This window comes from Lacibacter sp. (assembly GCF_035299325.1).
Lineage (GTDB): Bacteria > Bacteroidota > Bacteroidia > Chitinophagales > Chitinophagaceae > Lacibacter.
Map to the genome: position 1 here is coordinate 1 of NZ_DATGWT010000018.1, position 115343 is coordinate 115343.

The 115343-nt window shown below is 40.4% G+C and carries 98 protein-coding genes (1 of these 98 running past the window's edge); 64 read left to right on the forward strand and 34 right to left on the reverse strand.

Annotated elements, in window-relative coordinates; all coding sequences use genetic code 11:
• A partial coding sequence (locus tag VK159_RS10960) for an HYR domain-containing protein (protein ID WP_324230180.1) occupies positions 1 to 1861 on the forward strand: 1861 nt, incomplete at its 5' end.
• Between the two features lie 90 nt (positions 1862 to 1951).
• On the opposite strand, the gene VK159_RS10965 is transcribed toward VK159_RS10960, so the two are convergent.
• Positions 1952 to 2245: a hypothetical protein gene (locus tag VK159_RS10965; RefSeq protein ID WP_324230181.1), complete on the reverse strand. Its 294-nt coding sequence runs from the start codon at positions 2243 to 2245 to the stop codon at positions 1952 to 1954.
• 378 nt (positions 2246 to 2623) lie between these two features.
• Between VK159_RS10965 and VK159_RS10970 the strand changes: the two genes are divergently transcribed.
• Positions 2624 to 3880 (forward strand): vWA domain-containing protein, encoded by a 1257-nt coding sequence (locus VK159_RS10970; protein WP_324230182.1) that lies wholly within the window; start codon positions 2624 to 2626, stop codon positions 3878 to 3880.
• Positions 3881 to 3920: 40 nt separating this feature from the next.
• On the opposite strand, the gene VK159_RS10975 is transcribed toward VK159_RS10970, so the two are convergent.
• Together VK159_RS10975 and VK159_RS10980 are read right to left on the reverse strand one after the other, a co-directional pair.
• The gene (locus tag VK159_RS10975; RefSeq protein WP_324230183.1) at positions 3921 to 5429 is read right to left on the reverse strand and encodes an aspartate aminotransferase family protein; all 1509 of its coding nucleotides are present in this window, start codon (positions 5427 to 5429) and stop codon (positions 3921 to 3923) included.
• Positions 5430 to 5634: 205 nt separating this feature from the next.
• Entirely contained in the window at positions 5635 to 8835 is a 3201-nt protein-coding gene (locus tag VK159_RS10980) for a S41 family peptidase (RefSeq protein ID WP_324230184.1), read from the reverse strand.
• 171 nt (positions 8836 to 9006) lie between these two features.
• Between VK159_RS10980 and VK159_RS10985 the strand changes: the two genes are divergently transcribed.
• The 3 genes from VK159_RS10985 to VK159_RS10995 all read left to right on the forward strand — a co-directional run bounded on the left by VK159_RS10985 (position 9007) and on the right by VK159_RS10995 (position 11780).
• Positions 9007 to 10713, forward strand: a complete 1707-nt coding sequence (locus VK159_RS10985) for a peptidoglycan DD-metalloendopeptidase family protein (RefSeq protein WP_324230185.1) — start codon at positions 9007 to 9009, stop codon at positions 10711 to 10713.
• A gap of 62 nt (positions 10714 to 10775) precedes the next feature.
• A complete protein-coding gene (bcp, locus tag VK159_RS10990; protein WP_324230186.1) occupies positions 10776 to 11336 on the forward strand; it encodes a thioredoxin-dependent thiol peroxidase in 561 nt (186 codons plus the stop codon).
• Between the two features lie 57 nt (positions 11337 to 11393).
• A complete protein-coding gene (locus VK159_RS10995; protein WP_324230187.1) occupies positions 11394 to 11780 on the forward strand; it encodes a hypothetical protein in 387 nt (128 codons plus the stop codon).
• A gap of 67 nt (positions 11781 to 11847) precedes the next feature.
• On the opposite strand, the gene VK159_RS11000 is transcribed toward VK159_RS10995, so the two are convergent.
• The gene (locus VK159_RS11000; RefSeq protein WP_324230188.1) at positions 11848 to 13299 is read right to left on the reverse strand and encodes an NADP-dependent isocitrate dehydrogenase; all 1452 of its coding nucleotides are present in this window, start codon (positions 13297 to 13299) and stop codon (positions 11848 to 11850) included.
• A gap of 159 nt (positions 13300 to 13458) precedes the next feature.
• On the reverse strand, positions 13459 to 14199 hold the full coding sequence (locus VK159_RS11005; protein WP_324230189.1) for a biotin--[acetyl-CoA-carboxylase] ligase: 741 nt from the start codon (positions 14197 to 14199) through the stop codon (positions 13459 to 13461).
• A gap of 101 nt (positions 14200 to 14300) precedes the next feature.
• On the opposite strand from VK159_RS11005, the gene rsfS reads away from it, so the two are divergent.
• From rsfS to VK159_RS11100, 19 genes are all read left to right on the forward strand, one after another.
• Positions 14301 to 14711, forward strand: coding sequence for a ribosome silencing factor (rsfS, locus tag VK159_RS11010; protein WP_324230190.1), 411 nt, complete (start codon positions 14301 to 14303; stop codon positions 14709 to 14711).
• A 98-nt stretch (positions 14712 to 14809) separates the two neighbouring features.
• Entirely contained in the window at positions 14810 to 16858 is a 2049-nt protein-coding gene (ftsH, locus tag VK159_RS11015) for an ATP-dependent zinc metalloprotease FtsH (protein WP_324230191.1), read from the forward strand.
• Positions 16859 to 16863: 5 nt separating this feature from the next.
• Positions 16864 to 17499, forward strand: coding sequence for a LutC/YkgG family protein (locus tag VK159_RS11020; protein WP_324230192.1), 636 nt, complete (start codon positions 16864 to 16866; stop codon positions 17497 to 17499).
• A gap of 162 nt (positions 17500 to 17661) precedes the next feature.
• On the forward strand, positions 17662 to 18087 hold the full coding sequence (locus VK159_RS11025; protein ID WP_324230193.1) for a gamma-glutamylcyclotransferase family protein: 426 nt from the start codon (positions 17662 to 17664) through the stop codon (positions 18085 to 18087).
• A gap of 34 nt (positions 18088 to 18121) precedes the next feature.
• Positions 18122 to 18880 (forward strand): UDP-2,3-diacylglucosamine diphosphatase, encoded by a 759-nt coding sequence (locus tag VK159_RS11030; protein WP_324230194.1) that lies wholly within the window; start codon positions 18122 to 18124, stop codon positions 18878 to 18880.
• Positions 18877 to 19677 carry a hypothetical protein gene (locus tag VK159_RS11035; RefSeq protein WP_324230195.1) on the forward strand — a complete coding sequence of 267 codons (801 nt, stop codon included), beginning with the start codon at positions 18877 to 18879 and terminating at the stop codon, positions 19675 to 19677. Before VK159_RS11030 ends, VK159_RS11035 begins: the two co-directional genes overlap by 4 nt.
• Before the next feature lie 34 nt (positions 19678 to 19711).
• Positions 19712 to 20779: a mechanosensitive ion channel family protein gene (locus tag VK159_RS11040; RefSeq protein ID WP_324230196.1), complete on the forward strand. Its 1068-nt coding sequence runs from the start codon at positions 19712 to 19714 to the stop codon at positions 20777 to 20779.
• A gap of 119 nt (positions 20780 to 20898) precedes the next feature.
• Positions 20899 to 21342 carry a hypothetical protein gene (locus VK159_RS11045; RefSeq protein WP_324230197.1) on the forward strand — a complete coding sequence of 148 codons (444 nt, stop codon included), beginning with the start codon at positions 20899 to 20901 and terminating at the stop codon, positions 21340 to 21342.
• A 308-nt stretch (positions 21343 to 21650) separates the two neighbouring features.
• Positions 21651 to 24713 (forward strand): sensor histidine kinase, encoded by a 3063-nt coding sequence (locus tag VK159_RS11050; RefSeq protein ID WP_324230198.1) that lies wholly within the window; start codon positions 21651 to 21653, stop codon positions 24711 to 24713.
• Positions 24714 to 24760: 47 nt separating this feature from the next.
• Positions 24761 to 25408: a response regulator transcription factor gene (locus VK159_RS11055; protein ID WP_324230199.1), complete on the forward strand. Its 648-nt coding sequence runs from the start codon at positions 24761 to 24763 to the stop codon at positions 25406 to 25408.
• Between the two features lie 30 nt (positions 25409 to 25438).
• On the forward strand, positions 25439 to 25768 hold the full coding sequence (locus VK159_RS11060) for a DHCW motif cupin fold protein (protein ID WP_324230200.1): 330 nt from the start codon (positions 25439 to 25441) through the stop codon (positions 25766 to 25768).
• A gap of 27 nt (positions 25769 to 25795) precedes the next feature.
• Positions 25796 to 26590: a PhzF family phenazine biosynthesis isomerase gene (locus VK159_RS11065; RefSeq protein WP_324230201.1), complete on the forward strand. Its 795-nt coding sequence runs from the start codon at positions 25796 to 25798 to the stop codon at positions 26588 to 26590.
• Positions 26591 to 26707: 117 nt separating this feature from the next.
• Positions 26708 to 27979, forward strand: coding sequence for a vanadium-dependent haloperoxidase (locus VK159_RS11070; protein ID WP_324230202.1), 1272 nt, complete (start codon positions 26708 to 26710; stop codon positions 27977 to 27979).
• A 94-nt stretch (positions 27980 to 28073) separates the two neighbouring features.
• The gene (locus tag VK159_RS11075; RefSeq protein ID WP_324230203.1) at positions 28074 to 28565 is read left to right on the forward strand and encodes a hypothetical protein; all 492 of its coding nucleotides are present in this window, start codon (positions 28074 to 28076) and stop codon (positions 28563 to 28565) included.
• Between the two features lie 33 nt (positions 28566 to 28598).
• On the forward strand, positions 28599 to 29510 hold the full coding sequence (locus VK159_RS11080) for an alpha/beta hydrolase (RefSeq protein ID WP_324230204.1): 912 nt from the start codon (positions 28599 to 28601) through the stop codon (positions 29508 to 29510).
• A 17-nt stretch (positions 29511 to 29527) separates the two neighbouring features.
• Positions 29528 to 29947 (forward strand): lipocalin family protein, encoded by a 420-nt coding sequence (locus VK159_RS11085; protein ID WP_324230205.1) that lies wholly within the window; start codon positions 29528 to 29530, stop codon positions 29945 to 29947.
• A gap of 83 nt (positions 29948 to 30030) precedes the next feature.
• Positions 30031 to 30159, forward strand: a complete 129-nt coding sequence (locus VK159_RS11090) for a hypothetical protein (protein ID WP_324230206.1) — start codon at positions 30031 to 30033, stop codon at positions 30157 to 30159.
• Positions 30143 to 30313, forward strand: a complete 171-nt coding sequence (locus VK159_RS11095; protein WP_324230207.1) for a hypothetical protein — start codon at positions 30143 to 30145, stop codon at positions 30311 to 30313. The genes VK159_RS11090 and VK159_RS11095 overlap by 17 nt, the downstream gene beginning before the upstream one ends.
• Positions 30314 to 30431: 118 nt before the next feature.
• Positions 30432 to 30992, forward strand: coding sequence for a GNAT family N-acetyltransferase (locus tag VK159_RS11100; protein ID WP_324230208.1), 561 nt, complete (start codon positions 30432 to 30434; stop codon positions 30990 to 30992).
• A 30-nt stretch (positions 30993 to 31022) separates the two neighbouring features.
• Here VK159_RS11100 and VK159_RS11105 read toward each other — a convergent pair whose 3' ends face one another.
• From VK159_RS11105 to VK159_RS11115, 3 genes are all read right to left on the reverse strand, one after another.
• Positions 31023 to 31535: a thioredoxin family protein gene (locus VK159_RS11105; protein ID WP_324230209.1), complete on the reverse strand. Its 513-nt coding sequence runs from the start codon at positions 31533 to 31535 to the stop codon at positions 31023 to 31025.
• Between the two features lie 28 nt (positions 31536 to 31563).
• Positions 31564 to 31986, reverse strand: coding sequence for a MerR family transcriptional regulator (locus VK159_RS11110; protein WP_324230210.1), 423 nt, complete (start codon positions 31984 to 31986; stop codon positions 31564 to 31566).
• A 209-nt stretch (positions 31987 to 32195) separates the two neighbouring features.
• Entirely contained in the window at positions 32196 to 33167 is a 972-nt protein-coding gene (locus tag VK159_RS11115) for a M23 family metallopeptidase (protein WP_324230211.1), read from the reverse strand.
• A 111-nt stretch (positions 33168 to 33278) separates the two neighbouring features.
• Here VK159_RS11115 and alaS point away from each other — a divergent pair, with 111 nt between their 5' ends.
• The 4 genes from alaS (at position 33279) to VK159_RS11135 (ending at position 39909) form a co-directional block, all read left to right on the forward strand.
• The gene (gene alaS, locus VK159_RS11120; RefSeq protein ID WP_324230212.1) at positions 33279 to 35897 is read left to right on the forward strand and encodes an alanine--tRNA ligase; all 2619 of its coding nucleotides are present in this window, start codon (positions 33279 to 33281) and stop codon (positions 35895 to 35897) included.
• A gap of 183 nt (positions 35898 to 36080) precedes the next feature.
• A complete protein-coding gene (locus tag VK159_RS11125) occupies positions 36081 to 37124 on the forward strand; it encodes a PDZ domain-containing protein (RefSeq protein WP_324230213.1) in 1044 nt (347 codons plus the stop codon).
• A 193-nt stretch (positions 37125 to 37317) separates the two neighbouring features.
• Complete coding sequence (gatB, locus tag VK159_RS11130; protein ID WP_324230214.1) at positions 37318 to 38769, forward strand: Asp-tRNA(Asn)/Glu-tRNA(Gln) amidotransferase subunit GatB; 1452 nt, start codon at positions 37318 to 37320, stop codon at positions 38767 to 38769.
• Between the two features lie 9 nt (positions 38770 to 38778).
• Positions 38779 to 39909, forward strand: coding sequence for a TlpA disulfide reductase family protein (locus tag VK159_RS11135; protein WP_324230215.1), 1131 nt, complete (start codon positions 38779 to 38781; stop codon positions 39907 to 39909).
• A gap of 235 nt (positions 39910 to 40144) precedes the next feature.
• On the opposite strand, the gene VK159_RS11140 is transcribed toward VK159_RS11135, so the two are convergent.
• The 3 genes from VK159_RS11140 to VK159_RS11150 form a co-directional block, all read right to left on the reverse strand.
• Positions 40145 to 41572, reverse strand: coding sequence for a RagB/SusD family nutrient uptake outer membrane protein (locus VK159_RS11140; RefSeq protein WP_324230216.1), 1428 nt, complete (start codon positions 41570 to 41572; stop codon positions 40145 to 40147).
• A 19-nt stretch (positions 41573 to 41591) separates the two neighbouring features.
• A complete protein-coding gene (locus tag VK159_RS11145; protein WP_324230217.1) occupies positions 41592 to 44609 on the reverse strand; it encodes a TonB-dependent receptor in 3018 nt (1005 codons plus the stop codon).
• Positions 44610 to 44767: 158 nt separating this feature from the next.
• Complete coding sequence (locus VK159_RS11150) at positions 44768 to 47182, reverse strand: efflux RND transporter permease subunit (RefSeq protein ID WP_324230218.1); 2415 nt, start codon at positions 47180 to 47182, stop codon at positions 44768 to 44770.
• Positions 47183 to 47355: 173 nt separating this feature from the next.
• Here VK159_RS11150 and VK159_RS11155 point away from each other — a divergent pair, with 173 nt between their 5' ends.
• Together VK159_RS11155 and recO are read left to right on the forward strand one after the other, a co-directional pair.
• Complete coding sequence (locus VK159_RS11155; protein ID WP_324230219.1) at positions 47356 to 49656, forward strand: two-component regulator propeller domain-containing protein; 2301 nt, start codon at positions 47356 to 47358, stop codon at positions 49654 to 49656.
• Positions 49657 to 49672: 16 nt separating this feature from the next.
• Positions 49673 to 50413, forward strand: a complete 741-nt coding sequence (gene recO / locus VK159_RS11160) for a DNA repair protein RecO (RefSeq protein ID WP_324230279.1) — start codon at positions 49673 to 49675, stop codon at positions 50411 to 50413.
• A 60-nt stretch (positions 50414 to 50473) separates the two neighbouring features.
• On the opposite strand, the gene VK159_RS11165 is transcribed toward recO, so the two are convergent.
• Entirely contained in the window at positions 50474 to 51649 is a 1176-nt protein-coding gene (locus tag VK159_RS11165; RefSeq protein WP_324230220.1) for an amidohydrolase family protein, read from the reverse strand.
• Positions 51650 to 51718: 69 nt separating this feature from the next.
• Here VK159_RS11165 and prfA point away from each other — a divergent pair, with 69 nt between their 5' ends.
• The 3 genes from prfA to VK159_RS11180 all read left to right on the forward strand — a co-directional run bounded on the left by prfA (position 51719) and on the right by VK159_RS11180 (position 54826).
• A complete protein-coding gene (gene prfA / locus VK159_RS11170; RefSeq protein ID WP_324230221.1) occupies positions 51719 to 52780 on the forward strand; it encodes a peptide chain release factor 1 in 1062 nt (353 codons plus the stop codon).
• A 336-nt stretch (positions 52781 to 53116) separates the two neighbouring features.
• Positions 53117 to 54049 carry a thrombospondin type 3 repeat-containing protein gene (locus VK159_RS11175; protein WP_324230222.1) on the forward strand — a complete coding sequence of 311 codons (933 nt, stop codon included), beginning with the start codon at positions 53117 to 53119 and terminating at the stop codon, positions 54047 to 54049.
• A 186-nt stretch (positions 54050 to 54235) separates the two neighbouring features.
• A complete protein-coding gene (locus VK159_RS11180) occupies positions 54236 to 54826 on the forward strand; it encodes a hypothetical protein (RefSeq protein WP_324230223.1) in 591 nt (196 codons plus the stop codon).
• Between the two features lie 383 nt (positions 54827 to 55209).
• Here VK159_RS11180 and VK159_RS11185 read toward each other — a convergent pair whose 3' ends face one another.
• From VK159_RS11185 to VK159_RS11200, 4 genes are read right to left on the reverse strand one after another with little or no spacing between them, the layout of a single operon-like run.
• Positions 55210 to 55626: a VanZ family protein gene (locus VK159_RS11185; RefSeq protein ID WP_324230224.1), complete on the reverse strand. Its 417-nt coding sequence runs from the start codon at positions 55624 to 55626 to the stop codon at positions 55210 to 55212.
• Positions 55626 to 56003, reverse strand: a complete 378-nt coding sequence (gene gcvH / locus VK159_RS11190) for a glycine cleavage system protein GcvH (protein ID WP_324230225.1) — start codon at positions 56001 to 56003, stop codon at positions 55626 to 55628. The genes VK159_RS11185 and gcvH overlap by 1 nt, the downstream gene beginning before the upstream one ends.
• A 46-nt stretch (positions 56004 to 56049) precedes the next feature.
• Positions 56050 to 56712: a peptidylprolyl isomerase gene (locus VK159_RS11195; protein WP_324230226.1), complete on the reverse strand. Its 663-nt coding sequence runs from the start codon at positions 56710 to 56712 to the stop codon at positions 56050 to 56052.
• On the reverse strand, positions 56713 to 57057 hold the full coding sequence (locus tag VK159_RS11200; RefSeq protein ID WP_324230227.1) for a hypothetical protein: 345 nt from the start codon (positions 57055 to 57057) through the stop codon (positions 56713 to 56715).
• A gap of 204 nt (positions 57058 to 57261) precedes the next feature.
• On the opposite strand from VK159_RS11200, the gene VK159_RS11205 reads away from it, so the two are divergent.
• The 5 genes from VK159_RS11205 to rsgA all read left to right on the forward strand — a co-directional run bounded on the left by VK159_RS11205 (position 57262) and on the right by rsgA (position 62117).
• Positions 57262 to 58263 (forward strand): MoxR family ATPase, encoded by a 1002-nt coding sequence (locus tag VK159_RS11205; RefSeq protein WP_324230228.1) that lies wholly within the window; start codon positions 57262 to 57264, stop codon positions 58261 to 58263.
• 54 nt (positions 58264 to 58317) lie between these two features.
• The gene (locus tag VK159_RS11210) at positions 58318 to 59190 is read left to right on the forward strand and encodes a DUF58 domain-containing protein (protein WP_255460236.1); all 873 of its coding nucleotides are present in this window, start codon (positions 58318 to 58320) and stop codon (positions 59188 to 59190) included.
• 35 nt (positions 59191 to 59225) lie between these two features.
• Positions 59226 to 60080 carry a hypothetical protein gene (locus VK159_RS11215; protein ID WP_324230229.1) on the forward strand — a complete coding sequence of 285 codons (855 nt, stop codon included), beginning with the start codon at positions 59226 to 59228 and terminating at the stop codon, positions 60078 to 60080.
• A complete protein-coding gene (locus tag VK159_RS11220; protein ID WP_324230230.1) occupies positions 60073 to 61077 on the forward strand; it encodes a VWA domain-containing protein in 1005 nt (334 codons plus the stop codon). The genes VK159_RS11215 and VK159_RS11220 overlap by 8 nt, the downstream gene beginning before the upstream one ends.
• 110 nt (positions 61078 to 61187) lie before the next feature.
• The gene (rsgA, locus tag VK159_RS11225; protein ID WP_324230231.1) at positions 61188 to 62117 is read left to right on the forward strand and encodes a ribosome small subunit-dependent GTPase A; all 930 of its coding nucleotides are present in this window, start codon (positions 61188 to 61190) and stop codon (positions 62115 to 62117) included.
• Positions 62118 to 62175: 58 nt separating this feature from the next.
• On the opposite strand, the gene VK159_RS11230 is transcribed toward rsgA, so the two are convergent.
• From VK159_RS11230 to VK159_RS11240, 3 genes are read right to left on the reverse strand one after another with little or no spacing between them, the layout of a single operon-like run.
• Positions 62176 to 62490, reverse strand: coding sequence for a hypothetical protein (locus tag VK159_RS11230; protein WP_182802372.1), 315 nt, complete (start codon positions 62488 to 62490; stop codon positions 62176 to 62178).
• Between the two features lie 50 nt (positions 62491 to 62540).
• Entirely contained in the window at positions 62541 to 62714 is a 174-nt protein-coding gene (locus VK159_RS11235) for a hypothetical protein (protein WP_324230232.1), read from the reverse strand.
• Between the two features lie 49 nt (positions 62715 to 62763).
• Positions 62764 to 63297: a gamma carbonic anhydrase family protein gene (locus VK159_RS11240; RefSeq protein ID WP_324230233.1), complete on the reverse strand. Its 534-nt coding sequence runs from the start codon at positions 63295 to 63297 to the stop codon at positions 62764 to 62766.
• Between the two features lie 249 nt (positions 63298 to 63546).
• Here VK159_RS11240 and VK159_RS11245 point away from each other — a divergent pair, with 249 nt between their 5' ends.
• A complete protein-coding gene (locus VK159_RS11245) occupies positions 63547 to 64728 on the forward strand; it encodes an aspartate aminotransferase family protein (protein WP_324230234.1) in 1182 nt (393 codons plus the stop codon).
• Between the two features lie 34 nt (positions 64729 to 64762).
• On the opposite strand, the gene VK159_RS11250 is transcribed toward VK159_RS11245, so the two are convergent.
• A complete protein-coding gene (locus VK159_RS11250) occupies positions 64763 to 67261 on the reverse strand; it encodes a DUF5686 family protein (protein WP_324230235.1) in 2499 nt (832 codons plus the stop codon).
• A 168-nt stretch (positions 67262 to 67429) separates the two neighbouring features.
• On the opposite strand from VK159_RS11250, the gene VK159_RS11255 reads away from it, so the two are divergent.
• From VK159_RS11255 to VK159_RS11280, 6 genes are read left to right on the forward strand one after another with little or no spacing between them, the layout of a single operon-like run.
• Positions 67430 to 68113 carry a hypothetical protein gene (locus tag VK159_RS11255; protein WP_324230236.1) on the forward strand — a complete coding sequence of 228 codons (684 nt, stop codon included), beginning with the start codon at positions 67430 to 67432 and terminating at the stop codon, positions 68111 to 68113.
• The gene (locus tag VK159_RS11260; RefSeq protein WP_182802367.1) at positions 68110 to 68412 is read left to right on the forward strand and encodes a winged helix-turn-helix domain-containing protein; all 303 of its coding nucleotides are present in this window, start codon (positions 68110 to 68112) and stop codon (positions 68410 to 68412) included. The genes VK159_RS11255 and VK159_RS11260 overlap by 4 nt, the downstream gene beginning before the upstream one ends.
• A gap of 51 nt (positions 68413 to 68463) precedes the next feature.
• Positions 68464 to 69825, forward strand: a complete 1362-nt coding sequence (creD, locus tag VK159_RS11265) for a cell envelope integrity protein CreD (protein WP_324230237.1) — start codon at positions 68464 to 68466, stop codon at positions 69823 to 69825.
• Entirely contained in the window at positions 69822 to 70301 is a 480-nt protein-coding gene (locus VK159_RS11270; RefSeq protein WP_324230238.1) for a Coq4 family protein, read from the forward strand. Before creD ends, VK159_RS11270 begins: the two co-directional genes overlap by 4 nt.
• Positions 70302 to 70309: 8 nt before the next feature.
• Complete coding sequence (locus VK159_RS11275) at positions 70310 to 70654, forward strand: diacylglycerol kinase family protein (RefSeq protein ID WP_324230239.1); 345 nt, start codon at positions 70310 to 70312, stop codon at positions 70652 to 70654.
• 2 nt (positions 70655 to 70656) lie between these two features.
• Entirely contained in the window at positions 70657 to 71301 is a 645-nt protein-coding gene (locus VK159_RS11280) for a DUF1361 domain-containing protein (RefSeq protein ID WP_324230240.1), read from the forward strand.
• A 2-nt stretch (positions 71302 to 71303) separates the two neighbouring features.
• On the opposite strand, the gene VK159_RS11285 is transcribed toward VK159_RS11280, so the two are convergent.
• Entirely contained in the window at positions 71304 to 74762 is a 3459-nt protein-coding gene (locus VK159_RS11285) for a hypothetical protein (protein ID WP_324230241.1), read from the reverse strand.
• 70 nt (positions 74763 to 74832) lie between these two features.
• Here VK159_RS11285 and VK159_RS11290 point away from each other — a divergent pair, with 70 nt between their 5' ends.
• Positions 74833 to 75471: an MBL fold metallo-hydrolase gene (locus tag VK159_RS11290; RefSeq protein ID WP_324230242.1), complete on the forward strand. Its 639-nt coding sequence runs from the start codon at positions 74833 to 74835 to the stop codon at positions 75469 to 75471.
• Between the two features lie 2 nt (positions 75472 to 75473).
• Here VK159_RS11290 and VK159_RS11295 read toward each other — a convergent pair whose 3' ends face one another.
• Positions 75474 to 76973, reverse strand: a complete 1500-nt coding sequence (locus VK159_RS11295) for an oligosaccharide flippase family protein (protein WP_324230243.1) — start codon at positions 76971 to 76973, stop codon at positions 75474 to 75476.
• 203 nt (positions 76974 to 77176) lie between these two features.
• Between VK159_RS11295 and VK159_RS11300 the strand changes: the two genes are divergently transcribed.
• Entirely contained in the window at positions 77177 to 77818 is a 642-nt protein-coding gene (locus VK159_RS11300; protein WP_324230244.1) for a hypothetical protein, read from the forward strand.
• A gap of 32 nt (positions 77819 to 77850) precedes the next feature.
• On the opposite strand, the gene VK159_RS11305 is transcribed toward VK159_RS11300, so the two are convergent.
• Together VK159_RS11305 and arfB are read right to left on the reverse strand one after the other, a co-directional pair.
• The gene (locus VK159_RS11305) at positions 77851 to 78882 is read right to left on the reverse strand and encodes a cytochrome-c peroxidase (RefSeq protein WP_324230245.1); all 1032 of its coding nucleotides are present in this window, start codon (positions 78880 to 78882) and stop codon (positions 77851 to 77853) included.
• 3 nt (positions 78883 to 78885) lie between these two features.
• Entirely contained in the window at positions 78886 to 79293 is a 408-nt protein-coding gene (gene arfB / locus VK159_RS11310; protein WP_414672827.1) for an alternative ribosome rescue aminoacyl-tRNA hydrolase ArfB, read from the reverse strand.
• A 59-nt stretch (positions 79294 to 79352) separates the two neighbouring features.
• Between arfB and dtd the strand changes: the two genes are divergently transcribed.
• The 4 genes from dtd (at position 79353) to VK159_RS11330 (ending at position 82208) form a co-directional block, all read left to right on the forward strand.
• Positions 79353 to 79805 carry a D-aminoacyl-tRNA deacylase gene (dtd, locus tag VK159_RS11315; RefSeq protein ID WP_324230246.1) on the forward strand — a complete coding sequence of 151 codons (453 nt, stop codon included), beginning with the start codon at positions 79353 to 79355 and terminating at the stop codon, positions 79803 to 79805.
• 31 nt (positions 79806 to 79836) lie between these two features.
• Positions 79837 to 80178, forward strand: a complete 342-nt coding sequence (locus VK159_RS11320; RefSeq protein ID WP_324230247.1) for a nucleotide pyrophosphohydrolase — start codon at positions 79837 to 79839, stop codon at positions 80176 to 80178.
• 105 nt (positions 80179 to 80283) lie between these two features.
• Complete coding sequence (locus VK159_RS11325) at positions 80284 to 81741, forward strand: glycine--tRNA ligase (RefSeq protein WP_324230248.1); 1458 nt, start codon at positions 80284 to 80286, stop codon at positions 81739 to 81741.
• A 116-nt stretch (positions 81742 to 81857) separates the two neighbouring features.
• Entirely contained in the window at positions 81858 to 82208 is a 351-nt protein-coding gene (locus tag VK159_RS11330) for a hypothetical protein (RefSeq protein ID WP_324230249.1), read from the forward strand.
• A gap of 76 nt (positions 82209 to 82284) precedes the next feature.
• On the opposite strand, the gene VK159_RS11335 is transcribed toward VK159_RS11330, so the two are convergent.
• Positions 82285 to 87315, reverse strand: coding sequence for a S8 family serine peptidase (locus tag VK159_RS11335; protein WP_324230250.1), 5031 nt, complete (start codon positions 87313 to 87315; stop codon positions 82285 to 82287).
• A gap of 201 nt (positions 87316 to 87516) precedes the next feature.
• Between VK159_RS11335 and mfd the strand changes: the two genes are divergently transcribed.
• The 3 genes from mfd (at position 87517) to VK159_RS11350 (ending at position 92252) form a co-directional block, all read left to right on the forward strand.
• Entirely contained in the window at positions 87517 to 90936 is a 3420-nt protein-coding gene (mfd, locus tag VK159_RS11340; RefSeq protein ID WP_414672828.1) for a transcription-repair coupling factor, read from the forward strand.
• Positions 90937 to 91104: 168 nt separating this feature from the next.
• The gene (locus VK159_RS11345; protein ID WP_182802352.1) at positions 91105 to 91470 is read left to right on the forward strand and encodes a DUF4870 domain-containing protein; all 366 of its coding nucleotides are present in this window, start codon (positions 91105 to 91107) and stop codon (positions 91468 to 91470) included.
• Positions 91471 to 91595: 125 nt separating this feature from the next.
• Complete coding sequence (locus VK159_RS11350; RefSeq protein WP_324230252.1) at positions 91596 to 92252, forward strand: hypothetical protein; 657 nt, start codon at positions 91596 to 91598, stop codon at positions 92250 to 92252.
• 66 nt (positions 92253 to 92318) lie between these two features.
• Here the strand turns inward: VK159_RS11350 and VK159_RS11355 are convergent, their stop codons facing one another.
• Together VK159_RS11355 and gyrB are read right to left on the reverse strand one after the other, a co-directional pair.
• Positions 92319 to 92516: a hypothetical protein gene (locus VK159_RS11355; RefSeq protein WP_182802350.1), complete on the reverse strand. Its 198-nt coding sequence runs from the start codon at positions 92514 to 92516 to the stop codon at positions 92319 to 92321.
• A 177-nt stretch (positions 92517 to 92693) separates the two neighbouring features.
• Positions 92694 to 94691 (reverse strand): DNA topoisomerase (ATP-hydrolyzing) subunit B, encoded by a 1998-nt coding sequence (gyrB, locus tag VK159_RS11360; protein ID WP_324230253.1) that lies wholly within the window; start codon positions 94689 to 94691, stop codon positions 92694 to 92696.
• A 247-nt stretch (positions 94692 to 94938) separates the two neighbouring features.
• Between gyrB and VK159_RS11365 the strand changes: the two genes are divergently transcribed.
• From VK159_RS11365 to VK159_RS11375, 3 genes are all read left to right on the forward strand, one after another.
• Entirely contained in the window at positions 94939 to 95895 is a 957-nt protein-coding gene (locus VK159_RS11365) for an AraC family transcriptional regulator (RefSeq protein ID WP_324230254.1), read from the forward strand.
• 218 nt (positions 95896 to 96113) lie between these two features.
• Positions 96114 to 96407: a hypothetical protein gene (locus VK159_RS11370; protein WP_324230255.1), complete on the forward strand. Its 294-nt coding sequence runs from the start codon at positions 96114 to 96116 to the stop codon at positions 96405 to 96407.
• 222 nt (positions 96408 to 96629) lie between these two features.
• Positions 96630 to 97355 (forward strand): superoxide dismutase, encoded by a 726-nt coding sequence (locus VK159_RS11375; RefSeq protein ID WP_324230256.1) that lies wholly within the window; start codon positions 96630 to 96632, stop codon positions 97353 to 97355.
• Between the two features lie 40 nt (positions 97356 to 97395).
• Here VK159_RS11375 and VK159_RS11380 read toward each other — a convergent pair whose 3' ends face one another.
• A complete protein-coding gene (locus VK159_RS11380) occupies positions 97396 to 97656 on the reverse strand; it encodes a hypothetical protein (RefSeq protein WP_324230257.1) in 261 nt (86 codons plus the stop codon).
• A 35-nt stretch (positions 97657 to 97691) separates the two neighbouring features.
• Positions 97692 to 97904, reverse strand: a complete 213-nt coding sequence (locus VK159_RS11385) for a helix-turn-helix transcriptional regulator (RefSeq protein WP_324230258.1) — start codon at positions 97902 to 97904, stop codon at positions 97692 to 97694.
• A gap of 137 nt (positions 97905 to 98041) precedes the next feature.
• Between VK159_RS11385 and VK159_RS11390 the strand changes: the two genes are divergently transcribed.
• The 7 genes from VK159_RS11390 (at position 98042) to VK159_RS11420 (ending at position 111082) form a co-directional block, all read left to right on the forward strand.
• Complete coding sequence (locus tag VK159_RS11390) at positions 98042 to 98248, forward strand: hypothetical protein (RefSeq protein ID WP_324230259.1); 207 nt, start codon at positions 98042 to 98044, stop codon at positions 98246 to 98248.
• Positions 98249 to 98278: 30 nt separating this feature from the next.
• Positions 98279 to 98623, forward strand: a complete 345-nt coding sequence (locus tag VK159_RS11395) for a hypothetical protein (protein WP_324230260.1) — start codon at positions 98279 to 98281, stop codon at positions 98621 to 98623.
• Between the two features lie 58 nt (positions 98624 to 98681).
• Entirely contained in the window at positions 98682 to 99140 is a 459-nt protein-coding gene (locus tag VK159_RS11400) for a hypothetical protein (protein WP_324230261.1), read from the forward strand.
• 180 nt (positions 99141 to 99320) lie between these two features.
• Complete coding sequence (locus VK159_RS11405) at positions 99321 to 104534, forward strand: FG-GAP-like repeat-containing protein (RefSeq protein ID WP_324230262.1); 5214 nt, start codon at positions 99321 to 99323, stop codon at positions 104532 to 104534.
• 278 nt (positions 104535 to 104812) lie between these two features.
• Entirely contained in the window at positions 104813 to 107065 is a 2253-nt protein-coding gene (locus VK159_RS11410) for a TonB-dependent receptor (RefSeq protein WP_324230263.1), read from the forward strand.
• 181 nt (positions 107066 to 107246) lie between these two features.
• Positions 107247 to 109694 carry a TonB-dependent receptor gene (locus tag VK159_RS11415; RefSeq protein WP_324230264.1) on the forward strand — a complete coding sequence of 816 codons (2448 nt, stop codon included), beginning with the start codon at positions 107247 to 107249 and terminating at the stop codon, positions 109692 to 109694.
• A 98-nt stretch (positions 109695 to 109792) separates the two neighbouring features.
• Positions 109793 to 111082: a PepSY-associated TM helix domain-containing protein gene (locus VK159_RS11420; protein WP_324230265.1), complete on the forward strand. Its 1290-nt coding sequence runs from the start codon at positions 109793 to 109795 to the stop codon at positions 111080 to 111082.
• A gap of 32 nt (positions 111083 to 111114) precedes the next feature.
• Here VK159_RS11420 and hemL read toward each other — a convergent pair whose 3' ends face one another.
• From hemL to hemE, 5 genes are all read right to left on the reverse strand, one after another.
• Complete coding sequence (gene hemL / locus VK159_RS11425; RefSeq protein WP_324230266.1) at positions 111115 to 112398, reverse strand: glutamate-1-semialdehyde 2,1-aminomutase; 1284 nt, start codon at positions 112396 to 112398, stop codon at positions 111115 to 111117.
• Positions 112399 to 112483: 85 nt separating this feature from the next.
• On the reverse strand, positions 112484 to 113461 hold the full coding sequence (gene hemB / locus VK159_RS11430; protein WP_324230267.1) for a porphobilinogen synthase: 978 nt from the start codon (positions 113459 to 113461) through the stop codon (positions 112484 to 112486).
• A gap of 133 nt (positions 113462 to 113594) precedes the next feature.
• The gene (locus VK159_RS11435; protein WP_324230268.1) at positions 113595 to 113957 is read right to left on the reverse strand and encodes a four helix bundle protein; all 363 of its coding nucleotides are present in this window, start codon (positions 113955 to 113957) and stop codon (positions 113595 to 113597) included.
• Between the two features lie 70 nt (positions 113958 to 114027).
• Positions 114028 to 114993, reverse strand: coding sequence for an oxygen-dependent coproporphyrinogen oxidase (hemF, locus tag VK159_RS11440; protein ID WP_324230269.1), 966 nt, complete (start codon positions 114991 to 114993; stop codon positions 114028 to 114030).
• Positions 114994 to 115054: 61 nt separating this feature from the next.
• Positions 115055 to 115343, reverse strand: the 3' portion of a protein-coding gene (hemE, locus tag VK159_RS11445; RefSeq protein WP_324230270.1) for a uroporphyrinogen decarboxylase. It continues 734 nt past the right edge of the window; the window shows 289 of its 1023 coding nt (coding positions 735–1023); its start codon lies off the right edge, out of view — the gene reads right to left on this strand; it ends in the stop codon at positions 115055 to 115057.

Below are 115343 nucleotides of genomic sequence, written 5' to 3' on the forward strand. Positions count from 1 at the left end.
TGCGAAAACAAGTGATGATGGTAAAGGCGATTGTACAACTACTGTTAACTTAGGTACACCAGTAACAAACGACAACTGTGAGGTAGCTTCTGTTACGAACGATGCACCTTCGGTATTCCCGATCGGAACAACAACCGTAACGTGGACCGTAGAAGATAAAGCCGGTTTAAAAGCAACAGCCACACAACAGGTAACAGTTAGAGATGATGAAGCACCAACGATCACATCACCTGCTGCTGTAAATGCCAAAACAAGTGATGATGGAACAGGCGATTGTACAACCACTGTTCGCTTAGGTACACCAGTAACAAACGACAACTGTGAAGTAGCTTCAGTTAAGAACAATGCTCCTGCTGTGTTCCCGATTGGAACAACAACCGTAACGTGGACCGTAGAAGATAAAGCTGGTTTAAAATCAACAGCCACACAACAGGTAACAGTAACAGATGATGAAGCACCAAAAATCACCAGCATTACATCCAACCCATCTTCTTTATGGCCTCCGAACCATAAAATGAAACTGGTAACTGTTAAAACCGAAAGCACAGATAATTGCGGTACACCTGCATGTAAAATCGTTGAAGTAATAAGCAATGAAGCGGATGAAGGAACAGGTGATGGAGATATGCCTGAAGATTCGAAAATTAGTTTAGATGGCCAATCTGTTGAGCTGCGTGCAGAACGATCAGGCACGGGTAGTGGAAGAAAATATGATATTATCGTTGAGTGTACAGATGCTTCGGGTAATAAAACAAGATCTCAAACCCTTGTAATGGTTGCCCATAACATCACAGCACCAATAAGTGGCGCTCCTTTCAAAATCGGCAGCACCGTCAACTTTGCTGGCACCTTCTGGGATGTACCTGGTACAAAACACACCGCCCGTTGGGTAATTGATAACAGCACCGTTACGGGAAGAGTAACAGCCGAACCAAGTGGTTTGAAAAACGGAACGGTTACAGGTAGTTACAAATTCAGTACAGCAGGCGTATACAAATTGAGAATGGAAATCATCGATCAAAACGGCAATATAAGCTATGCCAATACCAATGGCGACATGGATGCTATTGTAGTGATCTATGATCCAAATGGTGGTAATGCATTTGGTGGTGGTAAGTTTTATTCCGAACCAGGTGCTCAAACAGCTAACCCATCAGCCAAAGGAATGGTAAGCTATGGCTTCCAGAGCAACTACTTCAAAACAGCGACCTATCCAAAAGGTGAAACACAAATGGAGTTTAAAGTAGGCGACTTTGAATTCAATGCATTGAACTATGAGTACCTCGCCATCTCGGGAGCCAAAGCACAGTTCAGAGGAAGTGGCAAGGTCATCAATGGACAAAGTGGCGTCAGCTTTATTATGACGGTGATCGATGGTGCAATTGATGGAACCAATGCCGATAAGATCCGCATGAAAGTGTTTAACAAGAACACCGGTGAAGTGTACTACGATAACCAACTTGGTGCAAGTGATGATGCTGATCCAACAACGGTTGTAAAAACAGGCAGCACCATTAACATTGTAAATCCCGATGCATCAACCGGAGGCGGAGGCAGCACCGGCGGTGGTGGAGGCGGTAAACCAACCAAACGTGAAGGTGAAATTACAACCGAAACCTTCGAAGTCATCACCGCACCAAACCCAAGCGATAGTTACTTCACCTTAACCGTGAAGAGCAGTAACACAACCGATCGCATCTTGGTACGGGTAATGGATGAATTGGGCAGAGTGGTAGAGCAGAAAGAAAATGTGATGTCCGGTACTACCATTCGCTTTGGTGATCGATACATTCCCGGTATGTACTTTATTATGGTACAACAAGGGAAAAACAGCAAAGCAGTAAAATTGATACGTCGATAATTTTATTGGTTAAGTAAAGTGTGGCCGCCTGTTTCTACAGGCGGCCTTTTTGTTTGCTTACAGCTGTATTCATCAACAAACCTTCTGCCTTCATTTGTGTCCGTCTGCGGCCAACTCCCGCTTCACCATACTTACCACCTCTCTGAATTTGTCTCTGCTTCGTTCATGTTGCGGAACAATCTGTCGGTAAATAGTAGAAGCAATCTTCGAGGCATTCCCCATCTGATTTGCATAGCGCATCGTCTCCACAAACGCAGGATCCTGCTTCACCCGTTCCGCCGACAGACTGCTCTTCTTCCGTGCATAATACTTGCCGTCCATTTTGTAAAAGCAAATACCATGAACCGTTCCGATGATTTGTAATAACCCGATTTGTGTAGCCATACACACAAGATAAAAACTGAAAATCTTTGCAAAAAACCAAACGGCCATTTATGCCGCATTTATCACTTTTTGCCACAAAAGAGCGTTTAGAGCACGTTTGAACCAATCACGTATTACCAGGCAATGCCGGGATACAGGCACTTTACGCCCACCTTTAAGCCTATTAAAAGCGCTCAAATAGCCCGAACACTACCTGTCAACCGGCAGGCTTTGGCCTGCCCCATGCCTTACACATGTAACGATAGTCAACAGTAGTGCCGGTTGCTGATTAGCCATTTATCATGGCAGGATTACGGTCGCTCTGTTAAAACAATGCAAACAGTTTTATTCACTTGTGCATTTTTACAACCCACTGCATCCAAGTGAAAAATCAACGTTATGCAATCTTATCGCAAACCATTACTGGCTGCTGTAGTTATACTCGCAGCTGTGTTCATTGTGTCAGCATTTAAAGAACCAAAAAAACAAAGACAGGTAACAAAAGCTCCGGAAGAACAGGTGCAGCAGCTTCCGGCATCACAAACTCCATCTCCGCAACCGCACACTCTTCCTTCAAAACAAGAAACACCTCCTCCGCCAACAACCGATCAGAAAATACAGGTCGCCATTCTGCTCGATGTAAGTAACAGCATGGATGGACTCATCGATCAGGCCAAGGCACAACTCTGGACCATGGTGAATACACTCGGCCGTGTGCATTGTGAAAACAAAGCAAATCCGAAAATTGAAATTGCATTATACGAATACGGCACGCCACGAAATGATGTGCGTAACGGTTATATCAAACAGATCAATAATTTCATTACCGATCTTGATTCACTTTCGCAAAACCTGTTTGCATTAACGACCAATGGTGGTGATGAATATTGTGGCCATGTTATTTTCAAATCAATACAGCAATTGAAGTGGGATGCAAATCCCAATTCGTACAAAGTTGTTTTTATTGCAGGGAATGAAAGCTTCCGCCAGGGTAGCGTAAGTTTCACACAGGCTTGTACCGAGGCAAAAAGCAAAGGCGTGATCGTGAATACCATTTATTGCGGCGATCGTCAGCAGGGCATTCGTGAATACTGGAACCTGGTGGGTGAATGTGGTAACGGCAGTTTCAGCAACATCAACCAGGATCATAAGATCGAAGATATTGCCACACCTTATGACGATGAGATATTTAAACTCAATGAAAAATTAAATGGTACGTATATCACGTACGGTGCAAGAGGGCAGGAGTTTTATAGCAAGCAGGAACAAATGGATGTAGCCAACGCTGCCATGAGTAAAAAAGCAGCCATCAAACGTGCTGAAACAAAAAGTAATTCGAAAGTATATAACAATGCAGGTTGGGATCTGGTTGATCGTGCAGGAGAGAATGAAGCAGAAATTGAAAAGATCGATAAGAAAACATTGCCCGACAGTTTGCAGAATAAAACAACAGCCCAATTGAAAGTGATCGTGAATCAAAAGAAGAAAGAACGTGCTGCCATTCAAACAAAGATCATTGCATTGAATCAACAGCGTCAGCAATACATCAACGATCAGAAAAAAAATGGTGGCGGCACAACAGTGTCAACATTAGAAACAGAAGTGGAACGAATTATTGGCGAACAGGTGAAACGGTTCAGGATGTCGGTGAAGTAATTAATGAAACAATCATGTTGAATGAAGAATCAGGAGCAGACTAAAGCTGCATACTTGGTTCTTCATTCTTCATTTGTGCCTGCACTTTTCGTCCCTCCTTCACTATGATCGCAACGATCTCTTCAATGTCTTTCTTTGATGTACGGAAGTTGACGATACAACCCCGCAGGCAATATTTATTTCCAATAACAGCGTTGGATAAAAACACTTCACCGCCTTGTTGCAGATCGTTCAGCAACGCTTCGTTCAGTTTATTTAAATAGGTTGCGGTTACTTCACTGTAGTTCTCAAAATTCAACGGAACATAACGCAACGTAGTAATGCTCAGGTTTTGTGTTACTGCTTCCAGCTCGGGATGCTGATCAGCTAAATCAAAAAACAATTTCGATAATTGAATATCATCATCAATCATTTTGATATAACCACTGCGACCTACCTGTTGCAACATCATCCAGACTTTCAATGCACGGAAACCACGGGAGTTCTGTAAGCCATACTCATAAAAGTTTTGGGTAAGAGCTTCATCATTATTGCCGAAATTGTAATAAACAGGATGCGAACTGTAAGTATCGATCAAGTGATTGGGATCTTTTACTAACGTACAGCCTGCTTCCAACGGACTGTATAACCATTTATGCGGATCAAGTGCAATGGAATCCGCATCTTCAATGCCGGCAAATAATTCTTTTTGTTCAGGAATAACCGCAGCAGGTATACCATAAGCCCCATCAATATGAAACCACAGATCATACTTTTTGCAAATAGCAGCAATGCCTTTCAGATCATCCACAACACCGGTGCTCACATCGCCGGCAGTACCAACTACAAGGAATGGTTTCTTGCCATTCTGCAGATCAGCTTCAATGGTTTCGATCAGCACATCGTTGTTCATTTTGTTATTTGCATCCGTCTCAATCCAACGGATCGCATTCATACCATGACCAAATAACACCGCTGCTTTTTCGATCCATGTATGTGTTGTTTTTGGACAATACAATACCAGTTCAGCTCCGGCTTTTGCAAGACCTTCCGCTTTCAAATTCTTTGGTGCTTTGGCTGTTCTTGCTGCAAGGAATGCAGTGAAGTTGGCCATATTGCCACCACTCACCAACACACCACCATACGATGGAGAAACACCAATCAACTCCGCTAACCATCGTACAGTTTGCTTTTCAATAGCAGTGGCCATGGGGCTTAAAATGTTGGCGCCAACATTCGGATTCACAGTTGCTGCAAGTAAATCTGCCAATGCACCAATTGGCGCAGCAGACGAAGTGATATAACCCATGAATTTCGGATGACCATTGAGCAGTGAATGATTCATCATTAATTCGGTTGCCCTCTCAAGTAACGCAGAGGCATTTGTTCCTTGCTCAGGTAAAGAGGCAGTACCTAATAACTGTTGAATCTGTTGCGGTGTTTCGCCGGTGGTCACTGGTTTTTGATCAATGTTGCTGATGAAATCAGCAATGCTGTCAATTAATTTGTAGCCCATTTGTTTGAACTCTTCCTGGTTCATTTCAATGGCTGCTTCACGGTTAGTGGTCATGTATATTTTTTATTTGTGTCAAAAAACTGTTTCAGGATCGTTGCGGTTAGCTATTAACGTTTTACTGAGTGCGAATGGAAAGGAAGGGTCAAGTTAATTCATTTAGCAGAGTTTTACAACCGGGAAGAAGAAATTGTAATAAACAACAACGCCACTACATTTCTGCAGTGGCGTCATTAAGTACTTTTATCTTCTTATCTCGTTCTTACTTTGTTTCTTTCATCAATTCCTTCACCGCAACTTCTAATTGCTGGTCATTACCCATACTTACTTTTTCATTTTCCGGTTTCACTTTAATGTCAGGTTCTGTTTGTGCGTTCTCTAAATACTTACCATTGGAATCTTTACAACCAACAGTTGGTGCACCCCAACGGATACCGGTATCCATCAAACTTTCCCATGCAGCAAAACTACAAGTGCCGGGCACCGGCATACCAACCAGTTTGCCAATACCAACTTCCTTCACCATATAAGCATAACAATGTCCATCACTGTAATTGCCTTCATTTGCCAATGAAATACTTGGCTTGGTCCAGCGGAAGTTTGGTTCAAATCCATTGCTGCGTGTATCTGTTGCATAGTCCATAAACTTTTTACCGCTCAGGAACATCGCCAGATCTGCAACAAGATCACCACCACCGTTATTACGGGTGTCAACTACAATTCCTTTCTTCTGGAAATGTTTACCCATGATCTCTTCATACGTTGTACGGAACGCACCATCGTTCATACCGGGAATATGTACATAACCCAATGTGCCGTTGCTCATCTTATCAACTTCATCCGCATTGCGTTTTACCCAACGTGCATAAAGTAAACGGCTTTCTTCGCCGATGGTAACAGGCTTTACGATCAATTCTTTTTTCGTTGTGCCATCCACCAATACAAGCAATGTATTTTTTCCTGCTTTACGATTGAGGTATTGAGCAATGTCTTTATCAGGAGTGATCAATTCGCCATCGATCGACTCAATGATCATCCCTGCCTTTACATTCATGCCGGCTTTATCCAGCGGACCATCTTTGATCACTTCCAGTATCTTGATACCGTTGCTTTTGAAATTCACATCATAAAAAATACCGAGTGCAGCAGTAGCATCAGCAGTTGGATTGTTAGCACCACCGTATGCTGCACCGCTATGGCTCACATTCAATTCACCCAACAATTCACTCAGCAATTCACTCATTTCATAATTGTTGCCAATGCCTGGTAAATGTTTTTCATAGTCAGGTTTGTAACTGTCCCAATCAATGCCATGGAATGATTGTGTATAGAATGTATATTTTGTTCTGCGCCAAACATGATCAAATTGGTATTGACGTTCTTTCAATCCGTCAACGATCATTTCGCCATTGATGCTGATGCGGTCTTGCTTACCACTGTTGGGATCAATTTTTGCAAAGCCACCATCTGTATTCAGGAAAATACTTTTCTGCTCTTTATCCCACACCATATTTGCAAAACCTGCATTGAGCGGAACCAACATTTTTGTTTCTTTTGTGCGGAGATTAGTGGTCCACAAATTCATACCACGTTCAAAACGGGCAAGGTAATAAAGTGTTTCACCATCTTTGCTGATCAATGCATCACCCATGGCAGATGAATGGATCGTTAGTTTGGTTTTACGTTGTGTAAGTCCATCCCAATCGATCACCACTGAATCTTTTGCAGGCGTTTTCTTTTTTGTTGTATCGGCTTTTGCTTTTGTTTCTTCAGTTTCCTTTAATAACGCCGCATCTTCTTTGCTCAATTTAAAACGATCGAATGCATCCTGTGTAAAGAACAACGCATATGCATCACTTTGTGCGCCGCCGCTCATGGCTGCGCCACGCAAACCATCACGGTTGCTGAACCACAACATGGCTTTGCCACCATTGATCCACTTGGGACGGGAATCATTAAACCCACTTTCAGTAAGGTTTACAATTTTCTTACCGTCAGCACTTACCAAACCCACTTCACCTACAGCACTGCCCGGCATTGCATAATCAAACAACAACCATTTGCTGTCGGGGCTCCATTGGAAGTATTGATCGTTTTCTGTCCATGCAAAAAGATAATCACCATTTAAAATGGTACGACTTTGTTTTGATGCAAGATTGTAAATGCGTAATTGATTTCTGTTTTCAATAAACGCAATTTCTTTTCCATCAGGAGAATACACCGGTTGAGTATTGGTATTTTTATTTTCAAGCACCGCTGTTTCTTTCAAAATAGTAGACGCATAGAAATAAGGTTCTTCTTTACGTTCCATCCTGGTTTCATATACACTCCATTTGCCATCACGTTCGCTGCAATAGAGAATGCTTTTTCCATCGGGCGAAAAATTCACACTGTTTTCTGCTTCAGGTGTGTTGGTAATGCGTTTGGTAATGCCACCGTCAACGCTGGTTACAAATACTTCACCACGATACAGAAACGCAATTTCTTTTCCGTTGGGTGAAAGACTCATACCACTTCCCGTGCTTACACGAAATACCTGTTCTTTATTATTCCGTGCATCAGACAGAATGGTAATGTTTACTTTTTGTGCAGATGCGCCGGGCTTCATGGTATAAATTTCACCATCGTACCCATAGCTCAACAATCCGTCGTTACTACTTGTGAGAAAACGTACCGGATGTTTTTTATATGAAGTGAGTTTTTCTGATTTGCCACCGTTCAAATTCATCTTGTGAATGTTGTACGATCCGCTTTCTTCACTCAAATAATAAAAGCCACTTTCATCCGTGGTAAACACAGGACTTCTATCTTCACCGTTAAATGATGTGATTTGTTTGTGGGTATTAGATTTAAAATCATACAATACAATATCTCTTGTTACGGCAGATGTATGATGCTTGCGCCAGATATTTTCACCACCTACTTTATTTTGATAGATAAGTTTGCTGCCATCTTTGCTGAATCTTACATCTTCAGCGGGAGTTGTAAAGAGTTGCGATACACGTCCGCCATTAACAGAAACGCTGTATAGCTCCGTCATATAACCGGAAGGGTATTGGCGGTTTGTTGGAAGATCCATCCTTGTACCACCGAATACAACATTTTTGTTATCGTTGGTAAAGCTGTACGGATATTCTGCTGATGAATGATAAGTGAGGCGTTTTGCTTCACCACCTTCAACGGGAATCACATATACGTCGAAGTTGCCATAACGGTCGCTGGCAAACGCAATGCTTTTACCATCCTTGCTCCACACGGGCATAAAATCATGTGCTTCGTGCAGGGTTAATGCGGTGGCTGTACCGCCTGTTGAAGCTACTTTGTACAGATCGCCTTTGTACGTAAATACAATGGTTTTGCCATCGGGCGAAATAGAAGGATAACGAAGCCAGGTTGGAGACTGGGCAAATGAACTAAAGCTGAAGCCAAAAGCTATCAGCACAGACAGAATAATTTTCTTCATACATGAATTGTTGTGGAGCTTTAAAGATAAAGTGAAAACAAAACGGATAAAAAGAATTTGATGGATGGCATTACTGTGTTCATACGTGTATTTCTGTGGTCGCCTGTTTTTTCCACTGTGTCTTAACATATTCATCAGCTGTCAATCTTTCATCTTTCTTATTTTTGCCGCATGGTTAAACAGTTTTTCATTCTATCTCTTTCTTTTTTCATTTTTCTTTCTGCGGGGGCTCAACTTTTTCCGGATCAAAACTATCCAACTAATTATTTCCGGTATCCGTTAGCCATTCCCTTAAAACTAAATGCAAATTTTGGAGAGATGCGCCCCAACCATTTTCACATGGGGCTTGATCTGTTTACACTTCGCCGTGAAAACTTGCCCGTGTACGCACCTGCTGATGGATGGATATCAAAAGTAAAAGTAGATCCTAATGGTTTTGGCAATGCTATTTATGTAAGTCATCCGAATGGTTATACAACGTTGTACTGTCACATGAATACATTCCCTTCAAAAGTGTTGCAGGCAATGAAAGAAGGGCAGTATGCAAAACAAAGCTGGAAGGGGGATGTAGAGTTTGACAAAGATGAATTTCCTGTAAAGAAAAACGAACTGCTGGCGTACAGTGGCAACACCGGTGCTTCTGCAGGGCCACATGTGCATTATGAGATAAGGAGAACGGATGATGATGCCTGTTTAAATGCATTACTTTTTCATCGTGTACATGATGTAACGCCACCCGATATAACTAAACTTGCTGTTTACGATCGCACAAAAAGTACATACGAGCAAACACCAAGAACAATGATGTTGACACGTGCAGCCGGTGGATACAGTGTGGCAGGTGGTACCATTACAGTGAGCAGTGAAGCTGTTTCATTTGCGATTGTTGCAACCGACAGGATTACAGGTGTGCCGAATGCCAATGGTATTTTTGAAGCAGTGGTATATGTTGATGAAGAGCCGGTCAGTGGATTTCAGATTGATGGCATTGATTATTTGCAAACACGTTACCTCAATGCACACATCGATTATCGTATAAAAACAAATGGTGGTTCTTACTATCAACACTTGTCTCCATTGCCCGGTGATCGTTTGCCGATCTATTTTAAACAGGATGATGGGCTTATCCATTTGAATGATACTGCTACCCGCCAGGTAAAAATTGTTGTAAAAGATGCAAACAACAATGCATCGACACTTCGTTTTAAATTAAAACGAACGGCAGCAATATCGCCTGCTGCCAACATACAGAAAGACAGCAGATATATGCTGCCCAACCAGATCAATATATTTGAACAGGGTGATGTGCAAATGGTAAGCAGTGAAAAAAGTTTTTATGATGCCTTCCGTTTTGTGTACAATTATAAAACAAGTGCAACAGCTTATTCCAATATTCATGTGATGCATACACCGTTGATACCTGTGCATGATTCAATGATGTTTCGTATTAAACCAAACAAAGAAATTCCGGCAAGTGCACATAATCGTGTAGTAATGATCAGGAATGCAAGAGGTAAAACAGTTGTGGAGCGTGCTGCATTTGTAAAAGGTTGGTACGAAGCAAAGTCACGTGAGTTTGGAGAGTTTTGGCTGGAAGTGGATGAAGTGCCGCCAACCGTCGCTATTACAGGTGTTGCAGATGGAGGAACTGTTGGTAATGGTTCAACAATCACATGTACTGTTGCAGATAATAAAAAAACGATCTACAGTTTTCGTGCAGAGCTCGATGGAGAATGGTTGATGTTCAGTGGACTTGGTCCTGTATACCGTTACAGGGTTGATGAACATTGCCCTGTTGGTGAACATGAATTAAAAATAAGAGTTGAAGATGAAGCCGGCAATGTTACTGAACGTGTGATCAGGTTTACAAGAAAATAATCAGATCATCATTGGCGATCGAACAAATCAGGAACATTCGTGTTTCTATCCAAAAAAAGAGAATGGCAACAAAGAAGAAAGCAGTGACTAAGAAAGCAGCAGTAAAAGCACCGGCTAAAGCGGCGAAGAAAGAACCCTTCAAGAATTATGTAACGAAATTGAAAGTGGGCGATAAAGCTCCTGCGTTTAAAGGCGTTGACCAGGACGGTAAAAAAATATCCTCATCAGATTATAAAGGCAAAAAAATAATCCTGTATTTCTATCCACAGGATCTTACATCAAGCTGCACTGTGCAGGCCTGCAACCTGCGTGATAATTTTTCAGAACTGAAAAAACTGGGTTTCGAAATTATTGGCGTTAGCGAAGATTCCGTTGAAAAGCATAAACGCTTTGAAGTAAAAAACGATCTCCCTTTCCGTTTAATTGCCGACGTAGATCATGCAGTGATCAACGCCTACGATGTATGGGGCAAAAAACAATTCATGGGTAAAATATACGATGGATTGGTGCGTACAACATTTATAATTGATGAGAAAGGAATCATTGCCGGCGTTATCACCCGTGTATTGACAAAGACCCATACCGAACAAATTTTAAAAGTTATGGAGGAGGCAACCCTGTAACGCAATCTTTCGTTTGTTGAATAATCAGGGCTTTAACTTTTAAAAAAATTATTCAATATGAAATGGCTTATTGCTTGCACAATGCTGATAGCGTTATGCTTTGTTTATTCCTGTAAAAAATCCGGCGGCGATTCAACGGGTGGTGGTAATAATGGTGGAGGAGGTGGGGGTACTACCTACACTCCTAACTGCACAAGTGCTGCCATTCAATTTACCGCAAACGTATTGCCGATTATTCAGGCAAGTTGTACCGCAAGTGGTTGTCATAACGCAGGATCTGGTAATGGTCCGGGTGCATTAACAACTTATGCTGAGATCAGCGGTGCAAAAACACAGGTACGTGCTGCGGTGTTGAGTGGATCAATGCCAAAAAATGGCACCTTAACTGCCGCACAAAAGAATTCAATTATTTGCTGGATTGATGCTGGTGCTGCAAATAATTAACCGATCAGATTTGCTATTAAAAAGAGAGCCACACATTGTGCAGCTCTCTTTTTTATTTTGAAACAGCTTATTGTCCCTGCGCCAGGCTATACGCTTTCTTATCGCCCCACATATTCAGTAATTCAAATGAACAGATCTTAAAATTGCCGCTCATGCTTACATACAATCCAATAACATCCTGTTGATTCAACGGATAATCTTCAATACTTTCAAAACGTACGTTATATTGGTTAACGAGATTGGTGTAAACAGAACCAGTTGGCCAAACCTGTGTACCACGGTTGCTGATATTTACTAATTTAAACTTTACACCCGCATGACGCTGACATTTTTCAGCAATAGCAGTTGGTTGTTCATCACTTTCAATAAACAGATCAACACCTACAATGGTTTCTGCTTCGCCTTCTTTTGACACCATCATCGAATTGTATTCCAATTTCAATGGAGTAGGAGTGCCCGGTTTATTCGGAATAATTTCCCTTCCGCCACTTTGAGGTTTCTTACCAAAATTGTTGATGATAGCTTCAGCAAATTGCGTGGTGTTTACAGCAGGAATTGATTTGTCGCCAAAATCACCGGTATGAATTCCATTCTCCAGCGTGTACAGCAATGCATTTTCAATCAACCCTGCATTTTCTGTTAAACCAAGGTGACGAAGCATGGCCAAACCACTCAACAATAAAGCTGTTGGGTTTGCAATATTTTTTCCGGCAATATCCGGTGCTGTACCATGCACTGCTTCAAAAATGGAAATGTGATCACCAATATTTGCACTTGGTGCAAAACCTAAACCACCAACTAAACCGGCACAAAGATCACTCACAATATCACCTTGCAGATTGGTTAAAACCACCACATCAAACAGATCGGGTCGTGTAACCAATTTCATACACAAGTCATCTACAATAATATCATCTGCTTTCAATTCAGGATATTCTTTCGCTACTTCATGAAAACACTCAAGGAACAATCCATCGGTGATCTTCATGATGTTTGCTTTATGACCACAGGTAATGCGTTTTGCATTTTTCTGCCTTGCCATTTCAAACGCATATCGGATCACCTGCATACTTCCCGGGCGGGTAATAAACCGGCGGCTCAATGCCACATCATGTGTAAGCATATGTTCGATACCGCCATAAGTATCTTCAATATTTTCACGAACTACTGTAATGTCGATCGGAATCCCGGCTTTGCTGAATACTGTATCAACACCATGTAATGTTTGGAAATCACGTTTGTTGGCGTATGTATTCCATGTTTTGCGGGCCGTAACATTAATACTCTTTACACCTTTCCCTTTTGGTGTTTCCATCGGCCCTTTAAACAAAAGACCCAACGCCTCAATGGTTTGTTTGGCTTCAGGCGTCATGCCATTGTTGAAACCTTTATCAAACACCCATTTACCCATATCTACAAACTCATATTCCAACGGAACTTTGTTGGCATTGAAAATGGATAATACAGCTTCCATAATTTCCGGGCCTATTCCATCACCTTTAGCTACAGCAATTTTCATGATTCTTCAATTTTTTCGTGCGGCAAAGGTAACATCCGTTAGGGCTTATAAAGAAATGAACTTCTTAAAAAAATCAATAAATCTTGCTGAAACACAAAGTGAGAGGTACGAAGTACGATGTATGACTTTGAAACTTCCAAATTCGGAGTTGGTACATTTTTAAAGCAGCCATTCCACTTCGCCAAAATCAAAACATTCTTCCACGTCATTTCCGGTAATTAACTGGCCTGATTTGTTTACTCCCCTTATATTGGTTGACAGAATGCGGCTTTCTTTCTTTAACCGAACGGGTTGCTGCAGTTTATAGAGCTGGCGATTATAACTTTCAAAAATGCCTGCAAAGCCTTGTTGCTGCAGATGATCGCATTCTGTTAAAACTGCTTTTTGTATGTCCTGCGCCAGTTGCAGCACATCGGTATCCTTACCCGTTACCTGCTTGATGGAAACAGGATTTTTGAGTCCTTTGAATTTGGTTTGATTGACGTTGATGCCAATACCGATCACGGCCCATTGCCATTGCCTGCCACGAACAACGTTTTCAATAAGAATTCCCCCTGTCTTTCTGTCACGCCAGTAAAGATCGTTTGGCCACTTAATTTTTGTTTCATCGCCCAAAATTTTCTCTAATTCATCTCTAACAGCCAAAGCGGTAGTCGCCAGCAATTGAAAACTTTGGGTAAGAAGCAGTCCCGGTTTCACAATAATGGAGAAACTGAGGTTGGCGCCTGGCTCGGTTTCCCAAACTTTTCCTCTTTGTCCTTTTCCCTTGGTTTGGTGGGCGGTTAGTATGGTTAAACCATGCTGTGCCAGTCCTTCATGTATCAGTCCCATGGCATAGTTGTTGGTGCTGTCCACAGAAGGAAGCTCAATCCATAAGTTATCTGATTTTTTAGGAAGCATGGTTACTGAAGATTGACTAATTTTGGACAAATTAAAAAGTAAAAGGCTGCGATGAAACGTCGTTAGCAAAAAACAGATTTATTCATTAAACCACCAAGCGATTGAGTACTTTATCTCTCTTAAATAACCGGAGCAAGGATTCTAAAAGCACTACGGCACGCATTAACCGAAACAGCAAATTATTTAAAACGATCATTCGGGCCATCCAGGAAAAAAAGGGTGAAAACGTTATCAGCCTCGATTTGCGGAAGATACCCGAAGCCGTTTCTGATTTTTTCATCATCTGCGAAGCAGGCAGCACCACACAGGTAAAAGCAATTGCCGACCATGTTGAATACCTGGTGAAAGAAGAATGTGGCGAAGGTCCTTACCGTCATGAGGGGATGAATGCTTTGCAATGGGTGTTGGTGGATTATGTAAATGTGGTGGTGCATATTTTTCACCCCGAAACAAGAAAATTTTACCGGCTGGAGGAAATGTGGAGCGATGCTGCTGCTGCTGATCATGAATAACACGACATCAGCAAAAATTAACATTTACCACCCGAAACTTTTAGCCACTTATTTGTAATACTATCTGAAATCCCGAACGAAGGGAAAAAAACAACAAGATGAGTTTGAATCAAGGAAATAATCCAGACAGCAGCGGCGGTGATAAAAAAGATGGCCGTAAACCGTTTCGTTTTAATATTTACTGGCTCTATGCGTTAATAGCTGCCGTGTTGATCGGCTTTAACCTATACCGTGGAATTACACCCGATGCGATCCCCACTTCACAAGTTGTATTTGAAGACAGCATGCTTATGAAAGGCTATGTTGAGAAATACACCATTGTGAGAAACAAGGATGTTGTAAGGGTAACACTTAAAACAGAAGCAGCAAACGATCCGGCTATTTTAAAGATCGTTACAGCAAGAGAAGCAAAGGTGAAGATCGATAAAACCAAACCGCTCAACTTTGAATTTACAGTTGCAGATCATAAAGAGTTTGATAAACGTATTCAACAGATCATCACCACCAATACAGCTGTTACCGGTAAACCGATTGCCAGTTACAGTACCGATGAGAATTGGTTAAGTCCTCTTATCAGTTTACTCCTTCCCATTCTTGTATTGATAGGTCTTTGGGTTTTACTCATGCGTAAGATGAACAGCGGTGGCGGGGCTGGCCCCGGTGGTGGCGGTATTTTCAATATTGGCAAATCAAAAGCCCAGTTGTTTGAAAAAGGAACAAGAGTAAACGTAACCTTCCAGGATGTGGCTGGTTTAGATGAAGCAAAAGTGGAAGTGATGGAGATCGTTGATTTCCTGAAACAACCTAAAAAATACACAGCACTCGGTGGTAAAATTCCAAAAGGTGCATTGCTGGTAGGCCCTCCCGGTACCGGTAAAACATTGCTGGCAAAAGCCATGGCGGGTGAAGCACAGGTGCCTTTCTTCAGCATCAGTGGTTCCGATTTCGTGGAAATGTTTGTAGGTGTTGGTGCAAGCCGTGTGCGTGATTTGTTCAAACAGGCAAGAGAAAAAGCACCATGTATCATCTTTATTGATGAGATTGATGCTATTGGTCGTGCACGTGGTAGAAATGCCATTGTTAGTAACGACGAACGTGAAAATACATTGAACCAGTTGCTGGTGGAAATGGATGGATTTGGTGGCGATACAGGCATCATTATCCTTGCGGCAACCAACCGTCCTGATGTGTTGGATCCTGCATTGTTACGTCCCGGTCGTTTCGACAGACAAATCTCTATTGACCGTCCCGATGTAAAAGGTCGTGAGCAGATCTTTAAAGTGCATCTGAAACCAATCAAAATTTCTGAAACACTCGATATTCATAAACTGGCTGAACAAACACCGGGTTTTGCCGGTGCAGATATTGCCAACGTTTGTAACGAAGCGGCATTGATCGCTGCACGTAAAGGAAAAGCGGCTGTTGATATGAGCGATTTCCAGGATGCCATTGATCGTGTAATTGGTGGTTTGGAAAAGAAGAACAAACTCATCAGCCCCGAAGAAAAAGAGATCATTGCTTACCACGAAGCCGGTCATGCAATATGCGGTTGGTATTTAGAACATGCCTACCCGTTATTAAAAGTAACCATCGTTCCAAGAGGAACGGCTGCGCTGGGTTATGCGCAATACACACCAAAAGAACAGTATCTCTATAACATTGAACAGTTGAACGATCAGATCTGTATGACCCTTGGCGGCCGTGCAAGTGAAGATATATTCTTTGGTAAAATTTCAACAGGTGCAAGCAATGATCTGCAGCAGATCACACGTATTGCTTATTCAATGATCACTGTGTATGGTATGAATGATAAGTTGGGTAACATCAGCTACTATGATCCTAACCAGGAGCAAACATTCACCAAACCATACAGTGAGAAAACTGCAGAGATGATCGATAACGAAGTTCGTTTGCTCATCGATTCTGCATATTTACGCACGAAAGCATTACTCACTGAGAAAAAGGAAGATGTTGAAAAACTGGCGAAGGCACTATTGGAAAAAGAAGTGTTGTTCCAAAGTGATGTGGAAGCGTTGATCGGCAAGCGTCCGTTTGAACATAAGAAGTTGTTGGATGAAGATAATGTTCCGGTGATGCATGCCGCAAATGTTGACAAAGAAGGTCGTGACTTGAAAGAATCATTATAATCAGTATGAGCATTTCTCCCGCAAAGGAAAATATTCTGAAAAAAATAAGACAGGCACTGAGTCATCCGGTGCCTGTTCCTTTTCCCCATAGTGAAGGAAACAGCGGCGTATTTCAACCACCGGTTGATGATATGGCTGTACAGTTTGCCCAGGAGTTTACAAAACTGCAGGGCAGGTTTGCGTTTTGTGCCGATGAGCAGGATATGGCCGATCAACTCCTGCATTTGGCTGCCACACGAAAATGGGATAAAGTGGTTTGCAGAGAGCAGAAGCTGATCGACATATTTAAGCAGCAAAAATTAGCGATCAACTTTCACAATAATCTGGCCGATTCAGATGTGAGTCTAACTACTTGCGAATTATTGGTGAGTCGCACGGGCACAATGGTATTGAGCACAGCTAATGAAAGTGGACGTACTACAAGTGTGTATGCACCTATTCATGTTTGCATTGCTTACAGCAGCCAGTTAGTGTATGATCTCAAAGATGCATTGCTTGCACTTCGTGAAAAGTACAATGGTCAGTTGCCGTCCTTCATCAGTTTTGCAACCGGCCCCAGCCGTACTGCTGATATTGAAAAAACTTTGGTGGTGGGTGTGCATGGTCCCAAGGAAGTGTATGTGTTTTTGATCGATGGATAGAGTTTCAGAAATTGGTAATTTGATAGTTGGAATTTAGATTTTCTTTTTTGTCTTTTCTTCTCTTGTGCCTTGCACCTTGTTCCTTGATTCTTTATTCTTGGTTTTTGTTATTTGAACATTGGATTTTCATTCCTTGTGCCTTCCACTTTGTATCTTTAAGGCATGAATAATGCCATACAATTAATATTTGTTTACGGAAGTTTACGCAGAGGTTTTCACGGCCCTGCTTTTCAATATATCGCTCCTTATTTCAAACATCTTGCGGATGGAAAAGTAAAAGGTAAGTTGTACGATCTGGGTGAATATCCCGCCGCATTACCAACTACAGATGATCACTTTATTATTGGCGAACTGTACGAAGCCAATTCACCCGATGAATTCGACTGGGCCATCAGCCAGTTAGATGATTATGAAGGAGTGCATCCCGAAGAAGGCGAAGTGCAGTTATACGAACGGGCACTCACAACGGTGTATACCGATAATGGCGAGTTTACTGCATGGATCTACTGGTATAAGTGCGATGTAACAGATAAGCCAGTTATTGAAAGTGGCGATGTGCTGGAATACATGCGGCAAAAAGCAAAATAGCAACGGTGTTCCCCAGCTTCTTTATATTTGTTTGATGCAACTTCCTCCCGGTAAAAAAATATATTTTCTTTCCGATTTTCATTTGGGGGCACCCAACTATGAACAGAGTCTTGTTCGTGAAAAAAAGATCGTTCAGTTTTTAGATGAAATAAAACACAATGCTGCGGTGGTTTTTATTGTGGGGGATATGTTTGATTTCTGGTACGAATATCGCACCGTGGTTCCCAAAGGTTATGTACGATTACTGGGAAAGCTGGCCGAGCTTACTGATGCAGGAATTCCGATTCACTTCTTTGTGGGCAATCATGATATGTGGATGAACGATTATTTGCAGAAAGAGCTGAATATCCCCGTGTATCATGAACCAAAAGAATTTGAATTTGCCGGCAAAACATTCTTCATTGGTCATGGTGATGGATTAGGGCCCGGCGATCATGGTTATAAATTGCTGAAGAAAGTATTCCGTAACCCTGTTTGCAAATGGCTGTTTGGTATTTTGCCGCCATACGTTGGTGTTGGCTTGGCGAATTATCTCAGTAGAAGGAGCCGTGCACAAACAGGTGCAACCGAAGAAAAGTTCTTAGGCGAAGACAATGAATGGCTGATTGTTTATTGCAAGGAGGTACTCCAACAAAAAAAGTTTGATTTTTTTGTGTTTGGGCATAGACACTTGCCCATTGATTTTCGTCTGACTGATGAAAGCCGTTATATAAACCTCGGCGACTGGATACGTTATTTCAGTTATGCATCGTTTGATGGTGAACAACTTGAATTGAGTTATTACAAAAAATGAGACTTATACTTTCCATAGCCTGTTTCCTGTTTGCAAGCTTCTGCGTTGCACAGGAAGCTGTGTTTACAGAAGTTAAAACGGTGGAAGGTGACTATATAGATTTTAGTATTGATAATCTCGGCAACTATTACCTGCTTTCAAAAAACAACCAGCTCAAGAAACTGAATGCAAATGGCGATTCAATGGGTGTGTTTAATGATGTGCGCAGGTATGGCAAACTTTATTCCATTGATGCAACCAATCCGTTGAAAGTATTGCTTTATTATAAAAGCTTTGCAACGGTAGTTGTGCTGGATCGTTTTTTAAACAGCGTTAATACCATTGATTTGCGCAAGCAAGACATTTTCCAGGCAAAAGCAATTGCACAGAGTTATGATAACAATATTTGGGTGTATGATGAACAGGTAAGCAAACTCAAAAAAATTGGTGAAGATGGAAAGGTGCTGAGTGAGACAGTTGATTTCCGTATCATCTTTGATGAAGTGCCCAACCCCACACATATCTTCGACCAGGATGGTTTTGTGTATCTCTACGATCCGGAGAAAGGGATTTATGTATTTGATATTTACGGTTCATTTAAAAACAAGATTTCTTATAAAGGATTGACTGATCTTGCCATATTTGGCAAAACAATTGTTGGCATTGAAGGCCAGCAATTACTGGCTTATACCACCGGAACACTTACCGAAAAGAAATTAACTCTGCCTGATTTCTTAAAGGTGAGGGACAAAGCAGTGATCAGGCCAGGCCATTTTTACCTCCTGCAGAATGGTTCTGTTCTGCATTACACATTTTAGCCGCAAGTAAATCTGCTGAACATTATTTTTGCATATGCCTGAATTTTTGCAAACACTTGTATTCGATAACCCGCTCATCCGTTATTTATGGATCGCCGGTATTCTGCTGGCCATGTTTTTGCTCAAAGGAATTGTATCAAAATTCTTATGTGGGCTCTTGTATGGTTTTTTCCCCGGTGCAAAAAAATATGTAACACGTGATCAGTTTATTGCGTTGGTGTTGATACCTATGGAATGGTTCGTGGTATGGATGGTAGTTATTTTCTCGTTTCATAAACTCAACTTTCCATCAGTACTTGATGTGGAGTTGTATAAGATCACCTCAAAAGAAATCATTGAAGCAACCGGCAAAGCAATCCTTGTTGTTTTCTTCATACGACTGTTACGCAGGTTCATTGATTTTATTGCACTGGTGTTTAAAGCAAAAGCCGATCAAACACCCGACCAAAGCGATAATCAACTGGTGGTTTTCTTCCGGGATTTTTTTAAAGTAGTTGCCATTATTATTGGCATCATCATGTTTTCGAAGTTTGTATTCAACTTCGATATTTCAAGTCTTATTACCGGGCTTAGTATTGTTACTGCAGCTGTTGCACTTGCCACAAGAGAAAGTCTTGAAAACCTCATCGCATCATTCATCATCTTTTTTGATAAGCCGTTTACCCTGGGCGATCTTGTAAAAGTTGAAGGTGTAACAGGTACTGTTGAAAAGATAGGGTTGCGGAGCACACGTATCAGAACAGAGCAGAAGACCTTCTTAACAATGCCGAATAAAAAAATGGTGGATAGTATTCTTGATAATCTTACACTGCGAACACAGCGTAAAGCTGAGATCCGTCTTGAATTACATGTAAGAACTACTGCCAAGCAAATCGATGAGTTGATCGCTAAAATTGAAATGCTGTTACAACAACAGGAAGAAATTGTAAGCAGTACAGTTGTATTGAATGATGTTGGTTCAAAATCAATTATTATTCATGTCGATTATTTTACGCAAACTATAGAGTTTGCACGTTTCCAGGAGATCAAGCAAACCATCAACCTGAATATCCTTCGTATGATGGAAGGACTTGGTATTGAGCTGGCAGGTAACCAACCTTAATTATTCTCTCCCCACATTCAGTGATGTTTTTCACATGATCGGCGATTGTGTATGGCTTTGCATTGATTCATCTTTGCACTGTTATTAAACAATTATCATCAAAAAAAATGAAAAGCATTATGAAACGGTTTTTTTTAACAGCGATAACAGTTTTGTTATTAGCTGTTCAGTTAAACGCAGGTGGCAGCGAGAATGCTACCAACGAAATAAGATCAACATTTCAGCGCTACTTTGGCGAAGAAACAAAAGCAACATGGTCAAAGAAAGATGGCATTTACACAGCGAGCTTTAAAAAAGGCGATACTGATATGCATGCTTTCTTTGATGAAGAGAATAACTATCTCGGTGTCGGACAGTACTTCCATCCAAAAAACACACCCGCAGGAATTCTTCGTCAGATCGAGCAGCGCTTTCCCGGCAGCATTATTTACCAGGCATATGAATACAATCCTGCTGGCGGTGGAATCATTTACGGTTTCCTCATCAGTGATGGTCAGAAATCACGTAAGCTGAAAGTAGACATGAATGGGGAGTTCACAGTTATGCAAAAAAGCAGAAAGTAATTTCTAACGTTAAATGGAAAACAACTTACCGAAAGCATTTGAATAAATCTTTAGCAGCTGGTTTCAGAGTTGGTTTTACGTGGTCCCCTCTTTACGAGGGGATTTTTTATCACCACATTTGGGGATTGCAGGAAAACTGAATTAAGATGAACTTTGACCTGTTCTTTTATGACTTTACATTCAGCCAACCTATTTTTCGAATAAATGAGCAATTTGGTTTTTATTGCCGGCGATTCTGTTGCCGGCTTTTTTATAGGATGCTTTTGATTAAGATTTGCTTGAACTAACTTTAAAGAGTAAAACCTGCTATGAAGAAATTCTTCGCTGTTATCTTTTTTTTATTCAGTTGTTGTGTTGTATCGGCACAACAACAGGCTTATTATTTTTCAAGGATAACAGTGCAGAATGGTTTATCACACAATAAAGTGAATTGCATTATTCGGGATCAACGTGGGTTTATGTGGATGGGCACTGATGATGGACTCAACCGTTTTGATGGAAATAAATTCACTATATTCAGAAACGATCCTGTTAACAAAACAACTATCTCAGGCAATATTATTACTGATCTGTTACAAGATAAAGAGGGTATAATCTGGATAGCTACTGCTGATGGCGGCTTAACAAAACATGATCAACAGCTTCCTCCTGCACAACAATTTAAACAGTATCGTCATACGCCCGGCGACAGTACTTCTATACCGGTAAACATCATCAACAAATTACTGGAAGATCATCAAGGTTATCTATGGCTTGCAACAAGTGGATCGTATGTGGTAAGATTCGACAAAAAAACAGAACGCTTTACCATTCCTGCACGTGTTGGTACCAACACAGCGCTTGCACTTTCCATGTGTTCCGATGGTAAGATATGGGTGGGAAGGCAAGGGGGAGGTTTGTTGAAGATACATCCACAAACATTCCGCTATGAAATGGATGAACGCTATGGCGATCTGTACGCTAAGCTTCCGCATGCAACTGTTACAAGCTTGTTCAGCGACAGGAATAAAAACATCTGGATGGGATCATGGGATAAACTTATTTACAAACTCAATACCGTTACAAAGCAGGAACAAACAATTCCTGCTGATGTTATTAATGAAGAAGCATTGAGTTTTGCAGAAGACAAACAAGGAAACGTGTGGATCGGTGGCCGATACAATGGTTTGTATATTTATGATCCGCAGCAACAGAAGTTTCAGCATTTTCCACACGATCCATCAAAAGAAGGAACAGTTGCTGCTAACCGCATCAATTGTATTTATATTGATCCCTCAGGTATTGTTTGGCTTGGCACAAACAAAGGAGTGAGTGTAAGTAACCCTTTGCAGCAGCAATTCACCCAAACATTTTTACCACGACCAGCCGGTAAGGATGTCGTGATTCATGACTTTTATAAAGATGAAAACAATGATCTCTGGATCGGCACATCAGAAGGATTATATATTCAACGAAATGGCCAAACTGATTTTGAACATCACCCATTGACGTATAAGAATGTTCCAATTGGAGTGAGCAGATTTTTTAAAGACAGCAAAGGCAATCACTATCTCGGTACAAATTATTCGCTGTTTCGTTTCGATCCAACAACTTTCTCCATTTCATTATTGCCGAATACAGAAAAAGATGGGGTCATGAACCAGATCATTAAATCGCAGGTAATCTCGGTTGTTGAAGATACCATTGATGGGCATCCCGTTTTACTTGTATCCCCTTATGGACACTTCCTCACTTACTACGATTTGGTTGACATGAAATGGGTGTCCCGTCTTGATTCAACAAAGAAGATCATTCAGCGATTTAATATTAAAGACAATCTTATCCGCTCGATCTACAAAACAAAAAGCGGTACCATCTGGATGGCAACAACAAAACATGGGTTAGGCAAGTGGGTGAAAAATTCAGCTCCGAAGTTGGATTTTTTCATGAACGATCCGTCAAAGAAAAATGGATTAAGCAACAACAACGTGTATGATATTGCAGAAGATGGTAATGGTAATTTGTGGTTGAGTACCTATGGCGGAGGCTTGCATTATTTTCAAGCAAAAAATGAAACGGCCACACATATTGCTGAAGGAAATAATTTGCTGGAAGGGTTACAGGTTGATCGTTCCGGTAATGTGTGGATGATCGGTAATGGCAATCTGCATAAATACGATCCGCTCACAAAATCGTACAGTAGTTTTCAATTGCCGGATATTGAAAAGTCCGGTGGCGTGCAGGGACGGATTTATGAAGATGCAGAAGGAAAATTATACGCAGCGGGTAATGGTTATTTTATTTCTTTTCAGCCGGAGAAGATCAGGATCAACCAGCAGCAGCCGATGGTTTATCTTACTGATTTCCGAATCTTCAATGAATCGCACAGCCATTTACTGAATGAACAAATTATTTCGCTTCAGCACAATCAAAACTATATTACCATTGAATTTGCTGCACCGGATTTTTCTTCCGGTTCACCTGTGCATTATCAATACATGCTGGAAGGCTTTGATAAAAAATGGATCGATCTTAATACAGAAAATAAAGTAAGCTTCTCCAATCTTGAAGGAGGCGATTATACTTTTCGGGTGCGTGCAACAAACAAACCCGGAGTGTGGAGTAAAGAGATGGCATCGATACAGATTAAAATTATTCCGCCATTCTGGAAACGCTGGTGGTTTTTTTTACTGTGTGCAATCTTTGCAGCAGGAGTTGCATATGCAGTGTATCGTTATCGAATTAATGAATTGGTGAAGTTGCAAGCAATAAGAAATAAAATTGCGCAGGATCTGCATGATAATGTTGGTTCAACGCTTAGTAGTATTTCGGTTTATAGTCAAGTGGCAAAAATTTACAAACAACAGCAGAAAGAACAACAGTTGCAGGATACCTTAGAGAAGATCAGTGAAACCTCCAGTGAAATGATCTCTGAGATGAATGATATTGTGTGGGCAATCAATCCTCGTAACGATCATATGGATGTGATGTTGCAACGCATGCAGTCGTATGCAAAACCATTGCTGGCTTCAAAAGAGATCAAACTTTCATTTACGTATGATCCTGCTGTGCAACTCCTGAACCTGGAGATGACCAAGCGTAAGAACTTTTATCTCATCTTTAAAGAAGCAGTGAACAATGTGTTGAAATATGCACAATGTAAAAATCTTGAAGTGAAGATCAGTTCAACACATCATCATCTTGAAATGTTGGTGAAAGATGACGGTGTTGGGTTCGATCCCGCCACAATGAAAGTGAAAGCATCGCAGTCGCTATCCGGAAACGGCTTGCGGAATATGGAGATGCGGGCAAAAGAAATGAAGGGGGCCGTTCATATTGAAAGCGTGCCGGGTGCAGGTACAACAATCAAACTTCGTTTTCCTATCCCCTGATTCGGTGATAGGCAGATGCGGAATTCTTTACGATCTTTACACTTATTATGAGCCTGAGAATAGTAATTTTTGACGACAACAAAAACATTCGTGACAGCATTACATTGTTGTTACAAACCGTTCCTGAGTTTGAAGTGGCAGGCTCGTTCAGTAATGTATTGGATTGTATAGAAGATGTGCGTGAAAGCAAACCTGATATTGTGCTGATGGATATTGAAATGCCGGGTATGACGGGGATTGAAGCTGTTCGTACGCTGAAAAAAGAATTCCCACAGGTATTGATATTGATGCAAACAGTATTTGAAGATGACGACCGTGTGTTCGATTCTATTTGCGCAGGTGCATCGGGTTACTTACTCAAGAATTTTCTGAATACTAAACTCGTTGATTCAATAAAAGAATTGCAGTATGGTGGTTCGCCCATGAGCCCGTCTATTGCACGTAAGGTATTTAACCGCATGCAGCAGATCCCCCAACTCTTTAAACCGGAGGAAGTACCGGATTACAATTTAACTCCACGGGAAAAAGAGGTACTGGGTTGTATTGTAGATGGACTTAGCTATAAAATAATCGCCGATAAACTTTCCATCAGTTACGAAACCGTACGCAGTCATGTAAAGAAGATCTACGAGAAATTACATGTAGCTTCCTTAACAGAAGTGGTGAGTAAAGCGATGAAAGAACGGATCGTGTAGATTTGCTGTTCATCTTCCACAATTTCACATATGAAACTTTCTGCTTTTAGTTTTCAAACAATTGATTGGGCTACTATTCCTTTAGAGGAGCATACAGGTGATACAGGTATGGCTTACTGGCAAGTGGTGATGATGAATGATATCCGCATCCGCAAAGTGCATTACTCTGCCGGCTACAGCGCTGATCATTGGTGTAAGAAAGGCCACGTTCTTTTTTGTGTGAATGGTGAAATGGAAACAACGCTGGAAGATGGTCGTGTATTTTCGCTCACAAAAGACATGATGTATATTGTTGGTGATGATTGTGAAGCACATCGATCCACTACAAAAACAGGGTGCGAACTGTTTATTGTTGATTAGCTTCTGACTAAGCATCTTTTAATAATAATGCAAACCTTTTTCATCAATACGTTTACAGGCAGTGATTGTAAAGGCAACCCCACTGTTGTTTGTCTTTCTGAAGAAAAAATACTCGATAACGAATGCCTCGGGCTTGCAAAAAAATTTAATGTACCTGTTACAGCCTTTGTTGATGTTGCCAAGCAAGACGATTTATTTTCCATTCACTATTTTACTATAACAAAAGAGATACCTGCTTGCGGACATGCCACCTTAGCTGCAGCTAAAGTATTGTTTGATCTGTTCAAAAAAAATGAGATCAGTTTTATTACGAGTGAACAGGTAATAATTAATGCAAGACAGAATAGTGAAATGATCTTGATGAAGTACCCTGCTTATTCAATGATCCCGTTTCCCGTTTCAACAAAAACATTGGAAAGCCTACAGCTGAACGAAATAGCGGCTGCCGGTTTTTGTACCGAACTTGAAACATTGTTTATCGAATTGAAAAATGCAGATGAGTTGCGCCGTGTGCAACCAAATTATCGGCAATTGATGAACAGTAGCGAAACCATAAAGGAAGTAGTACTCACTTCTGTTGCTGATGGTGAGCGTTTTGATTATTTGCTTCGTTCTTTTTGTCCATGGATCGGTATTGATGAAGATCCTGTTACTGGTTCAGTTCATGCAGTGCTTGCTGGTTATTGGGCAAAACGTTTCAATAAAACAAACTTGAAAGCATACCAGGCTTCAACTGAAGGCGGCGAAATTATTGTTGAAGTAACCGATGATCATGTGTGGATAGGAGGAACAGCAACAGTATTGCACGCTTCACAAATCTGAAATGAGTTTTCATGTTCACTCATTCACCACTTTCGGTGATGTTATTTACTCCGTTTGGTTATTTTCTTCCGTTCGTTACTTCTTCATCTTTGCGGTTCACAATTAAACCTTATTATAATGATGAAGAAAATGTTCTTGCTGTTAACCGTTACAGCATCTATGATCAGTGCCTGCTCCCGTAACATTGGCCCTGGTAATTTAGTGGAGAAATTACCAAATACAGTTGTACTGCAATGGAATGAAATTGCATTCAAAGCTTTTGATGGTCCCGTTTATCAGCATTCATTAATGGCTTCACGTATCAACGCCATGATGCATCTAGCTATGCACGATGCTATTAATGCAGTGTATCCTGTTTATCAAACCTATGTATTCATAGGTATTGATAAGAAAGCAGATGTTGTTGCAGCAGCTGTTTCTGCAGCGCATGCAGTATTGTTGAATGAAATTCCTGCAAAGAAAAATTTTCTTGACTCAGCTTTAAATGTAAATCTGGAAGCAATCAAAAATCCTGAAGCAAAAGAAAAGGGAGTTGCATTAGGTAAGCTGGCAGCACAAGCTATTCTTGCGTTGAGAGCAAACGATGGTGCAGGTGCCGATCCAATTGGTTTGATCCAACCATCAGAGATACCCGGTGTGTATAATGTTGTTCCTCCATTCAATTTTATTTTTGCGCCATTTTGGGAAAATGTAAAACCGTTTGGTTTACAAACGAAGAATCAATTCCGTTCTGTGGCACCGCCCGCATTAAACAGTCAGGCTTATGCTGCTGGTTTTTTGGAAGTAAAAGATCGTGGTAAGCTAAACAGCACAACACGTACTTCTGATGAAACAGCTTATGCAAAATTCTGGTATGAGTTTTCTGAAGCCGGTTGGAACCGTGTTTCAAGAGTGGCAGCGGCAAATAAAAAACTCAATCTGTTTGAAGCAGCACGTTTGTTTGCATTGGTTGATATGGCATTGGCCGATGCATACATTGCCGGTTGGGATTCTAAATTACATTACAATTTCTGGAGACCATACACTGCAATACGTGCAGCAGCGAATGATGGTAACGATGCTACAACTGCAGACGTTACTTGGGAACCTTCTGAAGTTACACCTCCAATTCAGGATTATCCATCAACACACAGCGCATTGGGTAATGCAGGTGCAGCTGTTTTGGCAAAATTGCTTGGCGATAACACGCCATTTACAATGGGTTCTTTCACAGCGGTTCCTCAAGGCAGTACCAGAAGCTTTACAAGTTTCAGCCAGGCAGCCAATGAAAATGCATCATCAAGAGTAATGGCTGGTATTCACTTTCGTTTTTCCTGTGTAGCCGGACAAGAAATGGGCACAAAGATCGGTAACTGGTTAGCAGATCACTATCTCTTACCAAAACAATAGTTCCTCCACAGTGTGTGATGAATTGAATCATCACACACTGATTTTAATAAGACAATGGCGCTGATCAGGTATTCAAAAAACTAAAACATAGCATATGCAAACATTCATTTCAAAAAGTATTGGCCTGCGTCGTAAGCAGCTTAATACTGGCACACCAGCAGAGGTATTTCCGTTGCTTTGTCCGGTTCGTGAAGCAGATTGGATCGATGGATGGACCTGTGAAATGATCTTTTCTGTTTCAGGTTTTGCTGAGAAAGGATGTGTGTTTATCACTCCTGCAACAGGCGAAAACAGAACAACCTGGTATATTACCAAGCATGACCCTGAATTTTTTCAGGTTGCTTTTGTGCGTGTTACGCCGGGTGAAATGGTTGTTGCCATCGATATACAATTAACTGATAATGGAGATGGAACAACTACTGCTTATATCATGTATGAATACACTGCATTGAATGAGGAAGCAAATCGATGGATCGAGCTGGATGCAGTTGCTGCATTCAAAGCCAATATGGACTATTGGGAAAATGCCATCAATCATTACTTAATCACCGGAACGAAATTGATGAAGAGCCCTGTGTTAAACTAAATCATTTATTTAAAATCAGTAAACAGAATATGTATGAAACATTTATTTTTTCTGCTGTTGTTGTGTGTGTCTTCCTGCGTGTTGAATGCACAGTCAACTAAAACAACCAATTCATTTCATCAAACACAGGCAACGGATGTTGTTTTAAAGGAACAATACATTCAACTGTCAACAGGTGTTAAGCTCCAATATGTAGAGCACGGAAATGAAGCCGGCACTCCTGTGATCTTTTTACATGGCATCAGCGATTCATGGCATTCGTTTGAAAAGGTGTTGCCGTTAATGCCGTCATCGATCCATGCATTCTCTGTTACACACAGAGGGCATGGTAACTCTTCAAAGCCTGCAACAGGTTATCATCCAAAAGATTTTGCTGCAGATATTGCTGCATTCATTCAGCAAAAAAAGTTGGGATCAGCTATTGTTGTTGGTCATTCTATGAGTGGCGTGATTGCACAGCAGTTTGCATTGGATTATCCTCAACTGTTAAAGGGGCTTGTGATTATAGCATCTGATCCTGTTGTTCGGAATAATCCCGGTATGCCGGAGTTTATCAGTGAAGTGGAGAAAATGGAAGGAGCAGTTGAACGTTCATTTATGGTTGACTTCCAGAATGCAACATTAAGCAAACCGATTGATAGTGCTTATTTCAATTTGCTGGTTGATGAAAGTATGAAGATGCCATTGGCAGCTTTCAAAGAAGCTTTTAAGGGCTTGATTGAAACAGAATATGTAGCAGACCTGAAAAAAATAAAGGCACCCGTTCTCATTTTGTGGGGCGATGCTGATGCTTTTTTTAAAGCTGATGGACAAGAGTTGCTAAAGAAAAACATCAGTCATGCAAAATACATTACATACAAAGGTACAGGCCATGCCATTCATTGGGAAGAGCCGGTACGGTTTACAGCTGATATTACTTCGTTTGTAAACAGCATCAGGAAATGACGTTAAACCATCGTTGTATGCGCATACTTTTTATACTATCACTCATTGCAATTGTTGGTTGCAGAAAACAAAAAGTGGAGCCGGTTGAAGAGAGCAACAGCTTTCAATTACTTACAAAAAAAGCATGGGTTCTTGATGCCATTGGTTTTGATGATAACGGCAATGCTGTTGTTGATGCCGGCGAAAACCAGATCAAAGACTGCGAAAGCGATAACAGCTACCTGTTTCACAGTTCGGGCATTGGAAATTTTTACGATAACGCAAAAGCCTGTGATATTCCGGGTGATAATCATTTCACCTGGAACCTTACCGGTGATTCAGTTCTTACGATCAGTCATCAAAAAATGTTTGTGCTCAAGTTGAATGAAACGGAAATGATCCTTCAACCCGATTTGCCATGGCTTACCAACAAATTCCTGTTATCGTACAGGAGATGAGTTGCAAAGCTACTGCGTTCTATAACCGGTTTTGGTGATTGTGCAGCTGTGGCAATAGTTGGAAATTTGTAAACCTTATCAGAATGAGTTCAACGAAATTTATTAGAAAAATGATCTTGTTCCTGTTGTTTTTTGTAGCCGCCATCATTTACCTGCGGGCTAAACTACCTCAACTGGACTTTAACAGTGTATACGATGAAACAGATTTATAAACATGATGGATTTATTTTCTTGCTGCTTGTATCGGCAATGTTGTTATTGATTGTAGTTAGCGCAGGAAAGCAACCGCAAAGCCCAACCAGGGAGTTAAAGCAGCAAAGTTTATATGATGCGCAAACGGAACACTTTTTTTTATTACATGCATAGGTTGATTTTGGATTATTAAAACGGGCTAACCTTACACCTTGAAATCCCTGCCTTTTATCAGCAGGGATTTTCTTTTTCAATAGAAATGCAAACTGTAATTTTAAGCATCAGATAAATTATGATCATCAACTTACAACCTGTTCTGGAAAATGAATTCATTCGCTTGCAGCCATTGCAGCAGAATGATTTTGAACGATTATATGCCGTGGCATCGGATCCATTGATATGGGAACAGCATCCCAATAAAGACCGTTACAAACGGGAAGTGTTTCAAACTTATTTTGAAGGAGCTATGGAATCAAAAGGGGCTTTGCTGCTGATTGATAAACGTTCGGGTGAAGTGGCGGGCAGTTCACGCTTTTATGACTATAATGAAACTGAAAGTTCTTTGCTCATCGGCTATACTTTTATTGCATGTAAGTTTTGGGGCCGAGGCTATAACCCGGCAATGAAAACGTTAATGATCGATCATGCATTTCAATATGTCGATAAGATACTCTTTCACATTGGTGCAATCAATCTGCGTTCACAAATTGCAATTGGCCGTGTTGGAGCGGTAAAGCAAAAAGAGATTTCTGTTGCTTATCATGGTGAGCCGGAGAAGCTGAATTTTGAATACTTGTTAGAAAAGGAAATATGGCAACAGCACAAAACAAACAAAGCAATCAGAATTTCCTGATTGCTTTGCGAATAAGTATAGAGCTTAAAATTATTTTGCTTTCGCCAATACTTCTGCCAATTCCTGATCGTACACGCCATACTTTCCAAACTCTTCAACACGGCCAATTTCTTTACCAGCTTTCAACACCATAATTGTTGGAGCTTTGGTAACACCCAGTGCTTGCGTTAGTGAACCTAATGTTGTTTTTTGCCTGTCAATGCCAATCACTGTTAAACGTTTCATATTAAACCCAACCTGATCGAGCATTTTCAACAATTGCGGAAATACGATCTGCGAGTCTTCGCACCAGGTTCCCACAAATACCAATAGTTGAATGGTATCTTTTACTGTTGTAAGATTGGTAACACAATCAGCATTTGGTTTGTACCAGCTGATATCGTTTTTCATCCAGGCAAAATCAGCATCGTTCAGTAATAACTCACGACTTAAAATGCCCTTTAATGTTTTCAATCCGTTTTCCGGATCTTTTGATACTTCGTATTGTACTTGTGAATAACTGTTGAGAGATAAAAAGAGAAATACGATTGCTAAGAATTTCATATTGAATTGTTTCGTTGCACGAATAGTTTTAAAGGTCGGCTTTTAATGCCAGGAGGAATTGTTTGATCTGTTGTAAACTCTTCACCAGTTCAAACCTTACATCCGTTTCTGAATCATTTTTATGTTGTTTTAAATAATCTTTGGCTGCTTCAATGGTATATTTTTTATATCGCAGCAGGTAGTAAATAAGATGAACTTTTTTTACTTCGGTTGCATTGAAGAAGCGATCGCCTTTCTTATTTTTCCGTGGCTTCAGGAAAGTAAATTCTGTTTCCCAGTAACGAATGGAAGATGGATTGATGTGAAACAGATCACATACTTCACCAATACTGTAATACAATTTTTTGCCCAGCACTTCATCTGATGGTAGTTCAACAAACTCCGCCTCATCACCCATATCTTTCAGACTCTTGCGGCCACGCTTTTGCTTGGGCTTGGGAGGTTTGTTCAATGGCTTACGTCCACGCCTTGGCGCCGACTTTGGCGGCTCATCAAACTCAAACGCTATTTGTGCAGGTGTTGCCAGATGTAAATTGTTTCAGCAAAAGTAAGCATTCAGCCGATAGTCAATAGTTCATAGTCGATAGTCAATACAATTTAACAAGTTGCAGAATTCTGACAGGCACTAACGACTATCCACTAACCACTACCGGCTTGTCTTTAATCAAAACTCTGATTACCCGTTGCCGCTATCTTAAGCATACGATCAAATTGCTCAGGAGTAAGATCATTATAAAAGAAATAGATAGGATCAAGATCACGGCCATTTTTGTGTACTTCGTAATGCAGGTGAGGTCCGGTACTTTTTCCCGTGCTTCCCACCCAGCCAATTACTTCACCACGACGGATACGCTGTCCTCTTCTTGCTTTCACACGCACCATGTGCCCATATAATGTTTCATAACCATAGCCATGATTGATCACCACATGATTGCCATATCCATTTGCTGTATTACCCGCAAGTGTTACCGTACCATCGGCAGTTGCATAGATAGGCGTGCCTTGAGGTGCAGCAAAATCGAGACCCGCATGAAATTTTGTTGTTTTATAAACAGGATCAATACGATAACCAAAACCCGAAGCCAATCTTGATAATTCTTTGTTGCTCACCGGTTGAATAGCAGGTGTGGCAGCTAATAAAGCTTCTTTGTTTTTGATCATGCCATCAATTGCATTGAAGGAAATGTTTTGAGCATAAATCCTGTTGCGAAGTGTGTTGATCTGTTGAAGAATGGTTGTGTTAAGTTCATCTTCACTAAGGCTGGCGATCAAACGCTCTTCGGCCTGTTTTTCCATCATCTTTGCTCTTGCACTATCGGGAATAGGGCTTGCTTCAAAAATAGAACGGTACACCTGGTTATCCCGCTTCTCAATTTCACGGAGTTCCTGGTTCATCCGTTTGATCTCGCCACTCAAAATGCTGTAACTATCCCTGATCCGGTTATTTTCATTCCGCAACCGTTGCTCGTTTGCCGATGGGAAATAGCGATAAGAGATCTGCATAAAAAGGAAGCCCGCCACCGTAACGGCCGCCAAAAAACTAAACACCCGCAGCAGTTTTACCCGCAGGGGCGTCACCAGTTTCTCATACCGGAGCGTATTTGTATTGTAGAAATACTTTACTTTCTTCATATAAGCAATCAGGTGGTCATAGGTTTGGCTTACCTTTGCTACCCATTAAAAAGGGGTTTTACAAATATAGGTGTATCACTCCTCAAAAATCAATCCAAACACGGGATGAATATGATGACTGCCGCTGAAATAAGACAGAAATACTTAGATTTTTTTGCTTCAAAAAAGCACCAGATCGTTCCCTCGGCACCGATAGTGGTGAAGAATGATCCTACATTATTGTTCACCAACGCAGGGATGAACCAGTTCAAGGATTATTTCCTCGGTAACCGTAAACCGGAGCATACCCGTGTGGCCGATACACAAAAATGTTTGCGTGTGAGCGGGAAACATAACGACCTGGAAGAAGTAGGTGTTGACACCTATCACCACACCATGTTTGAAATGCTGGGCAACTGGAGCTTTGGCGATTATTTCAAGAAAGAAGCCATTGCATGGAGTTGGGAACTGTTGGCAGATGTGTATGGGATTCCAAAAGATCGTTTATACGTAACCGTATTTGAAGGTGATGAGAAAGAAAATATTCCCAAAGATGAAGAAGCATGGAATGAATGGAAGAAAGTGATTGCTGAAGATCGTATTCTGTTAGGCAACAAGAAAGATAATTTCTGGGAGATGGGTGATACAGGACCATGTGGACCGTGTACAGAAATTCATGTTGATTGCAGAACCGATGAAGAACGAAAATTAGTTGATGGAAAAACATTGGTGAATAATGATCATCCGCAAGTGATCGAGATATGGAACAATGTATTCATTCAATTCAATCGCCTGAAAGATGGATCATTGGAACCATTGCCTGCAAAGCATGTTGATACAGGAATGGGTTTTGAGCGATTGACCCGTGTATTGCAGAACAAGCAAAGCAATTACGATACAGATATATTCACAGGCACCATTGCTGAAGTAGAAAAGATCGTTGGTAAAAAATATACAGCAGGTGATGATAAAGAAAGTGTTGCGTTTCGTGTACTCGCCGATCATATCCGTGCTATTTGTTTCACCATTGCCGATGGGCAGTTACCAAGCAATACAGGAGCAGGTTATGTTATCCGCCGGATTTTAAGAAGAGCTGTTAGGTATTATTATTCTTATCTCGGCTATAAGCAACCGTTGTTACATCAACTCGTTGCTGTATTGGCAACACAATTTGAAAAAGTATTTTCTGAGTTGAAGGCACAGGAAAGTTTTGTACAGAAAGTAGTGAAGGAAGAAGAAGATGCTTTCTTACGCACACTTGAAAAAGGATTGAAGCGTATTGATGATATTGTAAATGATGCGAAGGGTTCAACCATTGATGGTAAAGCAGCGTTTGAATTATTTGATACTTATGGTTTCCCCATTGATCTTACAAGGTTGATCGCTGGTGAAAACAATTTAGCGATTGATGAGAAAGGTTTTGAAGCTGCATTGAATGAACAGAAAGAACGTAGCCGTGCTGCAACAACCATTGATACGGAAGATTGGTTTGAAGTTGTACCAAACAATGCGGTTGAATTTGTTGGTTACACTACCACCGAAGCAAACAGTAAAGTGGTGAAATACCGCAAGGTGAACATCAAAGGAAAAACATCTTTTCAAATCGTTTTGGAAAAAACACCTTTCTATGCAGAAAGTGGCGGCCAGGTGGGGGATACAGGTGAGTTGAGTTTTGATGGCGAAGTAGCAATTGTAACAGATACAAAGAAAGAGAATGATCTTATCATTCATTTCATTGATCAGTTACCGATGAATATGTCGGCAGTGGTGTCTGCAAAAGTTGATGCTGAGCGTAGAAAAAAAATTGCAGTGCATCATTCGGCTACTCACTTAATGCATGCTGCTTTGCGTAAAGTCTTGGGCACACACGTGGCACAGAAAGGAAGTTTGGTAAATGAGGAATACCTGCGTTTCGATTTTTCGCATTTTGCAAAAATGACCGATGAAGAAATTGCAAAAGTGGAAGCATTGGTGAATGAAAAGATCAGGGCAAATATTCCAGTTGTAATAAAAGAAATGCCGAAAGAAGAGGCCATTGCATTTGGAGCTACAGCTTTGTTTGGTGAGAAATATGCAGATGTAGTGCGTGTGGTCATTATGGATGAAAACTATTCCGTTGAATTATGCGGTGGTACACATGTTGGTTCAACAGGGGAACTGGGATTCTTTAAAATAACATCTGAAGGAGCAGTTGCAGCAGGTGTTCGTCGTGTGGAAGCGTTTACAGGTTTTGCAGCGGAGCAATTCGTGAATAGAGAATTCGATTCTATTCGTGAGATCCGTGGTTTATTAAAAAATCCAAAAGACCTCAGCAAATCCGTTGAAAATCTGCAATCGGAAAACAGTGAACTGAAAAAGAAACTGGAAAAACTGGAAGCACGTCAACTCGTTGTATTGCGTAATGAACTCTTGCAGAAAGATGAGATCATTAACAACGTCACCTTCATCGGCGACATAATTGAAGTAAGCAATGCAGATGCATTGAAGAAGATCTGTTTCGATCTCAAAACAAATCTCAACGATTATGTGGCTGTGCTTTGTGCCAACATCGATGGGAAACCATTTGTAGCTGTTGGTATCAGCGATACTGTTGCTGCTGCAAAAGGGCTTGATGCTGGAAAGATCATTAAAGAACATGTTGCTCCATTAATCAAAGGTGGTGGTGGCGGACAAAAAACATTGGCTACCGCCGGTGGACAGGATGCCAGCAACCTGCAACAAGTGATTGAAAAAGTGAAAGGATTATTATAGTGTATGACGTATCGAGAGCGTCTTGCAACTTCATTATTAACCGCCGCAGCTTACAAGCTGTGGCGGTTTCATTTTGTCATCTTCCAATAAGCAAAATGTTAAAAAATCAGAAAATCTCCGAAATAATTCGTAAATAAGAAAATGTTCGTACATTAGCCCTTTCAACAATAAAACCTTATTTGTATGAAACGTATATCAGTGTATGCTTTAGCATTTGTAGCCGTTACCCAGTTGCTTGCCCTTACTGCATCGGCCCAGGATAAAAAAGAAAAAAGGGAAAAAGAAGAAAAGAAAGAACAGATCATCATCCGTAAAAAAGGTGATAAAACCGAAAAGACCACAATTGTTATCGAGGGCGACAAAGTAACCATTAACGGCAAGCCCGTTGAAAAAGGCGATAAAGATGTTATAATCCATCGTTTTGATGGTGACGACGAATTTGTTTACCGCTCACCAAAAGTGCGTGTAAGTCCGCCTCGTGTTTATAGAAGAGGTCCGGGCGGTTGGGATCAATTCAATAGTGATGAATTCATGAAAGAATTCAAAATGAATTGGAAAACCGGTGCTTTCCTTGGTGTTGTTACCGAAGATCACGATAAAGGGGCATTGGTTGAAGAAGTGCAAAAAGAAACTGCTGCTGATAAAGCAGGGTTACAGAAAGGCGATATCATTACCAAAGTAGGCGATAAGAAGATTAACTCTCCTTCAGATCTCAGCGAAGCTGTTCATGCAAAGAAACCAAACGATGAAGTGGAGATCACTTATTTGCGTGATGGAAAAGAAAAGAAAACAAAAGTAAAACTAGGCGAAAGCAAAGGCCCTCAAGGCATGCATAACTTCAACTTCGATATGCCTGATATGCATTTTGGTGATGGACAATTCAATTTCGAGCATTTGCAACCACGTCTGCACGGTTTGCAGGATCAGATCAGGATCTATCAAGGCGGCCGTCCTAAATTTGGTGCTACTATCCAGGATACTGAGGAAGGTAATGGTGTAAAAGTATTGGAAGTGGAAGCAGATTCACCGTCAGCAAAAAGCGGGTTACAGAAAGATGATGTGATCACAGAAGTGAATGGTAAAGCAGTTAAAAATGTGGCGGAGGCCCGTGAAGCACTGCGTGCCAACAACGAGCAAAACCTCTGGACAGTGAAAGTTCTTCGTGGAGGCAAACCCGTTACCGTTGAAGTGAAGATCCCAAAGAAACTCAACAAAGCAGACCTGTAAGTTTTCGATAAATATTCTGATTTAGTTCGTCCCCCGGTCAACCGGGGGACTTTTTTGTGAGCTTACTCACAGATGCTTCGGGGTAAAACGGGTATTTTTGCCAACCCAAACCCGGAACTACCCTTAGAGTAGTCTTAAGGTTGGCTTTTTGTCGATCGGCTAGTCGAGACAAAAAGAGTTGAAAAAAAACTTTATGTCGAATTACAGTGATAAATATGAAGCAGTCATAGGACTGGAAGTACATGCTCAATTGCTCACCAAAAGCAAATTATTTTGTGGCGATAGTGCAGGTTTTGGTTCGGAACCAAACACGCATATCAGTCCCATTACATTGGCTCATCCCGGCACCTTACCAAAGTTGAATAAAGAAGCCATTGAACTGGCAGTGCGGATGGGACTTGCCTGTAATTGTGCAATTGAACGTAAAAACTATTTTGCACGCAAGCATTATTTCTATCCCGATCTGCCGAAAGGTTATCAACTGTCGCAACACACCACACCTGTTTGTGTGGGCGGATTTGTAAAGATCAAAACAGTTGATGGAGAACGGAACATTCAACTCAACCGCATTCACATGGAAGAAGATGCGGGCAAGAGCATGCACGACCAGGAAGAAAATTATTCTGTTGTTGATTACAACCGTGCAGGTGTACCGTTAATTGAAATTGTAACAGAACCCGACCTGCATAGTGGCGATGAAGCAGCAGCATATGTAACCGAAGTACGCAAACTCGTTCGCACATTAAATGTGTGTGATGGAAATATGGAAGAGGGAAGTTTGCGTTGCGATGCAAATATTTCTATCCGTTTGAAAGGCGAGAAGAAGCTTGGAACAAAAGTGGAGATCAAGAATCTGAACTCGATCCGCTTTCTGAAAAAAGCAATTGATCATGAAGTGATGCGGATGATCGACATGAAAGAAAAAGGAGAAACAATTGTTCAGCAAACAAGAGGTTTCAATCCTGATACAGAAACAACTTTTGCTATTCGCACAAAGGAAGATGCAGACGACTACCGTTACATGGCCGATCCTGATTTGCCTCCATTTGTAATTACGGATGAATTTATCAATGAAATTAAAGCTGCTTTGCCTGAGTTGGGCGAGCAAAAGAAACAACGTTTCATTCAGCAATATGCATTGCCTGAATATGACGCAGCATTGTTGAGTGATGATAAAGAGCTGGCTGATTATTTTGAAGCTGCAGCTACTGAAACCAAATTATACAAGCAAGTAGCGAACTGGTTGCTTGGCCCTGTGAAATCAGTATTGAATGAAGAAGCAAGGGAGATCAGTAGTCTTTCGATCAAACCTGCACAACTTGTATCGATCATTCAATTGGTGGAAGATGGGAAGGTGAGTCATACAATGGCAGCACAAAAGTTATTCCCGGCCATGTTGCAATCAAATGGAACAACTGCGATGCAACTGGCACAACAGTTGAACTTAATTCAGGAGCGTAATGAAGATGCATTGCAACAGTTGATCGATGAAGTGTTGAACAATATGCCTGAGAAAGTAACAGAATACAAAAAGGGAAAGAAAGGATTGATCGGTTTATTTGTTGGTGAAGTGATGAAGAAATCAAAAGGCAAAGCCGATCCAAAGCTGCTGAATCAATTAGTAACAGAAAAATTAGCGAACTAAATAATGCACATGAACAAATTATGGATTGTTGCTGCAATTGCCTTTTCAGCTGCAGCATGTGAAAACAACGGGAGTAAAAACTTTACAGTAAGTGGTGAGGTAAAGAATGCACCGGCTACTGTCGTTTATCTTGAACAAATATCATTCGACAATATGCCACCGCAGGTGTTGGATAGTATTACGTTGAATGCCGGTAAGTTTTCATTGAAAGGAAAAGCAGCAGAGGAATCGTTATTGCAATTGCGTTTTCCGCAAATTGAAAACGGGCCTTTATTTTTTGTGATCAATGATAAATCTGATATTACCATTACAGGTGACTGGAATGATATCCGCAAGTTGAGTTACAAAGGTTCTCCTGCAAGTGAACGCTTACGTGAGTTTGTTGATTCACTTTCAGCCACACAACAAAAGCTGGGCAACATGCAATACGAATTGCAGAATGTGATCCAGGGTGATAGTCTTCGTAATGTGCAGCAAACGGCTATGACCAATATGGTTTCTGCTTTCAAAACTTATGTGAAGAAAATAGCCATGGAAGATAAGAGTCCGATGGTTAGCATGTTCGCCACATCGATCAATACAGGAACAGATGCAACGGAAAATGAAGCGATGTATAACAATTTGTTGAAGCGTTTTCCGAAGCATACCGGTATTCAAACCGTGGTAAAACAATATCGTGAAAGTGTAGCTTCAGCACCACAGGCACCAAAACAAAATACACCGGCTATTGGTACAATGGCTCCTGATATTACTATGCCTGATGTAAATGGAAATAATTTTTCATTGAGCAGCTTAAAAGGTAAATATGTGTTGGTTGATTTCTGGGCAAGCTGGTGTGGCCCTTGTCGTGGCGAAAACCCGAATGTAGTAGCAGCTTATAATAAATACAAGAATAAAAACTTTACGATTCTTGGTGTGTCGTTAGATAAAACCAAGGACGCTTGGTTAGAAGCCATTAAAAAAGATGGTCTTACCTGGACGCATATCAGCGATCTGAAATTCTGGGATAGTGAAGCTGTTGGTTTGTATGGTTTCAATGGAATTCCTTACAATGTGTTGCTTGACCCAACTGGAAAAATTATTGCAGATAATTTGAGAGGAAGTGATTTGGAGAGGAAGTTGGAAGAGGTATTGCAGTAAAAGCAACAGGTTACATTTGGCTGAATTAATTAAATGAAAATGACGCTCAAGAACAGGCGTCATTTTCATTTAATTAATTCAGCACATTTTAGAAACAGTAACCATGTAGAGTTGAGTGGTAGATTTCACTTATTCCAATTGTTCCGAGAGCAAAAGGGTAAAGTGAAACAGAAAAAATAGTAAACTAATAAAAAAACCCAGCCAAGTGGCTGGGTTTTTTTATTCTGTCTGACTATTAATTATTGTAGCCAGGAACCTGCTTAAGGTTTTTATTAAAGTTTAATTCACTGTCTGGTAACGGGAAGTTAAACCTGTAATCACCAGCTGGAATTGACTGGAAGATAGAAGGAGTTCCTGTTCCATCTGCTTTATCGCCTTTACCCGAACGGGTAACTGCCATGCCCCAACGTTTGAGGTCAAAGAAACGCTCACCTTCAAACGCCAACTCTAAACGACGTTGAAGCATGATTTCGTTTAATAAAGCTGTGCCAGCAAGCACTTCTGCTACATAGCCGGTATAACGGTTTGTTTTGAGGAGCACTAAATCGGCGAGAGCCGCAGCTTCGTTATTATTTCTATAATATGCTTCCGCTCTGTTCAACAAAACTTCCGCAGTGCGTAAAATCTTCGCATCTAATACCCCTGCAGGGAAACCTGTTTTGCCGGCATACTTCACAACATGGTTATAGTTTGTTCCGTTGTATGCAGCTTGTAAAGTGTAAGAACTCTTTCTTACATCGTTATTAGCAAATAACTGGTAAAAATCATAATCAACATTATACTCAGATCTAATACCACCGGCAACAGTTTGGTAATAATTTACACCGAGCGTGTTTGAATTGTCAAGCAAAGTGTTTTTAGTCTTAAATAAAACACCGGTCTCGGTTGCATCAGTCCAAATACTCGGGAACGTTGCAATATTTGGTAAATTAGGAGTAGCACCTAAAGCACTTGTTGCAGATGCAATGGCTTTAGGCCAGTCGCCCATGTACAGGTAAACTTTTGAGAGAATTCCTTGTACAGCAGCTCTGTTAAGCCTTCCAACACCATTACTTGTTGCAATCAAAGGTTCTGCAGTTGTTAAGTCCAACACAATCTTATCATACATTTCCTTTACTGAGATCTTAGCAGGTAAGATAGTAGGGTCAGTAGTGGTAATGAAAGGAACTGTGCTATCTGCGTTGGTAGCAAGATTGAATGTCTTACTATAAACCCTGGCCATTTCAAAATGCAAAAGTGCACGAAGCGCAAGTGCTTGACCCTTTACATTATTAACAAAAGTTGGGGTTGAAGGCACATTATCTATATTCTCCAAAATAGCGTTTGTTCGACGGATAACACTATATGCCTGGCTGAATAAGCCAACTGTAGCATTTCCTTTGTATTGCCAATTGTGAAAAACCTGTTGTGAAAGTCGCCCTTGCTCGTTAATAATAACATTGTCAGAAATTACTTCATACACAATATTCCACTCTCCTTGTTTATAGTTTCCCATACCCCTTAAACCGGAATAAGCTCCACCTAACGCAAGGTTTACATCTGTTTCGGTGTTAAAAGCTTGCGATGTTTCAATTTGGTTGTAAGGGAATAAGTCCAAGTTCTTTTTCTTACACGCACTAAACAGGACAGCTATTAGTGCTAGGTATACATATATTTTCTTCATAATAATCTTGTTTAAAGGTTTAGAATCGGATATCAAAGCCCATAGTTACAGCTCTTGTTTGTGGATAAGCGAACAAGCTCAGTTGACCAGGATAGCCAGCACTTTCTCTGTTTGATTGACCTACTTCTGGAACGCCTTTAAATTTAGTTCCAATCCATAAATTCGTGCCCTGAACAAACAGGCGAACAGATTTCACTTTGATCTTACTCAAAAGATCCTGTTTGGTAGTATAACTAAGTGTAACATCTCTTAAAGCAATGTAATCGCCTTTTTCTAACCAAAGATCAGTTGTATAGTTTGTTGCTTGTGATGCATCTGTTATATTCGGAAACTTCACAACATCACCGGGTTTTTTCCAGTAATTGAATGCATCAGTGTAAAGTTGTGTGTTGAAAAATGATTGCCCATATGCACCTCTGGTGTACTGAAAATTATAAATATAATTTCCACCTGAATAATAAAACTGAGCAGATAAATCAAAACCCTTATAGCTCAAAGATGTGTTAATGCTACCGAAGTATTTCACATTAGGAGACTTACCTTCTAACAAAACGGCATCACCTGCAGAATAGGTTTCTGTTTTGGCACCTGACAAGTTGTAATAAACGTTTTTACCGTTTTGAGGATTAATTTCCGCCCAACGAGTCATAAAGTATGTACCGATAGGCTGACCAACTTTTAAACGGCTGTTGAATCCAAAGGGAACATTATCTGAGTATAGACTAGTGACTTTATTATCAACAAAAGTATAGTTTGCGGAAACATTCCAAACCAATCCACCTTTCCTGATCACATCACCACCAACAGACAGTTCAATACCCTTGTTTTCAAGATTCCCAATATTGCCGGTGTAAGAACCAAATCCTGTTGTTTGAGATACGTTTATGCTGTAAAGCAAATCTTCCGTCTTACGTACGAAATAATCAGCAGTTATATTCAACCGATTTTTGAAAAGGCCAATTTCTGTACCAATGTCAAGTGTTCTGTTTGTTTCCCAGGTTAAATTGGGGTTAGGTAACCTTGCAGGAGCTGCAGCCGGTAAATCGTTATAGCGTACGTTTAATGCGTAAGTTCCTTGAGCTTCGTAGTTACCGATATTATTATTACCACCGGTACCATACGATCCCTTTAGTTTCAAAGTTGAAATTACAGGAACGTTAGCCATAAATTGCTCCTGCATTACGTCCCAAGCAGCACCAACCGACCAGAAATTAGCATATCGATTATTTACACCAAAGCGTGAAGATCCATCATTACGTCCTGAAACACTTAAAAAATACTTCTTATCAAAGTCATACGAAGCATTTGCAAAATAAGAAATCAAGGCCCAATCTGCTCTGGATGTTGTGGCTACAGTTGGAGTACTTGCATTTTCAAGTGTAGTAAGTGACGCAGATGCGAAATTTCTTGAAGTCAAAGAGTAAGAATAGAATTTATTCTTATTGAACTCTTGTCCTAACAGCACACCAATGTTATGTTTTTGAATACTTTTTTTATAATTCAAAGTATTTGTAATCACATAAGTCCAGTCGAAGTTGCCATAATCATTCTTTTGGTTATAGCCCAAAATAGCAGCAAGATTCGACCCTGGTTTCAGATATGATTCTCCCTTTAGGGTATTATAATTTGATCCAAGTTGAGTTTTGAAAAATAAATCAGGCATGATCTTGACTTCACCAAAAAGAGTTGCATAAGTGGAAATGCGATCAAGAACATTTGGGTTATTATCAGCACCCTCAAGTGGAGAAAAACCCTGCATTGTTAAGTTATAAGTTCCATTAGCATTACGCACAGGCTCATAAGGGTTGGTTAAGTACCAGGCAGTATAAGAGCTCTGAGAGTTATATAACTCACGTTTCAAATCTTCTTTTGAATGTGAAAGTGCAAGATTTACACCTGTTTTAAACCAATCGGTTGCTTGATATTCCACATTTAACCTACCACCTGTTCTGTTGTAATAAGAACCATACATTACACCCTCATTATCACTTTTATTTAAAGACATGTAATAGCGGAACTTATCGCCAGAACCACTAATTGAAACTTCATGTTGTTTCATCTGGGCTGTTGGCAATAAAACGTCTTTCCAGCTTTTAGGAGCCTTAGAAATCAAAGAGTCGTGAAGAGACTGACGTTGCTGAGCATTAATATTAAACAATGTAGAACCCGCAGGTAAATTTCCTGCTGTGATATTTCTGCTGATCAGGCTGCTTAAATATGGATTAGTGTAACCTCTCTCAAATTCATACTGCAGTTTTTGTTGAGCAGTCATGAATGTTACATTTAATGGATCCAATGCGTCAGATTGGCCATATTGGAACGAATAACGTACTTCTGGTTTACCACGACCTCTTTTTGTGGTAACAACTAACACACCATTTGCAGCCCTTGATCCATAGATCGCAGACGCAGATGCGTCTTTTAATACAGAAATATCCTCAATATCATTGGGGTTAAGCTGTGCAAATGCAGTAGAAGCAATCTGAATACCGTCCACAATGATTAAAGGCTCAGAACTAGCATTGATTGAACCAACACCTCTGATACGGATAAAAGCACCAGCACCTGGGCGGCCACCTTCTCCAATTACATTCATACCGGGAGCCTTACCTTGTAATAGCTGAGTAAAGTTTACAATTGGTTTTTGCGCAATTTCTTTACCTGCAACTGAGGTTACTGCACCAATTACATCTTTCCTTCTTACAGTTTGGTATCCAACCACAACTACTTCTTCAAGTGCTTTGTTTTCACTTGTCATAGTCTGGTTGATTACTGACTTTGATCCGATGTTAACCTCCATTGAGGTCATGCCAATTGATGAAAAGACTAATACTTTTCCAGTAGATGGTACCGAAATTGAAAAAGTCCCATCGGTTTTTGTAGTTGTACCAATGCTTGTTCCTTTTACAATAACTGAAGCATTTGGGATTGGTGCTCCACTTTCGTCTGTTACTTTTCCTGTAACAGTTTTTTCCTGTGCAACTACCTGCATTATGCAGAGCAATAGCATGCACGTCATACTTACAATTTTTCTCATGCTCATTTAGGTTTATTAATGAAAATTAAATCCAAAATTGGGGGGGTGCAATCAATCAGCTAGAACCTTTTTTACGTAAGGGGACGTCAAATGTAACAGCTAATGTTAACATTTGTTAAGGAAAGACAAAAAAAATAAGCAGATGCTGCTTTTTTACACTAATTTTTTTGTAAACGGGGTGTCACTTTTTTACTTGTAGTGATCAATAGAACCGGTAATAGTACAAGGTTTGTGATCATAGCAACCAACAATGTAAGTGAAGTAAGCCAGCCTAATGCCTTCGTACCACCAAAACCGGAGAAACAGAAAATAATAAAGCCGGCTACCAATACCAGTGAAGTATAAATAATACTGATACCGGTTTGGCGAATGGTTTGTTTCACCGTTTCCTGAACGTCATGTTTATGCAGAGGAAGTTCCTGTTTGTAGTTGATCAAGAAACGAATAGTTACGTCAATGGCAATACCTAACGCAACGCTGAAAACCAATACAGTACTTGGTTTCAGCGGAATACCAACCCAGCCCATTACTCCGGCTGTAATAACTAATGGAACAATGTTGGGAATGAGTGAGCAGATAAGTATACGGAAAGAACGAAACAGGTAGAGCATACAAATTGCAATCAACAGGAATGCCCAGAAAATACTTTCTTTCAATCCATTAATAATAAAGCGGCTGCCTTCAACAAAGATGATACTTGTTCCTGTGAGTTGAATATCTGCTGTACGTTTGAGTTTTGATGAATCAATATCTGCTGGTTTTACTTCGCCTTTGTTTATCATTAATGCATAAGCAAGACTGTCACCGTTAAACAACTCTTCTGCTTTTTGTTGAACGGCTGCAAGAATTTTCGGCAAGCTGTCGCTGCCAACATCAGCCATATTTACACTAATGCGTGCTTTTTGCTGTGTACTATCCATGAAATTGGCAACGAGCTTTACAAAATTGTTGTTCTTGTTGCTGCTGTCACCTTTCATACGTAGGTAAGGTGCAAGAAAAGCAAGATCAAATTCATTTGGTACCGTGTACATATTACTGTCGCTGTCGTAGTAAGCCTGGCGTGCAAATTTTAATCCCTCGGTAACTGCCAATGCTTTTCCGATCTCAGGACGACTTTGTAAATAATAAACCAGGGAATCAATATTTGTAAGACTTTTTATACTTCGTGTTACGCCTTGTTTACGTTTTGTATCAACTACAATTTCTAAAGGCATTACACCCGAGAAATGTTTTTCAAAGAATTTCAGATCAACATAAAGCTTATCATTTTGCGGAAGATCATCAACAATATACCCAACGCTTTTTAAACGCATTACTCCCAGAACAGAAACAATGATCAAAACAGCTGTTGCAGTATAAATATATTTGGGATGATTGAACACCCAGCTTTCAATGCGCATGAGCCAGCGGTTGAGACGTTCGTTTTCCAAATAACGAACATGACGTTGCTTTGGCGCAGGTAAATAACTCAACACAATTGGAATGAGTGTAAAGGAAATTACAAACAACACCATGATGTTGATGCCTGCCACAATACCAAACTCACGCAGGATCTGGCTTTTAGTTAATGCAAACACAGCAAAACCAATAGCTGCAGCAATGTTACAGAAGAGAGTAACAATACCCATGCGTCCGATCATGTTCACCAGTGATTGATGTTTATCACCTGTCTTTTTATACTCTGTGTGAAACTTGTTGAGGAAGTAAATACAGTTGGGTATACCGATCACCACCATTAATGGCGGGATCAGTGCATTTAAAATGGTGATCTTATAGCCAAAGAACACAATTGTTGCAAGGCTCCAGATAACACCAATCACCACAACAGCCATACTTAACCACATGGCACTGAACGAACGGAAAAATACCAGCAGTATCAGAGCCGACAATAATACAGAGCCCAACAGAAAAAACTGCATCTCTTCTGCAATGCGTGTACTCATCACCGTGCGTACATGTGGCAAACCACTCAAATGCATGGTGAGCTTTTCCTTTTGCTCAAATGCAGTTGCAAGATTTACAATGCCATCAACGGAAGCATTTCGCTTCTTGGAATTCAACACTTCTTTGTTCAGCCGTACAGCGATCATGTACACATTGCTGTCGGGATTGTAAAACAAACCTTTATAAAACGGAAGGTTGAAAAGGATTTGTTTTGAACTGTCTAATTGCTCCTGTGTTTGAATTGTGTCAGGAAAAATAAGTGTGGTCTTAAGCTTTTCTGTGGCAGAATCTTTTACCAGGTTAACAGCAGCGCTGATGCTTAACACATCTTCCACACCCGTTACTTTCTTCATTTCTTTTTGTAAAGAAGTAAATGATCGAAAGAAATCGAGCTGAAACAGATCGTTCTTTTGAAAACCAACTACCAGCAGACTCCCGTCTTCACCAAATTTCTGTTTAAATGCTTCGTATTCGAGGTATTTTGGATGGTCGAGCGGAATGGCTTTTGCAAAATCATAACTACGCTGCACTTTGGATGCAAAAAAAGTCATGACAGCGGTTGAAAGAAGAACAGTAATAATTAAAGGAAGCCTGTTACGCAACACCCATTTACCCAGTTTATACCACATGCTATTCTGATACGTTTTTATTAAAGTAAAGCAGCGCAAAGAAACGCCATTCTGCCTGAACAAACACATAAAATTTGCCTGGTTTCGTTGCCTGCATTGGTTTCTGGAAGCGAAGGGTGCATAAATACAGGCAAATGATGTGCTTGAGCGAAAAGCAGTTAAATTTGAAACCGATGAAGTATTCTGTTGTTTGTTTTTTTCTTTTACTGTTCTGTTGTTCAAAATTGCTGGCACAACTTGCACCAATCGGCCAATGGCGTGAGCATATGGACTATCGCTCGGGCAAACGTGTGGCCTTAGCTGCTGATAAAGTTTATGTTGCTACAAACTTCGGTGCTTACAGTGTTGGGCGGGAAGATGGAGAAATTACCAGGATAAGTAAAGTAAGTGGATTGAATGATGTGGGGGTACGTACGCTGAATTATTATACTGCCGGCGAAAAACTGCTCATCGCTTATAACAACAGTAACCTCGATGTACTTTATCGTAATGATGTAATAAATATCCCCGATATACTCCGCAGCACTGTTACAGGAGATAAAACAATTTACAATATCAGTTTTCATAACAACAAAGCGTATCTCAGCACAGGTCTTGGTGTAATTGTAGTTGACTTGCAGAAGTACGAGATCAGCAACACATTTATTATTGGCAACAATGGAGCAAATGTAAAAGTGAATGGTTTTGCAGCTGATGCAACAAGGTTTTATGCAGCAACCGAAGAAGGATTGAAAGTTGCGGACCTGAATGCAACAAACCTGAATGATTACAGAAGCTGGACAACAGTAAGTGGAACCAATGGTTTACCTGCAGGTGCTGTACAACAGGTATTCACGATTAACTCAACAATTGTTCTTCAATGCTTCAATACGATTTATGTAAACAATGCTCTTAATTGGCAAGCTATTTATAACGATGCCTGGCGATGGGAATCGGTGAATGTAAGTGATGCTGCTATTCTTATAAGTGAGGAACGTTTTGGATGGATTGAACGAAGAGTATTATCGATCAGCACCAGTGGAGTTGTAAATACAACTGTTCAGAATAACAACGAACTGCGTTACCCATTTCATGCTGTTAAAAGTGGAACAGAAATATGGATCGCCGATTTTGAAAAAGGATTGGTGAAAGCCGAGGGCAGTTTGTTTGAACGTTATGCCATCAATTCACCTTATGGTCCGCTGGATGGCGAAATGTCTTTCTTCAACAACAAATTATATGTTGCCGGAGGAAGTATTAACGATGCATGGAATTATCAATTCAACGGTACAGGTTTTTTTACGTTTGATGGTAATGAATGGAAAGATTACAATCGATCTAATTTATCCTTTATGGATACGGTGTTTGATGTTATCAGTATTACTGTTGATCCACGAGATGAAACAATTTATGCGGGATCGTTTGGTGGTGGTTTGGTAGAATTTAAATCAGCCACACAATACAAGATCTACAAACAGAATTCGCCTTTGAATGTTACTGTTGGTGACCCAAATAATTATCGTGTTGGAGGTATGGCTTTTGATGCTGCCAATAATTTATGGATCAGCAATTTTGGCGGCAGTAATAATTTTTTGGTGAAGAAAGCTGATGGTAATTGGCAACAGTTCCGTGTGCCTTTTTTAATACAGGATAACATGGTTGGTGCCGTGCTCATTGATGATGCTGATCAGAAATGGATAAAGGTGCCGCAGGGAAATGGATTGTTTGTTTACAATCATGGAGCATCAATTGAGAGTACAGGCGATGACCGTTGGAAATGGTTTCAAACAGGAAGAGGCAGCGGTAATCTGCCAAGTAATGCAGTGAACTGCATGGTAAAAGATAAAGATGGTTTTATCTGGTTAGGTACAGATAAAGGCATTGCTATTATTCAATGCCCCGGTGAAGTATTTACAACAAACGGGTGCGAAGCGTTTCAGCCGGTTGTGCAACAGGATAATTTTGCAGGATTTCTATTCGAGAATGAAGATGTGCGGGCAATAGCTGTTGATGCTGCCAACCGCAAATGGGTAGGCACACGCAATGGTGTTTGGTTAATAAGTGCTGATGGAGAAAAAGTGTTGGAACGTTTTACTACAGAAAACAGTCCGTTGTTGAGTAATGCAATCATTCGTATTGCAATTGATCCAAAAACCGGTGAAGTATATTTTTCAACCTTCAATGGTATTTGCAGTTATCGTGCAGGTGCAACAGAAGCAAGCGAAAACCCTGATAAAGTAATTGTGTTTCCAAGTCCTGTGCCACCGGGCTACAATGGTAGTATTGGTATTCGTGGCTTGCCGGAAAATTCTATTGTGAAAATTGTTGAATTGAATGGACGATTGGTTTATCAGACAAGATCATTAGGGGGACAGGCAGTCTGGAACGGAAGAGATTACAGGAATCAACGTGTATCAAGCGGCGTGTATATGGTATTGGCAAAAGATGAATTTGGCGCAGAGAAACAAGTAGGCAAGATCGTATTTATAAAATAAGTGAAGATTGAGTAATGTGCTCCATAAAACAAAGGCAGTTATTTTACGAACAGTAAAATATGGTGAAACTAGCTTAATTGTATCGGCCTATACTGAATTGTATGGATTGCAGAGTTATATTGTGCAAGGGGTAAGAACAAACGCAAAGAAGGGCGGGGCTAAAGCCAATTATTTTCAACCCGGTGCTATTCTAGAGTTAATCGTTTATCATCATGATGTAAAAAACCTGCAACGTATCAAAGAGTTCCGATGGAGTTATTTGTATGAAGAGTTGTTTGCTGATGTTATAAAAAACAGTGTATTGCTGTACATGATGGAACTGTTGCAGAAATGTGTAAAGCAACCCGAAAATAATCCTGATCTGTTTTATTTTGTTGAAGAAGCATTGATGCAATTAGATAAAACATCGTCTGCTGTAACTGCTAATTTTCCTTTGTACTTTTCGTTGCATCTTACTAATTTTTTCGGTTTCCAAATGAATACAGAAGATGCGGAACGATATACTGTTTTCGATCTGCAGGAAGGAAGTTTTACCGAACATTATCCGCAGCATGTTTATTACATCGAAGGCGAATCTGCTAAACTCATCAGCGAGTTATTGAAAGCCATGCAGCCAAATGAGTTAATAGAAATTCCTATGAATTACCAGCAACGCCGTCAGTTGCTTGAAGCAATAGAAGTGTATTACATGTTTCATATGCCCGATTTTTCAAAGATGAAAACATTGCCGGTATTACAGCAGATCATGGAACCGTGAAGACGAATGATTAGTGATGAATCCGAGGATAGTTGAGATTGATGAAAAGGGGTAGTGTTATCATAAAATCCTTTCTGAACTGCTGAAGTCTTCTGCCAATAATACAACGCCGGGCTGTTTTCCCTTTTCAAAACTTCCTAACTCTTCATCCCACTGTAAAGCCTTTGCACCATTCAATGTTGCCATTTGCAGAGCCTGCTCAGTTGATACAGATGTATGCTGCAGCAAAGCCTGTATTTCTTTGGCAATGCTTAACTGCCAGTTGCTGCTGTAGCTGTCGGTACCCAACACCAGTTCACAATTTTGTTGTTGGAACAATGCAACGGGTGGCACTTTGTTTTCAATATAAAGATTGGCATTAGGGCATAAACAGTAAACAAGTTGTAATCCATTGCTTGTTGCGTAATCATTTGCCCAAACAATATCTTCTTCAGGCATAAAAGTATTATGCACCAAAAAGATCGTTTGACCATTGTTGAAAAAAGGCAAATAAGAGCGGATACTGCTTTTTCCTGTTACAGGAAATGGTGAAGTATCAATTCCAAACACACGAAACAATTTTAAAAAATCGCCACCACCAGTTTTATACAATTCATCTTCGGCGGGATTCTCCTGGTTGTGAATTGAAATGATCTGTCCGGTTGTTGCTTCATTAATCAGCTGAAATGTTTTTGCAGATACACTGTAAGGCGCATGAGGAACCAGAGAAGTACGATGTACAAAGTTGGAAGTACGAAGTACAGTATTCAACTCGTTTGCTATTGCCTGATAATTATTGATGTTTTCTTCAGCTTTCGCATCATAAAAACCCAACACTTCCACAAAATTCTGCCAGCGGATCTTGCTTTTGCTTTTTACAGCAGCTGTATCAGCAGTATTGCCAATATCACCAACTGCAACTGTTCCGTTTTTAAACATTTCCTGCTCAGCTTCTGCAATAGCAGCCGCAATGATATCAGCTTTAAATCCACGTTTTGTTACAACTGAACACAAGAAATCGATCAAGCCGGTATGTGGCGGAATCACGTTTTTCAAATGACTTAACTCCAGGTGGCAATGACAGTTGATCAATCCGGGTGAAAGAATCCCTTTCAGTTGTTCAACATCGTCACCCGCATCAGCAGATGTAACAATATCAATTATAACCCCTTCTTCATCTATAACCAATACTTCATCATCGTTTCTGAACCTATATCCATCAAACAACCTGTCTGCTCTTAATTTCCTGTAGCGCATGCGTTAATTCATTTAAATTTGCCGCTCAAATTTAAGACTAAACAATTCCCTTTCAGGAGCACAGATTTTATGTTAGATAAATTAGAAGCTATCCAGGCAAGGTTTGATGAAGTTGGCGTGGCATTGACCAATCCCGAAATTGTTGCCAATAACAAACAGTTCTCGGCATTGAGTAAAGAGTACCGCAGCCTGGAAAAACTGGTGCAATCACGTAAAGAATACCTATCCGTTCTGGCCGATCTGCAGAGTTACAAAGAGGCATTGAATGGTAATGACGAAGAATTACGTGAAATGGCAAAGGAAGAATTGCCCGGACTTGAAGAAAAGAAGGAGACTTTAGAAAAATATATTCGCCAATTGCTTATACCAAAAGATCCGCAGGATGATAAGAATGCCATTCTTGAAATTCGTGCAGGAACAGGTGGCGATGAAGCCAGCTTATTTGCAGGTGATCTGTTGCGGATGTATATAAAATATTGTGAGCGTCGTGGATGGAAAACAACGATCCTTAGTGAAAGCGAAGGAACTGTTGGCGGGTATAAAGAAGTGCAATTAGAAGTTACGGGCGATGATGTATATGGTACGTTGAAATTTGAAAGTGGTGTTCACCGTGTACAACGTGTACCTGCTACTGAAACCAGTGGCCGTGTACACACCAGTGCGGCAACGGTTGCTGTAATGCCGGAAGCAGAGGAAATCGATTTTGAATTACGGGAAAGCGATGTAAAAATGGAAACTTCCAGAAGTGGTGGTGCCGGTGGCCAGAACGTAAATAAAGTAGAAACCAAGGTAATGCTGACGCACATACCAACCGGTACGGTGGTGATCTGTCAAACAGAACGTACACAGTTAGCAAACCGGGAAAAAGCGATGCAGATGATGCGTACCCGTTTATATGAAGAGCAGGTGCGTAAACATGAAGAAGAAATTGCCCGTCAACGAAAAAGTTTAGTGAGTACCGGCGATAGAAGCGCCAAGATCAGAACCTATAATTATCCGCAGGGCCGAGTAACTGATCACCGTATCGGCCTTACACTTTATAACTTAGATGCAGTACTCAATGGCGAAATTGAGGAGCTCATCGATGCTCTGCAGTTTGCAGAAAATGCAGAAAAACTTACTCTGCAGTAATAGTAAACCCTGAAGGGGTATCAATTTCAAACTACAAGCGAATACTTCTTTGCTCGATAATACGGTCAAAAAAGAATGAGTTTCTTTACATGCTCTTTGGAAAAAGACAGGTAGAGATGAAGTTTCTTTTGCAGCCAACAAACAAATTGCTATAGCTGTGAAAGTCATAATTCTCACTATTATGGCCTGAAATGAAATAAACTTTCATTTTTGGCATTATGTTTTCTAAATCAATAACGTTTAAAAATTTAAGAATAAACTTACGAAGCAGGGAAGAGAAGCTTGCCTGCTGAGAGAATAACCAATTTTTTAAAATCCAATAAAATCCAAATCTCTATGAAAAGGGTACTTTTCTATTCTTTACTGCTAGTAACTGCAGCAGCTTGTCAAAAAGAAGACAGCGTTCAAACTGAAACAACTGAGTTACTTAACCAGCAATCAGCATCAAAAAAACTTGAGACATGTGATTTCCTCAAAGGGAATTACAACAATGTCAGACGGGGAGATATCTCAGAAACAAACATTTCATCAAAAGGCAGAGACAGGGATAGAGACGGCATTGCAGATGCAACAGATAACTGCCCTTCAACCTACAATCCTGATCAACTTGATTCTGACGCAGACGGAACAGGCGATGCTTGTGATAACAACAGTATCACTACAAACCCAATAACACCTGTTTCAACTTCATCGTGGGTTATTTTTCTTGATTTCGATGGACAAACAGTAACTACTCCATACTGGAACGGTGGCAGAACGATCGATTGCACCCCATCAGGCTTTTCAAGCACAGAAATTGCAAACATTCTAACCGAAGTAAAGAATGATTATTCAGTTTTCCCGACAATTGTTGTAACAACTGATTCTACGGTTTACTTTGCCGCAAGTACTGCAAAACGCCAGCGTGTGATCATTACAGAAAATAATGGTTGGTACCAAGGTGCTGGTGGTGTTGCATATATTAACAGCATTACATGGGGTATGGATATACCGGCATTTGTTTTCTCAAAAGCACTTGGCTATAATCAGAAATACAATTGGGAAGCAACTTCACATGAAGCTGGGCATACACTTGGTTTAAATCACCAGACAAAGTATGATGCTAATTGTAATTTTGTTGCCGATTACAACCCGGGCGGTAATGGTGAAGCGCCGATCATGGGTGTATCGTATTACCAGCCTATAGGTAAATGGTGGGTGGGTACAGCTTATTCCGGCTGCAATACCATGCAGGACGATGCTAAGCTCATTGCAAATAAAGTTCGTTAAACAGCTAACTTAATTCCATAAGTAAAGACCCGGAGATTTTCCGGGTCTTTTGTTTTTGAAATAAATTGAAGAGCTGATCATTTCGGCTTATAATTGGTGAAGCCATAATAAAGAAATAATATGATTTGCTTGCATTCAAATTTATTTTCATGTATTTTGATTATCCCATCTTTTAAAACTTAAACTATGTTAGAACAGCTGTTCAACCTTGTAAAAGAGCAGGCCGGCTCATCAATCATTCAAAACCCTGATATTCCCAATGAACGAAACGATGAAGCAATTGCAGATGTAACCAACAATATTTCCGGAGGGTTGCAACAGGCATTGGCTGGCGGCCAGTTTAACGACGTACTCAGTTTATTGGGTGGCCGTGGTGGAGATCTGCAGAGTAATCCTTTGGCCAATCAGCTTTCCGGCAACGCAGCCCAATCATTGATGGAGAAATTCAACCTGAATCAAGGCCAGGCGGGTGGTATTGTGAGCAGCTTGTTGCCTGGAGTTTTACAGAAATTTATCTCAAAAACCAATGACCCTGGCGATAACAGCTTCGATCTGCAAGGTATTTTCAGTTCATTAACTGGCGGAAAAACCGGTGGCCTCGATCTGCAGGGTTTGTTAGGCCGTGTTACACAAGGCGGCCTCGACAGGGATGGAGATGGAGACACCGATATGAGCGACATTATTAATATGGTAAAAGGAGGAGCCGCACAACAACAGCAAGAACAGGGATCTGGCGGAGGAATGATGGATCTTGTAAAAGGGCTATTTGGCCGATAACTCACTTTTAATGAATTATTTCTAATCTGTTAGAGTTGGACCAACTACCAGTTCAATTCGTTAATTAATCTTACATGTAACCAATTGGCATGGTTTTCGAAATATGGAGTATAGCATTGAGACGCTGACAAATCCTTTTAGGATTTTTTAACAGATAGTGAGCAAACTTTGGAATGCGGTTAGCGTCTTACATGTACAAGATCTTTAAAGCAGTCAATTTTCTCATAAGCAGTTAGTTTTGGTTAACGGTCCCGGTTTCTACCGGGACCCGTTTTAAAAAACAAAACGTTTCAGGAAATATTAACAAGTAGCTGACAGTTTGGAGTGAGTGATTGACCGAACTTTGTATAACAAATCTGAATTTAAATTTTTCTCATAAGCAGTTAGTTTTGGTTTCGACCCCGGTTTCCACCGGGGTCTTCTTTTTGTACTAACAATAAGATGAATCCTGTGATTGCTCCGGCGGCATCGGCCACCATGTCCCACACATCAAAATCACGCCCCACCCAATCCTGTACGTACTCCATTACAATCCCGTAAATCATCACAATAACCGTGATACGCAACAATTGAGAAACAAGATTTTTCCTTGTTGCAGAAATTGTTTTCTGATAATAACCCCATAGCCAAACCATTATTCCAAACAGAAGAAAATGAATAGCTTTATCGATCCCTGAAAACTCAAGTGGTTTTTCCTGGTTGATATTAATTGGCGGCATCACCAGCAATAAAAAAATAATGACCGACCAAAATATGGCCGGCCATTTTGTATTAAGATATTTCCGGAGTTGTTGTTTCATTATGCAACCAGTGCACCATATGCAGCAGCATCCATCAAAGCTTCAACATCAGCAGGGTTGCTTACTGTCACCTTTACCATCCAGCCTTCTCCATAAGGATCATTGTTTACGGCTTCCGGTTTATCATTCAAGGCGCTGTTTACTTCAGCAATAGTACCGGCAACAGGCAAAAACAAATCACTTACTGTTTTTACAGCTTCCACTGTACCAAAAACTTCTTCAGCGTTTAATGTTTTACCAACAGTATTAATGTCAACATAAACAATATCGCCCAATTCACGCTGTGCAAAATCGGTAATACCAATTGTTGCAACATTGCCTTCTAAGCTGATCCATTCGTGGTCTTTTGTGTAGCGGAGATTCTCTGGAAAGTTCATGATGTAGTTGTTTTTAAACGCTGCTAAATTGATTGTTTTCCTGCAATCAGAAAAATAAAAATTTCTTCTTCAGTTTCATTTTAATGATGCGGATATCTTCCTTTGGCCTGTCATATTGATCACGCTCTGCCTGCGCAATCGTATCCACAACCTCAATACCTTTTACCACTTCGCCAAAAACGGTATAGTTCTGATCGAGATGCGGACTGCCGCCAATCTGTTTATATACAGCACGATGTTGAAGCGGAAGTTTGCGCCCACCTAATCTTTTTTCTTCAATATCATTTAAGGAACTGTCTGTGTGAACTTTTCCCTGCACAATATAAAAATGACTTCCACTACTGGCTTTTTCAGGATTGTTATCACGTGCTGCAGCCAGCACACCTCTTTTATGAAAAAGCGAAGTATCAAACTCGGCAGGTATTTTATTTTTCAAGCCTCCGCTGCCATAACGTTTGCCGGGAACAGGATTTTTAGTTGAGTCATCACCCGCCTGGATCATAAATTCTTTGATAACACGATGAAACAGGATGCCATTATAATAGCCCTGCTTTACCAACTTAATGAAGTTATTGCGGTGTTTGGGTGTTTTATCACTCAACTGCACCACAATGGTTCCCTTGCTGGTAATAATTTTCACCTTACGGTTACGGGCACCCGCATCAGCCATGAATAGAAAAAAGCAGAACAATAAAACAGTCAGTCTCATTTAAAATCCTTTTTGTTCAAAGTAGAGCAGTACATGATCCTTGATAAAGTTCTCCTGTTCACGCATATCCATGCTGGGCATGGCTTTCAACTGTTTGAAATGGGGCCATCCATCTTTATCATAATCATCAAATTCAAAATAACCACTTTGGGAGAGGAGAGAGCAAACTGCTACGTGCATCAAATCCTGCTTTTGCTCCTTGGTATATTTTTCTTTCAACTCACCAAACTCCTGCACACCGATGAGGAAGAGAATTGCTTCCAGATCGGGCTTTTTCCCAAAGCGTTCTACCATTTTCTGTTCAAGGTTCATCCACCTTACAAAAAGATCATTCGCTGCATCCATAGGCCGCAAAGATAGTGGATAGCCGATAGTCGTAAGTTGTAAGCTGTTGTTGACGTACTTATACGAAGTACTAATGGCGAACGACTTTTTGAAATTCGGCCTTCTTTTTGCGTGATGGGAAATGATTTTAAGATACAACCGTTTATAAAATGATTTTCGCTTAAGCAAACGGCATTGTATTTTCACAACCTAAACCGAGATTACATGTTAAAAACCGCAGAAGACATCAAAGTCCTGAATGAGAAAATTGAATATGCCGGAAGTTTTCTCGACCGGCTGCGTGCAGAAGTTGGAAAAGTATTGGTAGGACAGCAATATATGGTCGATCGTTTATTGATTGGCTTGTTGGGTAACGGTCATATTTTACTGGAAGGTGTGCCCGGTCTTGCAAAAACGTTGGCGATTAAGACGATTTCTCAAGCGATCAACGCAAAATTCAGCCGTATCCAGTTTACTCCCGATATGTTACCGGCCGATGTAATCGGTACCATGATCTATAATCAGCAGAAGAATGAATTCTTTGTTCGTCGTGGTCCCATCTTCGCCAATTTTGTGTTGGCTGATGAAATTAACCGTGCCCCGGCAAAAGTGCAGAGTGCCTTACTCGAAGCTATGCAGGAACGCCAGGTAACAATTGGTGAACATACTTACAAACTGGAAGAACCTTTTCTTGTGTTGGCTACACAAAATCCATTGGAACAGGAAGGAACTTATCCGTTACCTGAAGCACAGCAAGATCGTTTTATGCTGAAGGTGGTGGTTCATTACCCGACGAAAGAACAAGAGCAACTGATCATTCGCCAGAATACACAACAGATAGCTTCCCCGGTGATTAACCCGGTTGTTTCTATTCGTGAAGTAACAGAAGCACGTGATCTTGCACGCACCATTTACATGGATGAAAAAATTGAGAATTATATTCTTGATATTGTATTTGCAACACGTAAACCTGAACAGGTTGGTTTAAGCAGTCTCAAACCCTTGATCGCTTACGGTGGTTCACCAAGAGCTTCCATAAATATGGCATTGGCATCTAAAGCAGTTGCATTCCTCAATAAGCGTGGGTATGTGTTGCCGGAAGATGTACGCACCATTGCTGCTGATGTATTGCGCCATCGTATTGGTTTAACCTACGAAGCCGAAGCAGAAAATGTATCAGTTGAAGAGATCATCAGCCAGATATTGAATGCAGTGAAAGTGCCTTAATCCCGAAAGAAATAGACATTCTTCAACTCAGAACTTAATAACTCAGAACTCCTTTTGTTAACTACCGAAGAAATATTAAAGAAAGTAAGGGCGCTTGAAATTAAAAGCAAGCGACTCACCAATCACATGTTCACGGGTGAATATCATTCGGCGTTCAAAGGCCAGGGCATGAGTTATAAAGAAGTGCGTGAATACCAGCCGGGTGATGATATCCGTTTTATTGATTGGAATGTAAGCGCACGCTACGCACATCCTTACAGTAAAGTATTTGAAGAAGAGCGTGAACAAAGTGTATTTCTTTTGATCGATAATAGTGCGAGCATCAGTTTTGGTACACACCTTCAACGAAAGAAAGATCTTGTAACAGAGTTAGCTGCTGTACTTGCTTTTTCCGCTGTAAATAATAATGACAAAGTTGGTGCTATTTTGTTTGGTGATAAAGTGCAACGTTTTATCGCACCAAAGAAAGCAAAACAGCATACACTTTATATTGTACGTGAAATGCTGAGTAATGATGCAGCATCAAAGCAAACAAATTATATTGATGCATTCCGCATGTTTAATAATGTGTGCCGGAGAAAAAGTATATGCTTCCTCATCAGTGATTTTTTAGGAAAGGGGTATGAAGATGCTTTGCGTGTTGCCTGTAAAAAGCATGATGTGATCGGTATTAAAATTTACGATCAGCTTGACATGCGTTTGCCTGATGCGGGTTTGTTGCAGGTAGCCGATGCCGAAACAGGTGAGCAACGTTGGATCGATACATCAAGCTCATTGGTTCGCTTTGAATACGAAAAAGATTTTCACAAGCATAACGATCATGTAAAAGATGTTTTCCGCCGTTCGGGAGCCGATCTGTTGCATATGCGGGCAGGAGATGATTATGTAAAAGTGTTACAGAAATTTTTCATTAACAGGAGCAGATGATCAGACGGGAATTTTTTATTATAATTTGTTTTTTGATGATGGGCCTGTCTACGATGGCCCAGGTAACTCCTGTTGTAACAGCATCAAAAGAAAAGATATTTATTGGCGAACCGGTAAAGCTCAGGTTTGAATTAAAAGCCATCAGTCGTAATGCGGAAGTGCATTGGAAGTTTCCCGACAGTATTCCTCACTTTGAATATGTATCGTTTGATACCACAGATCTGTTGAAACGTGAAATCACTATCACCAGTTTTGACAGCGGCCTGTGGGCTGTTGAAAACGTAACAGCTGTTATCCCTTCAAACGTAAATGACAAAGAGCAGTTAGTGACTTTTCCAATAAAGGAAATACTGATCGAATACGATACAACAGGTAACCAATTGCTGAACGATGTAAAACCCATCATTGATGTTAATGCTGGTGAAGCATGGATCGGTTATGCAGTGGCCGCTGCTGCCGTTATTGCGTTGATCTGGTTGATCATTCTCTTCAGCAGATGGAAGAAGAAAAAGATCAGTACTGTTATTGAAGAATCGGCAAATACGCCCTTGGAAGATTTCCTGATCACAACAAAACGATTGAAAGGAGAGGAATGGGATGCGCAACTCATTCAAAAGAAAAATTTCTCCGATCTGTCACTTGCTGTAAAGCGTTATTACGAACGTAAACTTCAGCAGCCATTTACGAGATTAACAACTGATGAACTGGCGATGCAATTGAAGCCGTATGTACTGAATGAAACGCTCATCAACATCATACAAGCACTTCGTTTAGGCGATGCGGTAAAGTTTGCAAAGTTTGCCGCACCTAAAGATGAATGTCTGCAAACAATTGAACGTATGGAAACAACCATCAAACAATCAGAAAAAGAATTGAAACCCGATGCTTAACGAGTGGTATCAACATATTGTATTTGCATATCCCTACCTGCTGTGGTTGCTGTTATCGTTACCATTATTGATCGTTTGGTATATCATCAGTCATAAAAAATCTTCTTCATCAATTACAGTATCATCGTTAGGTATTTATCGTAAAACGGGTAGTTCAAAAAACGTTTTGCGTCATTTGCCTTTTGTTCTTCGTTTGCTTTCACTCGCACTGCTGATCGTTGCTATTGCCCGTCCGCAAACGAGAAGCAGTGAAGAACGTGTGGAAGGTGAGGGGATTGATATTATTCTATGTATGGATGTAAGTGGTAGTATGCTGGCGGAAGATTTCAGTCCAAACAGGTTGGAAGCAATGAAAAAAGTAGCATCTGATTTTGTGGATGCAAGAAAAACAGATCGTATTGGGTTGGTAATTTTCTCTGGCGAATCATTTACACAATGTCCGCCAACTACTGATTATGCTGCACTTAAAAGCCAGATATATGCGGTACGCAGCGGAATTTTGCAGGATGGTACGGCGATCGGCTCTGGCTTATCTACCAGCGTAGAGCGTTTGAAAACAAGTGAATCGAAAAGTAAAGTGGTGATTCTATTAACTGACGGAGAGAATAATGGCGGGTTGATTCCTCCAAGTACCGCCAAAGAAATTGCGAAAGCGTACCAGGTGAAAGTGTACACCATTGGTATGGGTACCGAAGGCTTTGCGGCATTACCACAACAAACAACCGGTGGTGTTGTGCGTACGATGGAGAAAGTGAATATTGATGAAAAACTGTTACGTGAAATTGCCAATGAAACAGGGGGTAATTATTTCCGTGCGAAGGATAATGAAAGCCTTGGTAAGATCTATGCAGATATTGATCAACTTGAAAAATCAAAAATTGAAACAAGTACATTCTCCCGCTATAAAGAAGAATTTTATCCATTTGCAATTGCTGTAGTGGTATTGCTTTTGATTGAAGCCTGGCTACGTTATAAAGTGTTGCGGAAGTTTCCTTGATTTTTGGTGCAGAGGATTTACTTTCTTCAATTGTCTCAGTGCCTTTGCCCCTTTCTGGCAAATAATTTTTCCATCCCTCCATGGCGATCTATTCCTTTTCTTTGCATTGCATGAAAGCCCTCATTTATAAATCGACAGGTAGTTGGTATGTTGCCAAAACAGAAGAAGGCAAGATCGTGCAGGCACGTATCAAAGGAAAGTTTAAGATCGATGGATTTACTTCAACCAATCCTATTGCAGTTGGAGATGAAGTGGAGATTGAAATGGAAAATGACCTGGAGCAGACGGTTATGATCACTGCTATTGCTGATCGCAGGAACTATATTAATCGCCAAAGTCCGGCTAACAAACACCAACATCATATTATTGCTTCCAATCTAGATCAGAGTTTATTGTTTGCTACACTAAAGGAACCACGAACGTCCCAGGGGTTTATTGATCGTTTTCTTATTGCATCGGAAGCGTATCATATTCCAGGTGTGATCGTTTTTAATAAGGCAGATGTTTATAAGAAAAAAGAGCAGGTCCAATTTGAAGACTGGAAAGAAATGTATGAAGCGGTGGGCTACAAAGTGATTCTGGCTTCTATGGAAAACGGTTTGGGAATTGATGATATTAAAACAGCTTTGAAAGATAAAGTAACCTTATTGAGCGGACATTCCGGTGTAGGAAAGTCGACTTTCATCAATGCATTGATGCCCGATCTTTTGCTACGAACAGAGGAAGTAAGCGGCTGGAGTGGCAAAGGAATGCACACCACCACATTTGCTGAAATGTACGATTTGCCATTCGGCGGAAAGATCATTGATACACCTGGTGTAAAGGAATTTGGTCTCGTTGATATCAGCCGGCAGGAACTCTCCCATTATTTCCCGGAGATGCGGGTGCTCATCAACGATTGTCAATTTAATAACTGTCTTCATCTTGAGGAGCCGGGCTGTGCAGTAAAAGAAGCTGTGTCAAAAGAGGAAATTCATCCACTTCGTTATATCAGTTATTGCGGAATTCTTGCCACAATTGAGACAAAAAAAAACTACTAAGCCGCATTTCATCTTCTTTGCTTCTTAATAGTCACTTCCTTAAAGGTGGGCGAATGATCTACGCTTCTCCGGGATCAGCATCTTTCAACGCATCAACCAGCTCGGCAATTGCCGCATTTTCAAAATGTTCACTCTTTTCTTCCAAAGACGGGAAAACAGAAATGCCATTGAAAATATTAAAACTGAGTGTAAGGGCTGTGCCTTTGTAAATAAAATCCCAATAAAGCGCTTCAAAATCATCAAGCTTCTTGGTAAAGGAGATCTTTAACTTGTCGGCAATAACATCTGCCCAGCGATGAAATTTTTCATAACTGGCATCATCGTCAAGGACTGCCTCGTTATATCCTACATGGTTGCGTAATGTTGGATTCATAGCGGTAATATTTATGGTGTTATAAATGGGGTTAGTTCTCTTTATATTATTTAGCTGTTAAATCGTTTCGCTTTTTTCACCTTTTCACCGCTCAGTAACTTCTCGGCTCCAACATTCTTGCCATTGGTTGGACATCCTTCCTTGGGTGTTCGTTTAAACACATTGCAACTTGTCATGAAAGACAGTAATATTACGACAAGCGCTGCTTTGGTGATCTGTTTCATATAATTATTCTTGTTTAACATTTAGATATTGACAATGTTCGTACCGTAATCAGTTATTTTCTGTTAAGGCATCTTTAAACCATCCCGAATACTTGATATAATTATTAGCGATCCGGTTGATCTCGCCATGGATCAGTTCCTGGCTGATGTCTTTTACTTTTTTAGCAGGAACCCCTGCATAAATACTTCCCGCTTCCACCACTGTGCCTTCCAGCACTACCGCACCTGCCGCAATAATCGAATTGCTGTTGATGATGGCATTATCCATCACAATAGCACCCATCCCGATCAACACATCATCATGCACAGTGCATCCATGAACAATGGCATTGTGCCCGATGCTTACATTATTTCCGACAATGGTTTTCGTCTTTTGGTATGTTGCATGTAACACCGCCCCATCCTGTACGTTCACCTTGTTGCCCAGTATAATGCTGTTTACATCTCCCCGAATAACGGCATTGAACCATACGCTGCATTCATTGCCCATTACTACATCGCCTACGATGGTAGCATTAGGAGCAATAAAGCAATCGTCGCCAAATTGGGGAAAAACGCCTTCTACAGGAAGAATTACGGGCATACGGAATGTGGTTTTAGTTCGTCTGTAAATTTCGTAATGTTTTCTGAGGGCACATAATGTTTGCCGTCTTTTTTAGTGTATTGCCCGATTTTTAACTTCATTCTGCCTATAAAGGTCATAATAAGGCCATGTTTCCGCATTTATCCAACAGATATACGTATGTATTAGACCGTTGGTTTATACCATTTACAAAACCAGTAAGCTTGGAAACCGTTCAACTATTTCCCGACATTTGCAACACAACACAATATGAATCAACGGGAATTATTTTTAAAGCACGTCGCTCAAACTTCATCAGCACCTCTGGCCCTTGAAATTGTAAAGGCCCAAGGAAGCCGTTTATGGGATGCAGATGGTAAAGAATACATCGATCTGATTGCAGGCATAAGCGTTTGTAATGTGGGGCATCGTCATCCAAAAGTGGTGGAAGCTATCAAGCAACAGGTTGACAAATACATGCACCTGCTTGTGTATGGCGAGTTTATTGAAAGCCCGGAAGTGCAGTATGCGAAACTGCTTACCGATCATTTACCCGCATCGCTCAACTCTGTTTATTTTACCAATTCCGGAACGGAAGCAACTGAGGGTGCCATGAAGCTGGCTAAACGGGTGACCGGTCGTACTGAGATGGTTGCATTTAAAAACAGTTATCATGGAAGTACACAAGGTGCATTGAGTGTGATGGGTGATGAATATTGGCGGAATTCATTCCGTCCGTTGTTGCCGGGAGTTCATCATGCAGATTATAATTCGTTTGAAGCACTGGAGTTGATTGGAAATAATACTGCTTGTGTAATTGCTGAAACCATCCAGGCCGAAGCCGGTGTAAATGCGCCGTTGAAAGAATGGATCACGGCCTTGCGGAACCGTTGCAATGAAACCGGCACCTTATTAATATTGGATGAGATACAATGTGGCTTTGGCCGAAACGGTTCACTTTGGGCATTTGAACAGTTTGAAGTGGTGCCTGATATTTTATTATTAGGAAAAGCATTGGGCGGTGGAATGCCATTAGGGGCATTCATAGCCAATAAAGAATTAATGTGGAACTTCACAGAGAATCCTGTGCTTGGTCATATCACTACGTTTGGTGGTCATCCTGTTTGCTGCGCAGCAGGAATGGCGGCTATGAATGTTTTATTGGAAGAAGAACTGGTGAAAGGAGTGAATGAAAAAGAAATTCTCTTCCGCACATTATTGCATCATCCGAAAATTGAAGCAGTGCGTTCACGTGGTTTGATGATGGCGGTTGTGTTTGATAGTTTTGAGACAAATAAAAAAATAATTGATGCCTGTATTGCACAAGGGGTGATTAGTGATTGGTTTTTATTTGCCTCAAATTGTTTGCGTATTGCGCCACCGTTAACGATTTCTGAAGAAGAAAGTACAAAAGCTTGTGAAGTGATAATAAGTTGTTTGAACGAGATATAACTTTCTTCGTGCCTTCATGTCGTTGCGGCAACCATTAAAACTGCAACCTGAAACTTCCAAATACACCAAAGCGTTTATATTGCTCGGTGGGTAATGGTTGCGGGGCAAGTCTCCAGATAAAATCGAACCGCAACACCCGGAAGATATTATCTACACCTGTACCCACTTCCATATACGTTTTTCCATTGAGCGATTGGAACTGGTGACCACGATCGAATATGGCGCCCACCTGGTTAAAGCTGCGGTTCGCATCACTCAAGCTTCCCCATAAAACTTTTGCAGTCCAGAACTGTCGCAACTTTAGTTTGCGTGTTGGTCCTAATAGACGGAACATGCCATTACCGATATTATGTTCAACGTTTATACCAGCATACTCATCGCTCAGGTACTCAAACCTGTTCATTAGGTTGAACGCATATTTATTATAATAGAAAATTTCATTGCCGGGATGAATCTCTAATAAAGGAAACGGAAGTGTGCCATAGATTTTACCACCGTATACATTATAATAAAGCTCACCTAGATTAGCGATCTTAAAATAATCGTGTACCGATGCGTTTAAACGATGGTACTGGTAATTGCTTTTTAAGAAACCAGGGAAACCTCTTGCATATTTAATTTCAGCAATAGGATAGGGGCTGCCTAAACTCGATCGTAAGAATGTTCCTTCGAGGAAACGTTCAAGATAGGCATAGCGAATACGAAAACCGACTTCAGAATTATTCAAAGCTTCTCCAACTCCATCGGGGTAAATTGATTTAGAAGGTAAAGAACGAATTGGATCGAACCGTTTACGTGTAGCAGAAACTTCGAATGTGAAACCGGCATGTGTTTCTTTGGAGAATTCAATACGTTGTTGTTCTACCCGCAGGAACTTGATAGGCACTTGCGATTTACGTGCAGCTAATGTAAATACGTTATCGGTACCCACTTCATCATAATAACGTTGACCGTTATCATAATCATTTGTGTACGACAAATACATACGAACACGTGGATCTCGTTTAAAAAGATGTGTGATCTCTGCCCGTCCCTTGAACTTCTTATCAGTAAATCCATAAGCGAGATATCCACGCAACCACCATGTTTTACTGAAGTTAGTACTTGTTCCCAAATCCAATCTTGTACGAAAGCCTTCCACCACATTTGAACTCATCACGTTGAACCAAGGTCCATATTCAAAACTTCCGAATGCTTTGTAACCTGTTGCAAGAAACGTAGCAATTTCGCTGTAACGTTTAAAGAGCGGCATTTTCTGCAACGTATCGATCATGCTGTAAATGGCCTTTTCATTTTTTGCAAGTTCTTCGTGCCGTGACTCTTTCCAATAAGTTTCCGGTTGCTGTGTTGAACCTGCAAGCAGTATTGTTTCTTCCAGTTTTTTATTTTTCTGCAACTGCTCCCACACCACACCTGAATTAATGAGCACATCTTTATAGGTAGTTGTCTTTCGCCCCGTTACTCCAAACTTCTGTTTGCCGATTGGTGCCACATCAATAATAAATTTATCCTTCAGCAAAAACCAAATAGAGTCGTTCACGAATTTGTATTCCTGCACAATACTCAGCTTCTCCACATAATTCACATTTGCTTCTTTCGATAATCGCAGGTTCATTTTCTGTACGGCAAATGTGGTATCATGTATCCAGCAATCACCTTCAAATGTATTTTCTCCTTTTCGCTTGGGTGTAAACACCAGATGAAAGAAACGTTTGCCTGCTACATATTGTGTATCGGGCACACGATAACTATAAAATGCATCGCCATTATCACTAATGGGGCTGATGAAACGTTTATCAAAAATCGGTATGTAGTTATTGTACACATTGATATTCTGATCCATGCCACCCAATAATTTCTGTACACTTTCATTATCTACACCCGATGTGCGACTGGCTTTGATCTCTTCCCGTCTGCGTAATGGTGATTTCTGATAATAGTAATTTGAAATCGTTTCTGTGAGAAATATCGGCAGAAATGGTTTTTCTTCACTTGTACTGTCAACTGTTTGATCAAGAATAAAGCCAAATGGTTTGAGAGGGCCAATGTTCTTGAACTTATCTTTATTGAAACGGTTAATATCAAGTTCAAGTTTGTTGTATAATTCGTAACCAAAATTTTCGAAACGGTAACGGTCGTTAACCGGTTTTTGCCGAACTACTTTTCTCCAAAGGATCCATCCTCTTCCATATTTCGATTTCACCACTACTTCTTTTCCTGCACTGCCACGTTCAAGTTGAATTGTTAAGAAAATAGTGTCTTTTAATGTTGCAGGTAATGCAACGGTCATGCTGTTATAACCAACATAACTTACGAGCAGGGAATCGCTTGCTGAAATGGAAGCGAGGGTCAATGAAAACAAACCTGCTGAATCACTCAGCTTACCAATACTTGTATTTTTCAACTGTACTGATGCAAAAGGAATAGGCTCATCGGAGTGTGAATCTTTAATGATACCGGAAACAACTTTTGTTTGCGCCGTTATGTTTAAGATGCACAGGACACACAGCACAATAGAAACGATATACTTCATCCGGTTAATGCGATTGTTTGGAACGATAAAATTAGTGAATCCAAGCCGCTCATCCCGTGAGGGTTTTTACGATAGGCAATTGTTTTCTAAAACTTTCTGTTAAAAAGGGCAACAGATTATTAGAAGAATCGATGAAAAACCATTTACTTTGCAATTCAAAGTGCTTTTATGAATAGCCAGAATCAAACGCTAGAAACTATCCAGGACATCCGTAACATGATGGACCGCAGCAGTCGCTTTATCAGCCTTAGTGGCCTTAGTGGTATTGCTGCAGGTTTGTGTGCATTAACCGGTGCCTGGTTTGCTTATGATGTGATCGAAAGTGCAGATGGATCGGGCGTAAGAAGAGCCGGCTTAATTGGCGAAAGCTACAGCACTGATGGTGTTAGCATGTTACGTTCTTTCATGGGCAGCCGCTTATTTTTAATTGCGGTGCTTACATTAATTTCTGCGATCATACTGGCTGTATTCTTTACCTACATCAGAAGCAAACGACAAGGAGTGCCTGTGTGGGGGTCAACAGCAAAACGTATGATCTGGAATATTGCAGTGCCTTTGGTGGCAGGTGGATTATTTCTTTTAAAATTGATCGAAGCAGGTGTGTATGGTTTAATTGCACCGGGTTGTTTGATCTTTTATGGCATCGCATTGATCAATGGAGCGAAGTACACATTTGGCGAAATTCGCTTTCTGGGATATGTAATCACTGCATTGGGAGTAATTAATTGTTGGTTTCCGGGTTACGGACTTTATTTTTGGGCCGCAGGTTTTGGAGTGTTGCACATTGTATACGGAATAGTGATGTGGAATAAATATGAACGACAGCCCATGCAAATGGAGAAGAAAGTATGAAGAATCCGATAGAACAGTTACAAAAGGTGTTCGATAGCCGGGTAAGGTTAGGCGTAATGAGTGCGTTGATGGTAAATGCGCAGGTAAGTTTTAATGAACTGAAAGAACTGATCAATGTAACTGATGGAAATCTTGCTTCGCATCTGAAAGCATTGGAAGAAAACGGCTACGTTAAAGTGAACAAAGGATTTGTAGGACGTAAAACAAACACAACCTATGCAGTTACAAAAGCAGGCGAGAAAGCATTCAGGTTACATCTTGATGCGTTGGAGCAAATGATCAAGCAAATGGGGAAGTAAATTTTTTTGCATATAAACTTTGAATTTCAAAGTACTTTTAAAATAAATAAAATGGACACACAACACCCCACTTTCTGGCAACGGTATGGCATCTTCATCAAATCCATTCTTGTTGGTTTTCTCATCCTGGTATTATTGATACCAACTGCTTTTATAACTGAATTGGTTCGTGAACGACAAGACAGGCAACGTGAAGTAATAGCCGAAGTAAGTTCCAAATGGGCATCAGCCCAAACGGTAAGCGGTCCCTTTTTAATGATTCCCTACGAGGAAAAATTTGTGGATGATAAAGGTAAAGTGATGATGGTGAAACGCATGATGTATTATTTACCTGAATCAGAAAACATCAATGGTGAACTGATTCCAGAAGAACGAAGCAGAAGTATTTTCAAGATCATTCTTTATAAATCGGACTTAACAATCAGTGGGAAATTTCTGCCGATAGAACTTTCCCAGCTTGGTATTGATCCTGCAAATGTTTTGTGGAATGAAGTGCGGCTTTGTTTGGGCATATCCGATAACAGAGGAATTGCTGAAGCTCTATCATTGAACTGGAATGGTGCAACATCAGAAATGGATCCCGGTTTTCCTCCGACAGATATTGCCGGCTCGGGTGTAAGCAGTTTATTGAAAAATGCAATGGCGTTAAAAGATTCAGCACAGTCTTATGAACTCAAATTGAAACTGAAAGGTTCCGAGCGTCTTTACTTTACACCACTTGGTAAACAAACCAATGTGAAATTAAAATCAACCTGGCCTGACCCTTCGTTTGACGGTAAATTTTTACCAACTCAACATACAATCAGTGACAAAGGATTTACAGCGAGTTGGGATATCCTTCATTTCACCCGTGATATTCCGCAGCTGTGGAAGGAAGGCAAACAGGATATTGATGGGTTTGCATTCGGTGTAGAATTATTACAGGGTGTTGATTCGTACAGTAAAACCATGCGTACAGTAAAATATGCGTTGCTTTTTATTGCACTTACGTTTTTCCTTTACTTTTTTATTGAAACATTAAAAAAGCGAAGTGTACATCCTTTACAATATGTGCTGGTGGGCTTAGCTCTTTGTATATTCTACACGTTGTTATTGTCTGTTTCGGAATACACAGGTTTTAATATTGCATACCTGATTGCTTCTGTTGCTACGATTGGATTGATCACATCTTACACTTACAGCATCTTTAAACAAACAGCTGTTGCAATTGCGTTGCTGGTATTTCTCTCATCGTTGTACGGCTTTATTTATATTCTTATCCAGTTACAGGATGGAGCGTTACTGTTCGGAAGTATTGGTTTATTCATTCTGCTTGCAATAGTCATGTATTACTCCCGTAAGATCGATTGGTATGGTGAAGGAAAGAAAGTGACAACAACTGATACAATTAACGATAATACAACCGAATCATGAAAAGGTTATTAAAAAAACTCCGCAGCAATATACTGGTGATGCTGACGCATACAATTGCATTACCGATATTAAAGATCGTACGACGTAAGAAGAAGTTTCCTTATAGTATGGAACAACTCAGTGCCTTGCCTTTTGAAACAGTGGGGAATGAATTATGGCAACAATTGAATGCAGAAAACCTGCGCCTGCTTCCTTACTACGAACGGCATGATATTAAACATGTGGTACTTGATTATCCCTTTACAGATGAAGGCGAAGTGAGTCTGCAGTTTTTCATGCTGGCAAATGGAAGAGTTTCGTTCCCGGTGTTGGCAACAGTGATCTATGGTTTGGTAACGATGCCGGAGTATTATTCATCATTCCGCAAAGCATATCAACGGGGCAAAGAAGCAAAAAATCTTTCTTCACTTGATTGGTTTGCCATTATGCAACAGCCGCTTGCTGAAGTGAGGTGTCAATTTTCATTAGCTAAATGAAATTTACTATGCGATCATTCTATTATGCTTTTAGAGGAATAGTCAGTGTTTTCAGGAGTGAGGTCAACATGCGGATACATGTTGTTGCAGCAGTACTCGCAACAGTCGCTGGATTTTACTTCAAAATAGCAGCAGGAGAGTGGGGAATAGTCGTGCTGTGTATTTGCTCAGTTATTGCGATGGAATTGATTAATACGGCCATTGAGCAATTATGTAATCATGTAACAGCTGAACAACATCCCGTCATTAAAAAAGTAAAAGACATCGCTGCGGCTGCTGTATTGGTAACAGCTGTAGGCAGCTTCGTGGTAGCGTTGATTATATTCCTTCCTAAACTTATTTCACTTTTTTGAGTATGAAAAACATCTTGATCTGTTCGGTTGGCTTTTCGTTTTTATTGTATGTGTTTCGTGTTTGGTACACGGGAAGTTTTCTATTCCTGTTTATTCCATGGAATCTTTTTCTTGCATGGTTGCCATTACTGTTTAGCAGTATGATCAAGGATGCAAAATTTTCAATGCGGAATGTATCGCTGTTCAGTTTATGGTTACTGTTCTTTCCCAATTCTCCTTATCTAATTACTGATCTTTTTCATTTACAGGAGAGAGCTGGAGTTCCATTGTATTATGATCTTGTGCTATTATTTATGGCGGCGTGGAATGGATTATTGATGGGTTTGTATTCTCTGCGGAATATTGAGCAACTGTTGTTGAAACGATTTTCGGCTATGAAGGTAAAGCCAATAGTCCTGAGCTTTTTTGTTCTCTGTGGTTTTGGTATTTACCTCGGCAGATACGATCGTTATAACAGTTGGCATTTGGTAACTCAGCCATTTGATCTGGCGCAGGGAATTCTATCGAAGGTTATTTCACCGGCATCGCATCCACGTGTGTGGGCCGTTACTATTCTTTTTGCAGTTGTGCTGTTGTTGATCTATGAAACACTTAAAAAAATGCCTGCCCATTTTAGTGAGCAGGCATCCTTATCAAACAAAAATTAAGTTTAAAAATCGAGACCGAGTGATACATGCATGATCGGTTTTCCTTTAAAGAAACCATTCATTTGCCATCCTGCATCATAACGGATGAAGTAACCAAGTAATGTACTTCTTGCACCAAAACCATAGCTGCCAAGGAATGGTCCAATGCCAGGTGCTTTAATGGTTACAGTAACAGGGCTTATGGGTCCATTAGGATCATTTGGATTAAGTGGTGTTGAATATGTTATTTCTGGTCTTCCAATCTTATTGTAACGGCCATTCCACGCAGTACCAAGATCAATAAATTGTACCAATTGGAAATTACGAAGGAAGGCATTGTTAATTGGTTTATTAAAGAAAGTTGGAAACACCGGTAAACGAAGCTCACTGTTTATCACGAGTGCATTATTTCCATTGGCAGCATTTTGAGTGAAGCCACGCAGGTTAACAGCCAATGATTCATACACATAACTCTGGTCAGGTGCAGGCTTGTTGGCTGTATTAAAATAACGTTCTTTGGTTACACCATTTCTTGTAACAGTATTTGACCCAAACATTAACCAGCCATCGGTGCCACCTAAATAATAAATGAATTTATTATCGCCCCATGATACATCTGCAGCACCACGAACAGCCCAGATAAAGTTGCGGTAGATGCGCAGGTAATGTCTTGCATCAAATCCTAAATTAAACGTGAGATCACCAGGGCGTTCAGAGTAGTTGCCACCTAAACGATTAAACATTTCGATCCAGCCTTTTGCACGGAAGCCATGCCAGATATTCGTAACAGGGTTGATGGTGTTGTCATGTACAAACTCAACTCTACCCATCGCAAAATTCTCATCATAATCTGGTTCGGCTAATGAACCGACCACAGCATCATCGCTTTTTATTACATACAAATCTCTGCGAATGCCGGCAATAACCTGTATGCGTTGTACTTCATTTAACGGGTATGAAACATTTGCTTGGTAAATACTGTTGAATATTTTAGCTGGGAAGAATTGCCCGGGCGTTAATTCAAGAAAAACATTGGTGGAAGCAGCACGATAATAGGAAAGACCCCAATCAATACGACGTTTAAGGTTATCGAAACGCATAAAGATCTCATTATCCTGCAAACCATAATTGATACGAAAGGCACCGCTGAACTTATAATCTTCCAAAAACTCCATCGCACCTACTCTTGTCATAGCATTTAACGGATTGCCGTTACCAAGATTTACAGGGCCACTGGCACCTGAGTATGGTTGAAAACGGTTGATGAGAAGAGCACCATTCGATGCAAAATTGGTAGTTACGTTATCAACAAAATATTTCTTGGTATAAGGGAACAAGCGCATACGGGCCAACACTTCTTCCTGGCTTTGTTTTTTTGCACCCATCAGTTTTTCGCCAGGCTGAATAGAATCGTTCTTGAATTCTGTTTCAAAGAAATCTGTTACAGGTTTTTGCGAAGTTGTACTGTCAACAATATCGGTTCTGTTCTGTGTGTTTTCACCAGCGATCTTATCGAGCCTTGTCATCCGTTTGATGTACTCGGTTGGCCTTGCATTTACATTACGTTTACGCAAAGTGTTTTCATCCACCTTCAGTTTATAAAGGAATTTAAATTCACCTTGACGGTTAACTTCTGTTACCTGCCCATTATCACCGGCAATGCGTGTTTCCAATACACTGCTTTGGTAATTACTCATAGGGAAAGTATAGGAGCTGTCGTCCGTTACACGGAATGTAAATATTGAATCAGGTTCCTGTTTGTTCCAGGCTTTCAGCGTTGAATCAAGTTCTTTTGGTTCGGGATTTCGTAAGATTTCATCACCTACCTGGAAGACGGTATCTAAACCGGCAGCGGTTGTACTAAAGAAACCTGCCCAACGATTACCAATACCATTTTCATCACTAATGAACGTGAAGTGATTCATGTTGTATTGTGTAGGGAAGCGGGCATTACCATATTTGATATTGCTGAGCTGTGATATTTGTTTGAACTCTGATTTGTTCCAGTTATCAATGAGGAAAACGTTGTAACGTTCTTTTGGTAAAACTGTATCACCGGTAGCAGCGTTAGGCGATGGACGGTTACTGGAGAAGATGATACCTGTTTTGTTAGGGAATGCAACAAAGCTTGCATCAAGATCATCATACACATCATTGGTTACCTGCTCTGCAGTTTGTTTGTCGATCTTGTAAACGAACACATCACTCTGCCCGCCTTTCACGGCACTCATCACCAATGTATTTGGATCAAGCATGTATTGCATATCATTCACCTGCTCAAACGGAAGTTCAACATTCTTTACTGTTTTAATACGGCGGAATGCATCGTACACATTCAGCAATACTTTTCCCTTTTCCCAAACGATCATGGCAATACGTGTTCCTTTTGGATCCCACGCCAGCAACGGATAATTTGGATTTGGTTTTTCTTCCAGGTTGCGGACACCACTCTTCCACAATACTTTTTCAGAAATGAAATTCTCATTCAGGATCACTCTTGTTTGTCCTTTACGGTATTCAACTACTGCGTAAGTGAAGCTCTTTGGATTTGGGTTTGCCTGGAAACGGAAATAATCGTTTTTGCCAATTTCTTTTGGAACAGTTAAACGGCCACTCGGTACATTTCTTCTGGCACGGATATCTTTAAAATATTTATCACGGTTGTAAAGCATGAAATCTTTCAATACATCTTTCAGCTTTTTCTTAGCAACAGTTTGTGTGGCCCTGTTTACGTTTTTGTAAATGCGGCTCAGGTACAGCAGATACGTTACGTTTTCACGACGGTATTTTTCTTCAATATAATACCAAAATGCATGACCCGCCAAACGTGGTTGCTCGTAAGCGAAATGATAAAAACTTTTATAATCGGCACCAATCATAGCACTTTTTAATTCGTTATCGAGTTTGGTGCTCCAGTTTTCAGCCGCATAAGAAATGTAACCATCGGTCATCCATTTTGGAAGATCAAGTAATGCCTGGTTTTGTGCAAACTCACCAAGGTCATCACCAAACAGCATGCTTTCAACCAACACTTTGGCGATGCCTTCACGTATCTGGCGACGGAGATCGTTATGATCGCCATTGTAATACACCACCATCTTGTTATTCACCAGTTTGGTTAAGCCACCTGCATTGGGAATATCGAGACCAATGCCAATATTCGATTGTTTATAATCATTGAAATTGTTGTAGAGAACAATGTTGATCCTGCGTTGAATACCGAATTCAATAAAATCTTCGAGTGTGGGAAGTTCCTCCTCCGCTACCTGGGTGGCAAACTTTGCCAGTTCCAATCCATTAATGGTGTAATGAACATTGAAATTTGGACTTTGGTAAAAGCTCCATTTGAATTTGGTGTGCTGAACCCGGTTTTTCCCGAACTCCACCATGTTTACCTGCGCAGAAGCATGGTTCAGGAATAAAAGAAAGATGAATGATACTGTTACCGTAAGACGAAGAAAACCGTTCACTTGAATTCGCATATTTTCGTGTTATATCATTTAGAGAATCAGGTTTGGGAAAACCGACATTTAAAAGTACAAAAATCAATCCATGTTCACTGTTAAAGCTTTTACATTCAGCCCCGTTCAGGAGAACACATATATCCTCTATAACGAACAAAAGAAGGCCTTCATTATCGACCCTGGCTGTTATTTTGAAGAAGAACGTGATGAACTGGCTTCTTTTCTTAAACAAACGGAATTACAACCCATACAGTTGCTTAACACACACTGCCATCTCGATCATGTATTTGGCAACAAATGGATCTACGAAACTTATGGTTTGGAACTGCACCTGCATGCCAACGAAAAGCAGGTATTGGACTTTGCCCCCGCCGGTGGTTTAATGTGGAATCTGCCGTTTGATAATTACAACGGTCCTTTACATTGGTTGAAAGAAGATGATGAAATAGAAATGGGCGATGATAAACTAACGGTGCTGTTCACCCCGGGACATGCGCCTGGTCATGTTTGTTTTTATTGCAAGGCGCAGAATTTTGTAATTGGTGGTGATGTGTTGTTCCGTGAAAGTATTGGGCGAACTGATTTGCCGGGAGGAAATCATCAAACCTTGCTCAACAGTATCCGCACACAACTTTTTGTGTTGCCCGATGAAACAATTGTGTACAGTGGCCATGGCCCGGCTACAACAATTGGTTATGAAAAGAGAAACAATCCTTTCCTGGTTTGAGCTTAGGGGGCTGAAATGAATTTCCCAACGAAGGGTAGCTTTTGTAATTCTTTGCGTTCGATCCGTAAAATGAATAATCCAAACGCCAGTATCAAGGCCAGTCCAAACAAATGACTGAACCACATGGAGACAATAAAGTATGTAGCCAACTTGTGTAGACCAAAGAGCAGTACGCAGATCACTACATACGCCGTCAGTTTTTTCCATGGATAAGGAACGGGATAATATTTCTGTCCTAACCTGTAGGAAACGATCATCATAAAACCATAACAGCAAATGGTGGCAATGGCACAAGCCATATAGCCAATTACAGGAATCAACAGGAAATTAATGATCACAGTAATGGCTGCACCACCTAATGTGATCCATGCACCAACCAAATTCTGATTGGTAAGTTTATACCACACCGATAAATTGTAATACACACCAAGAAACAGTTTTGCTAACATCAGGATAGGTACTACTGCCAAACCTGTCCAGTATTCGGGATGGCTGCGACCCATGAAATATTTCCAGATATCCAGGAACAACACCACACCAAGAAAACAAAAGCAACAGGCGATCACAAAAAACTTCATTACCCTTGCATAAGTGCGTTGTGCATTTTCCTGGGTTGATTGTTTAAAGAAAAACGGCTCGGCTCCAAGGCGAAATGCCTGAATAAATAACACGATCAGCACAGCCAACTTATAATTAGCGCCATAAATACCGCTTTGAGAATAGGCTTCTTCTGTAGATCCGGGAAAGAGCTTCAGAATCATAAATCGATCAATGAGTTCATTCACCATACCACCTAAACCCACAATGATCAAGGGCCAGCTATAGGTCATCAGTTCTTTCCAGAATGTTTTATCAATTGTAAGCCGGAAGCTGAACAGTTCTTTTGAAAGCAGGATCAAGGTAACTGCACTTGCTGCAAGGTTGGCAAGTATTACATAACCCAAACCGATCTTTGGACTGTATAATACTGAAAAGAAGGTTCCTTTCTCAGCATTCTTACAAACAACCAGAAAGAACAGCACAAGTCCAACATTAATAAGGATGTTGAGAACCTTAATGGAAGCAAATTTTCTCGGTCTGCCCTCAAACCGGAGCTTTGAAAAAGGTAGTACTGCAAGGGTATCAAGTGCCACGATCCACATCACCCAGCGTACATATTCCGGTTGTTTGGGTATTTCAAGAAAGCCGGCAATAGCTTTACTGAAAAACAGGAACAAAACAGTAAGGATAGTTGTTGAAATAAGAATGGATGTAACAGCTGTGTTATACACCTTGCTTTCCGGTTCTTTCGCTGCAAAACGGAAATACGCTGTTTCAAGACCGTAAGTGAATAAGATATTTAGAAATGCTGCAATTGCGAACAGAGTAGTGATCTTACCATAATCGGCAGAAGCAAAAATAGTGGCAAGCAAAGGTGTAAGAAGATAGTTCAGAAATCTTCCGAAAATGCTGCTGAATCCATACCAAATTGTTTGTCCGGCTAATTTTTTAACGTTGCTCAAGGAAACGAAATTAAGATTCTTTAAAAATAGGTAAACATATTTCGATGTTAATGCAACACATTAGGGTTGTTTTTTATCTTAGTAGCACAAAACTGAATGTTATGGAATGAGCCATAAAAATTATTAAGTAATTTATAGCCAAACGAAGATAATTTTAATAGCGAATAACATCTGACAAATAATTACTAATTAAAACGAAACAGATGAAAAAACAAATCTACACTTTACTTACCTGTTTATTGGTTACGATGTATGCAGGTGCACAAGCTTACGGTGAGCTTGAATGGCAAAAGAAAAAGATCCCGGCCATGATCACGGAAGTGCCTTACTCTGCTTCAGTAACAGAAGATGCCATACGGCAAAAATTCAGCCAAATGGGTTTCAGTGCTAAAGAAAGTAAAGGTGTGTACACTTACAAAGCTGTACGTATTCCTGAGATAAGTGATGAAACCTTTGATGTTTTATTAAAAGTTGAACGTAAGAGCCGTAAGGAAAAGGATGAAAGTAATGTATATTTTATTGTATCACGTGGTTACGAAAATTATGTAAAGGGCACAGACGATGCTGTGTTTATTACCAAGATCAAACAATATTGTCTTGGATTTATTCCACTGGCAGAAGCACAGGCACTTGAAGTTGAAATAAAGGGTCAGGAAGATAAAGTGAAGTCTACTGAAAAGAAATTAAGGGACTACGAAGATGAAAGTGGCAGCCTTGAGAAGCGACTGAAGAAATTGCAGGACGATATTGAAGAAAACAAAAAGAACATCGAAAAACAAAAAAGTGAAGTAGAGAATCAGAAAAAAGCGTTGGATGTATTAAGAGCAAGACGCAAATCAGCATAAAGCAAAAGCCCCCGATATATCGGGGGGCTTTTTTATTGAGGTGCAGCAAAGTTGCTGTTAGATGTAAAATTGTTATCGGTTAATGTGCGGAAGAAATCAACCAATGCGGTTCGTTCAGCAGCTGAAAGTTGAATGCCGTTTGTAAGTACTGGATCAAGAGTTGCACTTTGTTGCACACCCGATTGATAGTGATCAAAGATCTGTTCAAAGCCAATAAACCTCCCATCGTGTAAAAAGGGATAACTCTTAAAAATGTTCCGCAACGATGGCACACGAAATTTTAATGAATCTGCTTTATTGCCTGTGATCGTCATTCTTCCTTTATCATTGAATGTATTTAGCGGTAATCCAATGTTGCGGTAAGAAAAATCTGTGAACAGCGGCTCTGCATGGCAACTGTTACACTTATTGAGAAACACAGTATAACCTGCCTGTTCACTTGTAGTAAACGTCTTGAGTTTTTGTTTTACCGAATCATATTTTGTTGCGCTGCTGATGAATGCACTCACAAATTGTGTTAATGCATTGAAGATGCGTGGCTCACTGATATAAGTTGAGCCATATACAGTTTTAAATTGTTGTGGATAGTAGCTATCGGTTTTTAATTTGTTGATGATGCCACCAATTGTTTCACCAAACTCAATCGGGCTATTGATATGTGCTGCATATACCGCATCAAGTGATGTATATTTCCCATCCCAGCCATACGAAGTTCGCCAGGCAAGATTGAACAGGCTCATGGCATTACGTATGCCATGTGAGCCATTTACGCCATGACTCAGATCATGATCAAATGTGCCAAATGCCGCAACCTGTTGATGACAGGAGCCACAGGAAATACTACCATCAACTGAAAAACGACGATCATAAAACAATTTTCTGCCTAATTCAAATCCTTCTTTAGTAATCGGGTAGCGTTGGTAATAATCAGTTCCCGGAAAATGTGAAGGTATTTGTACAGGGTAAGCAGTTAATTCAACTTTGTTTTTACGGCAGCCTTCTATCATCCATAAACCAAGTGTTATGAAAAGAATGATGAGGAGGATGCTTTTGCGTGTCTGCATATATCAGTAATCAGATAAACGGATTTTCCGGCGACCTTGTTTATGCTCACTTATCTTTTTCTTCGATTCAATACGTTTTTCTTTTGAAGCTTTTGATGGTTTGCTTGCAATTCTTGCTTTCTTGGGCGTAAGTGCAATAGAGATAAGTTGGTTGATCTTTTCAATAACCTCCTGCTTGTTTGCCTGCTGACTGCGATGCACCTGGCTTTTAACGATCAGTGTTCCTTCTTTATTGATACGATTGCTGAGTTTTTCCAGCAACAATGCTTTTTGCAGATCGGTTACAAGTGCAGAAGATGCAATATGCCAATAACCCATCACCATGGTTTCCACCTTGTTTACATTTTGTCCGCCGGCGCCACCACTACGTGCCGTTTGGAACTGAATTTCATTACTCACATCTTTTATCATGCATCAAAACCGAAGCGTTGTATTTTCGGTGATCGAATTTACAACCAATTGAACGAAATATGAGAGCGGTACTGCAACGAACAGCTTTTGCCTCTGTTAAAGTTGATGGAAACATAACAGGTTCTATTCAGAAAGGTTTGCTGGTATTAATGGGTGTTGAAGATGCTGATTCAGTTGAAGATATTGAATGGCTCAGCAGCAAAATTGTGAACCTTCGCATTTTTGATGATGAAAATGGAGTAATGAATTTGAGTGTGAAAGATGTTGATGGAGATATCTTATTGGTGAGCCAGTTTACCTTACATGCATCAACAAAAAAAGGGAATCGCCCTTCTTACATCAAAGCCAGTAAACCGGATATTGCTGTACCGATGTATGAAAAGATGATCACTCAATTGGAGAAAGATCTCGGTAAAAAAATAATGACAGGCGTTTTTGGTGCTGATATGAAAGTGGAATTGTTGAATGATGGCCCGGTGACGATTATGATTGATACGAAGAATAAGGAGTAGCTTGAGAATTAAGGAATTTAAAAATTTGAAAATGATGAAAGCAGAACTTACAATTAAGCAGGCACAACTTGATGTTGATCAATGGATAAAAACAGTTGGTGTTCGTTATTTTAATGAACTCACCAATCTTGGTATTTTAATGGAGGAAGTGGGAGAGTTGTCGAGCTTGATGGTGAGGAAGTATGGCGAACAATCATTTAAAGAAAGTGATAAAGGAAAAGAGTTGGGCGATGAAATAGCTGATGTATTGTGGGTACTCATTTGTTTGGCCAATCAAACCGGTGTTGATCTGACAGAAGCACTGCAAAAGAATTTTGAAAAGAAGAATAACAGGGATGCAAACCGGCACCAGGAGAATGAAAAGTTGAAATGAGCCCGTGCTTTGAAATGTAGATATTAGATTTTCTTTCTTGTTCCTTGTTCCTTTCGTCTTGCGCCTTCAAACACTTATCTTTGCCCACCTTCAAAAACAGCGAACATGGCGAACGAGAAGCTTTTTGCAAACATTATCTCCCACTCAAAAGAGTATGGCTATATTTTCCAGTCATCTGAAATTTATGATGGTTTAAGTGCGGTGTACGATTATGGTCAGCTAGGTGCCCAGTTGAAAAAGAACATCCGTGATTTCTGGTGGAAAAGCATGACCCAGCTGCACGACAATATCGTTGGTATTGACGCAGCCATTTTTATGCACCCCACCACCTGGAAAGCCAGTGGCCACGTTGATAATTTCAGCGATCCCATGATCGATAACAAAGACAGCAAAAAGCGTTACCGTGTCGATCACCTGATTGAAGCGCATGCAGAAACGCTTTCTGACTCCGAGTCAGCTGCATTGATCGCCAAAATGGAACAGTTGTTAGCTGCAGATGATTTTGTGGGGATCAAACAATTAATTGAAGAAAACAAGATTAAGTGCTCAGTAAGCGGCACGGCTAACTGGACCGATGTGCGCCAGTTCAACCTCATGTTCTCAACTGAGTTCGGAGCCGTATCGAGCGATAATCCCGAAGATAATATTGTGTACCTGCGCCCCGAAACGGCTCAAGGTATATTCGTAAACTTTCTGAATGTGCAAAAAAGCGGACGGATGAAAATTCCATTCGGTATTGCTCAAACAGGAAAAGCTTTCCGTAACGAGATCGTTGCCCGCCAGTTCATTTTCCGTATGCGGGAGTTTGAACAAATGGAAATGCAGTTCTTCGTTCGCCCCGGCACTGAGCTTGATTGGTATGCAAAATGGAAGGAAACCCGTTTGCAATGGCATAAAGATTTGGGGCTTCCGGCTGAAAAACTCCGTTTTCACGACCATATCAAGTTGGCGCATTACGCCAATGCTGCTGTAGATATTGAATTTGAATTTCCTTTTGGCTGGAAAGAACTGGAAGGAATTCATTCCCGTACTGATTACGATCTGCGCCGCCATCAGGAATTCAGCAAAAAGAAAATGCAGTATTTCGATAATGATCTGAATGCGGAAGGAAAACCTTTTGGTAATTATATCCCGTATGTAGTGGAAACATCGGTTGGTCTGGATCGTTTGTTCCTGACTGTTTTGAGTAATTCTTACCACGAGGAAGAAGTGCCTACCGCTGAGGAGGGAAAAACAGAAATAAGGACCGTTTTGCGCTTGCCGGTGAAAATAGCCCCCATTAAACTGGCTGTTTTCCCACTCACGAAAAAGGATGGTTTACCTGAAATTGCCGAGCAGCTTGTGAAGGAGTGTCGTCCTCATTTCCACTGTTTTTACGAGGAAAAAGACACCATCGGCAAACGCTACCGCAGACAGGATGCCATTGGAACACCCTTCTGTGTAACGGTCGATCATCAGACCAAAGAAGACAATACCGTGACCATCCGGAACAGGGATACATTGCTGCAGGAACGCATTCCGTTATCTGCCGTTAAACAATTTATCCTCAATACAGTTGCATAGTTGGCGAAAGTGAACTAATTTGCCGTCGATAAGTAACTTATACATAATTTAATTGTATACCCAAATCAATAAAATCGTTTCCTGACGATGAAGTTGAGAACAAAACAAAGGAACAAATGAACCTTACTCAATTAACCCTTGAAATCCTCGGTGTCACTTTAGGTGGAATTTTCGGCATTACGCAATCGACCCTTGAAATCCATGTAATTCTCTTCGCAGCAATTATGCTTGTTGTCGGCTTTATTGGAATCAGGATCGGTAAAAAACAGGTGATGTCGAAGGAAAAGAGGATACTGGAATTGGAAGATGAAATGTTGGCAGCGCACAAAGAAATACTTCATTTTGCAAAAACAAATAAGCAATTGGCTGAAACATTAGAAAAAGCAAAAATTCCTTACCCCGTTTCACACATCGATGAGGAAGAAGATGAAAAAGTAAGAAAAATACCTCTCGGGAAAATCGGTTAAAACTTGCAACAACATACAAAAGGAAAGTCCCCCGTACTATCGGGGGACTTTTCTGTTTGCAGAAATCTCGTCTTATTTAGTTTGTAGTTCTTACGATCTTTTTCACGAACTGCTCTTTACCTTTTCTGTCTCTTATTTCAACAAAGTAGATGCCACTTGAAAGGATGTTGATGTTGAGCCTTGTATCGGAGTAAGAGGTTAGTTTGCTCATGACTTCCTGGCCCATGGCGTTTACGATACGGATATTCATTTCACGTATCTGTGTTTTGTTACCTGCATTAATGAACAAGCCGCCGGCATCATCGGTATAAACATTTTTAATAAAAATTCCTGTCCCGGTTACATCATTCACATCAGTAACTGTTTGCGTGAGACCCATATCCACTGCATTGATCCAGAATTCAGAAAAGCTTTTCACTTTAAACTCTGCGTAATAACCATTGTTGAAGGGTACTACATCAACCTTTCCTGAGTCAATAAATTGGAAGGTTCCATCTGCTCCATCATTTAATATTCCGTTTTCAAAGGAAGCACTGCCGTTGTATTTTGTAACTGCTGCCAGGTATGCATCAGTAAGTTTGATGCACAGAGCACAGCCGGTTGCATCAATCAAAGCTTTTGCTTCCTGTTCTGTAAAATAGAATCGTATAAGTACACTATCAGTTGGTGAAATAGATGAACGGATTACCAGGTTGCGGTCGAGGTAATATTGATTGTTCATTGTGCGAACAGGCCCTGAATTGATATATGCACTTACATCAGTACTGCCAAGATTTTGTCCCATTGGATGGATGGATGCTATCCTTGTTCCGCCATTGTTAAAATGTATCCAGTTATTTCCACTTACTGATTGATTGATATTTAATATATCAGTACCTGTATAGATCGTTGCTTTTTCAAAGATGTGAATATCATCAATGCCGATACCTTCATATTGCGCTGCTTCATCACTTGAAAGGAAAATACGGAAACGGATGTTGGAAGCATTCGGCACTTCAGTACTTGACACATGCCAACGCTGAATACTTTTTTTCCATGATTGATTTACTGATGAATCAAACCAGTTAGTGCCGTTGGTTGCAGTCAATCGTTGCCATGTGTTTCCATTGTCGGTACTGTATTCCAACGTGTGATAATCGCAATTGCAATTATCTTCCTGCTGAGTAATATGACTGAAACTTAAAACCGGCTGTGTTAAGCTGCTTAAATTGAAACAAGGTGAGTAGAGATAAGAATTTTCATTTTGTTTATAGATACTGTTAAGTGTTGTGAACCAACCTTTACCCTCGCTGGCAGAACGCTTCATCAATGTTTTAGAAGGAATGCCCCAACGCCAGCTGCTGTAACTGACTGTATCAGTAAACCAGTTTCCATTAGAATTGTCAAAGCGTTCGAGATAAGGAAACGAACTGATCACAGGACTGCTGTAAACAAACCGATTATTAATACTATCGTTCACAGGATAATCGTCACCAATGAGATGCACCCACGCATCAATTTCATATGCCTTGAATGCAGAAAGATCGGCTTGTGTTGGAAATGTAAAATCAAGCTCTGTATTTGCTGCCAAAGAAGGAATTGATCCGGCAACAGCTGTTCCATTATTGATACGGTAATAAACCGGAACATTCGTGAAAGTAGTAGCCGTGGTATTTTTTACTTTGATCGTGATGTTTGCATTTCCCGGAGTGCAATTAAATGTATCAGGCGCTACCAATTGTGTAAGCAACACATCATTACTTGTCTGCACAATACGGATATCATCAAACGTAAATCCATCATCCTGATCATATCCATTAATATCATACGTTGCATTGTTAGCTGATGTACTGCTTATCTGATCGAACCGGACCTGGAAACTTGAACTTACTGTTTGTCCAAGTTCGTTGATGTTAATACTTACACGTTTTACTTCACCGAGGTTGCCTTGATTGTTAGAGAGATTGTACACGAGTACCCAAGGTTGGGTATCGCTTCCACGCATCCACACACCAGTACCCGGTTGTTTTAACTGTCCGTGATTTTTAAAGTTGAAATCAAAACGTAAGCCTTGTGTTGCTGTGTAACTGCTGAGGTTAATGGTGCCCGTAACACTGTTTCCTGCCAGCACACCACTATAATTTATGGCATCAAGTGTAATAGCTTTACTTCCGTTGACCGCAACACCTGAGTTAACAAATGTGCGTAGCCTGCCATTTGACGTATTTAAATAATCAAACCGATCAGCATTTGTTAATGCAAAGAAATTTGTTTTGTATTCATCATTCCCAGTTGCTTCAAAAGTTTCAGCGAAAGGTAAGCTCACTGCCGGGTTCGCAACGTGTTTTACAACATAAGTGAGTTCATCATTAGCTGTTTGTGTATCACCTGTTTGCTTCACGGTTACTTTAATATTGTAAATTCCGGGAGCTGATAAATTTGCAGTTGCGGAAAATGTATAATTCACAGTTGAATTAGCAGCAATGGAGACTGCAGAAGATTCTGTTACAACAGTGCCTCCGTTTACCTGGTAAGAAATAGTGTAGGTACTGCTTGTTGCAACATCGTCAAGATTTTTGATGCGTACCGTAATTGGTTGTGTTGCTGTTAAACCAATACTTGTATTTTCTCTGCCATGAACAGGAGAAAGTAATGAATCTATTTTTAGATCATTATCAAACTCCGCAGCAGTACATGCTGTAGCAAATGAAGGTGTGATGCTTCGTGCAATTGCACGCAGGCCCAATGAATCAGTCATTCTTGCACGAACCGTAAACCAGTAAGTTTGTGTTTTATTCAATCCACTCACACGATAGGTCAATGTGTTGGTTGTTCCTAATGATGAAAACGCACCATCATTTAATTGTAGTACTTCATAATCCGTAGCGCCAGTAACAGCCGTCCATGAAAGATTTACATAACCTTCGCAGGGAACGGTTGCAGTAACAACAGGTTGTGCTAATATGGTAAAATTTCCAGGTGATGTAGCTGATGCACCGCCACCGTTTCTTGAAACCCTTATCTTTCCTTTGTTTGTTGGGGTATTGGGAACGCCAAACCATCTGTAACGATGTTGATCGGCCGGAACATTTGCATCAACTATACTCCAGGTAGCACCATCATCAACTGATACTTCAATTGTAAAAGCATTTGTGCCGTTATCTTTTGCATTCCATTTAATGATCTCTTCAACTCCGGGAACAAATCGTTCTCCACCATAGGGATGTTCAAGAACAATTTCATCTTTCAAAAATTCATAGACTACAAAATATTCCTGCGGACCATTCGGCACATTAAAACCACTGACGTTAATGCTGATGTTTGCTCCGGGATTGTCAATTGTAACCTGCTCAATATTATTGATACGATCAACTCCTCTTACTGCTGGATTGTTTACAGTTGCAGGTGATGGATTAAGTATCCATGGAAGGTAAGTGGTTACACCATCAGTAACAGAAAGATCAAGATCGTTGACCAATGCAGTTGATGCAAGAGGCGAAGCTTCTTTATCGTGCCAGTACAGTAATACTTTTACCTGCCTGGTATTTGCGGGAACAGCAATGATCTGTGATGAAGTGCCGGCAGTTGAAAGAGTACCGGTGAAGTATCGGTTATTTTCCAACACTTCAACTGCTCTACGAGGGTTCACAAGACCAAATCCATAACTATAGTCTGGTCCTGAGTTACCCCTGTCATCTGCTGAATTACAAAGTGCCCCTTTTATTAATGCTGATTTAGGAAGAGCATTCGCATGCAGTTGTTTGTAACGTTCTGTAAGTAAAGCCCATACTCCTGCAATGTAAGGAGATGAAAAACTTGTACCAAAGCCTTGAGCATAAGTGTTGTTATTGCTTGTTGTAACTACACTTACACCACTTGCTGTTATCTCTGGCTTTAACCGTCCATCTTCAACAGGGCCTTTGCTTGAACTGAGATTTAATACATCTGTACCAACATGGTAATCGGCCACGTCAAGAACATTCTTGCCAACCTGGTATCCGCTCTTGATTGTTGCAAATGAAAGTGGATAGGGTGAACAAACACGTTGCCCATCGTTGCCAGCTGAAAAAATGTGTTGCAAAAAAGGATTGTTATAGATCTGTTGATCAACATAAACGCTCAACTCATTGTAATCACTATTCCCGGGACAACCGGCCAAGCCATTGAAATAAGAATTGTTGGTTACTGTCATTCCAAAATCAGAAAAATAAGTTGCTGATTTTGTAAGAACCAGATCAAAGTAATCAACGATCAATAAACTATTAGGCGCAACACCTTTATATCTTTCTTCGATAAGCCCATCACCACCAACAACACCTGTTACCTGCCGGCCATGGTTATTTGTTGTAAAGGAAGGATTCCTGTTTAGTACGTTTTTTGTGTTATCAAGATGAAGTGGATCTGCATTATCTCCAACACCAACAGTGGTCCCAAGTCCACTTAAATTTCTACCGGCAACTTCTGAACTTGTAAGATTCGTTAACCCAAATAAACCTCTTTCACGTTGATTCAACGGCGTTGGTTGCAAAAAAGATGCGTTTAAAAAAGAAACAAAAGGCAAATTGCTGACCGCCGTAATATTTTTAGCAGGAACGTTCACTTGTGCAAGCCCCTGGTTGAGATAGTCTGATTTTGTTAATACAACTTCGTAACCCGCCAGTGTTTCTTTTACTTCATTCCATTTTATACCGGGTTGCAACTGAAGATTAAGCAACAATATTGTTTCAGGTTGCTGAGATGGCAAGAGCGTATTCAACTCACGGCCTAGCTTAGCCGAACCGGGCATATTGATCATTGCTCTTACACCCGCACCAAAAAGCTGCGAAAACATCGGCATCCTTTTCATGCGCACCTGGTAGCTATTGTCAGGCAGGTAGCTTAATAATTCAATTCCCATTCCTTTCAATGCAAGTTGTTGTGCATTCGTAACAGGTTTTTCAAAAGCAAGAACACTGTACGTCCATTCTCCAAATCGACCTTTCCTGAATTCTTTTGTGATGGTCTCTGCCTCCATATTTCCCTGGATAGCAACATCGCCTGCTTTTAAACGCAGTGTGGTGATCTTCTTTTGGGCAATTAATGAATCGAAACTGCACAATAAAACAGTTAGCAATAAAGCTTTTTTCATATTTCTGAACAGGTAAATAAAATGGTGTAGTTGCCAGAATGAACAAGAGTATGGCTGTACATACGGATGGCGGTAATTCATGAAGTAGGTTTTACAGATTTGGATTCAGTTCAAAAATAGGTATTCTTTCCCGAAAAAGGAAGCCTTCCAAACAAACAGACATGCGCTAAAATCCTTATTCTAACCGTATCTTTGCAGCCTGTGAATTTTGAGTTGTTGCAGAAAAAATTTAATGATGATCCCCGCCTTTTTCAACTGGCGGACAGGCTTTCTTTTTCCCAAACTCAACGGATCTACCTTAAAAACCTGCTGGGAAGCTCATCTCAGTTCGTGGCAGCATCGGTTTTTAACCATTCTTCGCTTGAACAGTTCAATCATGTGTTTATTGTAAACGATGCAGAAGAGGCGGCTTACTTCCACAATTCACTGGAAAGTATCACCAAGGAACTCAACCTTTTTTACTTCCCTTCATCATTCAAACATCCAAAGAATTTTCGTTTGCTTAATTCATCGCATGTGATGTTGCGTACCGAAGCATTGACGAAATTTTCCATGCCCACCGGTCAGCGTGTCGGCGCCATCGTTACTTATCCCGACGCCTTGTTTGAGAAAGTTGTGTTGCCAAAAAAACTGCAAGGCAATATGCTGCTCATCAAAACCAACGACACATTAGACGTTGATAATTTGATGGGCTTTCTGGTTGATCTTGGTTTTGAACGAACCGATTTTGTGTATCAGCCCGGACAATTTGCAGTACGTGGCGGCATCCTCGATATTTATTCGTTTGGTAATGAAAAGCCCTATCGTCTGGAGTTATTTGGTAATGATGTAGACAGTATCCGCATATTCGATCCCGAAACGCAGTTGAGTGAACGAAGGTTAGCGCAGGTGAGCATCATTCCCAATGTGGAAACACAATTTGAAAGTGGCGAGAAAGTTTCGCTGTTTAAATTTTTACCGGAGAATACCATTGTATGGGTGAAGGATTTTGATGTGATGAAAGAACGATTGCTCACTATGGAAGAAGACATGGAGCAGTTTTTGAAATTGCCTGTTTCCAAACAGGAGCGTGATGATGATGAGCGATTGGAAAAGATCGATTTGAATGAACAGGATTTTATTACTGCTGCAATTGTTGAAGAACAGATACAGCAACATCATACGATAGAGTTTGGTTACGAACCACACTTGTTAAATACAGTTGAACAGAAGAACAGGTTTGAACTGGAGTATCATACCAAACATCAACCGGCGTTCAACCGACAGTTTGAATTACTCATTAATGACTTGAAAAGTTGGGGTGCTAAGAAATTTGAAATATTCATTTTTGCAGAGAACCCCAAGCAGTTGGAACGACTTCACAGCATTTTTGCTGATCTCAAAGCAGAGATACCTTTCACACCAATTGCATTAGCTATTCATGAAGGTTTTATTGATGAAGACTTAAAAGTTGTTTGTTATACCGATCATGAAATTTTCCAGCGCTATCATAAGTATAAAGTAAAGCAGGCATATAATAAAAGCAAGGCACTTACCATTCGTGCATTAAAAGAATTGCAGCCCGGCGATTACGTTACGCATATTGACCATGGAGTTGGAACATATAGTGGTCTGCAGAAAATAGAAGTGAATGGTGTAATGCAGGAAGCGGTGCGTTTGATCTATAAAGACAGCGATATTTTGTATGTGAATATTAATTCACTGCATAAAATTTCGAAATATACGGGCAAGGAGGGAAGTGTGCCTAAGATCAACAAGCTGGGCAGTGATGCATGGCAGCGGTTAAAAGAGAAAACGAAGACAAAAGTAAAAGAAATCGCTTTCGATCTCATTCAGCTGTATGCTCAGCGTAAAGCACAACAAGGTTTTCAGCATACACCGGATAGTTATTTGCAGACAGAACTGGAAGCTTCGTTTATGTACGAAGACACACCAGACCAAAGTAAAGCAACGGCCGATGTAAAAAAAGATATGGAAGCTCCATCACCCATGGATCGTTTAGTGTGCGGCGATGTAGGCTTTGGTAAAACAGAGATCGCCGTTCGTGCTGCATTTAAAACAGTGTGCGATGGCAAGCAGGCTGCTATCATGGTGCCCACAACCATTCTTGCCTATCAACATTATAAAACATTCCAGGAGCGATTGAAAGATTTTCCTGTTACGGTTGATTATGTGAATCGTTTCAAATCAGCAAAAGAGAAAAAGGAAACCTATCAGAAATTACAGGAAGGAAAAGTGGATATCATTGTTGGCACACATGCGCTGTTGGCCAAAGATGTAAAGTTTAAAGATCTTGGTTTGCTGGTAGTGGATGAGGAACAGAAATTTGGCGTTGGTCATAAGGAAAAGATCAAAACGTTGAAGACGAATGTGGATTCACTTACACTAACGGCAACACCTATTCCACGTACATTGCAGTTTAGTTTGATGGGTGCAAGGGATCTGAGCATCATGAATACGCCGCCTCCCAACCGTCAGCCCATACAGACCGAAGTGCAGGTGTTCCAGGAAGATTTTATTCGTGATGCAGTTTATTATGAAACAGAACGTGGCGGACAGGTCTTTTTCATTCACAACCGAATTGCTGGATTGGCTGAAATGGCTGCCATCATTCAACGTTTGTGTCCAGACCTCAGCATTGGTTTTGCACACGGACAAATGGAAGGTCATGATCTTGAAGAGCGCATCTTCGATTTTATCGGCAAAAAATATGATGTGTTGGTTTGCACGAACATTGTTGAAAGCGGAGTTGATATTCCCAATGTGAATACCATCATGATCAACAATGCACACCAGTTTGGTTTAAGTGATCTGCACCAGTTGCGTGGACGGGTAGGCCGAAGCAACAAAAAAGCATTTTGCTATTTGCTTGCGCCACCTATGAGTACACTGCCAAACGATTCGAGAAAACGTTTGCAAACATTAGAACAACATAGTGAGTTGGGAAGCGGTTTCCAGATTGCGATGCGTGATCTTGATATACGTGGTGCAGGCAATATGCTCGGTGGTGAACAGAGTGGTTTCATGGCAGAGATCGGGTTTGAAATGTATCAGAAGGTGTTGGACGAAGCTATCCGTGAATTGAAACGCACGAAATTCCGTGAGCTGTTTAAAGAAGAAATTCAGCAGCAGGAAAATTATGTGAAGGATTGTGTAATTGATACTGATCTTGAAATTTTGATTCCGGATGCATACGTAGAAAGTATTGCAGAACGTTTGAGTTTGTATACAAGATTGGATAACTGTGAAACCGAAGATGATTTGATCGAATTCCATAAAGAACTCATCGATCGTTTTGGCCCCATACCATCGCAGGTAGAGGATCTGTTTACAACTGTTCGTTGCCGTAAGCTGGCGGTTGAACTCGGCTTTGAAAAAATGACTCTGAAAGAACAAACGCTGCGTTGCTACTTCATCAATAATCCTGATTCGCCTTATTTTGAATCACCGGTGTTCCAGGGTATCATGCAGTTTGTGCAAACTTCACTCAACAAAGCACAACTGAAACAAACAGGTAAACTATTCCTGTTGGTTGTTCGGGATATGGATGGGATGGAAGCATTGCTTCGTCTCCTCACCCGTATGCATGCAGCCGTGGTTGAAAAGCCGGTTACTGCGTAAGTCTTCTCATCGACAGATTTTTCCCTTTTTATCAAGCAGGAAAACTTCCAGTTGAATAAATGGGTACTTTTTCTGAATCCACCCAATTTATTCTTATTTTTAATTGTACAAAGTTGCTGTTTCTTCCATCTTTAACCGATCATTTTTTAAAACATTAAACCTTCATTCATGGAACAAAACTTTGCAAATTCGAGTGAGATCAGGTACGCACAGGTAAGCAGCGACGAGCGCTCTATCGCAATTCTCACACATGTACTATCCATCTTCTTTTCCATCCTCGCTCCGTTAATCATATATCTTGTAAAAAGGAATGAATCACGTTATGTAGGTGAGCATGCCAAAGAAGCATTGAATTTCGGAATCAGCGTGGTTATCTATTGCATCATCTGCATACCACTGATATTTATAATCATAGGTATTTTCTTTTTGATTGCTATTGGTATAGGTTCGCTTATTATTTACATCATTGCGGCCGTAAAAGCGGCTGATGATGTGCTTTACCGTTATCCTTTCACGATCAGATTCATCAAGTAGTTTTACTTTTTTTAAGTTAATTCATTGATAAAGGCTTTCATAAACGAAAGCCTTTATTAATTTTGGTACTGCAATTGTTCCAATATCTATGACACATTGTATTATTCAATAAAAACCGAAACTTTATGAAACAAGTTTTACTCTTGATTTCTCTTTCATTATTGATTACTTCCTGCGCAAGAAAACGAATGATGGAAAGGGTGCAGCAATATAACATCCGTACTATTGCTATTCTTCCTGCTCAATTAGAAGTAACCGGAAACATTCCAAAGAAATTAACGCCTGAACAGGTGAGTGAGATGGTTGCAAAAAATACAACGTTTCTAAACCGTGCTTTGTATATCGACCTGGTGCAGTATGTTGATACCCGCCTTCGTCGCTACTCGCAGGTTCAATTTCAAAGCTCAGAGCGTACTAAAAAACTACTGGAGGAAAAAGGCATCACTGATTCTGCATCCTGGCAAATGGATCCTGCAGAGCTTTCAAAAATACTGGGTGTTGATGCAGTAGTATCAACCAAGGTAACACAGAACCATATCCTCAGTAATGAAGTTGCAATGGGTGTTGATGTAGTAGGTGGTATTCTTAACCGTACCGTGCCGGGCATTGGTGTGCCAACAGGAATGGCACGCACAAGTGATATGTTTGTGAGTAGTGCTCTTGTGAAAGAAGGATATACTGTGTGGAGTACACGCTTTACTAATCAAACCGATTGGAACTATCCGTTCCAGCAGTCCATTCAAAATGTAACAAGAGCTATTGCAAGAAGATTTCCTTTATAAAGAATCCTGTCAATAAAAAAGTCGTTCTACGTTAGCAGAACGACTTTTTTTATGGGTAGAATAAAATTAATCCCAGCCTTTTTTTGCAGTGCCTGCAGCAATTGCAGCCAGAGCTTTTGCTTCGCCTAATAAGGCAGTGAGTTTGTTACCTTTTCCATCATCACCTTTAGCAATGTATCCACCTTTAGCTGTACGCTCAACTACTGCATTCTGGATAGGAACGTTCTTTTCTTTTGTCTTTACGTTATACGCTGTTAATTCCATAATTTAATTTTTTATGAGGGGGTTAGTTAATAATTACCGTCACTCGGTTCGGGCTAAAGTACAGATTTTCGCTAAAAAAGGGCTCAAAATGCTTTCCACAGCCGCTATGCATTGAAAATCAATAAAAAAGCGACCCGGATTGACGGGCCGCTTGCATGATTTGTATAAAATTCCGCCTTAGATGTCCAGGTTTGCGTACTTGGCGTGGCTTTCAATAAACTCCCTTCTTGGAGCAACTTCATCGCCCATAAGCATGCTGAATACCCTGTCGGCCTCTGCTGCACTTTCAATCGTAACCATCTTCAGCGCACGTGTTCCCGGGTTCATGGTTGTTTCCCATAACTGGTCGGCATTCATTTCACCCAAACCTTTGTATCGTTGTACGCCCACACTGTCTTCTTTACCTGCACCGAATTGGGCAACGTAAGCTTTGCGTTCTTCTTCATTCCACGCATAAGCCATTTCCTTTCCTTTCTTCACCTGGTATAACGGTGGCTGTGCGAGATAGAGATAACCCTGCTCAACAATCGCCGTCATATAACGGAAGAAGAAAGTTAGGATCAATGTGGCGATATGACTACCATCCACATCGGCATCCGTCATGATAATGATCTTATGATAACGAAGCTTGCTGATGTCTAACGCTTTTGGATCTTCAGGAGTGCCCATCTTTACACCAAGAGCTGTAAACATGTTGCGGATCTCTTCGTTATCGTAGATCTTATGCTCCATTGCTTTCTCTACGTTCAATATTTTACCACGTAAAGGAAGAATGGCCTGGAAACTACGGTCACGGCCTTGCTTTGCAGTACCACCCGCCGAATCACCTTCGACCAAATATAATTCGCAACGTTCAGGATCACGATCAGAGCAATCGGCAAGTTTACCGGGCAAACCGCCACCGCTTAATACGGTTTTACGTTGCACCAGTTCACGTGCTTTCTTTGCTGCTGCTCTTGCCTGTGCTGCAAGAATAATTTTTTGAACAATGTTCTTTGCTTCTCTTGGATTTTCTTCGAGATAAGCTTCGAGTGTGCGGCTTACCGATGTTTCAACAATACCACTTACCTCGCTGTTACCGAGCTTGGTTTTTGTTTGACCTTCAAACTGAGGTTCTGGAACCTTCACCGAAATGATAGCAGTTAATCCTTCACGGAAATCATCACCTTCAACATCTACTTTGGCTTTTTCAAATAAGCCCTCTTTTTTACCGTATGATGTAAACACTCTGGTAATTGATCTGCGGAAACCTGTTACGTGAGTGCCTCCTTCAATGGTGTTGATGTTGTTTACATAGGAGAAGATATGTTCACTGTACGAGTCATTATACACCATCGCCACTTCTACTGCTACATTACTCTCAGGGTCATGGCCATCCATGTAGATCACTTGTGGTAACAGCGGACTGCGTTTACCATTCTTCTCGATCAATTCTACAAATTCGGTGATACCGCCTTCGCTGAAGAATGTGTTACTGTAAGTTGCACCACTCTCATCCACTTCACGAAGATCGTTGAGGATAATGCGGATGCCTTTATTCAGAAATGATAATTCACGTAAACGTGCTTCAAGAATTTCTTTTTTATAAACAGATGCGGTGAAGATGGTCGTATCGGGCCAGAAATGAACTCTTGTACCTGTAATATCGCTTACGCCTGCTTCACGAACAGGATACTGAGGAACACCAATGCGATATTCCTGCTCAAATATTTTTCCTTCACGCTGAACGGTTACCTGCAGTTTAGATGATAATGCGTTAACGCAACTTACACCCACACCATGCAAACCACCTGATACTTTGTAAGAACCTTTATCGAACTTACCACCGGCGTGCAACACAGTCATTACAACTTCAAGAGCTGAACGTTTTTCTTTTGTATGCATGGCTGTGGGAATACCACGACCATCATCCTGCACACTGATGCTGTTATCTTCATGAATGTTAACCGTAATGTTTTTACAATAACCTGCTAATGCTTCATCAATTGAGTTGTCGACCACTTCATACACGAGGTGGTGCAAACCTTTTTCACTGATATCGCCAATATACATGGCGGGACGCTTACGAACCGCTTCTAAACCTTCTAAAACCTGGATACTATCGGCACCATAACCTGCATTTTGCGCTGCTGCGCTGATGGCTTTTTCCTGTAAGTCTGTTAACTCTGTGCTCATATAATGATTCTCAAAAAATCTGATTGGGAGTGGTGAAAATATATTCGGACAAATGTACGGAAAAGGCAGCGCTTGAAGCGATTTTTAAAGCCGATTTTACAGCAAGAAATCCACAATTTTCTTACTGAAAATGAAGCGTTTGGAACAGGTTGTGGAATTCTTGAAAACGGAGAAGGCACGGCGGTTCTTTTTTCCTTCAAAAACATGACAAAACTCTGTCAATAGCCCATGATAGTAGCCCTGCTTTATGACCTATCTTTGCCCACCGATGCAGCAATTGAACGACATACTCACACTCGCCAACCGAAACCCGCTCTTATCGCATGAGCTGGATCTCGTGTATGAAAAGGAAAAACAAATTCCCGGCTCGGTGCAGTATGGTATTTATCGCTACAAATTGCTCCCACATGTAACTCCGGAAGACACAGCAGTTCTCGTTTATAATTCGCATCCACAGCAATCAAAGGAGCGAAACATTGAGCTGCGATTCTGCATCAACGGTAATAAATATTGTAACAGCAAAACCTGCGCAAACGGGGTTTGTAAAAAAACTTCGGATGATTGTACAGCTGAACCTACGATTGATGTATTCATGTTCCGTTTTTCCCCGTCCTATCTCACTCCATTTGTAAAAGGAAAAACCATTACAACAAAAAGTGAGCGTGTGCTTGCGTTTAAGGAAAAACAATCGTTCAGCACAACCGTTAATCTTTGCAGCCGCATCAGAACGGTATTGGAAAACCTGTTACAGCACAACTACAGTAATGCACTGGAGAATATTTATGTAAACAGCCAGTTGCAAACATTGCTGTTGTATGGTTTAGAATGTTTAACTGATCAGAAAGCCGAGGAAAGTTTTGTCTGCCGTTTTCTTGCAACAGATAACGCAAAAGATACTATTCTGCAGGCAAGGGAAATTTTATTGCAACGTATTGGCGAGCCCATCACCATTAAAGAATTGAGCCGTAAAGTTGGCACCAACGAATGTTATCTGAAGAAAGGGTTCAAAGAAATGTTCGGCACTACTATCTTCGAATTCTACCAGAGCCAGCGAATGGAACACGCTAAATATCTTTTATACGAAAAAGGATTAAGCGTTACCGAAGTAAGTGCATTACTCGGTTATTCCTCTATCTCACACTTTTCTACTGCGTTTAAAAAGCACACGGGTTTAAAACCATGTGAACTTCTCTTCAGGTCATAATTTTCGACAAACTCTATTTCTTCTCTTTTTGTAAGTACTGTTTTACAGCGTCATTATCCGAAGAATAAAAGCAAGGTTAACTGCCTTAAAGATGCTGTAAATAGTAAGAAACAATATTTATATCTGCTTATACTTACGAAGAATCAACGAAGGATGAACGAAGGAAACTTGCATTTGCCAGCCATAATAGTTAAATTAGTATTACTAAAAACAAGGCTATGGCACAAAGCACAAACAGTTTATTACTGCGCCAGGTAAGAGGGCAGATCGGTAAGCAGTTTGTTGTAAAACAGTATGGTAAGAAGACGGTAATTACTGCTTACCCTGATATGAGTAATGTAAAACCAAGCAAGGCGCAGAAAGCCAACCGAAAACAATTTGCCAAAGCGGTTGCCTATGCGCAAGCTATTTTACATGATCCTGTGAAGAAGAAAGCGTTTGCTGCGAAGTTGAAAAAAGGGGAGAGTGTTTACCATGCAGCGATAAGAGAGTTTCATGCGAAAAATAAGTAGCGTATTTTATTTCAGTTGGTGAAGACAGCAACCGATAAGAAAATAACGAGGGCTGTTATTAGTGCATTAACCAGAGCTATTATTATCATTGCGACAAGAAGCATTGTTGATTATATAACTGTTGTTATTGCTCCAGGAAAAGTGATTGCATTAATTTAGATGAGAAAAATAACAAAGCTCATTTGCAGCAGCTTTGCAGAGCATTTTCATTAAACCGGTTATATGAACAGAAAATCATTTTTGAAAGGTTCGGTACTTACTTCAGGTTCCGTTATACTGGCTGGTGCAAACGGTGTGTATGCACAGGGTTTGGAGAACAGCCCTATTGACAAGCTTACCGATGCGTCAGGGAACTTTGTACATCTTTCATTGCCATATAGTGAATCTTTTTTAGAACCTTATATGGATGCAGAAACAGTTCACCTGCATCATATCTTTCATCATGGAGGCGCTGTAAAAGCAGCCAATGTTGACCTGCAAAAGATCAGAAAAGCAATGGATGAAAATAATTTTGAAACGGTTGATTACTGGACAAAGAAATTATCTTATCATTTTTCTTCGCATGTGCTGCATACTATTTTCTGGACAAATCTTACCAATAAAAAGAATGAACCTTCGGGTGAATTGCTGAAACGTATTGAAAAAGATTTCGGGAGCTACGATAAACTGAAAGGATATATTGCCGCCACATCAAAGAACGTAGATGGTAATGGTTGGGGTATTTTGGGTTACCAACCTTATTCTGATAAGCTTACTATTCTTCAATGTGAGAACCATGAAAAATTAACGCAGTGGGGTGTTATCCCATTACTGGTAATTGATGTTTGGGAACATGCTTATTACCTGAAGTATAAAAATAAACGGGCCGATTTTGTTGATACGATGTTGCAGATCATCAATTGGGATAATGTGGCAGAGCGGTTGAATGCGGCATTGCATATTAAGTGATTTTTATTGGTTGATGAGGGCAACAACCGATAAGAAATTCTCACTCCCGGGGTCGGCTATGCCAGACCCCGGGCTGACGAAAATCTCCATCTAAAAAGCTTTCAATAAAATCAGCAATTTTCTTAGCATCCCATTCGTTAGTTTCACGTTGGAAATCCGGCTTCCTAATACTTGAGAAAAAAAAGGAATCCGTTTTTAGGTCTTCGATCGAGATGGTTTCTTTTTTCTTAGCAGGATTTATCGTGTCCTGTACTTCAAAATCTTCTCTTTGTATGAGTGCGTCAAGGTTAATTTTAGCCATAATATTTTTTTAGCTCAGATACTATTACTTAAATTCTATTTTGTTGAAACGAGTAATTCTCTTACGTCTACATCTAACGCTTCTGCAATCTCAAAAAGCGTTTCGATTGTTGGTTGCATTTGGTTAGTGCACCATTTGGAAACAGTGGTCCTGTTTTTATTTAATTTTTCAGCAAGCCAGTTATTAGTCTTCGATCTTTCAGCTAAAACAGCCTTAATTCTATTAGCTGCTTTCTTTTCTGTTGTCATAAAAAATTGCCTTTAACAGTGATTATTCTGTAAAATAAGCAGAATGCCCAAAGCAAAAAATTGCTATATTTAGTGTTTAAGGCTAAATAATTTGCTTTTAAAGCATAAAATGAATATTTTTGAGCTAAATGCTCTTCATGAGGAACTATACGAAGGCTGATCTGGAAGAACTCGTTTTTTGTCAATTGGAAAACCTGAGTGCCATGCATGATTTATTAAGTGTTATGAAAACACAGACGGAATTGCTACGTAAGGCCAATAAGAAACTAAAGGACGAGATGGTTGAATTCAAGGCAACTTATAGTTCCTACATAAAGAAGCAAGCGAAGGTAAAAACACCATGAGTTTATCAATCTAACGAAACACTATTTACCATGTTCAGTTGTCATTTGCCAAAAGGTTTTGAACGGATACCTGTTCGATTAACGGATGAGGAACAAAAAGCAACAAAGCAAATCATTGCTGATTTTTTTGGTGCCTATCATCTTGATGAGATACGTAATCACCTTGGTGCATTAACAGAAATTGCGCTGACCAAAGACAACAGTTATTATGATACGGCAAGAGAACGGGATCATGTGCTTTGGTTTTATTATCAGGTGGAGAGAATGATTGAAGCAATGTGGGTGGAAGAGAGGAGAAGGCACAAGGAACAAGGCGGAAGAAAGAAAATCCAAAAAACAAAATACAAGAGGAAGGCACAAGGAAAAAGCCGGTAGCCGGTAGTGGATAGTAGAATGTATGATGTAGGATTTATGATTTTACAATACAGTTGTTATGGAAGAGCATCAATTAAAAAGTGGTTTTATAGAAGAGGAGTGGATACGGATGTTATTTGTGCTGGCTGATACGCAGGAATGGATGGAAGAAATGAGTAAACGTCTTTTTCATGTTGTACCGGTTGCCGGCCAGCGGAAATACCAGCGGCAAACTTATTACCTGACGGTAAGTGCGCTGGCGCATATACTGGAAGGGCATTACTACAAGATCAATCGTCATCCATCAAAAGGGAAGTTTCATGTTTCTCTTCCCCGCTTACTTGAATTATTGAGAGATGCTTCGGCGGCTGAGGCCAGACTAATGAATGGCAGCATTCAGTTTTACCGTGAGCTGGATGCAGGTGAGGTGATAGGGTTTGACCGTAATGGCCATGCAGTAAAATTCCTGACGGTGATAACTGATGCTGGAGGGCGGGTTGTGACGGCGTTTCCGGGGGAGATTGGTTCTAAGTTTTAGGTTCTAAGTTGTAAGAAGTTCTAAGTGGTAAGAAGCTCTTGTTTCCGTATTGCGTAATATTTAGAGCCTACTTGGGCAGTGGCTACTTGTTTGTAAATTGCTTTCACAAAGATTACATTTGGCTCTCCGAATTATGCTGAATTTGGGGTATAATTACAATTTGTCAGTCAATACCTAAATATGAGAACACAGGCTACCTTTTTCTTGTCGTTGTTACTATTAATTTTATCTGTTGCAGGCTATTCACAAATGCGGACGGTGTATACCGACAGCGTTGAAGGGAATGAAATTTATAAAATCAGTTTCTATTCTGAAAAGGAAGGTTTTGTGGCCTTTCGAGATTGGATCGGGTTTACATCAGACAGCGGTCATACGTTTACCCGTAAAGCAATTACGCTGACCAATGTAGATTATAACGGTTATTGGGATGTTAACCTTACGTTTGGGTTTGGGATAAACGGGGTAAAAGCATTTGATAAGAATACACTAATTGTTTATGGTGATTATGGATTGGTGCCAGCTATTTTATATTCAGTAAATGGCGGCACATCGTTTAAACTTGTATATCATGATCAGTATAACCCTCTCTCACTTACCGGTGGTATTACCGATATGATTTTTCCTCAAAATGCAACTACAGGATATGCGATAGATGCAGACAGGGTGTTAAAAACTACTAATAAGGGTTTAACATGGTCGCCCGTAAAAATAATGACAGGAAGTTATTTTTCTTATTTGGATGCGCCGGATGATTATACTGTTTATGCATTTTCTTCAGGAATTCTTAAAAACAAGCTTATTAAGACCAGTGATGGAGGCAACAACTGGCAAACACTTACAATTCCTGCTTTAACTGATGGCATGTTGTTTTATGCCACTTTCCTTAACAGTAACACCGGCTGGATAACTATGACCGGGAATAACGGAGAAGGATACGTGTATAAAACAACAAACGGCGGATCAAACTGGACTTTACAAAACAATCCATTGGCAGCTTCATTTGCCGGCATAAGAATGAAATTTATTGACAACAATACAGGTTATGCACTTTCAGGGTTATTTAAAGTATATAAAACCACCGATGGTGGTGCCGTTTGGGAACCTTTACAAAAGAATAACTCTTTTGCTTATCTCAACTACTCTCATAACGATTTACATTTTTACAGCACTAATCAATTTTGGGCCGGTGGCGGGCATGGATTTCTTGAAATTACTACCAATGGTGGAGGTACCCCTTTACCTAGAGCGTATTTTATCATAGATTCAACGGGTTTTGCTGCCAGTGGAAAAATATCCTTAGTTAATCATTCAAAGAGTAATTACAGTTATCAATGGTTGGTGAACAGCACTCCCATTGCTACTACTTTTAATGCAAGCTATACCCATAACGTAAACAGCCTATACGATACCGTGAGGTTGATTGTGTCCGATGGTATATTCAGCGATACGGCTGTTCGGTACCAGAGTTTTTATCCTCCCGTATCAGTTGCTTCATTTACGCCAACAACCGGCGCAACCGGAACTGAAGTGATAATTACAGGTACTAATTTCGCAGGAACAAAGGCGGTTTACTTCGGCAATGTTGCTGCTTCGAGTTTTTCAATGCAATCTTCAACTACTATTAAAGCCATAGTAGGCAGCGGCGCCACAGGAAGCGTTAGAGTTGTAACCGCAACAGGCAGTGGCAGTTTACCCGGATTTACTTTTATACCAGCTCCGTCTATCTTAACTTTTTTACCAACGTCTGCAACAGCAGGCACCACTGTTACGATTACCGGATCAAATTTTACCAATGCATCTGCTGTAAGTTTTGGCGGAGTACCGGCTACATCGTTTACGGTAGTTAGCGATACCAAGATTACTGCCATTGTTCCTTCAGGAAACGATGGATCTGTGGTTGTTAAAACACCCGGAGGCGTTGCTACACTTACAGGTTTTGTTGCTATACCAACTATCAGCTCATTTACTCCAACGAAAGGTACACAGGGTACAGTCATGAAAATAACCGGAACTTCATTTTCCGATACGTTGTTAATAACAGTAGGAGGTATACGTGTACTTTCTTACAAAATTAATTCCTCGGTAAGCGTAACGGCTATTGTGGGAGCAGGTTCATCTGGCGATGTGGTTGTCACGAGACCTGGTGGTCATTCATCGAAGGGCACTTTTACGTGGTTTCCGCCGCCTGTAATAACTTCTTTTACCCCGCAAGCCGGACCTGTGGGAAGTTCAATTACAATTACAGGAACTGGATTTAATGAAGGTATTGCTAATAATGTGGTTTACATTGGTGGCATTAAAGCAATTATTAACAGCGCATCCGCTACTTCCATAAATATAACGATACCAACAGGTGCTGTGTCTGGTTATATTACTGTTAACAGCAATAATCTAATTGCTTACTCTCCCAAATCATTTTCTCTGATTTTTGCAGAAGGAGGCACTATAGATACTACGTCATTTAAAGCAGATACTTTAATCAGTACAAATACGAATGGCGCTTCAGGAATTAGTTCTGCAGATTTAGATGGTGATGGGAAAACAGATATTATCATTAGTAAATATGGGTATTATTCTATTGACAATGGACTGTTAATCTATCGCAATGTTAGTACCGGAAGCAAACCTGTATTTGCAAGCCCATTGGATTTAACTGGTTTTGATTATGGCTCTGTAACGGTAGCTGATATTGACGGCGATGGGAAACCAGATATTATTTCTAAGACAACAATTTTACGTAATACATCGGTGCCCGGCAATCTTTCTTTTGTTAATAGCTATTCATTATCAGCTGCCAATTCGGTTTCAGGCACAGCTGTTAAAGATGTAGATGGAGACGGCAAGCCTGATATTGTAACCAGCACCTATCCAGCAGGACTGGTAGGTGTTTTCAGGAATATCAGCGAACCCGGAGCAATTGATTTCGCAGCTCCGGTTAGCTTCGCAGCGGGCGGAGGCAGAAATATATTACTGGAGGATTTGAATAATGACCGCAAACCTGATTTAATTATTCCTGATGCAGTAGAAAACAAATTTGTTGTAATGAAGAACAGCTGTACAAAAGGTAATATATCATTTACAGGTTCACAAATTTTTCCTGGTTATACGCACGCCAGTGTCAGTACTGCAGATTTCGATGGGGATGGAAAATCTGACTTGGTATTTGCCGGAAATGATAAACATAAAGCTGCTGTTTTTCGTAACATTACTAATGGGGGAACTATTCAGTTTGATACAGTAAAAGAATTTGATGCAACATCAGCTCCAGAGGGAATAACTACAGAAGATTTCGATGGTGATGGGAGGCCGGATATTGGTCTTAATCTTTTGAATTACAATTTGCAGATATTAAAAAATACAACTGTAAATGGTAATGTATCTTTTGCGCAACCTGTTCGGTTCACACCCGGAGATTTCCGGGGGTTTCACTATCATACTGCAGGTGATTTTAATAAAGATGGGAAGCCAGATCTGGCGGTGATTTCTGAACCTAACCGTAGCTTAACAATTTACATGAATCATGTAAAACCTGCTCCTTTCATTACTTCTTTCAGCCCTACTATTGGGGAATCCGGCACCGTTGTAACCATAACCGGTAGTAATTTTTCAAATGTATCTGCTGTAAGTTTTGGAGGTGTGCCTGCGGCTTCTTATACTGTAAACTCCACTACAGAAATATCAGCGATTGTGGGTGACGGCGCTTCCGGTGCATTGGTTGTGACCAACAATTATGGTTCAGCAGTTAGTTATAGTTTTGTTTATAAGTTTCCTCCGTTAGTAACATCAATAGCTCCTGCTTCCGGTCCTGCAGGTACGATAGTAACCATCACCGGAAATTATTTTGATAGCATTGCATCCAAAAACATTGTACGTGTAGGGGGCATCAAAGCGCCGGTTATAAATGCAAGTAAAACCTCATTAACAATAAGTATCCCAGCCGGGATTAAATATGATGATCTTAGTGTAACAACCGATGGCCTGACAGCTTGGGCCCCAACACAGTTTAATTTAACCTTTCCCGGTGGTCCAGCTATTTTCTCTTCTGCTTTATTTGACCCACCTATTCTTCGTAATGAAGGGACACTAGCCAATATGGCTGATATTGATGATGACGGTAAAAATGATTTAGTGCTTGCATATGGTAATTCTCTTGCTATTTCCCGTAACAACAGCACAGCAGGCGTTATTAACTTTGCGAGTAATGTATTATTTCCTTTGGGTTTTACTTCCTCCAGACCCGAAGTTGCAGATTTAGATGGTGATGGGAAACCGGACATTATTGTTTTCTCTAACTCCAGTGTGAACATATTTCGAAATACCAGCACCCCTGGAGTTATTACATTAGCGTCTCCTGCCATCCTAAGTTTTGATCCTGCAATTGTCTGGCCGAGGGAAATAAAAGTGAGAGATATTGACCTTGACGGCAAGCCGGAAATTGTGCTGATTGCTTATAGTTCAAAATCTGTTACCATATATAGAAATAACTCAAACGCAGGGGTTATCAAATTCGAACAGCCTGTAAATTATGGTCTTTTCAGCTATGGTAATATGCTGGATTTAAAAGATTTGGATGGTGATGGCAAACCTGAAATAGTAGCAACAGCTACAACAATTAATGTTTATCCTAATATCAGTGTGCCTGGTTCTATACGATTTGCCAACAGAAAAGAATATCCCGGTGGTAACTGGCCGACAGGGATAGCGACAACAGATATGGATGGTAACGGGAAACAAGATATAGTCGTATCGAACATTAATGGTTCGGATATACATATATATCCCAATAACTGCACACCTGGCAATTTTTCGATCGATGGCAGTGTGAAATTTGTTACGAGCTATGGCCCTAACACACTATGCGTTGGAGACTGGGATGGAGATGGTAAACCTGATTTATGTTCCGTAAATATCTACGAACCAAGATCTATCTCGCTGCTTAAGAATGTAAGTACACCGGGAAATTTCAGTTTGCAACCAAGATTTGATATACAAACCGGCAACAACTATGGATCTACTGGATTGGCCTGTGATATAGATATGGATGGCGCAACAGACCTACTGGTTTCTTTTTCAGGACTTGTAACTGCTGTTTACCGTAACAAATTAAATAGTGTTGTTACAAGCATTGATAATGTATCAGCTTCGGCGTATGGTATCCGTTGTTATCCGAACCCTGTAAGCAATGTATTGGTTATTGACAAACTGAGATTGACAGACAAATGGAAGACAGTGACAATAGCCAGTATCGAAGGGAAACAGGTTTTACCAGTGTTGGCTGCAGAAAACAAAACATCACTCTCTGTGAATACTTCTGCTTTACCAGGAGGGTTATATATGGTTATACTTGAAAATACGCAGCATAAAAAAATACATTTTAAGATTATGAAGAAATAGAAGAAGGAAGAGGTAAGGGTCTATCATAGAGGATAAGTACTTTTTTACTTCTAATGATCGTACGAAATACTTCATCCGAAAAATTCGGTTGGCCAGTTTACCCATAAACGGTTTTCTTATTTGGAGGGGGAAGATATCTAAAACGAACAACCGTTCTTTCTTAACAACTAACAGGCACGCTTAAAACGTGCCTGTTTCCGTATTGCGTAAACAGTTTTCCTCATTATGTAAATGATTTGAGTGTTGATGATTGACATTTGCGCCTGAAATAAAAGCTTATGAACAGGATACTATTAACTTTTGGACTGGCAGTATTAGGATTACAAACAACAGCTCAACAGGATTCAACAAAAACAGACAGCAGTCGTCTCCATACTAAATACCTGGCCGACATTACAGTGGTTGGCCGTAACAGCCGTGCAGATGTACATTTTTTGCCGGAAATTGTTGGTGTAAATATCAATGCCGGTAAGAAGAACTCATTAATTGTAGTCGATAATGTGCAGGGAAACGTAGTCACCAATACCATGCGGCAAGTGGTAGCTAAAATTCCCGGTATTCAAATTTGGGAAAGCGATGGCAGCGGTATACAGATCGGTATTGCAGCAAGGGGATTAAGCCCTAACCGCAGCTGGGAGTTTAACACCAGACAAAACGGTTATGATATTGCTGCCGATCCTTACGGTTATCCGGAAGCATACTATAATCCGCAGTTACAGGCAGTTCAACGGATTGAAATTATAAGAGGACATGGATCGCTGCAATACGGTCCGCAGTTTGGCGGCATGGTTAATTATATTTTACGCAATGGCAGTGAAATTAATAAGCCGTTTGAATTCGAAACACAACAAACTATTGGCAGCAACGGCTTGTTTAATAGTTATAATGCTGTAGGTGGCGAAACAAAGAAGTATCATTACTATGGTTTCTTTGACCACCGAAATGCAGATGGATACAGGCAGAACAGCCGTTACTATAACAACTCAGGTTTCGGAACATTTACCTATCGGTTTACCGATAAATTTTCTGTAACTGCAGAGTTGATGCGCAGCAACATGCGCAGCCAGCAACCCGGTGGAATAACAGATGCACAATTGAACCAAGATATCAAACAAAGTTTCAGAAGCCGGAACTGGTTTGATGTTACCTGGACAACTGCAGCACTCATCAGCAATTACAAATTCAGTGAAACCTCACGTTTGAATGTAAAGTTATTTGCTGTACATGGCGACAGGAACAGTGTTGGCTTTATGCCATCTGCAGGAATAATTGTAAACGATACCATCAACAAAGCCACCAATCAATACAATGCACGTAACCTGAACGAAGATGATTACAGGAATTACGGTTTGGAAGTACGCTACCTTGGTGCTTACAAGCTTGGAAAAATGAATAACTCATTTTCATTGGGCGGGCGTATATACAAAGGCACAACACTCCGTTATGCAGCTGATGGAAAAGGAAGTACAGGATCAGATTATGATATGAGGGTGAGTGATGGTATCTGGACAAGAGATATTGATTTCAACACAGTAAATGCAGCATTACATGCAGAAAACATTTTCAGAGTTTCTGAAAAGCTGATCATTATTCCCGGGTTACGTTATGAATATATTACCGGACAAGCAAGCGGACGAAATGGTTTCAGCGCCGGAAATGAAGTGTTGTTACAGAATCAAAAACGCAGCCGTGGATTTGTTCTGGCCGGTGTAGGAGCAGAATATCATGTTACATCAATGAGCGAACTCTATGCAAATATTACACAAGCTTACCGCCCAGTTCAGTTTGCTGATTTAACAGCACCGCCCACAACCGATGTTGTGGACCAGGATATAAAAGATGCGAAGGGATATAATGCTGATTTAGGCTATCGTGGACGTTTTGGTTCTTATCTCTTTTTTGATGTAAGCGCATTTTACCTGCAATACAACAACCGTATCGGCACCATTGTACAACAACGTACCGATGGTAGTTTTTATAACTATCGTACAAATGTTGGCAACAGCACAAGCAAAGGAGTTGAGGCCTTGGTAGAATTCAGCCCGGTAAAAGCAATTACAGATAAATCAACATGGGGCGATATTAACCTGTTTGTTTCTTATGGTTTCACAGATGCACGCTACGGCAACTTTAAAGTGATAACGAAGAACAGCAGTAATCAGTTGGTTGAAAGCAATCTGCAGAATAAGAAAGTAGAAAACGCACCGGAGCATATTGTAAGAAGTGGTTTAACTTATTCGTTCAAAGGATTTTCATTTACAACACAGGTAAGTTATGTGAGTGAATCATTTGCAGATGCTAACAATACTGTTGCACCAACAGCAAATGCGCAAAACGGAATTATTCCTGCATATACTGTTACTGATTTAACGGCGTCTTATCGCTTCAATAAAAATCTAAACATCAAAACAGGTATTAATAATCTCACAAACGAAAAATATTTCACACGCAGGGCGGGTGGTTATCCGGGTCCGGGTGCATTGCCCGCAGATGGAAGGACGTTCTTTATTAGTGTAGGAGCGAAATTCTAAATCGAAACTAATCTTCAAAAAAACTTCACCTTTTGAGTGAAGTTTTTTTATGTCATTACGAAAAAAATTTTAGTAACACTTTGTTTTCGTGTTGCGTAAACTGTTTTCCTCATTCTGTAAATGATTTGAGTTGGCTTGAACCAAATTTGCATCTTATAAAAACACATAATATATAAGATCAATGGAACGGAAATCAAGGAACAAACTAATTATTCTTTTTACACTTCTCACCTCAACCATATTTGCCCAACAAGGTTTTAATAGCAGCGTATCAACATCCCAACAGAATGTTAACGCAAATCCGGTGCCTGCGCAACAAAGTATTAAAGGTGTTGTAACTACTGTTGATGGTAAGGCTGCAGAACATGTAAGCATATTCTTGAAAGAGATCAATAAAGGAGCTATCAGTCTCGAAGATGGTTCGTACAGGATCAATAATGTGCCTGTAGGAGAATACACAATTGTTGCTTCTTTCACAGGTCTTCAAACAATTGAAAAGAAAATAAAGCTGAGTGAAAACGAGGTGCTTACTACCAATTTTGTTTTAACTGAAAATGCAAAAGAATTGAATGAAATTGTGATCGCTTACTTCAGAGGAGTAAACGATAAGGCAACGGTGTTTGGTAAGTCTTTAATTAAACCTATGGATATGCCACAAGCTATTGCTACTGTAAGTGAAGTAGTGATCAAAGATCAACAGGCGCAACGTCTGAGTGATGTTGTTAAAAATGTGAACGGTGTGTATCTCGGCACAACAAGGGCCAGCACACAGGAAAGTTTTTTTGCAAGAGGTTATGGTTTTTCATCAACCAATATGTTCAAGAATGGATCAAGGGTAAACAGTGCTGCAATGCCTGAGGTAAGTTCGCTTGAAAGTGTTGAGATCCTGAAAGGTGGTGCTGCAATTCTTTATGGTAATGTAGCGCCGGGTGGTGTGCTGAACATGGTGACCAAGAAACCTAAGTTCATGTTTGGTGGTGAAGTAAGCTTACGTGCAGGCAGCTTCAATCTTTGGAAACCGGTATTTGATGTTTATGGTCCCATCAATAAACATATTGCCTATCGCATAAACGGAACGTTTGAATCAACAAACAGCTACCGTGACCAGGTATTATCAACACGTTACTATGTAAATCCATCTTTGCTTTTTAAGCTTAGCAGCAAAACTGAATTGATTGTTGAAGGGGATTATCTCAAACATGATTTTACTCCTGACTTCGGAATAGGATCATTGGGCAACACTGTTATTCCTGATGTGCCACGCTCACGTTTTATGGGTACCAATTGGCAATATAATATTACCCAGCAGGCAACAACTTCTGCAACGGTAAGACATGCATTCAATAATAACTGGCAATTAGGAACTGTTGTTTCTTACCAGCAATTTGATCGTGATTATTATTCGGTAGAACGTATCCAGGCAAAAGCAAACGGAGATTGGGGTCGCCCATTAGGTCGTGTTGATACAAAAGAAAAATATTTTACAGGCCAGATCAATCTTAATGGTAAATTCAAAACCGGAACAGTTGAGCATACATTGCTGGCTGGAGTTGATGCCGATAATTATCTCACCGAAACCTACAATTACGATATACAGGGAAAGATCTACGACAGCATTAATATTCTTGATCCAAACAAATTTGTTCGTCGTACCGATATTCCTGTTGCAACAAGAGTAACATTTGTTCAAACACCTGTGAACAGAGTAGGTGCTTATGTACAGGATCTTATCAGCATTACCGAAAAGATAAAATTACTGGCAGGTATTCGATGGTCTTTACAGGAATCATCTCCCGCAACAACAACCTATTTAGCAAAAGATTCGATAGCAAAGGGAAAGGTTAAGACGGATAAAGCGTTTTCTCCACGTGTTGGACTAGTGTATCGTATGAAACCAAACATATCATTCTTTGTCAGCTATTCGAATTCATTTTCAATTAATACAGGTTTAGATATTTATAACAATGTATTGCCTCCTTCAATTATCGATCAATATGAACTAGGTGTAAAGAATATTCTGTTGAAAGGAAAATTAACGGTGAATGTTACGGCCTATAAAATCGTAAACAATAATCTTGCGCAAACAGCACAGTTCGATCAGAATGGCAATCCAAACAACAACAGCAACCTGAAAGAACTTACCGGACAAACAACCAGCAATGGTGTTGAGCTTGATATTACTGCTAACCCTGTAAAAGGTTTTTCAGTAATGGCCGGGTACAGCTTTAACGATATGCGTTATACCAATACACCTGATAAAGTGGGCAGTTATGTAGAAGGTGATCGCCTGGTAAGCACACCTGCACAAACAGCAAATACAAGTGCATTTTATACGATCAGTAAAGGTAAATTGAATGGGTTGAAATTTGGTGCATCAGTATTTTATGTAGGAGATCGTTTTGGTGGATGGAACAATACTATTGGTCAGCCGCAAAGCTATTCAAGGTTGATTCCGGTAGAAGGATTTACAACCGTTGATGTAACTGCCGGCTACACTATCAAACGTTTTTCTTTACTTGCCAAAGTTTCAAACCTTACAAACGCTCTTAATTATTATGTGCATGAAAATTATAGCATCAACCCGATTGCCCCACGTCAGTTTGTGGCAACGGTTGCCTATAAATTTTAAGCAAGGAAAATAACTAAATAACGTCAAAAAGGGACTCGTAGCAATGCGATCCCTTTTTCACATCACTAACAATCGTAAAAGAAAATAATCGAGATAAAATGGCCAAAGCAATTATAGAAAAAACCAAGTGGCAACGAATAAGAAAGTTCTTCAATGATATCCATCTTTGGCTGGGCTTAAGTAGTGCATTGATTGTAGTTGCTGTTTGTTTTAGTGGAACGGTATATGTGTTTAATACTGAACTCACCGAAAAAGCTGCGCCGCATTTGTATAAAGTGCAACCTGTTGCAGGACAGGAGCGAATGCACGTTGATTCATTAGTGGAAAAAGTAAAGCATGAAACGGACGGCACTATTGCAAGTGTAACCATCCCTGCTGAGTTAAATCGTACTTATCAATTCAATGTAAAGAAGAAAGAGGATAGTACAGCAAGGGGTGGCACAACCTATATGGTGAATCCTTATGCAGGTACTATCGTTGGTAACTCGAAAGAGAAAAACGGCACAAAAGAATTTATGGGAACGATGTTCAGTTTACATCGTTGGTTGTTATTGGATAAAGTGAAGAAGCCAATTATTAAAGGAGTAGAAAACAGGAAACTTGGTAGTATGATTACCGGTTGGGCAACGATCATTTTTACATTGGGATGCATTACAGGTTTGATTATCTGGTTTCCACAAAAAGTAAAACACTGGCGACAAGGATTAAAAATAAAATGGAATGCAGGATGGAAACGTGTGAATCATGACTTGCATAACAGTCTTGCATTTTACTCACTCATCTTTTTGTTGTTAATGGGATTAACCGGTCCGCAATGGTCGTTTGAATGGTACAGAACGGGTCTACAAAAAATATTAGGCACCTATAAACCTAAAGAAGCACCAAACGGAAAATCCGGAGGTGAACGTAAAGAAAGCGAAGGAAAGAAAGAAGCGGCAGCGGATACAACAGATTTGGCTACTGTTCAATTATCAATTGCTGATTATGTAAATGAAGCAGATAAAGTATTACCCTACAAAGGAAATTACGTGATCACTTTACCTGCTGATGCAGATGCAAAAACAATGATCACTAAAACGAAGCTTGGCTTCTTTGCTCCAGCAGCAGGCGACAGAATTACAATGGATCCAAAGAATGGGAAAGTGGTGAAGCTGGATGTTTTCAAGAAGAAACCATTCAACGAACGAGTGGCCGGTTCTATTAAAGCCATTCATGTTGGTAATGTATATGGTACGTTTACGAAGATCCTTTATTTTCTTGCTTGCTTGATCGCAACAAGTTTGCCGATCACTGGTACAATGATCTGGCTGAACAAGATGAAGAAGAAAACGAAAACTAAAAAAGAAGAACCTATTGTTACATTAACAGGTGATGAAAAAGTAGCATAACAAAAAGGGGCTGAATTTCAGCCCCTTTTTATTTATAGCTCCTGTAAACTTTCTTTTGTCGCAGCAATAGTCTGATCTAAATCCTCATACGTTAATGCATTGTTGAGGAACCAGCTTTCAAACGCAGATGGCGGTAAGTAAACACCTCGCTTCAACATCGCATGAAAATATTTTTTGAACAGTTCATTATTAGCTGAAGCTGCAGTTGCAAAATCAACAACTGCATGATCGCTGAAGTGAACACTGATCATTGAACCCAATTGATTGATGATATATGGTTGACCCCATGCTTTCAATACTTCGTTCAAGCCATCACGTAAGTAGATAGTTTTTTCTTCGAGCTCTTTATAAATGGCAGGATTACTTTTTAATTCAGTCAGCAATGTAAAACCTGCGATCATGGCGATAGGATTACCACTTAATGTTCCAGCCTGATACACATTGCCTAAAGGTGCAATATGCTGCATGATTTCTTTTTTGCCGCCAAATGCACCAACAGGCATACCACCACCAATTACTTTTCCATAGGTAACAAGATCGGCTTTGATGCCGAGACGTTCCTGCGCACCACCGGGTGCCAAGCGGAAGCCGGTCATTACTTCATCAAAGATGAAAACGATTCCTTCTTCATCACACAGCTTTCTTAATCCTTCATGAAAACCTGCTTGTGGTAAAATGCAACCCATGTTGCCGGCAACAGGCTCCACGATGATCGCTGCAATTTCTCCTTTATGTTCGGTTGCTAATTTCTTTACTGCATCAAGATCGTTATATGCTGCTGTTAATGTATCATTCGCAACACCTGCAGTTACGCCGGGCACTGTTTGAATGTTGAATGTTGCAACACCACTTCCTGCTTTCACTAAAAATGAATCAGCATGACCGTGATAATGTCCTTCAAACTTGATGATCTTATTTCTTCCTGTATAACCTCTTGCCAAGCGCACAGCACTCATACAAGCCTCGGTACCACTGCTCACCATGCGAATCATATCTACATTCGGTACCATGCTGAGAATGAGTTCAGCCATTTCAATTTCCAATTCTGTTGGTGCGCCAAATGAAGTTGAATCAAGTGCTTTTTCCTGGATGGCTTTTACAATTTGTTCATGTGCATGACCAAGGATCATTGGTCCCCATGAAGCGATGTAGTCGATGTATCGATTACCATCAGCATCATACATATAAGCACCTTTTGCTTTTTGCATGAAGAGCGGCGTACCGCCTACACTTTTAAATGCACGTACTGGAGAGTTAACTCCACCGGGAATACTTTTCTGCGCACGTTCAAATAATTCTTTGCTCTTATCGTACATAGTTGTGAATATTGTTTGAATTACAAAGGCACAGAGAACACAAAGTATCACGAAAAATCTTTGTGCAGCTTTGCGCCTTCGTGTCTTAGTGGTTTAAAATTCTTATTGCGTCTTTCGCAAAATACGTTGCAATTAAATCAGCACCTGCACGCTTGATTGAAGTAAGCACTTCCATGATCGCTTTGTCTTCATCGATCCATCCTTTTTCTGCTGCAGCTTTGATCATGGCATATTCACCGCTGATATTATATGCACTCACAGGAACATTCACTGCATTCTTCACTTCACGGATGATATCTAGGTAACTCAATGCAGGTTTTACCATTACAATGTCTGCGCCTTCTTCCACATCCATCAATGTTTCTTTGATGGCTTCAATGCGATTTGAATAATCCATTTGGTATGTCTTCTTATCACCAAAGCCGGGAGCACTATCCAACGCATCACGAAAGGGGCCATAGAAGCAGGATGCATATTTTGCACTGTAGCTCATGATGCCTGTGTTGATGAAATTATTTTCTTCCAAACCTTTACGTATGGCACCGATTCTTCCATCCATCATATCGCTTGGCGCAACCATATCAGCACCTGCCTCTGCATGACTGATACTCATCTTCACCAAGGCTTCTACTGTTTCATCATTTACGATCTGTCCATCTTTCACAATACCATCATGACCATAAGAAGAATAAGGATCAAGGGCAACATCCGTCATCACATATATTTCCGGTACAGCATCTTTAATGGCTTTGATGCTGCGTTGCATCAGTCCATCTTTGTTCCATGCTTCTTTACCGGTATTATCTTTTAATTCGTCTTTTGATTTTACAAAGAGCAATACACTTTTTAAACCCATGCTCCACAAATCTTTTACTTCGTTCACCGTTACATCTAAACTGTTACGGTAATAGCCGGGCATGGATGCAATTTCTGTTTTTACATTCTCGCCTTCATCAATAAAAAGAGGTACGATGAAATCATCAGGTGTGAGAATAGTTTCTCTTACCATACTTCTGATGGCTTCGGACTTTCTAGTGATTCTATTTCTTCTTTGCAAATACATAAATGATGTCTGATGTAGGATGGCTGATGTCTGATTTCACTCAGTTCAATCACCCTGATTTTTAAATGCTTTATATAGGATGGATGATGCATCATATGATGTTTTGAATATCCGACATCATACATCAGAAATCCTACATTCTTTTCTGTTTCATCTTATTCGTTTTATCTGTTGCCGCAAAAATGGCTGTTAATTCATTTGCTTCTTTTATTAGAGTATCTAATTCTGCTCCTGTTTGTAGCCTTGCATCTTTAACCACTTCAAGCCAGTAATGACTCTCGTCTGCTTCTTCTAAAACGATCTCAATTTTATAAAGAAAATCTGCCGGTGATTTTGCTCTTACAGAAGCTCTGTAATTTGCACCAACAGATCCAGCTGAACGAATCAGCTGTTTGGCTGTTTCAAATCCTGCGGCATTTTTCGGGAAAGCCTCACATAAATGAATAACATCTACATGAAACTTTTTTGTTCGGCTTTGTAGTGTTTTACGATCCATAGATAGTTTTTCTAAGAAAGGTACCAACGATCGGCAATAAATCCGACATCCTACATCAGCCATCCGACATTCAACAGGAATTGGAACGCTTGGCCCACGCAATTCTTTCTTCTTCACTTATTTCACTCAACCATTCTCTCGGATGCAGACAGGCTTCCTGCAATTTATATTCTTCACTGCCAAATGCAGGTTGATAATTATATTCAAACCGAACGGTAGGAGGTAAGCTCATCAAAATACTTTCAATACGGCCGTTGGTTTTTAAACCGAACAGTGTACCACGGTCATGTACTAAGTTAAACTCAACATATCGTCCTCTGCGTATCTCCTGCCAATGTTTGTTTTCTGCTGTGTACGGAGTGTTCTTTCTTTTTTCAACAATTGGAATGTATGCATCAATAAATGCATTGCCGCATTTCTTCGCAAACTCAATCCAGAAAGCTACATCTTGTTGTTCAGTTGCTCTTTGGTAATCGTAGAAGATACCACCAATACCTCTGCGTTCTGCATTGCGATGCCAGTTCACAAAATAGTTATCACATTCTTTCTTGAACTTAGGATAGAACGACGCATCAAATGCATCGCATGCATTTTTGTAGGTCTGATGAAAATGCTTTGCGTCTTCTTCAAATAAATAATAAGGAGTCAGATCTGTACCACCACCAAACCACCTGTCGATCACTTCATCGTTTTCATTGTACAATTCAAACATGCGATAGTTGCAATGCACCGTTGGTACAAATGGATTCTGTGGATGAATCACCAGACTCAAACCACACGCAAACCATTTTGCTCCGTTGATCTTTAGTTGAGTTCGCATTGCATCGGTCACATCACCAAATACAATCGAAGTATTTACGCCGCCCTTCTCAATCACATTTCCATTAGCGATCACACGTGTTTTACCGCCACCACCTTCGGGGCGTTCCCATGCATCTTCCACAAATGTTGCTGAGCCATCACTCTGCTCCAACGCAGCACAAATGCGGTTCTGCAAATCGTGAATGAATAATATCCAGGTTTCTTTAACGTCCATATGATGAGTAATCAGTGATGAATGATGAGTTAACTACTGATTACTCATCACTCATCATTCATTATTTGTATTCCTTCACTGCATCAACAAATGCTCTTGCATGATCTACAGGTACATTGGGTGTAATACCATGACCCAAATTAGCAATGTATCGTTGGGTTCCAAATGCATCGATCATGTCTTTCACTGCTTTCTTGATCTCAGGAATAGGAGCTAATAATTTCGCCGGATCAAAGTTACCCTGAATGGTGATCTTATTCTGTGTAAACTCTCTTGCCATTTGTGGTGTGATGCACCAATCGATACCCACACCGCTTGCAGCACTTTCGCTGATCTCTTTCAACGCATGC

What these genes read in the sequence shown, in the direction of transcription:
- creD (WP_324230237.1), top strand. Translation starts at nt 68,464, where the DNA reads ATGGACACACAACACCCCACTTTCTGGCAACGGTATGGCATCTTCATC.
- VK159_RS11025 (WP_324230193.1), top strand. Translation starts at nt 17,662, where the DNA reads ATGAATAATGCCATACAATTAATATTTGTTTACGGAAGTTTACGCAGA.
- VK159_RS11230 (WP_182802372.1), bottom strand. Translation starts at nt 62,490, where the DNA reads ATGAATCCAACATTACGCAACCATGTAGGATATAACGAGGCAGTCCTT.
- VK159_RS11085 (WP_324230205.1), top strand. Translation starts at nt 29,528, where the DNA reads ATGCGCATACTTTTTATACTATCACTCATTGCAATTGTTGGTTGCAGA.
- gatB (WP_324230214.1), top strand. Translation starts at nt 37,318, where the DNA reads ATGTCGAATTACAGTGATAAATATGAAGCAGTCATAGGACTGGAAGTA.
- VK159_RS11135 (WP_324230215.1), top strand. Translation starts at nt 38,779, where the DNA reads ATGAACAAATTATGGATTGTTGCTGCAATTGCCTTTTCAGCTGCAGCA.
- VK159_RS11180 (WP_324230223.1), top strand. Translation starts at nt 54,236, where the DNA reads ATGTTAGAACAGCTGTTCAACCTTGTAAAAGAGCAGGCCGGCTCATCA.
- rsgA (WP_324230231.1), top strand. Translation starts at nt 61,188, where the DNA reads ATGAAAGCCCTCATTTATAAATCGACAGGTAGTTGGTATGTTGCCAAA.
- VK159_RS11245 (WP_324230234.1), top strand. Translation starts at nt 63,547, where the DNA reads ATGAATCAACGGGAATTATTTTTAAAGCACGTCGCTCAAACTTCATCA.
- VK159_RS11005 (WP_324230189.1), bottom strand. Translation starts at nt 14,199, where the DNA reads ATGCTTCCTAAAAAATCAGATAACTTATGGATTGAGCTTCCTTCTGTG.
- VK159_RS11000 (WP_324230188.1), bottom strand. Translation starts at nt 13,299, where the DNA reads ATGAAAATTGCTGTAGCTAAAGGTGATGGAATAGGCCCGGAAATTATG.
- VK159_RS11200 (WP_324230227.1), bottom strand. Translation starts at nt 57,057, where the DNA reads ATGGATGCAGCGAATGATCTTTTTGTAAGGTGGATGAACCTTGAACAG.
- hemB (WP_324230267.1), bottom strand. Translation starts at nt 113,461, where the DNA reads ATGTATTTGCAAAGAAGAAATAGAATCACTAGAAAGTCCGAAGCCATC.
- ftsH (WP_324230191.1), top strand. Translation starts at nt 14,810, where the DNA reads ATGAGTTTGAATCAAGGAAATAATCCAGACAGCAGCGGCGGTGATAAA.
- VK159_RS11365 (WP_324230254.1), top strand. Translation starts at nt 94,939, where the DNA reads ATGACCTATCTTTGCCCACCGATGCAGCAATTGAACGACATACTCACA.
- VK159_RS11330 (WP_324230249.1), top strand. Translation starts at nt 81,858, where the DNA reads ATGAACCTTACTCAATTAACCCTTGAAATCCTCGGTGTCACTTTAGGT.
- gyrB (WP_324230253.1), bottom strand. Translation starts at nt 94,691, where the DNA reads ATGAGCACAGAGTTAACAGACTTACAGGAAAAAGCCATCAGCGCAGCA.
- VK159_RS11415 (WP_324230264.1), top strand. Translation starts at nt 107,247, where the DNA reads ATGGAACGGAAATCAAGGAACAAACTAATTATTCTTTTTACACTTCTC.
- VK159_RS11095 (WP_324230207.1), top strand. Translation starts at nt 30,143, where the DNA reads ATGAAACAGATTTATAAACATGATGGATTTATTTTCTTGCTGCTTGTA.
- VK159_RS11075 (WP_324230203.1), top strand. Translation starts at nt 28,074, where the DNA reads ATGCAAACATTCATTTCAAAAAGTATTGGCCTGCGTCGTAAGCAGCTT.
- hemL (WP_324230266.1), bottom strand. Translation starts at nt 112,398, where the DNA reads ATGTACGATAAGAGCAAAGAATTATTTGAACGTGCGCAGAAAAGTATT.
- VK159_RS11290 (WP_324230242.1), top strand. Translation starts at nt 74,833, where the DNA reads ATGTTCACTGTTAAAGCTTTTACATTCAGCCCCGTTCAGGAGAACACA.
- VK159_RS11100 (WP_324230208.1), top strand. Translation starts at nt 30,432, where the DNA reads ATGATCATCAACTTACAACCTGTTCTGGAAAATGAATTCATTCGCTTG.
- hemF (WP_324230269.1), bottom strand. Translation starts at nt 114,993, where the DNA reads ATGGACGTTAAAGAAACCTGGATATTATTCATTCACGATTTGCAGAAC.
- VK159_RS11175 (WP_324230222.1), top strand. Translation starts at nt 53,117, where the DNA reads ATGAAAAGGGTACTTTTCTATTCTTTACTGCTAGTAACTGCAGCAGCT.
- VK159_RS11050 (WP_324230198.1), top strand. Translation starts at nt 21,651, where the DNA reads ATGAAGAAATTCTTCGCTGTTATCTTTTTTTTATTCAGTTGTTGTGTT.
- VK159_RS11185 (WP_324230224.1), bottom strand. Translation starts at nt 55,626, where the DNA reads ATGAAACAACAACTCCGGAAATATCTTAATACAAAATGGCCGGCCATA.
- VK159_RS11355 (WP_182802350.1), bottom strand. Translation starts at nt 92,516, where the DNA reads ATGGAATTAACAGCGTATAACGTAAAGACAAAAGAAAAGAACGTTCCT.
- VK159_RS11215 (WP_324230229.1), top strand. Translation starts at nt 59,226, where the DNA reads ATGATGGGCCTGTCTACGATGGCCCAGGTAACTCCTGTTGTAACAGCA.
- VK159_RS11055 (WP_324230199.1), top strand. Translation starts at nt 24,761, where the DNA reads ATGAGCCTGAGAATAGTAATTTTTGACGACAACAAAAACATTCGTGAC.
- VK159_RS10970 (WP_324230182.1), top strand. Translation starts at nt 2,624, where the DNA reads ATGCAATCTTATCGCAAACCATTACTGGCTGCTGTAGTTATACTCGCA.
- VK159_RS11235 (WP_324230232.1), bottom strand. Translation starts at nt 62,714, where the DNA reads ATGAAACAGATCACCAAAGCAGCGCTTGTCGTAATATTACTGTCTTTC.
- VK159_RS11195 (WP_324230226.1), bottom strand. Translation starts at nt 56,712, where the DNA reads ATGAGACTGACTGTTTTATTGTTCTGCTTTTTTCTATTCATGGCTGAT.
- VK159_RS11115 (WP_324230211.1), bottom strand. Translation starts at nt 33,167, where the DNA reads ATGAAGAAAGTAAAGTATTTCTACAATACAAATACGCTCCGGTATGAG.
- VK159_RS11030 (WP_324230194.1), top strand. Translation starts at nt 18,122, where the DNA reads ATGCAACTTCCTCCCGGTAAAAAAATATATTTTCTTTCCGATTTTCAT.
- VK159_RS11405 (WP_324230262.1), top strand. Translation starts at nt 99,321, where the DNA reads ATGAGAACACAGGCTACCTTTTTCTTGTCGTTGTTACTATTAATTTTA.
- VK159_RS10965 (WP_324230181.1), bottom strand. Translation starts at nt 2,245, where the DNA reads ATGGCTACACAAATCGGGTTATTACAAATCATCGGAACGGTTCATGGT.
- VK159_RS11165 (WP_324230220.1), bottom strand. Translation starts at nt 51,649, where the DNA reads ATGCGCTACAGGAAATTAAGAGCAGACAGGTTGTTTGATGGATATAGG.
- VK159_RS11040 (WP_324230196.1), top strand. Translation starts at nt 19,712, where the DNA reads ATGCCTGAATTTTTGCAAACACTTGTATTCGATAACCCGCTCATCCGT.
- alaS (WP_324230212.1), top strand. Translation starts at nt 33,279, where the DNA reads ATGATGACTGCCGCTGAAATAAGACAGAAATACTTAGATTTTTTTGCT.
- VK159_RS11105 (WP_324230209.1), bottom strand. Translation starts at nt 31,535, where the DNA reads ATGAAATTCTTAGCAATCGTATTTCTCTTTTTATCTCTCAACAGTTAT.
- VK159_RS11140 (WP_324230216.1), bottom strand. Translation starts at nt 41,572, where the DNA reads ATGAAGAAAATATATGTATACCTAGCACTAATAGCTGTCCTGTTTAGT.
- VK159_RS11375 (WP_324230256.1), top strand. Translation starts at nt 96,630, where the DNA reads ATGAACAGAAAATCATTTTTGAAAGGTTCGGTACTTACTTCAGGTTCC.
- VK159_RS11390 (WP_324230259.1), top strand. Translation starts at nt 98,042, where the DNA reads ATGAGGAACTATACGAAGGCTGATCTGGAAGAACTCGTTTTTTGTCAA.
- VK159_RS11300 (WP_324230244.1), top strand. Translation starts at nt 77,177, where the DNA reads ATGAAAAAACAAATCTACACTTTACTTACCTGTTTATTGGTTACGATG.
- arfB (WP_414672827.1), bottom strand. Translation starts at nt 79,293, where the DNA reads ATGATAAAAGATGTGAGTAATGAAATTCAGTTCCAAACGGCACGTAGT.
- prfA (WP_324230221.1), top strand. Translation starts at nt 51,719, where the DNA reads ATGTTAGATAAATTAGAAGCTATCCAGGCAAGGTTTGATGAAGTTGGC.
- VK159_RS11280 (WP_324230240.1), top strand. Translation starts at nt 70,657, where the DNA reads ATGAAAAACATCTTGATCTGTTCGGTTGGCTTTTCGTTTTTATTGTAT.
- VK159_RS11070 (WP_324230202.1), top strand. Translation starts at nt 26,708, where the DNA reads ATGATGAAGAAAATGTTCTTGCTGTTAACCGTTACAGCATCTATGATC.
- VK159_RS11320 (WP_324230247.1), top strand. Translation starts at nt 79,837, where the DNA reads ATGATGAAAGCAGAACTTACAATTAAGCAGGCACAACTTGATGTTGAT.
- VK159_RS10995 (WP_324230187.1), top strand. Translation starts at nt 11,394, where the DNA reads ATGAAATGGCTTATTGCTTGCACAATGCTGATAGCGTTATGCTTTGTT.
- VK159_RS11385 (WP_324230258.1), bottom strand. Translation starts at nt 97,904, where the DNA reads ATGACAACAGAAAAGAAAGCAGCTAATAGAATTAAGGCTGTTTTAGCT.
- VK159_RS11250 (WP_324230235.1), bottom strand. Translation starts at nt 67,261, where the DNA reads ATGAAGTATATCGTTTCTATTGTGCTGTGTGTCCTGTGCATCTTAAAC.
- VK159_RS11305 (WP_324230245.1), bottom strand. Translation starts at nt 78,882, where the DNA reads ATGCAGACACGCAAAAGCATCCTCCTCATCATTCTTTTCATAACACTT.
- VK159_RS11285 (WP_324230241.1), bottom strand. Translation starts at nt 74,762, where the DNA reads ATGCGAATTCAAGTGAACGGTTTTCTTCGTCTTACGGTAACAGTATCA.
- VK159_RS11255 (WP_324230236.1), top strand. Translation starts at nt 67,430, where the DNA reads ATGAATAGCCAGAATCAAACGCTAGAAACTATCCAGGACATCCGTAAC.
- VK159_RS11400 (WP_324230261.1), top strand. Translation starts at nt 98,682, where the DNA reads ATGGAAGAGCATCAATTAAAAAGTGGTTTTATAGAAGAGGAGTGGATA.
- VK159_RS11370 (WP_324230255.1), top strand. Translation starts at nt 96,114, where the DNA reads ATGGCACAAAGCACAAACAGTTTATTACTGCGCCAGGTAAGAGGGCAG.
- VK159_RS11080 (WP_324230204.1), top strand. Translation starts at nt 28,599, where the DNA reads ATGAAACATTTATTTTTTCTGCTGTTGTTGTGTGTGTCTTCCTGCGTG.
- dtd (WP_324230246.1), top strand. Translation starts at nt 79,353, where the DNA reads ATGAGAGCGGTACTGCAACGAACAGCTTTTGCCTCTGTTAAAGTTGAT.
- VK159_RS11260 (WP_182802367.1), top strand. Translation starts at nt 68,110, where the DNA reads ATGAAGAATCCGATAGAACAGTTACAAAAGGTGTTCGATAGCCGGGTA.
- VK159_RS11155 (WP_324230219.1), top strand. Translation starts at nt 47,356, where the DNA reads ATGAAGTATTCTGTTGTTTGTTTTTTTCTTTTACTGTTCTGTTGTTCA.
- VK159_RS11420 (WP_324230265.1), top strand. Translation starts at nt 109,793, where the DNA reads ATGGCCAAAGCAATTATAGAAAAAACCAAGTGGCAACGAATAAGAAAG.
- VK159_RS11335 (WP_324230250.1), bottom strand. Translation starts at nt 87,315, where the DNA reads ATGAAAAAAGCTTTATTGCTAACTGTTTTATTGTGCAGTTTCGATTCA.
- VK159_RS11220 (WP_324230230.1), top strand. Translation starts at nt 60,073, where the DNA reads ATGCTTAACGAGTGGTATCAACATATTGTATTTGCATATCCCTACCTG.
- VK159_RS11395 (WP_324230260.1), top strand. Translation starts at nt 98,279, where the DNA reads ATGTTCAGTTGTCATTTGCCAAAAGGTTTTGAACGGATACCTGTTCGA.
- VK159_RS11275 (WP_324230239.1), top strand. Translation starts at nt 70,310, where the DNA reads ATGCGATCATTCTATTATGCTTTTAGAGGAATAGTCAGTGTTTTCAGG.
- VK159_RS11035 (WP_324230195.1), top strand. Translation starts at nt 18,877, where the DNA reads ATGAGACTTATACTTTCCATAGCCTGTTTCCTGTTTGCAAGCTTCTGC.
- VK159_RS11240 (WP_324230233.1), bottom strand. Translation starts at nt 63,297, where the DNA reads ATGCCCGTAATTCTTCCTGTAGAAGGCGTTTTTCCCCAATTTGGCGAC.
- VK159_RS11150 (WP_324230218.1), bottom strand. Translation starts at nt 47,182, where the DNA reads ATGTGGTATAAACTGGGTAAATGGGTGTTGCGTAACAGGCTTCCTTTA.
- VK159_RS11205 (WP_324230228.1), top strand. Translation starts at nt 57,262, where the DNA reads ATGTTAAAAACCGCAGAAGACATCAAAGTCCTGAATGAGAAAATTGAA.
- VK159_RS11410 (WP_324230263.1), top strand. Translation starts at nt 104,813, where the DNA reads ATGAACAGGATACTATTAACTTTTGGACTGGCAGTATTAGGATTACAA.
- VK159_RS10980 (WP_324230184.1), bottom strand. Translation starts at nt 8,835, where the DNA reads ATGAAGAAAATTATTCTGTCTGTGCTGATAGCTTTTGGCTTCAGCTTT.
- VK159_RS11380 (WP_324230257.1), bottom strand. Translation starts at nt 97,656, where the DNA reads ATGGCTAAAATTAACCTTGACGCACTCATACAAAGAGAAGATTTTGAA.
- VK159_RS11345 (WP_182802352.1), top strand. Translation starts at nt 91,105, where the DNA reads ATGGAACAAAACTTTGCAAATTCGAGTGAGATCAGGTACGCACAGGTA.
- VK159_RS11325 (WP_324230248.1), top strand. Translation starts at nt 80,284, where the DNA reads ATGGCGAACGAGAAGCTTTTTGCAAACATTATCTCCCACTCAAAAGAG.
- VK159_RS11020 (WP_324230192.1), top strand. Translation starts at nt 16,864, where the DNA reads ATGAGCATTTCTCCCGCAAAGGAAAATATTCTGAAAAAAATAAGACAG.
- VK159_RS11270 (WP_324230238.1), top strand. Translation starts at nt 69,822, where the DNA reads ATGAAAAGGTTATTAAAAAAACTCCGCAGCAATATACTGGTGATGCTG.
- VK159_RS11145 (WP_324230217.1), bottom strand. Translation starts at nt 44,609, where the DNA reads ATGAGAAAAATTGTAAGTATGACGTGCATGCTATTGCTCTGCATAATG.
- VK159_RS11065 (WP_324230201.1), top strand. Translation starts at nt 25,796, where the DNA reads ATGCAAACCTTTTTCATCAATACGTTTACAGGCAGTGATTGTAAAGGC.
- VK159_RS11350 (WP_324230252.1), top strand. Translation starts at nt 91,596, where the DNA reads ATGAAACAAGTTTTACTCTTGATTTCTCTTTCATTATTGATTACTTCC.
- VK159_RS11060 (WP_324230200.1), top strand. Translation starts at nt 25,439, where the DNA reads ATGAAACTTTCTGCTTTTAGTTTTCAAACAATTGATTGGGCTACTATT.
- bcp (WP_324230186.1), top strand. Translation starts at nt 10,776, where the DNA reads ATGGCAACAAAGAAGAAAGCAGTGACTAAGAAAGCAGCAGTAAAAGCA.
- VK159_RS10985 (WP_324230185.1), top strand. Translation starts at nt 9,007, where the DNA reads ATGGTTAAACAGTTTTTCATTCTATCTCTTTCTTTTTTCATTTTTCTT.
- VK159_RS11090 (WP_324230206.1), top strand. Translation starts at nt 30,031, where the DNA reads ATGAGTTCAACGAAATTTATTAGAAAAATGATCTTGTTCCTGTTGTTT.
- VK159_RS11125 (WP_324230213.1), top strand. Translation starts at nt 36,081, where the DNA reads ATGAAACGTATATCAGTGTATGCTTTAGCATTTGTAGCCGTTACCCAG.
- gcvH (WP_324230225.1), bottom strand. Translation starts at nt 56,003, where the DNA reads ATGAACTTTCCAGAGAATCTCCGCTACACAAAAGACCACGAATGGATC.
- VK159_RS11045 (WP_324230197.1), top strand. Translation starts at nt 20,899, where the DNA reads ATGAAACGGTTTTTTTTAACAGCGATAACAGTTTTGTTATTAGCTGTT.
- VK159_RS10975 (WP_324230183.1), bottom strand. Translation starts at nt 5,429, where the DNA reads ATGACCACTAACCGTGAAGCAGCCATTGAAATGAACCAGGAAGAGTTC.
- VK159_RS11435 (WP_324230268.1), bottom strand. Translation starts at nt 113,957, where the DNA reads ATGGATCGTAAAACACTACAAAGCCGAACAAAAAAGTTTCATGTAGAT.